This window comes from Paenibacillus durus (genome assembly GCF_000756615.1).
Classification (GTDB): Bacteria; Bacillota; Bacilli; order Paenibacillales; family Paenibacillaceae; genus Paenibacillus_AQ; species Paenibacillus_AQ durus.
This window is the reverse complement of record NZ_CP009288.1, coordinates 1,499,456-1,613,569: the sequence shown is the minus strand read 5'-3', so window position 1 is coordinate 1,613,569 and position 114,114 is coordinate 1,499,456. Positions and strand designations below refer to the sequence as shown.

The 114,114-nt window shown below is 51.3% G+C and carries 112 protein-coding genes, 5 tRNA genes, 3 pseudogenes and 1 CRISPR repeat array (2 of these 121 only partly in view); of the genes and pseudogenes, 23 read left to right on the top strand and 97 right to left on the bottom strand.

The genetic code is table 11. The annotated features are described in order from the left end of the window. Both PDUR_RS07320 and PDUR_RS07315 read right to left on the bottom strand, forming a co-directional pair. Nucleotides 1-350: the 5' end (the start) of a DsbA family oxidoreductase gene (locus PDUR_RS07320; RefSeq protein ID WP_042205697.1), read on the bottom strand. 367 nt of this gene lie to the left of the window's left edge; the window shows 350 of its 717 coding nt (coding positions 1-350); the start codon lies at nt 348-350; its stop codon lies beyond the left edge, outside the window. A gap of 452 nt (nt 351-802) precedes the next feature. Then, nucleotides 803-1,483, bottom strand: coding sequence for a DUF559 domain-containing protein (locus PDUR_RS07315; RefSeq protein ID WP_042205696.1), 681 nt, complete (start codon nt 1,481-1,483; stop codon nt 803-805). A gap of 266 nt (nt 1,484-1,749) precedes the next feature. Here PDUR_RS07315 and PDUR_RS07310 point away from each other — a divergent pair, with 266 nt between their 5' ends. Further along, nucleotides 1,750-2,862 (top strand): FAD:protein FMN transferase, encoded by a 1,113-nt coding sequence (locus PDUR_RS07310; RefSeq protein ID WP_042205695.1) that lies wholly within the window; start codon nt 1,750-1,752, stop codon nt 2,860-2,862. A gap of 324 nt (nt 2,863-3,186) precedes the next feature. Here the strand turns inward: PDUR_RS07310 and PDUR_RS07305 are convergent, their stop codons facing one another. The 9 genes from PDUR_RS07305 to PDUR_RS07265 form a co-directional block, all read right to left on the bottom strand. Next, on the bottom strand, nt 3,187-4,209 hold the full coding sequence (locus tag PDUR_RS07305) for an anti-sigma factor (RefSeq protein ID WP_042205694.1): 1,023 nt from the start codon (nt 4,207-4,209) through the stop codon (nt 3,187-3,189). Beyond that, a complete protein-coding gene (locus tag PDUR_RS07300) occupies nt 4,210-4,704 on the bottom strand; it encodes an RNA polymerase sigma factor (RefSeq protein ID WP_042205693.1) in 495 nt (164 codons plus the stop codon). 408 nt (nt 4,705-5,112) lie between these two features. Further along, the gene (locus tag PDUR_RS07295; protein WP_042205692.1) at nt 5,113-6,159 is read right to left on the bottom strand and encodes a Fic family protein; all 1,047 of its coding nucleotides are present in this window, start codon (nt 6,157-6,159) and stop codon (nt 5,113-5,115) included. A 351-nt stretch (nt 6,160-6,510) separates the two neighbouring features. Beyond that, a complete protein-coding gene (locus PDUR_RS07290; RefSeq protein ID WP_042205691.1) occupies nt 6,511-7,221 on the bottom strand; it encodes an HAD family hydrolase in 711 nt (236 codons plus the stop codon). A gap of 67 nt (nt 7,222-7,288) precedes the next feature. Then, complete coding sequence (locus PDUR_RS07285) at nt 7,289-7,744, bottom strand: GNAT family N-acetyltransferase (RefSeq protein ID WP_156130673.1); 456 nt, start codon at nt 7,742-7,744, stop codon at nt 7,289-7,291. Nucleotides 7,745-7,835: 91 nt separating this feature from the next. Next, entirely contained in the window at nt 7,836-8,375 is a 540-nt protein-coding gene (locus PDUR_RS07280) for a GNAT family N-acetyltransferase (protein WP_042205689.1), read from the bottom strand. 6 nt (nt 8,376-8,381) lie between these two features. Then, nucleotides 8,382-8,888 carry a metallophosphoesterase family protein gene (locus PDUR_RS07275; RefSeq protein ID WP_042205687.1) on the bottom strand — a complete coding sequence of 169 codons (507 nt, stop codon included), beginning with the start codon at nt 8,886-8,888 and terminating at the stop codon, nt 8,382-8,384. Between the two features lie 181 nt (nt 8,889-9,069). Continuing rightward, nucleotides 9,070-10,248, bottom strand: coding sequence for a polysaccharide deacetylase family protein (locus PDUR_RS07270; RefSeq protein WP_052410107.1), 1,179 nt, complete (start codon nt 10,246-10,248; stop codon nt 9,070-9,072). A 190-nt stretch (nt 10,249-10,438) separates the two neighbouring features. Then, nucleotides 10,439-10,699 (bottom strand): YqkE family protein, encoded by a 261-nt coding sequence (locus tag PDUR_RS07265; protein WP_036600255.1) that lies wholly within the window; start codon nt 10,697-10,699, stop codon nt 10,439-10,441. A gap of 90 nt (nt 10,700-10,789) precedes the next feature. Between PDUR_RS07265 and PDUR_RS07260 the strand changes: the two genes are divergently transcribed. Further along, the gene (locus PDUR_RS07260; protein ID WP_042205686.1) at nt 10,790-11,119 is read left to right on the top strand and encodes a winged helix-turn-helix transcriptional regulator; all 330 of its coding nucleotides are present in this window, start codon (nt 10,790-10,792) and stop codon (nt 11,117-11,119) included. Between the two features lie 63 nt (nt 11,120-11,182). On the opposite strand, the gene PDUR_RS07255 is transcribed toward PDUR_RS07260, so the two are convergent. Next, the gene (locus PDUR_RS07255; RefSeq protein WP_042205685.1) at nt 11,183-11,686 is read right to left on the bottom strand and encodes a GNAT family N-acetyltransferase; all 504 of its coding nucleotides are present in this window, start codon (nt 11,684-11,686) and stop codon (nt 11,183-11,185) included. A gap of 247 nt (nt 11,687-11,933) precedes the next feature. Between PDUR_RS07255 and PDUR_RS07250 the strand changes: the two genes are divergently transcribed. From PDUR_RS07250 to PDUR_RS07240, 3 genes are all read left to right on the top strand, one after another. Then, on the top strand, nt 11,934-12,656 hold the full coding sequence (locus tag PDUR_RS07250; RefSeq protein ID WP_330217247.1) for an MBL fold metallo-hydrolase: 723 nt from the start codon (nt 11,934-11,936) through the stop codon (nt 12,654-12,656). A 62-nt stretch (nt 12,657-12,718) separates the two neighbouring features. After that, nucleotides 12,719-13,810: a M24 family metallopeptidase gene (locus PDUR_RS07245; RefSeq protein WP_042205683.1), complete on the top strand. Its 1,092-nt coding sequence runs from the start codon at nt 12,719-12,721 to the stop codon at nt 13,808-13,810. 508 nt (nt 13,811-14,318) lie between these two features. Continuing rightward, complete coding sequence (locus PDUR_RS07240; protein WP_042205682.1) at nt 14,319-16,004, top strand: methyl-accepting chemotaxis protein; 1,686 nt, start codon at nt 14,319-14,321, stop codon at nt 16,002-16,004. On the opposite strand, the gene PDUR_RS07235 is transcribed toward PDUR_RS07240, so the two are convergent. The 4 genes from PDUR_RS07235 to PDUR_RS07220 all read right to left on the bottom strand — a co-directional run bounded on the left by PDUR_RS07235 (nt 15,951) and on the right by PDUR_RS07220 (nt 21,074). Next, on the bottom strand, nt 15,951-17,180 hold the full coding sequence (locus tag PDUR_RS07235; protein WP_081949427.1) for an aminotransferase class I/II-fold pyridoxal phosphate-dependent enzyme: 1,230 nt from the start codon (nt 17,178-17,180) through the stop codon (nt 15,951-15,953). The two genes, PDUR_RS07240 and PDUR_RS07235, sit on opposite strands and share 54 nt — an antisense overlap. Continuing rightward, nucleotides 17,170-18,123 (bottom strand): D-alanine--D-alanine ligase, encoded by a 954-nt coding sequence (locus tag PDUR_RS07230; RefSeq protein WP_330217246.1) that lies wholly within the window; start codon nt 18,121-18,123, stop codon nt 17,170-17,172. Before PDUR_RS07230 ends, PDUR_RS07235 begins: the two co-directional genes overlap by 11 nt. Before the next feature lie 17 nt (nt 18,124-18,140). Continuing rightward, nucleotides 18,141-19,649, bottom strand: coding sequence for an aminotransferase-like domain-containing protein (locus PDUR_RS07225; protein WP_042205680.1), 1,509 nt, complete (start codon nt 19,647-19,649; stop codon nt 18,141-18,143). A gap of 117 nt (nt 19,650-19,766) precedes the next feature. Further along, on the bottom strand, nt 19,767-21,074 hold the full coding sequence (locus tag PDUR_RS07220) for a nucleobase:cation symporter-2 family protein (RefSeq protein ID WP_042205679.1): 1,308 nt from the start codon (nt 21,072-21,074) through the stop codon (nt 19,767-19,769). Nucleotides 21,075-21,308: 234 nt separating this feature from the next. Here PDUR_RS07220 and PDUR_RS07215 point away from each other — a divergent pair, with 234 nt between their 5' ends. Beyond that, the gene (locus tag PDUR_RS07215) at nt 21,309-22,310 is read left to right on the top strand and encodes a lipoate--protein ligase (protein ID WP_042205678.1); all 1,002 of its coding nucleotides are present in this window, start codon (nt 21,309-21,311) and stop codon (nt 22,308-22,310) included. A gap of 135 nt (nt 22,311-22,445) precedes the next feature. Here the strand turns inward: PDUR_RS07215 and PDUR_RS07210 are convergent, their stop codons facing one another. From PDUR_RS07210 to PDUR_RS07175, 9 genes are all read right to left on the bottom strand, one after another. Beyond that, nucleotides 22,446-23,081, bottom strand: a complete 636-nt coding sequence (locus PDUR_RS07210) for a hypothetical protein (protein ID WP_169744896.1) — start codon at nt 23,079-23,081, stop codon at nt 22,446-22,448. 119 nt (nt 23,082-23,200) lie between these two features. Further along, nucleotides 23,201-24,670, bottom strand: a complete 1,470-nt coding sequence (locus PDUR_RS07205; protein WP_042205676.1) for an amidase family protein — start codon at nt 24,668-24,670, stop codon at nt 23,201-23,203. Nucleotides 24,671-24,799: 129 nt separating this feature from the next. Continuing rightward, on the bottom strand, nt 24,800-25,627 hold the full coding sequence (locus PDUR_RS07200) for a carbohydrate ABC transporter permease (RefSeq protein ID WP_042205675.1): 828 nt from the start codon (nt 25,625-25,627) through the stop codon (nt 24,800-24,802). 33 nt (nt 25,628-25,660) lie between these two features. Beyond that, entirely contained in the window at nt 25,661-26,536 is an 876-nt protein-coding gene (locus tag PDUR_RS07195) for a carbohydrate ABC transporter permease (protein ID WP_042205674.1), read from the bottom strand. A 93-nt stretch (nt 26,537-26,629) separates the two neighbouring features. Further along, nucleotides 26,630-27,955, bottom strand: coding sequence for an ABC transporter substrate-binding protein (locus PDUR_RS07190; RefSeq protein WP_042205673.1), 1,326 nt, complete (start codon nt 27,953-27,955; stop codon nt 26,630-26,632). 108 nt (nt 27,956-28,063) lie between these two features. After that, nucleotides 28,064-28,204, bottom strand: coding sequence for a hypothetical protein (locus PDUR_RS28635; RefSeq protein ID WP_156130355.1), 141 nt, complete (start codon nt 28,202-28,204; stop codon nt 28,064-28,066). Between the two features lie 16 nt (nt 28,205-28,220). After that, a complete protein-coding gene (locus PDUR_RS07185; RefSeq protein WP_042205671.1) occupies nt 28,221-29,417 on the bottom strand; it encodes a response regulator in 1,197 nt (398 codons plus the stop codon). Beyond that, a complete protein-coding gene (locus PDUR_RS07180) occupies nt 29,410-31,212 on the bottom strand; it encodes a cache domain-containing sensor histidine kinase (RefSeq protein WP_042205670.1) in 1,803 nt (600 codons plus the stop codon). The genes PDUR_RS07185 and PDUR_RS07180 overlap by 8 nt, the downstream gene beginning before the upstream one ends. 314 nt (nt 31,213-31,526) lie before the next feature. Further along, complete coding sequence (locus tag PDUR_RS07175) at nt 31,527-32,240, bottom strand: metal-dependent hydrolase (protein ID WP_042205669.1); 714 nt, start codon at nt 32,238-32,240, stop codon at nt 31,527-31,529. Between the two features lie 236 nt (nt 32,241-32,476). Between PDUR_RS07175 and PDUR_RS07170 the strand changes: the two genes are divergently transcribed. Further along, nucleotides 32,477-33,274 carry a Cof-type HAD-IIB family hydrolase gene (locus PDUR_RS07170; protein ID WP_042205668.1) on the top strand — a complete coding sequence of 266 codons (798 nt, stop codon included), beginning with the start codon at nt 32,477-32,479 and terminating at the stop codon, nt 33,272-33,274. 73 nt (nt 33,275-33,347) lie between these two features. On the opposite strand, the gene PDUR_RS07165 is transcribed toward PDUR_RS07170, so the two are convergent. From PDUR_RS07165 to PDUR_RS07145, 5 genes are read right to left on the bottom strand one after another with little or no spacing between them, the layout of a single operon-like run. Further along, nucleotides 33,348-34,070 carry a 5'-methylthioadenosine/adenosylhomocysteine nucleosidase gene (locus tag PDUR_RS07165; protein WP_042205667.1) on the bottom strand — a complete coding sequence of 241 codons (723 nt, stop codon included), beginning with the start codon at nt 34,068-34,070 and terminating at the stop codon, nt 33,348-33,350. Between the two features lie 53 nt (nt 34,071-34,123). Further along, nucleotides 34,124-34,780, bottom strand: a complete 657-nt coding sequence (locus tag PDUR_RS07160) for a methionine ABC transporter permease (RefSeq protein WP_042205666.1) — start codon at nt 34,778-34,780, stop codon at nt 34,124-34,126. Further along, nucleotides 34,777-35,880 (bottom strand): methionine ABC transporter ATP-binding protein, encoded by a 1,104-nt coding sequence (locus tag PDUR_RS07155; protein WP_081949426.1) that lies wholly within the window; start codon nt 35,878-35,880, stop codon nt 34,777-34,779. Before PDUR_RS07155 ends, PDUR_RS07160 begins: the two co-directional genes overlap by 4 nt. Before the next feature lie 2 nt (nt 35,881-35,882). Then, a complete protein-coding gene (locus tag PDUR_RS07150) occupies nt 35,883-37,091 on the bottom strand; it encodes an aminotransferase class I/II-fold pyridoxal phosphate-dependent enzyme (protein ID WP_042205665.1) in 1,209 nt (402 codons plus the stop codon). Nucleotides 37,092-37,112: 21 nt separating this feature from the next. Beyond that, nucleotides 37,113-37,973 carry a MetQ/NlpA family ABC transporter substrate-binding protein gene (locus PDUR_RS07145; protein WP_042205664.1) on the bottom strand — a complete coding sequence of 287 codons (861 nt, stop codon included), beginning with the start codon at nt 37,971-37,973 and terminating at the stop codon, nt 37,113-37,115. A 259-nt stretch (nt 37,974-38,232) separates the two neighbouring features. Between PDUR_RS07145 and PDUR_RS07140 the strand changes: the two genes are divergently transcribed. Together PDUR_RS07140 and PDUR_RS07135 are read left to right on the top strand one after the other, a co-directional pair. Next, nucleotides 38,233-38,691 carry an S-ribosylhomocysteine lyase gene (locus PDUR_RS07140; protein ID WP_042205663.1) on the top strand — a complete coding sequence of 153 codons (459 nt, stop codon included), beginning with the start codon at nt 38,233-38,235 and terminating at the stop codon, nt 38,689-38,691. A gap of 16 nt (nt 38,692-38,707) precedes the next feature. Further along, the gene (locus PDUR_RS07135; RefSeq protein ID WP_042205662.1) at nt 38,708-39,475 is read left to right on the top strand and encodes an SDR family NAD(P)-dependent oxidoreductase; all 768 of its coding nucleotides are present in this window, start codon (nt 38,708-38,710) and stop codon (nt 39,473-39,475) included. Nucleotides 39,476-39,614: 139 nt separating this feature from the next. On the opposite strand, the gene PDUR_RS27190 is transcribed toward PDUR_RS07135, so the two are convergent. Continuing rightward, nucleotides 39,615-40,595, bottom strand: a complete 981-nt coding sequence (locus PDUR_RS27190) for a phosphotransferase enzyme family protein (protein ID WP_052410106.1) — start codon at nt 40,593-40,595, stop codon at nt 39,615-39,617. Between the two features lie 110 nt (nt 40,596-40,705). Further along, nucleotides 40,706-41,592 (bottom strand): annotated as a pseudogene (locus PDUR_RS27850) (hypothetical protein). Nucleotides 41,593-41,818: 226 nt separating this feature from the next. Here PDUR_RS27850 and PDUR_RS07120 point away from each other — a divergent pair. Continuing rightward, entirely contained in the window at nt 41,819-42,331 is a 513-nt protein-coding gene (locus PDUR_RS07120; protein ID WP_052410104.1) for a hypothetical protein, read from the top strand. A gap of 419 nt (nt 42,332-42,750) precedes the next feature. On the opposite strand, the pseudogene PDUR_RS07115 reads toward PDUR_RS07120, so the two are convergent. The 11 genes and pseudogenes from PDUR_RS07115 to cysT all read right to left on the bottom strand — a co-directional run. Beyond that, a pseudogene (locus PDUR_RS07115) lies at nt 42,751-43,901 on the bottom strand (IS4 family transposase); the annotation flags it as partial. Between the two features lie 305 nt (nt 43,902-44,206). Beyond that, nucleotides 44,207-45,139 carry a nucleoside hydrolase gene (locus PDUR_RS07110; protein WP_042205661.1) on the bottom strand — a complete coding sequence of 311 codons (933 nt, stop codon included), beginning with the start codon at nt 45,137-45,139 and terminating at the stop codon, nt 44,207-44,209. A 4-nt stretch (nt 45,140-45,143) separates the two neighbouring features. Then, a complete protein-coding gene (locus PDUR_RS07105) occupies nt 45,144-45,986 on the bottom strand; it encodes a carbohydrate ABC transporter permease (protein ID WP_042205660.1) in 843 nt (280 codons plus the stop codon). A gap of 10 nt (nt 45,987-45,996) precedes the next feature. After that, on the bottom strand, nt 45,997-46,875 hold the full coding sequence (locus tag PDUR_RS07100; protein ID WP_042205659.1) for a carbohydrate ABC transporter permease: 879 nt from the start codon (nt 46,873-46,875) through the stop codon (nt 45,997-45,999). Between the two features lie 64 nt (nt 46,876-46,939). Next, nucleotides 46,940-48,265 (bottom strand): extracellular solute-binding protein, encoded by a 1,326-nt coding sequence (locus PDUR_RS07095; protein ID WP_042205658.1) that lies wholly within the window; start codon nt 48,263-48,265, stop codon nt 46,940-46,942. Nucleotides 48,266-48,728: 463 nt separating this feature from the next. Further along, the gene (locus tag PDUR_RS07090; protein ID WP_042209154.1) at nt 48,729-49,286 is read right to left on the bottom strand and encodes a GNAT family N-acetyltransferase; all 558 of its coding nucleotides are present in this window, start codon (nt 49,284-49,286) and stop codon (nt 48,729-48,731) included. A gap of 59 nt (nt 49,287-49,345) precedes the next feature. Then, nucleotides 49,346-50,119 (bottom strand): MBL fold metallo-hydrolase, encoded by a 774-nt coding sequence (locus tag PDUR_RS07085; RefSeq protein ID WP_042205657.1) that lies wholly within the window; start codon nt 50,117-50,119, stop codon nt 49,346-49,348. Nucleotides 50,120-50,287: 168 nt separating this feature from the next. Then, nucleotides 50,288-51,343 carry a sulfate ABC transporter substrate-binding protein gene (locus tag PDUR_RS07080; protein ID WP_407944289.1) on the bottom strand — a complete coding sequence of 352 codons (1,056 nt, stop codon included), beginning with the start codon at nt 51,341-51,343 and terminating at the stop codon, nt 50,288-50,290. Between the two features lie 91 nt (nt 51,344-51,434). Further along, nucleotides 51,435-52,499, bottom strand: a complete 1,065-nt coding sequence (locus tag PDUR_RS07075) for a sulfate/molybdate ABC transporter ATP-binding protein (protein WP_042205655.1) — start codon at nt 52,497-52,499, stop codon at nt 51,435-51,437. Nucleotides 52,500-52,501: 2 nt separating this feature from the next. Beyond that, a complete protein-coding gene (locus PDUR_RS07070) occupies nt 52,502-53,299 on the bottom strand; it encodes a sulfate ABC transporter permease subunit (RefSeq protein ID WP_042205654.1) in 798 nt (265 codons plus the stop codon). Continuing rightward, complete coding sequence (gene cysT, locus PDUR_RS07065; protein ID WP_042205653.1) at nt 53,296-54,111, bottom strand: sulfate ABC transporter permease subunit CysT; 816 nt, start codon at nt 54,109-54,111, stop codon at nt 53,296-53,298. The genes PDUR_RS07070 and cysT overlap by 4 nt, the downstream gene beginning before the upstream one ends. A 199-nt stretch (nt 54,112-54,310) precedes the next feature. Between cysT and PDUR_RS07060 the strand changes: the two genes are divergently transcribed. Then, a complete protein-coding gene (locus tag PDUR_RS07060; protein ID WP_042205652.1) occupies nt 54,311-54,712 on the top strand; it encodes a secondary thiamine-phosphate synthase enzyme YjbQ in 402 nt (133 codons plus the stop codon). Between the two features lie 151 nt (nt 54,713-54,863). On the opposite strand, the gene PDUR_RS07055 is transcribed toward PDUR_RS07060, so the two are convergent. The 4 genes from PDUR_RS07055 to PDUR_RS07040 all read right to left on the bottom strand — a co-directional run bounded on the left by PDUR_RS07055 (nt 54,864) and on the right by PDUR_RS07040 (nt 57,738). Then, a complete protein-coding gene (locus PDUR_RS07055) occupies nt 54,864-55,445 on the bottom strand; it encodes a TetR/AcrR family transcriptional regulator (RefSeq protein ID WP_042205651.1) in 582 nt (193 codons plus the stop codon). A 5-nt stretch (nt 55,446-55,450) separates the two neighbouring features. Further along, nucleotides 55,451-56,083, bottom strand: a complete 633-nt coding sequence (locus PDUR_RS07050) for a YigZ family protein (protein ID WP_042205650.1) — start codon at nt 56,081-56,083, stop codon at nt 55,451-55,453. Nucleotides 56,084-56,207: 124 nt separating this feature from the next. Next, nucleotides 56,208-57,563: a glucose-6-phosphate isomerase gene (locus PDUR_RS07045; protein ID WP_042205649.1), complete on the bottom strand. Its 1,356-nt coding sequence runs from the start codon at nt 57,561-57,563 to the stop codon at nt 56,208-56,210. Then, on the bottom strand, nt 57,541-57,738 hold the full coding sequence (locus PDUR_RS07040) for a hypothetical protein (RefSeq protein WP_042205648.1): 198 nt from the start codon (nt 57,736-57,738) through the stop codon (nt 57,541-57,543). Before PDUR_RS07040 ends, PDUR_RS07045 begins: the two co-directional genes overlap by 23 nt. A 156-nt stretch (nt 57,739-57,894) precedes the next feature. Here PDUR_RS07040 and PDUR_RS07035 point away from each other — a divergent pair, with 156 nt between their 5' ends. After that, the gene (locus tag PDUR_RS07035) at nt 57,895-58,788 is read left to right on the top strand and encodes an NAD(P)-dependent oxidoreductase (RefSeq protein WP_042205647.1); all 894 of its coding nucleotides are present in this window, start codon (nt 57,895-57,897) and stop codon (nt 58,786-58,788) included. 125 nt (nt 58,789-58,913) lie between these two features. On the opposite strand, the gene PDUR_RS07030 is transcribed toward PDUR_RS07035, so the two are convergent. The 17 genes from PDUR_RS07030 to PDUR_RS06955 form a co-directional block, all read right to left on the bottom strand. Further along, the gene (locus tag PDUR_RS07030; RefSeq protein ID WP_169744895.1) at nt 58,914-60,368 is read right to left on the bottom strand and encodes a M14 family zinc carboxypeptidase; all 1,455 of its coding nucleotides are present in this window, start codon (nt 60,366-60,368) and stop codon (nt 58,914-58,916) included. A gap of 370 nt (nt 60,369-60,738) precedes the next feature. Further along, on the bottom strand, nt 60,739-61,056 hold the full coding sequence (gene ppnP / locus PDUR_RS07025; RefSeq protein ID WP_042205646.1) for a pyrimidine/purine nucleoside phosphorylase: 318 nt from the start codon (nt 61,054-61,056) through the stop codon (nt 60,739-60,741). Nucleotides 61,057-61,101: 45 nt separating this feature from the next. Then, nucleotides 61,102-63,153, bottom strand: coding sequence for a transketolase (gene tkt / locus PDUR_RS07020; RefSeq protein ID WP_042205645.1), 2,052 nt, complete (start codon nt 63,151-63,153; stop codon nt 61,102-61,104). A gap of 176 nt (nt 63,154-63,329) precedes the next feature. Then, nucleotides 63,330-67,019 (bottom strand): glycoside hydrolase family 78 protein, encoded by a 3,690-nt coding sequence (locus PDUR_RS07015; protein ID WP_156130353.1) that lies wholly within the window; start codon nt 67,017-67,019, stop codon nt 63,330-63,332. A 218-nt stretch (nt 67,020-67,237) separates the two neighbouring features. Next, nucleotides 67,238-69,493: a hypothetical protein gene (locus PDUR_RS07010; RefSeq protein WP_042205643.1), complete on the bottom strand. Its 2,256-nt coding sequence runs from the start codon at nt 69,491-69,493 to the stop codon at nt 67,238-67,240. Beyond that, nucleotides 69,490-70,146: a hypothetical protein gene (locus PDUR_RS07005; protein WP_156130351.1), complete on the bottom strand. Its 657-nt coding sequence runs from the start codon at nt 70,144-70,146 to the stop codon at nt 69,490-69,492. The genes PDUR_RS07010 and PDUR_RS07005 overlap by 4 nt, the downstream gene beginning before the upstream one ends. A 177-nt stretch (nt 70,147-70,323) precedes the next feature. Further along, entirely contained in the window at nt 70,324-70,821 is a 498-nt protein-coding gene (locus PDUR_RS07000; RefSeq protein WP_042205641.1) for a hypothetical protein, read from the bottom strand. A gap of 9 nt (nt 70,822-70,830) precedes the next feature. Further along, the gene (locus PDUR_RS06995; RefSeq protein WP_042205640.1) at nt 70,831-71,211 is read right to left on the bottom strand and encodes a hypothetical protein; all 381 of its coding nucleotides are present in this window, start codon (nt 71,209-71,211) and stop codon (nt 70,831-70,833) included. A gap of 79 nt (nt 71,212-71,290) precedes the next feature. After that, nucleotides 71,291-71,434, bottom strand: coding sequence for a hypothetical protein (locus tag PDUR_RS28630; RefSeq protein ID WP_156130349.1), 144 nt, complete (start codon nt 71,432-71,434; stop codon nt 71,291-71,293). Nucleotides 71,435-71,440: 6 nt separating this feature from the next. Next, nucleotides 71,441-71,647: a hypothetical protein gene (locus PDUR_RS06990; protein ID WP_042205639.1), complete on the bottom strand. Its 207-nt coding sequence runs from the start codon at nt 71,645-71,647 to the stop codon at nt 71,441-71,443. A gap of 58 nt (nt 71,648-71,705) precedes the next feature. Continuing rightward, nucleotides 71,706-72,575, bottom strand: coding sequence for a hypothetical protein (locus tag PDUR_RS06985; protein WP_042205638.1), 870 nt, complete (start codon nt 72,573-72,575; stop codon nt 71,706-71,708). A gap of 10 nt (nt 72,576-72,585) precedes the next feature. Then, nucleotides 72,586-73,635, bottom strand: a complete 1,050-nt coding sequence (locus PDUR_RS06980) for a hypothetical protein (protein WP_042205637.1) — start codon at nt 73,633-73,635, stop codon at nt 72,586-72,588. A 13-nt stretch (nt 73,636-73,648) separates the two neighbouring features. Continuing rightward, nucleotides 73,649-75,124 (bottom strand): P-loop NTPase family protein, encoded by a 1,476-nt coding sequence (locus PDUR_RS06975; RefSeq protein ID WP_042205636.1) that lies wholly within the window; start codon nt 75,122-75,124, stop codon nt 73,649-73,651. Continuing rightward, a complete protein-coding gene (locus PDUR_RS06970; RefSeq protein WP_042205635.1) occupies nt 75,121-76,185 on the bottom strand; it encodes a CpaE/TadZ family protein in 1,065 nt (354 codons plus the stop codon). The genes PDUR_RS06975 and PDUR_RS06970 overlap by 4 nt, the downstream gene beginning before the upstream one ends. Before the next feature lie 12 nt (nt 76,186-76,197). Further along, entirely contained in the window at nt 76,198-76,932 is a 735-nt protein-coding gene (locus PDUR_RS06965) for a hypothetical protein (RefSeq protein ID WP_042205634.1), read from the bottom strand. A gap of 115 nt (nt 76,933-77,047) precedes the next feature. Next, entirely contained in the window at nt 77,048-77,947 is a 900-nt protein-coding gene (purU, locus tag PDUR_RS06960; protein WP_042205633.1) for a formyltetrahydrofolate deformylase, read from the bottom strand. Between the two features lie 44 nt (nt 77,948-77,991). Continuing rightward, on the bottom strand, nt 77,992-79,119 hold the full coding sequence (locus PDUR_RS06955; RefSeq protein ID WP_042205632.1) for a deoxyribonuclease IV: 1,128 nt from the start codon (nt 79,117-79,119) through the stop codon (nt 77,992-77,994). A gap of 171 nt (nt 79,120-79,290) precedes the next feature. Between PDUR_RS06955 and PDUR_RS06950 the strand changes: the two genes are divergently transcribed. Next, a complete protein-coding gene (locus PDUR_RS06950) occupies nt 79,291-79,755 on the top strand; it encodes a DUF2621 family protein (protein WP_156130347.1) in 465 nt (154 codons plus the stop codon). A gap of 51 nt (nt 79,756-79,806) precedes the next feature. Here PDUR_RS06950 and PDUR_RS06945 read toward each other — a convergent pair whose 3' ends face one another. From PDUR_RS06945 to PDUR_RS06890, 12 genes are all read right to left on the bottom strand, one after another. Then, nucleotides 79,807-81,339, bottom strand: coding sequence for a DUF6382 domain-containing protein (locus PDUR_RS06945; protein WP_042205631.1), 1,533 nt, complete (start codon nt 81,337-81,339; stop codon nt 79,807-79,809). Nucleotides 81,340-81,376: 37 nt separating this feature from the next. Further along, on the bottom strand, nt 81,377-81,892 hold the full coding sequence (locus PDUR_RS06940; RefSeq protein ID WP_042205630.1) for an A24 family peptidase: 516 nt from the start codon (nt 81,890-81,892) through the stop codon (nt 81,377-81,379). 24 nt (nt 81,893-81,916) lie between these two features. Continuing rightward, nucleotides 81,917-82,948: a TadE/TadG family type IV pilus assembly protein gene (locus PDUR_RS06935; protein ID WP_042205629.1), complete on the bottom strand. Its 1,032-nt coding sequence runs from the start codon at nt 82,946-82,948 to the stop codon at nt 81,917-81,919. 19 nt (nt 82,949-82,967) lie between these two features. After that, entirely contained in the window at nt 82,968-85,217 is a 2,250-nt protein-coding gene (locus tag PDUR_RS06930) for a TadE/TadG family type IV pilus assembly protein (protein ID WP_052410101.1), read from the bottom strand. Between the two features lie 87 nt (nt 85,218-85,304). Continuing rightward, a complete protein-coding gene (locus PDUR_RS06925) occupies nt 85,305-85,979 on the bottom strand; it encodes a TadE family protein (protein ID WP_042205628.1) in 675 nt (224 codons plus the stop codon). A 12-nt stretch (nt 85,980-85,991) separates the two neighbouring features. Beyond that, complete coding sequence (locus PDUR_RS06920; RefSeq protein ID WP_042205627.1) at nt 85,992-86,180, bottom strand: Flp1 family type IVb pilin; 189 nt, start codon at nt 86,178-86,180, stop codon at nt 85,992-85,994. A 13-nt stretch (nt 86,181-86,193) separates the two neighbouring features. Beyond that, complete coding sequence (locus tag PDUR_RS06915; protein ID WP_042209151.1) at nt 86,194-87,024, bottom strand: type II secretion system F family protein; 831 nt, start codon at nt 87,022-87,024, stop codon at nt 86,194-86,196. A gap of 53 nt (nt 87,025-87,077) precedes the next feature. Then, the gene (locus PDUR_RS06910; protein WP_081949424.1) at nt 87,078-87,986 is read right to left on the bottom strand and encodes a type II secretion system F family protein; all 909 of its coding nucleotides are present in this window, start codon (nt 87,984-87,986) and stop codon (nt 87,078-87,080) included. Between the two features lie 22 nt (nt 87,987-88,008). After that, a complete protein-coding gene (locus PDUR_RS06905; RefSeq protein ID WP_042205626.1) occupies nt 88,009-89,256 on the bottom strand; it encodes a TadA family conjugal transfer-associated ATPase in 1,248 nt (415 codons plus the stop codon). Then, nucleotides 89,253-90,419: a P-loop NTPase family protein gene (locus PDUR_RS06900; protein ID WP_042205625.1), complete on the bottom strand. Its 1,167-nt coding sequence runs from the start codon at nt 90,417-90,419 to the stop codon at nt 89,253-89,255. The genes PDUR_RS06905 and PDUR_RS06900 overlap by 4 nt, the downstream gene beginning before the upstream one ends. Before the next feature lie 234 nt (nt 90,420-90,653). Continuing rightward, nucleotides 90,654-91,193, bottom strand: coding sequence for a thiol-disulfide oxidoreductase DCC family protein (locus PDUR_RS06895; RefSeq protein WP_330217244.1), 540 nt, complete (start codon nt 91,191-91,193; stop codon nt 90,654-90,656). Nucleotides 91,194-91,293: 100 nt separating this feature from the next. Next, complete coding sequence (locus tag PDUR_RS06890; RefSeq protein ID WP_025691393.1) at nt 91,294-91,572, bottom strand: hypothetical protein; 279 nt, start codon at nt 91,570-91,572, stop codon at nt 91,294-91,296. Between the two features lie 359 nt (nt 91,573-91,931). Here PDUR_RS06890 and PDUR_RS06880 point away from each other — a divergent pair, with 359 nt between their 5' ends. From PDUR_RS06880 to PDUR_RS06870, 3 genes are read left to right on the top strand one after another with little or no spacing between them, the layout of a single operon-like run. Beyond that, nucleotides 91,932-93,005, top strand: coding sequence for a FecCD family ABC transporter permease (locus PDUR_RS06880; protein WP_156130345.1), 1,074 nt, complete (start codon nt 91,932-91,934; stop codon nt 93,003-93,005). Next, on the top strand, nt 93,005-93,814 hold the full coding sequence (locus tag PDUR_RS06875; protein WP_233277494.1) for an ABC transporter ATP-binding protein: 810 nt from the start codon (nt 93,005-93,007) through the stop codon (nt 93,812-93,814). Before PDUR_RS06880 ends, PDUR_RS06875 begins: the two co-directional genes overlap by 1 nt. A gap of 37 nt (nt 93,815-93,851) precedes the next feature. Continuing rightward, entirely contained in the window at nt 93,852-94,979 is a 1,128-nt protein-coding gene (locus tag PDUR_RS06870) for an ABC transporter substrate-binding protein (protein WP_042205623.1), read from the top strand. A 124-nt stretch (nt 94,980-95,103) separates the two neighbouring features. Here PDUR_RS06870 and PDUR_RS06865 read toward each other — a convergent pair whose 3' ends face one another. Beyond that, nucleotides 95,104-95,538 carry an organic hydroperoxide resistance protein gene (locus PDUR_RS06865; RefSeq protein WP_042205622.1) on the bottom strand — a complete coding sequence of 145 codons (435 nt, stop codon included), beginning with the start codon at nt 95,536-95,538 and terminating at the stop codon, nt 95,104-95,106. Between the two features lie 184 nt (nt 95,539-95,722). On the opposite strand from PDUR_RS06865, the gene PDUR_RS06860 reads away from it, so the two are divergent. Next, complete coding sequence (locus tag PDUR_RS06860; RefSeq protein WP_042205621.1) at nt 95,723-96,202, top strand: glutathione peroxidase; 480 nt, start codon at nt 95,723-95,725, stop codon at nt 96,200-96,202. Between the two features lie 146 nt (nt 96,203-96,348). On the opposite strand, the gene cysK is transcribed toward PDUR_RS06860, so the two are convergent. From cysK to PDUR_RS06845, 3 genes are all read right to left on the bottom strand, one after another. Further along, nucleotides 96,349-97,281, bottom strand: a complete 933-nt coding sequence (gene cysK / locus PDUR_RS06855; protein WP_042205620.1) for a cysteine synthase A — start codon at nt 97,279-97,281, stop codon at nt 96,349-96,351. A 156-nt stretch (nt 97,282-97,437) separates the two neighbouring features. Further along, nucleotides 97,438-97,520: transfer RNA gene (locus tag PDUR_RS06850), tRNA-Leu, on the bottom strand. 68 nt (nt 97,521-97,588) lie between these two features. After that, nucleotides 97,589-97,957, bottom strand: coding sequence for a helix-turn-helix domain-containing protein (locus tag PDUR_RS06845; protein WP_042205619.1), 369 nt, complete (start codon nt 97,955-97,957; stop codon nt 97,589-97,591). 146 nt (nt 97,958-98,103) lie between these two features. Here PDUR_RS06845 and PDUR_RS27845 point away from each other — a divergent pair, with 146 nt between their 5' ends. Continuing rightward, complete coding sequence (locus PDUR_RS27845) at nt 98,104-98,325, top strand: XRE family transcriptional regulator (protein ID WP_156130671.1); 222 nt, start codon at nt 98,104-98,106, stop codon at nt 98,323-98,325. Nucleotides 98,326-98,387: 62 nt separating this feature from the next. Then, nucleotides 98,388-99,014 (top strand): hypothetical protein, encoded by a 627-nt coding sequence (locus tag PDUR_RS27180; protein ID WP_052410099.1) that lies wholly within the window; start codon nt 98,388-98,390, stop codon nt 99,012-99,014. A 119-nt stretch (nt 99,015-99,133) separates the two neighbouring features. Here PDUR_RS27180 and PDUR_RS06835 read toward each other — a convergent pair. The 11 genes and pseudogenes from PDUR_RS06835 to PDUR_RS06790 form a co-directional block, all read right to left on the bottom strand. Then, nucleotides 99,134-99,216, bottom strand: a tRNA-Leu gene (locus PDUR_RS06835). A gap of 3 nt (nt 99,217-99,219) precedes the next feature. Next, nucleotides 99,220-99,294: transfer RNA gene (locus PDUR_RS06830), tRNA-Glu, on the bottom strand. Between the two features lie 156 nt (nt 99,295-99,450). After that, a pseudogene (locus PDUR_RS29715) lies at nt 99,451-99,546 on the bottom strand (hypothetical protein); the annotation flags it as partial. A 140-nt stretch (nt 99,547-99,686) separates the two neighbouring features. Further along, nucleotides 99,687-100,886: an ABC transporter substrate-binding protein gene (locus PDUR_RS06825; RefSeq protein ID WP_042205618.1), complete on the bottom strand. Its 1,200-nt coding sequence runs from the start codon at nt 100,884-100,886 to the stop codon at nt 99,687-99,689. A 71-nt stretch (nt 100,887-100,957) separates the two neighbouring features. Beyond that, nucleotides 100,958-101,659, bottom strand: a complete 702-nt coding sequence (locus tag PDUR_RS06820; RefSeq protein WP_042205617.1) for an ABC transporter ATP-binding protein — start codon at nt 101,657-101,659, stop codon at nt 100,958-100,960. A gap of 5 nt (nt 101,660-101,664) precedes the next feature. Continuing rightward, entirely contained in the window at nt 101,665-102,447 is a 783-nt protein-coding gene (locus PDUR_RS06815; RefSeq protein WP_042205616.1) for an ABC transporter ATP-binding protein, read from the bottom strand. Further along, entirely contained in the window at nt 102,416-103,381 is a 966-nt protein-coding gene (locus PDUR_RS06810) for a branched-chain amino acid ABC transporter permease (protein ID WP_042205615.1), read from the bottom strand. Before PDUR_RS06810 ends, PDUR_RS06815 begins: the two co-directional genes overlap by 32 nt. Nucleotides 103,382-103,393: 12 nt before the next feature. Continuing rightward, nucleotides 103,394-104,299, bottom strand: coding sequence for a branched-chain amino acid ABC transporter permease (locus PDUR_RS06805; RefSeq protein ID WP_042209145.1), 906 nt, complete (start codon nt 104,297-104,299; stop codon nt 103,394-103,396). Between the two features lie 532 nt (nt 104,300-104,831). Beyond that, nucleotides 104,832-104,923 (bottom strand) — tRNA-Ser (locus tag PDUR_RS06800). 7 nt (nt 104,924-104,930) lie between these two features. After that, nucleotides 104,931-105,006: transfer RNA gene (locus tag PDUR_RS06795), tRNA-Asn, on the bottom strand. Nucleotides 105,007-105,050: 44 nt separating this feature from the next. Then, nucleotides 105,051-105,806 carry an MBL fold metallo-hydrolase gene (locus PDUR_RS06790; RefSeq protein WP_042205614.1) on the bottom strand — a complete coding sequence of 252 codons (756 nt, stop codon included), beginning with the start codon at nt 105,804-105,806 and terminating at the stop codon, nt 105,051-105,053. A 130-nt stretch (nt 105,807-105,936) separates the two neighbouring features. On the opposite strand from PDUR_RS06790, the gene PDUR_RS06785 reads away from it, so the two are divergent. Next, nucleotides 105,937-106,365 (top strand): Lrp/AsnC family transcriptional regulator, encoded by a 429-nt coding sequence (locus PDUR_RS06785; RefSeq protein ID WP_042205613.1) that lies wholly within the window; start codon nt 105,937-105,939, stop codon nt 106,363-106,365. 44 nt (nt 106,366-106,409) lie between these two features. On the opposite strand, the gene PDUR_RS06780 is transcribed toward PDUR_RS06785, so the two are convergent. After that, a complete protein-coding gene (locus PDUR_RS06780) occupies nt 106,410-106,898 on the bottom strand; it encodes a SprT family protein (RefSeq protein ID WP_081949807.1) in 489 nt (162 codons plus the stop codon). Between the two features lie 128 nt (nt 106,899-107,026). Between PDUR_RS06780 and PDUR_RS06775 the strand changes: the two genes are divergently transcribed. Next, on the top strand, nt 107,027-107,386 hold the full coding sequence (locus PDUR_RS06775) for a hypothetical protein (RefSeq protein WP_042205611.1): 360 nt from the start codon (nt 107,027-107,029) through the stop codon (nt 107,384-107,386). A 151-nt stretch (nt 107,387-107,537) separates the two neighbouring features. After that, nucleotides 107,538-107,654, top strand: a complete 117-nt coding sequence (gene cmpA / locus PDUR_RS28625) for a cortex morphogenetic protein CmpA (protein ID WP_156130343.1) — start codon at nt 107,538-107,540, stop codon at nt 107,652-107,654. A 133-nt stretch (nt 107,655-107,787) separates the two neighbouring features. Here the strand turns inward: cmpA and PDUR_RS29100 are convergent, their stop codons facing one another. Together PDUR_RS29100 and PDUR_RS06770 are read right to left on the bottom strand one after the other, a co-directional pair. Next, nucleotides 107,788-107,955 (bottom strand): hypothetical protein, encoded by a 168-nt coding sequence (locus PDUR_RS29100; RefSeq protein WP_169744894.1) that lies wholly within the window; start codon nt 107,953-107,955, stop codon nt 107,788-107,790. Nucleotides 107,956-108,138: 183 nt separating this feature from the next. Beyond that, the gene (locus tag PDUR_RS06770; RefSeq protein ID WP_042205610.1) at nt 108,139-108,633 is read right to left on the bottom strand and encodes a DinB family protein; all 495 of its coding nucleotides are present in this window, start codon (nt 108,631-108,633) and stop codon (nt 108,139-108,141) included. 144 nt (nt 108,634-108,777) lie between these two features. Between PDUR_RS06770 and PDUR_RS06765 the strand changes: the two genes are divergently transcribed. After that, the gene (locus PDUR_RS06765) at nt 108,778-109,332 is read left to right on the top strand and encodes a CGNR zinc finger domain-containing protein (protein ID WP_330217243.1); all 555 of its coding nucleotides are present in this window, start codon (nt 108,778-108,780) and stop codon (nt 109,330-109,332) included. Nucleotides 109,333-109,440: 108 nt separating this feature from the next. Here the strand turns inward: PDUR_RS06765 and PDUR_RS06760 are convergent, their stop codons facing one another. The 3 genes from PDUR_RS06760 to PDUR_RS06750 all read right to left on the bottom strand — a co-directional run bounded on the left by PDUR_RS06760 (nt 109,441) and on the right by PDUR_RS06750 (nt 113,148). Beyond that, nucleotides 109,441-111,420 carry a PTS fructose transporter subunit IIABC gene (locus tag PDUR_RS06760; RefSeq protein WP_042205608.1) on the bottom strand — a complete coding sequence of 660 codons (1,980 nt, stop codon included), beginning with the start codon at nt 111,418-111,420 and terminating at the stop codon, nt 109,441-109,443. Nucleotides 111,421-111,486: 66 nt separating this feature from the next. After that, on the bottom strand, nt 111,487-112,398 hold the full coding sequence (gene pfkB, locus PDUR_RS06755; protein WP_042205607.1) for a 1-phosphofructokinase: 912 nt from the start codon (nt 112,396-112,398) through the stop codon (nt 111,487-111,489). A gap of 3 nt (nt 112,399-112,401) precedes the next feature. Further along, nucleotides 112,402-113,148, bottom strand: a complete 747-nt coding sequence (locus PDUR_RS06750) for a DeoR/GlpR family DNA-binding transcription regulator (protein WP_042205606.1) — start codon at nt 113,146-113,148, stop codon at nt 112,402-112,404. A 306-nt stretch (nt 113,149-113,454) separates the two neighbouring features. Continuing rightward, nucleotides 113,455-114,114: a CRISPR direct-repeat array (repeat unit 32 nt; unit sequence ATTTCAATCCACGCACCCGCGTGGGGTGCGAC) (it continues 1,435 nt past the right edge of the window).

The window sequence follows — 114,114 nt, the reverse complement described above, 5'->3', positions numbered from 1 at the left end:
GTAAGCTCCGCTTCAAGCCCCTGCGTCTTCGCATAATGCGCCAGTCGGTGGCCGTTATAAGTATTGGCGTGAATTACGGTGTCGAACCGGAAATCGAGGCCTACTCCCAGCGCCTGATCGGCAACCTGCGCGTTCATCGTCTTGGCCTGCTCTACGGTTATGCCGTATTTCGCGGCGAGCAGTTCATGTATGCTCTTGCTGGTCGGAGCAGCCTCCGGGTCAAGCTGGAAGCTGCGGTATTCGACTTCCACTTTGTCACGTTCGGGAAACTGGCTCAGCGCGTGTTCAAGCCGTCTTTTTCCTATATAACAGAAAGGACAGACGTAGTCGGACCATACCTCTATTTTCATTGGAAGACCTCCATTGACTGCTGATTTTTTAATACTCAATTACAATTATATAGTAAAATAGCGGAATTACCATCTTTATTAGGGATGACGTTGGGACAATGATATATATTTTTTACAGTTTACTTACGAACAACGCCGGGATAATAACGAGCATTATTTTGACCGAAAGGTCTTACTGAACTAGAAAATACGCCCGAACGGGAAGTTGCGACCTCCTTGGCGCTCAACATCAAGGGAACCGAAGTCAAGTTGGTGATTGTTAGTTCGGCATCTTGCAAGCCTGCTTGAGTGCAGGTTTTTTCGATCAAAAGTGCTTGTCAGCAGGAAAATCCTACTATTGTGCAGGAATTTAAAGCTGTGCCGACTGCATTTGAGGTAGAACGGGTGAGCAACTGTATTTTTGCAGGCATGCTATTCAGTGAAGTTCCAAGGCCGACAAAAGATGTACAATTTCAGGTTTTCTGCATCATCTGGTTCATCGCGCCCCGCTGTAGCTCGTACCGAACCACATGTTTGCCCGTCGCTCCGGTTACGGCGGTAAACCAACCCTTCTCGCAGAGTGCTTGCAGCATTCGAACCGCTGTGCGATGGTTGATGCTCAAATGAGTCTCCACATCAATGGGACGAAGGGGGCGAGCGAGCATACAGGCCAGACGAATGATTTCCCGTTCCGCCACACTGTGCAGGTCAACCGGAGAAGACTGCGGCTGAAAGCGGCTCAGCACCATGCGCAGAAGCGTGATGGTCCGCTCCGGATGATGAGCGACATCGTCGTAGGCAAAAGAGATCACCTGAAAACCCATAGCCGCTAAAAAAGTTTCCCGGTTCAGCTCGTTGCAATATTTTTTTCTGTCCATATCCGTGACGTGCGGACCGAACCCTTTGATTTCGATAATGAGCTTCGCAAAGGGCGTAAGCCAGGCAAAATCGCAGAAATAGGACAGCCCCCGCCAATCGAGAACTTCGTATTCCGGATGCAAATTATTAAAATCCCCCTGAAGCGGCCACCATATGTTGCAGCAGAATAACTTCTCGGCGTCCCGGTGTCCCCGCTCCAGACGGCCTTTTCGTTCTCCTGTTCTGCTCCGCGAATGGTATTCGATAAATGCCGCATGCGCTTCCTCCACATTCATACAGATCATCTCCCCCTAAAATGACAAAGAACGCCCCGGCCCATTCGGTGGAATGGATCAGGACGTTCTTCGTCTCATATTATGCAGTTTAACGTAAAGTTGAACATTTCGCCATTACAGCCTGATTGCCGGCAGATAATCGCTTACATACTATGACGGAAATTTAAACAGAAGCGCGAATTGTCTTTAAAAATGATACCCCGCCTCGTCCCATCTGAGTTATGATAGAAATGATGACCAAGAATCTACTTTATGGATGGTGGAACATGTTCAAGAACAAAATAACGGCGCTGCTCCTCGCCGCACTAATTATTATTATCGCCGCTGCCGCGGGAGCATGGCTGTTTATGGGCAATAAGGGAGACAATCAAGCCAACTCGGCGCAGAATACCGCCCAAGCGCCGGCTAAAGGTGAAACGAAGTCGCTTTCACAGCAATTTTATATTTACGATACGGTAGTGACTATCAAGATTTATGGAGACACGGTTTCGCAAAAAAATATGGACGATATCCAGCAGATGCTGGAACGGATGGATATGGAATTCAGCTGGACGAAGGAAGGCGGTGAAATCTACAACGTCAACCTTGCAGCCGGCAAGAATGCGGTTGCGGTATCGGACGAGACGCTGGATGCGGTGAAACAGTCGATCAAATACGCCCAGGAGATGGACGGCCTGTTCGATCCGACCATCGGCCCGCTGGTGGACCTGTGGAATATCGGCAATGGCGGAGAGAAGGTTCCTCCGCAGGCCGAGATTGACAAGGCGAAGCGCCTGACCAATTACAAGGATATCATCATCGACGAGCAGGCCAAGACGGTTAAGCTTGCCAAAAAGGGAATGGTGCTTGATCTCGGGGGCATTGGCAAAGGCTACGCCGCAGACCGGATCGCCGATTATCTGAAATCGCAGGGGCTGGACAGCGCGATGATCAACCTTGGCGGAAGCAGCATTATCGGCCTGGGAACCAAGCCCGGCGGCCTACAGTGGAACATCGGGCTGCAGGACCCCGACAAGAGCCGGGGCACCCAGCTCGGAACGATCAAGATCAGCGATGAAGTTATCGACGCGTCCGGTGTTTACGAACGGTTTTTCATGCAGGACGGCGTGCGGTATCATCATATCCTTGACCCGAGAACGGGCTATCCCTCGCAGAACGGGCTCAAGAGCCTGACGATCATGAGTCCGAACGCAACCGATGCTGACGCCCTGTCCACCGGCGTGTTCCTGATGGGATATGAAGAGGGGCTGAAATATCTAGAGTCGCTGCCGGAAAAGGTCGAGGCATTCTTTATTACCGACGATAATAAAATTTACGCAACCCCGGGTATCCGGGAAAGGCTTGTGCTGACGGACCCAACGTACAGCTTCGGGAATTGACGAAAGCGGCGGCTGTTCGTTCACCGGCACAGGAAGCGCCGCAGCGTTCGCGATTTGCATAGAAAGGGAGACCGGATTTCTGTTCCGGTCTCCCTTTTCTTGTATGCCGTCTTTGCCGTCGTTCAGGTTGCCGTCTTTAAATCCCCGGCTTGTCACCGACTTTAATTCGTATCATCCGGACCGCAAGACCGATCCATCCGTGTTTATTCCTGCTGGAACACAGGTGCCGTAACCGCACTCCGACTTGACCTTTCCGCACGCTCCCGTCATTTCATGCCGATTGAATCACCGCAATGAGTCAGGGAGTAGCTTCTTGTACCAAGTCTAATATCTGTCCACGACGGCGCCGAGTACGGCGGCGCGGACATAGGGCTGCCCGTTCAGGCTTTGCAGGCCCTTGGCGGTCCCAGTGACGACAACTCCCAGGAGGCGGACATCGCCAGCGTCCGGTTCGGCTTTATCTTTTTTCAGGAAATTATAGATACGTTCGTATTCGCTGTAGTATTTGCCTTTCGCCTGAAGGCCGTCCTTCAACTTCTGAATAAAATCTCCCGGCTCCGCCTTGTCGTAGTCCGGCCTGATTCCGAAACCGTACACTCCGAAAGACGGCCAAAAGGGCATTGGATAGTCAATGTTTCCGTTACCGTCCTTATAAGGCTTGAAATGAAAATTCGTCCGGTCATCATACGTATCAACCCAGTACCATACCGGCCTGACTCCCGCGGGCAGCATCGCCTTCACCTCGGCAAAGGAATAATCCTTGTCAAAGGACAGCGCCATTTCCACCAGTTTTCCAGATTCCATCTGCGAAAGTGCAGGAAGGTCGTTCAGCACCTTACCGTTATAATTCACTCCCGGCACAAAGAACGCCAGCTCCCTCTTTCCATTGTATCGGTTGTAACCCCGGTAGTACTCGTACCCCTGCGCCTTCATTTGCGGATCGGTTCCGGCCATGCCAAAGGTAGAGACATAGGTTCTATTAAAATCCGGGAAACCTATTACCTGATAATTACTCCAATATTCGTTCCAGGGTATGGGCACGCCCTCCACGATTTTATATGTGTACAGCTCCAGAACACCTGACAGGAATCCACTTTGATCTTTGAACCCTGATTCATACTCGTTTGGCTTGCTGATCGATATATACCCCCATTCGTCCATCGCTACCTTGTCCGCTTCGCGGCTGGTCAACTTAAAGGCGCCAAGCAAGATGGCAAAGATCACAATCAAGCATGAGACTAGGGATATAGCGATAATAACGAGATTTCGCAACAAAATTCTCCGTTTAGCTTTTTGAATGGTTTTCGTTAGACTTTGATCTTCCTGATCCTCCCAAGGAGCGGTCATTTATGCCTCACCTCCGTAATAGTGTTGGAACTGCTGCCTTGCGCGGTATAACGAAGCTTTTACCTTCCCCTCGCTAATGCCCAGAAGGGACGCGATCTCCCGATAAGACAGTTCCATTTCGTATTTCATCAATATCAGTTGTCTGTACACAGGATTCAGCTTCCCGAGAACGCGTTCGATCAAGTCTTTTTGCTCCCGCCTCAGCAGCGTCTCTTCCGGCAGTTCGCTCTCCGAAGCGGCATAATCCCCGGGTTCTTCGTCATAGTGAAACCGCTTCTGCCTTCGGCACAGATCATAATAGCGGTTGATCGCGGCCTTATATAGCCAAGCGCTGAACTTGCGTTCGTCGATCGCTTCAAGATACAGCAGCGCCTTGTAAACCGTGTCCTGAACAATGTCCTCCGCATCGGCGGCGCCAGCGCCCAATCGGATTAAATAACGGCGAATCTCCGCCATTTTTGGTTGAAGCAGCTGCTCCAGGTGCCCGGGCCCCATCCTGCACCCCCTTTCGGTGATATAACGATGCAGCAGCCGGAATGTTGTCGCTGTGCGGAATTTTTTTCATCAATACAAAAAAACACCTGCCAGATCACGCATCCCCCGTTAAGAGAGGAACATCGTAACCGGCAAGTGCCAATAGCCACAAGTATTTTAACGCAGGTGCGGCAGTCATTAAGAAGAAACGGCTTAAACGCTCACTTTTTAAGAGTGTCTTGTTATTTTTTTGTCAAAGCGGGTCGCCAATCGCCGGTAGTTTTTCACCTTGTTAAAGAAACATTTGACCAAGTGCCATTCTTTGTAAATGTTCTTATCCCATAGTTAAATCCATCTATGCGTTTTATGCTAAGAGAAGGAGATATATTCTATCTAAATTCCAAAAAATCCTAACCCCCAAATTAATCATTAATTCTTTAATTTCCATCGGGCATTTCTTCCTTTGGAGAGATTTTCAATTACACCATCACGGCTTAGTCTGTTAAGAACATTCCGGATCGTTGGAGCTGTAATACCTGGGCAGCGGTCCTCAATGTCAGCTACGCTAAAAACTGCTGTTAGATTTTTAATGATAGTTTCAACCTGCCGCGCTTTCCATCCTCTACTACGATCCAAGCTTCCAATTCGCTCTTCAAAACGTTGATACGCCTTGACCATGACAAATAGGAAATATTCAACCCAAGGAAGAATGTCATGTTCTCCTTCATGCCATCCTATAGAAGACTGATAAAGAGTTTCGTAGTAACGGTCTTTGGTTTCTTCAATGATCTTCTCAATACTTATGTAGCGGCCAACCTCATAACCGACTTGGTATAGTAGCATTAGTGTAAGCAATCGAGCCATTCGTCCGTTACCATCCGAGAAAGGATGGATACAAAGAAAATCCAAGACATACACGGCAATGAGTATTAAATCACTAATACTTCCCTGGTCTCTCTTCTGATTAAAAAATCGGTTAAGGTTAGCCATATATTGATCAGTTGCAAATGCCGAAACGGGATGAAAACGAATAACCTGCTCACCAGAAGGAAGCGACTCGGTGATATCATTATCAGCTTGTTTCCATCGACCACCTGAACCAGAAACATACTGCATTAAGTCCCGATGCATCTGCTGAATCACATTATTACTTACCGACATATGCTCCGCAGAGCTGTGAATCATTTCAAGTACATCCCGATAACCGGCGATCTCTGATTCCGATCGATCTTCCGGTTTTGCTCGTTCTTTAACTATCTGCTCTAAACGTTTTTGGGTTACAATAATCTTTTCAATCCGGTTTGAAGACTCCGTACTTTGGATGATTGCCTGGTTCTTCAGGGCAGTCAGTGTTTCAGGTGATTGTTGAAAATAAAGCTGCTGCTTACCTTTATATTCAGCCAATCGTAAAAGCGATTGAACAATTTTGTTACTCCAAGCCTTTGATTCTAGTTGTCCTGTTTTAAATGTAATCATGGATCAGCTCTCCTTATCTCTATATATTATACCATAAAATATATATATAAATACACAATTAAATTATGCAGTTCTCTTAAAGTGAAAATCGACAAGGTTACCTCTACAGGCGAGCCAAGTGGATCACTATTTTCTCATATTCTGTACATCTGCTGTTATCAGGACTTGTTATCTGATGTTAACAAGCCCGCGTAACCGGCAATAGCGAAACCCATGGAAGCTCTTTAGCATCCGCGAAGCGCTGTGTCGTATGAAATTATCAGGATATAAAAATAGCTGTCGAGACTTTCTCGACAGCCAGAACGGCCTGCGCCGTTTTTTTGAAAATAATCATTTGTTATAGGTCGTCCACTAAACAATCGACAACCCGGCAAATTCTTCGTAATTCCGGAAAATATGGGTCGGCGTATGACCGGCAATGAGTTCCCTTCCTCTCGGATTGTACCACCACATTTTCCAGCCCGCATCCAGCGCGCCAACCACATCGTTATGCCAAGTGTCGCCCACATACACGCTGTCTTCCGCTTTCGTACCCGTACTCCGGTTAACATAAGCGAAGATTTCCGGATTAGGCTTGGCAATGCCGACAGCATCCGAGATAAAGATCCGATCCGCAGGGATAAGCTTGTCCACGCCGAGACCGCGGATTTTGCTCATCTGATGATCTACCGGACCGTTGGTAATGATGCCGACCACATGGCCTTCTTCCATGAGCCGCGTCAGCTGCGGGAGAACGCCGTCAATCATCTCGATGTTGTACTGGCGGCTGATATAGCCTTGCTGCACAAGCGTCGCCTGCTCCCGGCTGAGGTGTATCCCGAATTCGCTGAAAGCGATCTCCATCCGCCGCACCCGCGTCTCGTCCAGGGAGAACTCTCCCTGCAGATATCTCGGCCATAGCTGGTCGCTGTGATATCTTACCCGGTCGAATAAATGCAGTACATCCAGCACGCTCTCGTCCGGCTTAATCACTTCCCGCACCGCGTTCCGGAATGGGACAAGATGATCATAAAGCGTATCGTCCAAATCAAAAAAAATTGCCCTTTTACCGCTGCTCTCCATTTCAACGCCCCTTAGCTTACGCTATTGATTAGGACAGGATGTAACCGCTGTCCCCCGGATATTATAGTCAGAAAAAAAGATTATAGCTGTAAAATTCGTCATCCTTTATATAGCCTTGTTTCTCATAAAGCCGCTGGGCGGTAAAGTTATCGGTCCAGGTCGTCAGCGTCAGTCCCTTTGTGCCGGTCTCCTTCGCAAATTCACGGGCCGTTTCCATCAGCAGCGCACCCGCTCCGCTTTTCCGCGCCGTTTCCGTAACGTACAAATCATTCAGAATCCACAGCCGCTGCATCGTAACCGATGAGAAAGAAGGATAGAGCTGCGTAAAGCCGACCGCGTGGTTGCCGCCTTCCCCATCCTCATGGACCGCAAGAAAAATAACCGATTCCTCCCTGCGCAGCCGGTCTTCCAAAAAGGCTCTGGCGCTTGCCCTGTCCGATTCCTGCCTGTAAAAAATCCGATACTCGTCGAACAAAGGTACGATCCTCTCCAGATCCTCAAGACCCGCCCGCACCGCAAAAATCCGTTTCACTTTTATCGCTCTCCTTTATCAACACCGTTATACCGTCATTCTAAGATTGGCCCTAAAGGTTTGCCATGGAGAAATTATCGCATTATTTAGACTTATCCCGGTCTGCCGCCGGCGAATCGTTCGAAAGGTCGATCCAGTATCGGCAGTACCGGTTGTCCAGCTCGGCCATACGCCCCCCGTTGTTCTCAATAACCCGCCGCGATCTGGCATTATCTTCGTTGCAGGTAAGGAGCGTCCGGCCGATGCCCAGCCCCCGCGCTCTGTCCAGAAGGCCGGCCAGCAGAGCCGTGCCGTAGCCCATTCCCCGCGCGGCGGGCCGGATACAATAACCGATATGGCCGCCAGTGACGCGCAAAGAGTCGGTCAGCCAGTGGCGCAGCTTGCCATAGCCTATCGGTCTTCCTTCCGCATACAGAAAATACAAGGTTTGGGGCACATGTCCCGGCGGAAGGCCGACCCCCGTGGAATAATCCCGCAGAACCGGAAGCAGTTTCAGGAATTTGGAGTATCCGGCAATATAGAGACTGTTGACAAACCCGTTCTCCCCGGCCCCGATTTCGCGTGCCATCTCATAAATCTCCTTGCTTTCAGGGACCGTCAGTTCACGCAGTTCCACCGCCATGCCGCCTCACCCTTTCGATTCGTAAAAAATATGGCGGGCTGCCATCTTCCCTCCCTCAATATCCAGCAGTCCGAATGAATACAGCTTCTCCCGCCGCTTGTCCGTCGGTGAACCCGGATTGAACAGCAATACACCGTTCTCGCTCCGCATCAGCGGCTGATGGGAATGGCCGAACAAAATACAGTCCAGGCTCTCACCGGCAAACGCCCTCAAGGCATTGCTGTCCGTTCCCCTCCCGGTATAGGGCCGATGTCCGTGAACCATGCCGATGCGCGCGCCCGCAACCGTAATGATTTTGCGCTCGCCGAATCGCTTCACAATGTCTTGCCCGTCGTTATTTCCGGCAATTCCGTCAACCGGCGCCAGAGCGGACAGCTCGTTATAGACTTCCATATCGACCCAGTCGCCCAAATGCAGAATCAGCTCGACTCCCGCCAGCCCCTCTATCAGCGCTTTCGGCAGTTTCTTCCCCGTCCCGGCCATATGAGTATCTGAAACGACTCCCACTTTCATTTTGCTCCGCCTCCTCTTGATTGGGATTTCATATTGTAAATTATTGTACGACGAAGACAAAGGTTCGTCCACTGAAGCGGAGCTAGGCTCTCAAGGCAAAAAATACCGGGCTGCCGCTACGGCTTCTATGGCAGCCATTGCCGAAGATGCCGAATCCTCCGGGCGTCCCGCCGAAGCCGCGCTAGGCATGATGACCCCCAGGCAGCGTCAGCTTTACCGTACCGTTATGCCGGTCATAATCCATCGCGATATGCAGCGACCGGCAAATGTCGTCAAGGGGAACCAGCAGCCTTCCATTCCTGAACTCCGGCTGGACACCCGCCAGAAGCACGCTGCGCCCGTTAACCGTCAATTCCCGTTTGGGCACAAACTGCCTGATCCAGCCGATCGTTTGCGCGGGAGTCCGCAAATTGCTGCCCCCGTTAATGCGGCCGGCATTCCGTTCACCTCTATCGGTCAGCCCTTCCTTCACAGTGAAGGTTAGAGGGATGCCGAGCGAAGCCGTAACATGAAGCACCTTGTCATTATAGGCCCCATACGGAAAAGCAAGCGCCGAATCAGTATTGCCAAGCTCTTCTTTCAGTCTCCGCTCCGCCAGTCCCAAATCTCCCTTCACTCTGCGGTAATATTCTTCGTTATATTCGTTCCGGTTCTCGTCGTTAATGTAGAGCTGCGCGACAAGCGCCGGCTCCTTCCCTCCTTCGGCGTCGACAACGTCATAGAAATGAAGATTATAGGTATGATTGTAGAAGCCCATGCCGAATTTTTTCATCTCCCGCATCTGCTGCCAGGTCAGCTTGGGCAAGCCACCCTTGCCGGGATTATCGACATCGGAGACGATGACGAAGTCCACCGCCGTATAGCCGTATTTTCGCAAAATCGGAAAGGCCAGCTTGTAGAAGCTCTCATAGCCGTCGTCAAAGGTAAGCAGCACGGCATTGTCCGGAATCTTGCCATTCTCAAGCATAAACCGCCGGTACTGTTCCATCGTAATTACATGATAGCCATCCTGTTTCAGCAGCTTCATCTGGTCACCGAACCGGTTCACCGACAAAATAGAGGGCAGCAGCGGTTTCCGGGATAGATGATGGTACATCAAGACTGCCACTTTATCTTTATAGTAGACCCCCTTTGGCAGAGGCGCCGGCCGATCCCAGCGGATATTTACGCCCAGAAGGCTTTCGGCGAATGTTTGCGGAACCAGCAGCTCATGATGCGAGTATTCGAGGGGACCGGATGATTTCAGCACCCGCCCGCCAACCTCAAAGTTGACTTCATGGGACTCTTGTCTGAACCCGAAAAAGACGGCTAAACCGGCCAGGATTGCAGCAGCCAATGCAGGGACGATTATTTTTCTCAACGCAGAACTCTCCTAACCAGCGTACAATCTCGCTTCCATTTGTATCCTTATCTTATTCCGCCTTCGCCCTTCATTAGGTAACAACTTTTTAATCTTTGCAGGGATATGCGCATGAAAAAGAAGCCGGCCGAGCATCTCGGACAGCTGTCTTCCAATCGGGTCGAAAAAGATTCGAAGCACCGTTAACCGGTTATTTGTATTTCCGCCAGTCCTGGCTGCTGTTCTCCAGCAAATGGGCAAAATCATTGTCCAGGCGCTTCTGCTCCGCCTTCCGCGCTTCCTCCGCCTTCTTGCGCTCCGCTTCTTTGCGGTCGTTCTCCTCGTTCTTCAGCTCATCGGCCTGAGCCTTCAGTTTGTTCAGTACTTCACTGCTCAGCAGGTCCTTCAAGGTTGCCGGAGCATCCTCTTTGCTCACCCGTGGAGCGTTCGGTAATTTCTTCTTTTTTGCCATTGCAATTTCCTCCTTGTTATGCTTATTTTTGCTTCTATTTGTTTTAGTCCATTGTCTTTTCGTTTATAATGAAAGCAAGAGGTGAGACAAATGAAGCAGACTTCCTTGTGTCCCCGGCTGCAAAAAAGCATGGATATTATCGGAAAGCGTTGGACCGGTCTGATCATTTACCAACTGCTTCAGGGACCCCAGCGATTCGGCGCCATCGAAGCCTCCCTGCCTCTTAGCGGAAGACTTCTGTCTGAGAGGCTGAAGGATCTGGAGCAGGAGGGCATCGTGCGCCGGGAAGTATTTCCTGAAACGCCGGTACGGATTCAGTACTCCCTGACCGAAAAAGGAAAAGCGCTGGAATCGGTCATTCGGGATCTGGAGAATTGGTCCCGGGACTGGATTGAGACCGAACCCAAATCATCCACATAGATCATTAGATCGCCGCATGAAGGGGGATCGGCCGGGCCGGTTTCCCTTTTTGCGTGATATGCTCTAAACCTTGCGGCCGACGATAACCAAATCACGTAGTATGCCATCCATATCGGCTACTCCGGGCAGGAGCCCCCAGCGCTCGAAGCCGAATTTCTCCAGAAGCCCCAGGCTTGGCCCATTGTGCCCAAATACCAAACCGACCAGATTGCTTATGCCAAGCCGCCCGCATTCCTCAAGTGCTTTGCCCACAAGCAGGCTTCCGGCTCCGCTGCCTCTGTGTTCTTCGCCTACATAAATGCTGATTTCCGCTGTTCCGTTATAGGCCGGCCTTTCATGGAACGACTGAAAGCTCAGCCAGGCGGCGATTTTGCCGTCTTTTCTAAGCACCCACAGCGGGCGGTGGCCGCTGCCATGCTCATGGAACCAGTTGAGCCTGTCTTCCACGCTGACGGGTTCAAGATCGGCCGTAACCATCCGTCCCGGCACGGTGGAGTTGTAAATAGCCACAATGCCCGGCAGATCCTCCAGCGTTGCATCTTCAATACTGCTCTTTTGCCATTTCATCCATTCATTCCTCCATTTATCATAAACTAAACTTTTGTTTTACATAAGGGTTGTCGCGGACTACGAGAGATGCTTGGAGTTCCAACCTTTCTCTCCGCCGCTCCTTCTCTTATGATTCTTAAATTCATTTTATATGTCAAGTTGCGGTTGTTGATTATATGTGATGTTTGCAGTACGCTGCTGGCGAAAGTTCAACAGTGCTATAATATATTTTGAAAGGAAGTGAATGGGGAGATCTCCCGAAAAAATGATGAAACTCTCAGATTCGGTAATCGCGCTCAATGTACCCATGCTGTCACCCGTTCTCGGTCCCACGGAAATTTACCCGGCGCTGCTGAAGGATGAAGACGGTCTGACACTGGTTGACACCGGCATGCTCGGGCAGTTCGATGAACTGAAACAGGCAGTCGAAGATGCCGGAGCGCAAATATCCGATATTAGGCGCGTCGTTATTACCCATCAGGATATCGATCATATCGGGAATCTGCAGGAACTCGTGAACCGGATACCCGGATTAGAGCTTCTGGCCCATGCGGACGATATTCCTTATCTGAACGGCAGTCTCCCGCTGGTCAAATTTACCTCGGAACGGATCGCGCAGATGCCCGGCGGGTTCAAGGATCTGGCCCTTCATTTCCTTGAAAGCCTGCCGGGCCTGGGCAAGTTCACGGTTCTGCAGGATGGAGACATGCCGCCTTGGGGCGGCGGCGCGGAAGTCATCCATACGCCGGGACACACCCCCGGTCATATCTGCCTCTATCTGCCAAACGACAAGCTGCTGCTGGCCGCCGACGAACTACGCGTCGTGGACGGCAAGCTCGCCGGACCCGTTGAATGGGCGACGCCGGATATGCCCCTTGCGCTGCGCAGCCTCCGTAAGCTGGAGGGACGGCCGATTGCCCGAGTGCTCTGTTACCATGGCGGCCTATACGAGGGCAGTCCGCAGCCGCTTATTGAAGAGTTGGCCTGACGTTTTTGCGATAGAGCGAGAATCCATTTTGTATCGTGAATTGAAGGGAGATTAATGTACAAATGAATGAAGCTCTGAACAGACTCGAACGGGAAATGGCTCCGGAAGGGCTGGACGCCCTGCTGATCACCGATCCCAAGCATGTATATTACTTGACAGGATTTGCCAGCAACCCGCATGAGCGGTTTCTCGGTCTGCTGCTTGGCCGAGGCGAGGAGCCGGTGCTCATTGTTCCCGCGCTCGACGCTGAATCTGCACATGCATCCTCAACTGTCTCTAAGATCGTCACTCACAGCGATACGGATGATCCTTACAGCCTTCTGAAGAATCAACTCGGACCAAAGCTTGGGAAGCTGGGCATCGAGAAGGAGCATGTCTCGGTGGCGCGCTTCGAGCTTCTGTCGAAAGCCGCCCCTGCGGACAGCTTCGCCGACATTGGTCCTCTTCTGCGCCGTATGCGCGCCATCAAATCGCCGGGGGAAATTGAGCGTATGGAGCATGCGGCCCAGCTGGTGGAGGAAGTGCTGCGCCAGGGGCTTGCCCATGTGAAGGAGGGAGTGAGCGAAATCGAGCTCGTTGCGGAGCTGGAGTATTTGATGAAAAAGCTCGGCGCCTCCGGGCCCTCCTTCGATACAATGGTGCTGTCCGGGCCGAATACGGCCCTCCCGCATGGCGTTCCCGGTAGACGGCTTATCGCGCCCGGCGACCTGCTGATGTTCGATCTCGGCGTATTCGCGGACGGCTATGCTTCCGACATCACCCGCACCTTTGCCGTGGGGGAGACGGACACCGAACTGGTCCGCATCTATGATACCGTGCTGGCCGCCAACGAAGCCGGAATTGCCGCTGCCAAAGCCGGCGCCTCCTACGGTTCGGTCGACCAGGCCGCACGCGCCGTTATTGAAGAAGCGGGGTACGGGCCTTATTTTGTCCACCGCGTGGGCCACGGCCTTGGCATGGACACTCACGAATACCCTTCCCTGCACGGCCTTAACGGGGACATCATGGAGAGCGGCAATGTCTTTACGGTGGAGCCCGGGATTTACGTGCCTGGACTCGGCGGCGTGCGGATTGAGGACGAGGTGCTCGTTACGGAAGACGGCGCCCGGACGCTCACCAGCTTCCCTAAAAGCTGGACCGTACTGGAGCTCTGATTCCCGGCGGCGCGGCAGCAGAGGCGGGAGCCTTCTCCTGCCAGACCGGGCATTCCCTCTCCGCCTGTCCGTACGCATAATGTCTCTTCAAAGGCAGAGATCTCCTGCCTTACTGCTAACCAAAAGAGAGCCAGCGTGTCACAATGATGCGCGGCTCTCTTTTTTTATAAAGTATTATGTGCGTCCCTTGAAAAAAAGAAAAGTCGTGAAATATTCCGCAAAAATCATTGAAGTACAGAAAATTACACCTTACATAGGCCATTCCTCCCTATTCAACCGACGGTTAATTTTATAGAATAGTATTCATGCACGTCCCCCCATGTCTTTATGCCGGGTTGAAAGGCAGGATAATAGACCTAGCTATCAAGAACAGACGCTGGCTTACCCACCTGATTGCAGAAACGAATACCGGCTCAACAAAAGCCGTTTCCGTTTATCCTAAAAGCATGACGGGGATCATGGAAGCATTAGCTTGTACATTTTTCATTTTTAAAAAGGAGAGAACCGCATGTTTCGGATCAGTCATTCCATCGGCCGGAGATTTATGTTGTTATTGCTCGCTGCCCTCTTGTTCACTTCGCTTACGCTTAGTATCAGCTTTTACTTTATCTCCATCAATACCATCAACAGCTACGTTGTCCCGCAGATCGACAAGCTTCTCGGCTCTGCATCGCAGGACGTTTACAAACAGCTGAACTCGACTAACGCAATGCAGGCCCGCACCAACGAACAGGCGGCGACGAATGTGGAATATTATTTCCACGATAAACGGACACAGCATAATGTGGAGACGATTTTTCTAGCAGAATACAAAGATGGAAAAGCTGTCGTCCTGAGTGCGGATCATGAGTCGGCGCTCAAACGGAAGGAAGAAATTCAGGTGACACCGGCTCTTGAGCAAGCCTCCAAGGGAAAGAGCGGCATCAGCGAAATATACTCCGACAGCCATGGCGTACATAAGACGGCTTACGTTGGCATTCCGGGAAGCGCCCTTGTGATCGGTGTCAGCGCGGACATGACATTCGTTAGGGATAAGATGACGAGCACACTGTGGACCAGCGCCGGTATTACGCTGCTGGCCCTGGTTATCAGTATGACCGCAGCTGTGTTCATGAGCCGGCGTATTACCCGTCCGATCACCCGGCTTGCGGCATACAGCAACCAGTTGGCCGAGGGTGATTTCACCCAGGAATTGGATATTAATGGCCGTGACGAAATTTCCCGGTTGGCCGAGAGCTTCCAGACGATGACGCTGCGCTTGAAAGACTTGATCGGCGAGGTACTGAGTACCGCAGACACCGTTATGGAGGATTCCAACGAACTAAAGGAACGCGTGGATGGCATCCGGGATATGGCGGAAAGCTCCAGGAAATCCGCTTTTGAGATTGGTAAAGGAAGCACGGCAATCGCAAGCAGTGCGGCAGATAACGCCCGGGCCATGGAAGAAATCAGCTTGGGCATCCAGCATATCGCTTCGGCAGCGGGCGAAGTGACCGAGCAGATTCATGAAGCCTCCGCCGAAGCGGTTAGCGGCAACGACACGGCTCAAAGCGCTGTCGAACAGATGCGCCAGATTGGACGGGCTTCCACAAAATCGCTGGAGCAGTTCCGCCAAATGGACGAGCAGTCGCAGAAAATCGGCGGCATCGTCCAAGGCATTTCGGAGATTACCAAACAAATCCAAATGCTGTCCCTTAATGCTTCCATTGAAGCGGCGCGGGCAGGCGAGCATGGCCGCGGCTTCGCCGTCGTCGCTGGAGAAGTTCGCAAGCTGTCGGAGCAGTCCAGAGAAGCCACCGAGCAAATCCGCGAGTTCCTTCTCCGCCTCCAGGAGGAAATGCAGCGTTCTGTGGTCAGTATGAACGAGGTTAATGCCGAGGTTGCGTCCGGCGTAGGCAAAGTCGAGGAAGCGGGCAACGCCTTCGACCACCTTGCCATACTCATCCAGAGCATCAACCAAAGCGTTCAGTCCGTATCCGCAGCCACCCAGCAAATTTCGGCGGGAACCGAAGAAGTAACCGCATCCGTAGAGGAAACTGCGCAGATCACTAAGAAATCGCAGGCGGGCGCTGAGATCCTGGCCGACAATTACCGCAGCCAGCAAGAACAGCTCGATGGACACGCAAAAACGGTGGAGCATTTATACGGACAGACGCTCAAAATGCAGGAAGCGGTCCGGAAGTTTAAAATTTAACGGATGCCCGCCGGAAGACAGGGATGCCATAAACCGTCCGATCCGCCGCAGCGCCTCGGCTAGCTGCCCGGATGAAGCGGCATAAGAGCAGCGGACATGCCCCTCTCCTCCGGGCCCGAAGACCGAACCGGGTACAACTGCGACACCGGCTTCGCTAAGCAGCCGGAGCGCGAATTGCTCCGAGGTCAGCCCGGTTCCGGCAACCGACGGGAAGGCATAGAACGCGCCGTCCGGCATATGGCAGGGCAGGCCAATCGCATTCAGTCCCTCCACGAACAGGGTCCGCCGCGCATCAAAGGCGGCTTTCATCCGGTCCTTTGCCTTAAGTCCGCTACGCAGCGATTCGAGGGCGGCAATCTGCCCCGGAACCGGAGCGCACATGGCGGTGTACTGGTGGATTTTAAGCATCGCGGAAGACAGTTCGCCGCTGGCGCAAGAATAGCCTACCCTCCAGCCGGTCATGGCGAACGCTTTGGAGAATCCGCTGATAACGATCGTCCGCTCCTTCATGCCCGGCAGCGCCGCGATGCTGAAATGCTGTCCGCTGTAAGTCAATTCGGCGTAGACCTCGTCGGAAATGACAATCAGATTATGCCGGGCGGCAAGCTCGGCAATCGGCTCCCAATCCCTGCGGGTCATCACCGCGCCGGTCGGATTATTCGGATAATTGACGATGATCGCCTTGGTACGCGGGGTAATGCTCCGCCGCAGGGCCTCGGCTGTCAATTTAAAGCCCTCTTCCCCCTTCACCTCAACGGGAATAACGGTTCCTCCGCTCAGCGTAACCATCGGAGCATAGGCCACATAGCCCGGTGACGGGATGATCACCTCGTCTCCCGGTGAAATGACCGTCCGCAGCGCGATATCCAGCGCTTCGCTGCTGCCCATTGTTACGATGATCTCAGCAATGGGATCATAGGAAAGCCCGAAGCCGGCGCTTAAATACCCGGCAATTTCCTGGCGGAGCTCCGGAAGCCCCGCATTCGAAGAGTACCCCGTTTCTCCCCGGTTCAGCGCGGAGATGCACGCCTTACGTACAGACTCCGGCACCCGGAAATCCGGCTCGCCGACTCCGAGCTGGATCAAGTCCTTGTCATCTGCACATTGTTCAAAAAAAGCGCGGATGCCCGATGGGGGCAGCTCCCGGACATCCTGACGAACCCATTCACCGGACATAGACGGGCACGCCCCTTTCCTTCAACGAAGCGGAGATGATAGCATCCAGCAGACCGCTGAATGTCAGTCCGGCGGCTTTGGCGCTCCTGGGCAGCAGGCTGGCCGAAGTCATGCCCGGCAGCGTGTTCACCTCAAGCACGAAGGGAACGCCGTCCGATAGAATCATATCGACCCGGGCGTACACGCTGCATTTCAGCGTCCGGTAACAATCCTGAGCGATCCGCCGCACCTTGTGCTCCAGTTCGGCGGGCAGAACGGCAACTTGCTCCTGCGCTCCATTCTCGGTGTATTTGGCGTCATAGTCGAACCATTCCGCAGCCATAGGGACGATGCCGATGATCGGCAGCGTCTCTCCATCCAGAATGGGACAGGTAATCTCCATCCCCGGGACATAGCGCTCTACCATGACCGACCGGTCCCAGCGGAAAGCCTCCGTTACGTCGGCCCGCAGTCCGTCCGGCGAGTTCACTTTGGCCATGCCGATGCTGGAACCGCCAGAGGAAGGCTTAACGATAACCGGATAACCAAGCTTCTCTACCGCCTCAGGCGCAAATTCGTCAATATGGTTCCAGCACAGCCAATCGGCGACCTTGATGCCGGCTGCGCGCAGCAGTCTTTTGGACATATCCTTATCCATGCAGATGGCGCTGGACAGCACGCCGCTTCCCGTATACGGAATGCCCAGCGATTCCAACACGGCCTGCACGGTGCCATCCTCGCCGAACGCCCCATGCAGCGCCAGCAGCGCAAGATCGAGGCCGCGCACCTTCTCCGCCAGTTCTCCCTTCTTGTTAATGACGACCGGAACGGCCTCGTATTTGGCAGGGTCCAGCATTTTTAACATCTCCTCGCCCGTCTTCAGCGAAATCTCTCTTCCGATGATATGCCGCCCATGATCACACCAACCTTCATGTCTATCGCTCCTTTTCGTTAACCGGTTCATCCAGTACTCATACAAGCCTATTCATTCTGTTGCCGCCAGCTGCCTTCATTCCTTCCTTGGCTATTCATCAGCTCTCTTGCCGCTTCGCCGATGATGGCGATTCCCTTGCGAATATCCTCATCGGCCACTCTGGAGAACCCAAGGCGCAGCGTGTTCCCGCCTGTTCCATCCGTATAGAAATTGTCCCCCGGTGTAAAAATCACGCCTCTTCGCGAGCAGGCCGCCAGCAGCTCCCTGGTGTCGAAGCCATGCTCAAACGCCATGAACAGATGCAGCCCGCCATCTCCCGACAGGGTGGAATAGGGAACAAGTTCGCGGCAGCACGCAAGCGTCCACTCGTATTTCCGTTTATATTCGGCCCGCGCCCTGCGTAAATATTTTTCCAAATTGCCGTTATGCAAATATTGATACAGCAGCGATTGGTCGAGCGTCGAGGTATGAATGCTGCGGGCCCGCTTAATGCTCTCCAGGGTGCCGATCAGCTTCCGGTCCGCCAGCACCCAGCCTACTCTAAGACCGGGAAACAGCACCTTCGAGAAGCTTCCTATATAAATGACGCCATTCCCCGCGCCCGCCATGGCCGCCAGCGGCGATACATGCGAGCCGGAGTAGCGCAGTTCCTCGTTGAACCCGTCCTCGATGACGGGAATCCGGTATCGGTTCATCAGCGTCATCAGCTCCAGCCTTTTTTGCAGGGAGGTCACGATGCCCGTCGGGTTATGATAGGACGGAACGAAATAGGCGAGGTCGTACGCCCCTTCCGCAAGCGCCTGTTCCAGACCATCGATGCTGATGCCGTCCGGTTCCATCGCAATACCCTTGATCCCGAAACCGTGCAGCTTTAAGTTTTTGATGGCTGTATTATGAGTCGGGTTCTCGCACAGCACCATGCCGCTTTTTTTACGGATCGCCGACAGCACGATGTCAAAGCCTTCGGTGAAGCCGCTCGTCATGAGCATATCTTTATCCTGAGTATCCACGCCCTTGCGGGCCATATATTCCATTAAATAGTCGATCAGCGGCTTGTAGCCCTTGGCATAGCCGTAATTCAGCAGCACATTTCCCTCCACGGCCATCCGGTCCGAAAAAGCGCGCTTGACGCTGTCCAGATCGAACAGCTTCTCGTCCGGCGCGATGCTCGTAAACGAGATCGTTCCTTTCGCGGCCCGGATGCCGCGCTTCATAAGGTCCAGTTCCTCCGCCAACTGAGCATATTCGCTCACGTGCTCCGCCCAGTCCAGCTTCAGGCCATCGTCCGCTTCCGTATTACCGGCTACCCGCACGGGCGACACCGCAGCGGCGAAGCTGCCCTTGCCCTGAACCGTGTAAGCGAAGCCGTCTTCCTCAAGCTCCGCATAGGCGGAGATGACCGTATTGCGGCTGACGCCGAGCAGCCCGGCGAGTTCTCTTGTTGCGGGAAGCCGCCGGTCCGCCTGAAGCGCTCCTTGGACAATCAGCCGTTTCATGTAATCCTTAACTTGCAGATAGACCGGACGGCCCTCCGCAAGCCTGAAATCATTGAACATACGAATATCTCCTCCACCGTTATCATGGCATATTTGCACAGGCAAAAAAAGAACCGCACACGCGGCGATTTTCACCGGTTGCGGTTCTGTGTGTCACAGTCCATTTTTAGAAAGAGATTAATGAGTTTCCTGTGCTTGCTGAATAGGCACATTTTGTTTTTTGGAGCTGAAGTTAAAAAAGATATTTAACAGTATGGCCGCCAAGCTTCCTGTAATGATTCCATCGCTTACAATAATCTTGATGCCCTGAGGCAATTGTGCAAACAAATCCGGGACAGCGGTGACACCAAGACCCAACGAAACCGAGCATGCCACAATAAGAAGGTTGGATTGGTTGCTGAAGTCAACGGCTTGCAGCATTTTTACTCCTGACGCAACAACCATTCCGAACATCACAACCGTTGCCCCGCCAAGCACAGCGGTAGGAATAATCGTCGCAAAAGCGGCTATTTTCGGGATGAGCCCGAGAGTGATTAATATCCCTCCAGCGGCAACAACAACATTGGTTGTTTTTACTTTTGAAAGCTGAACAAGCCCTACATTTTGAGCAAAGGTGTTATAAGGGAAGGCATTCACAATTCCTCCCAAAATAAAAGCCAACCCCTCGGCACGGTATCCCCGGGCCAAATCCTTTTCATTTATGGGCTGATCGCAGATTTTACTTAGAGCGAAAAATACGCCCGTTGATTCGATAATGACAACTGTACCTACAATGATCATCGTGATAATTGGACCTATTTCAAATGAAGGTACTCCAAAGAAAAAGGGCTTGGGTAAATGAAACCATGAGGCATCCTGCACTGCGGAGAAATTAACCTTGCCCATAATGGAAGCTGCAACAGTTCCGGCAATAATTCCAAAGAGAACCGACAGAGACCGTATAAAACCGCGAGTATAACGGTTAAGCAGCAAAATAAAAATTAGCACGCCAAAAGAAAGTGCCAAATTTTCCAAACTCCCAAACTGCTTGCTGTTCGCGCCGCCCGCCATATTTTTAATTCCGGTGGGAATTAACGCGAGGCCAATAATGGTAACCACCGTACCGATGACGACTGGAGGGAAAAACTTAACGATTTTACTAAAAAATACAGCGCATAGCATGATAAAAATACCGGCCGCGATAATAGAGCCGTAAATAGCTGTAGCCCCATACTGCGAACCAATGGCAATCATCGGTGTAACAGCGACAAAAGAACTGCCTAACACAGCCGGTAAACCAATCCCGAGCCATTTGCCTTTGCGGGCTTGCAGTAAGGTTGCGATTCCACAAGTTAACAAGTCGATAGACACTAAATACGCCAACTGCTCAACCGTTAAATTTAGCGCTCTCCCAACAATTAAGGGTACTAGGATCGCTCCAGCGTACATCGCTAACACATGCTGAAGACCCAGTGAAAAAATGGTCATCCTTTTTGTTTCTTGCATTCTAACCGTCCCTCCCCAAAGTTTAAAATTAAGTAGTTAAAAATTGTAATTCATATTATATGCGCCATTTACACAATTTTCATTATCCATCGCTTATATTAGTCAACATGTATAAAGATAATTCGTTTTTATGTGTACATTAAACAAAAAAATAATATACCTCATTAATGAATGTTGTATTATGGTATGGAAGAAATGAATTGGATTAATTCTTGTTACTACGGAGGTATGGATATGCTCTTTATCGATAATGCCGGAATTACGGACCCGTCCATCAATCTGGCTATTGAGGAATACGCGCTGAAATTTCTGTCCATGGATGAGAGCTATTTGCTGTTTTATATCAACAGCCCGTCCATTATTATCGGCAAGCATCAAAATACAATAGAAGAAATCAATCAGGAATACGTCAAAGAGCATCATATCAAGGTCGTGCGGCGGCTGTCGGGGGGAGGCGCGGTCTATCACGATCTAGGTAACCTGAACTTCAGCTTCATCACTAAAGATGACGGCGAATCGTTTCATAACTTCCTGAAATTCACCCAGCCGGTCATCGATTACTTGCAGAGCATGGGCGTTAACGCGGAGCTGAGCGGACGCAACGATCTTCAGGTTGGTGAGCAAAAAATTTCCGGCAACGCCCAGTTCTCAACCCGGGGGCGCATGTTCAGCCACGGTACGCTGATGTACGACCTGAATCTGGATGACGTGCAGGCGTCGCTGAATGCCAATCCGGAAAAATTCAAGTCCAAGAGCACCAAATCGGTCCGCAGCCGGGTCGCCAATATTAAGGATCTGCTTGGAACGGACATGACCATCGAGGAATTCCGCGCGGGCCTTCTCCGGTCCATCTTCGGGATGGAGCCTGCCGAGGTGCCGCAGTACAAGCTTAATGAGGAGGATTGGGTTCAAATCCATAAGATCTCGGCGGAGCGGTATCAGAACTGGGATTGGAACTACGGCCAGTCGCCGAAGAGCAATGTGAAGCATGCGGTTAAGTTCCCCGGCGGAATCGTCGATATCCGGATGGAGCTCAAGGACGCGCGGATCGAGGAAATCAAGATTTACGGCGACTTCTTCGGTGTGGGCGATGTGGCTGATGTGGAAGACGCCCTGCGCGGCAAGCGGTATGAGCAGGAAGAGGTCCGGCAGGCACTCTCCCGCCTCGATCTGAAGCATTATTTTGGCCGCATCGAGCCGGAGGATGTTATTGGTTTGATCTTTCTAGAGGAATAGTCCTCAGGATTAGCGGACAAAAGCAAACGAAAAGCGCCCCGCAATGAATAATGCCGGGACGCTTTTTTATGCTTGGAGTCCGTTCTGTTTAACCTGGTTGAGACTTGATACGGAAAGACAAAGGTTTGGCCACAGCTAGCTCCGTGCGACTTGCCGTATGAAGACATATTCCCGTTTAACCTGATCGTAGGTGATCCGGTACCTTTTATTCGCTTCAAGTCCCAGTAACCGAATCACCCTTGGGTTTAAGCTGAAGGTATTGTTGAACACGTCGTTTTCCGTCAATAGCACGAAACGCAGTCTCTTTCGGATATTTCCGCGCCTTAAGGTAATGAGTTCCCCGCCCCTTAAGTAGTTGCCGTCCTTCCTTGCGATTCCAAGTCCGATTGCCACCCGGTCCCGCAGCATTCTGGAATTGGCAGTGAGGAGCAAGGTATCGGCCGTCACTCGTTTGCGGCACATGGTTAAGGTTTTGGTCACGGTATTGAAGGTGAAAGTGAACCGGGTTTGATTACGGAGCCGAAATATCCGGGCAAGCGCTCTGCTGACTCTAAGGGAGTTGGCAACGCATTCCGATCCCTCGCCTTGGCGTATGGTTACCTTTCTCGTGATTTTCCCGCGACGCAATGTGACCACCGTTCCGTCGGGGATGATTTCCAAATTGTTATCGAATGCACCGCCGCAAATGGAGTTCAGGGTTACGGTATCAAGTTCATTTCCACCGGTTATAAAGATATCTACAATACTAGATACCGTCTTGGATACCATCACACGTTTTCTGGTTGTTGAATGTATTCGAATCATCTCCCTAATAACGCAATTCTAGATATACTATGCATTATCAAGGAAAATGGAGTGTGCCCCCCTCAAGAAAAAAAGCGGAGGATAGCTCACAGCACAGGCTTTTTGCGATGTTTCGTTCTTTGCTCAAAAGAATAGGCTATGCGAATTAGGGCAGGTTCGCTAAATGCTGTTCCAGCAAAAGTAATCCCAAAGGGTCTGCCGTTCTCTCTATACCCCGCAGGGATGGCAATGGACGGATAGCCCGCTTTGGCGCAAATATCCGCTCCAATATAAGCAGGAAACATGATCGCATCTAATTGATAACGTTTTATCGCATAATCGATTCCTTCGTTCTGAGCAAGATGCAAATCCATTATGGATTCCAGGATGTAATCTTTATTTTTCAGGGGATCGGTCAGCCTTTCCCGGAATTCTAATAGATCTTGACCGTATTTTAGAGCTTTTTCAGCATGCTCCTTATTCCATTCGATTAGCTCGGACAATGAATGGATCGGCATGTGTGCCGGAAGATGCTGCAGATAATTCTCTATTCCATGTTTGAATTCCAGATTCATCTTATTCCACTGCCATGGTCCATGGAACGAGGGAATATCTATCTGTTCCACTACTTCCGCTCCTGCTTTAATCAAGTCGGAGACTGCCTGGTTAAATAGCGCCTCATCATACTCGCCAGATTCTCGCACATGTTCAGGCACTTCACAAAAGACTCCGATTCTCGCTCCGTATAATCCCTCTCTGTCCAGGAATGCGGTATAATCCTGCTTGGTATGACAGCTTTCATTCCGCCCAGTTGCTGGATCTTGCTCATCCCTCCCAACTAATGCACTAAGCAGAATTGCCGCATCCGAAACCGTTCTTGCCATCGGCCCGGCCGTATCTTGGGAGTAAGAAAAAGGGATGATCCCCGAACGGCTGATTAAACCGACGGTCGGCTTAATGCCCACGATAGACATTTGTACGGCCGGACTTAGAATGGAAGCAGAGGTTTCTGTACCTATCGCCGCCGCTGCGAGATTCGCCGCAACCGCAGCCGCCGATCCGGTACTAGACCCGCCTGTGAAAAATTCACCATAAGGGTGCGTGACTTGCCCCCCCTTTGAACTGTATCCTGCCCACATGGTGGAGGAAACGCCGTTGGCCCATTCTGTCATATTGGTCTTGCCCAAGATGACAGCTCCTGCTTCTCTTAACCGCCGGATCAGAAAAGCATCTTCCGTGCTTACATGCTGTGCCAGTGCTAACGCTCCCGCGCTAGTATGCATCTTGTCTCCGGTTTCGATATTGTCCTTCACAAGAATCGGAATTCCATGAAGAGGGCCTCTACTGCCCTTACGCTGCCGCTCTAAATCAAGCGCCTCTGCAATGAAGATGGCATCGGGATTGATTTCCATTATTGAATTAATCTGAGGACCATCCTGATCATACTTTGCGATGCGGGATAAATAACAAAACACTAATTCTCTTGAGGTAGTCTTTCCATGTGCCATCGCGTCTTGTAAATCGAATATGCTTGCTTCTTCTACATCGAAGTTTTGTATCTTAAAAAGATCTTCCATATACACGCCCCATTCAGCCCCAGTCTTCCAAAATTACACAGTTAGCAATCCAATAATACCACGATTGATCCTGATTTCACTGGGTAATTGATGGCATGCTGCTATGGTCTCCCCGATCCGATTGAAGGATCAACCTTTTACAGCCGAGCCGACCGTCATAGCATTCTCGACTTGTTCACTGAAGAACAGATAGATGATGACCATCGGCAAGCTCGCAATCGTCATGACCGCGCCCATGCCGCCCCAATCGGTGCTGTATTGCCCCTGGAAGAAGAGCAGGCCGAGCGGGAGCGTCTTCATCGCTTCGTCGGAAATCAAAATATAGGCAAGCATGAATTCGTTCCAGTTGCTTAAGAATTGGAAAATGGCAACGGTCGCGATGGCGGGAGTTACGACAGGCACGATGATCTGGATAAACATCCGGTAAATATTCGCACCGTCCATGCAGGCCGATTCCTCCAGCTCGCCGGGGATGCTTTTCATGAACCCGTAGAATATCAGGCAAGAGAAGGGCAGGCCGATGGCGACATAGGGAACGATCAGCGCGCCGTAGGTATTCGTCAAATGGAAATCACGAACCAGAATAGCTAGAGGAATCATGATGACCTGAAGCGGCATGAACATGCCGATCGTCATATACAATCTGACACTCTCGCGGAACTTCCAGCGCATTCGGGCGATGGCGAACGAGAACATCAGGGCCAGCACAATAATCAGCAGCGTGGAAATGGATGAGACGATAAAGCTGTTCATAAAATAGCGTGGAATATTGAACTGCGACCAGGCCGCCGTATAATTCTCAATTCTGAAATGCGTCGGAAAGCCGAACGGATTGGTGACGAAAATCTCGTCGTTGTTTTTGAGCGAATAAGAAATCATCCATACAAGGGGATAGACGGAAATAACAAAATATATCCATAGCGGGGTCTGAATCAGAACCGCTCTCAGCTTCTTCATATTGCACTCCTTCCTTACCGGACAGCGCTCTATTTACGCTTCGTTCCGGTCAAACGTCTTGTTAATAATTACCGTTGCCAAGAGGGACAAGCTGACCAACACGACGGAAACAGCGCAGGCATAGCCATAGTTGCTTTCCATGAAGGCATAGCGGTAAATCATGTATGTCAGGGTATAGTTGCTCGTTCCCGGTCCGCCGCTCGTCATAATCAGCATTTGTACAAACGCTCCGATCCCGGAGGTAATGGCAACGATCAGACAGAACTTGTAGGTTTCCTTCATCAGAGGAATCGTTACCTTACGGTGCGCCATCCATTTGGAGCAGCCGTCAATCGTTGCTGCTTCCATATACTGTTCGGGGATGGACTTGACGCCGGCATACAAAAGGCTGAACTGATACCCCATGAACTGCCAGGCATTGACGAACGCAATCGCAATAATGGAAACGGTCGGCGACGTGAGCCAGTTCTGCTGGTAAGGAATATGAAGCAGGTTAAAAAGACGGTTAATCAGCCCATTGGTCGGATCGTACATGGCAAGCCACAATTGGCAGACAACGGTGACGGACAGCACGACCGGGATAAAATAAGACGTCTTCAGTAATTTGCGTCCCTTGATGCGCGGGTCGGCGCAGGCCAGTGCGAGCACCGTTCCGAGGCCAATCTGAAACACCGCAAGCACAAGCGCGAAAATAAGGCCGTTGCGCAGAGAAGTAATAAGCAGAGGGTCTTCGAGAAGATCCCGATAGTTGGAAATCCCGTTCCAGGTTGCTGTGCTCAGCCCGTCCCAGTTAAAGAAGCTTCGGTATACGGTCTGAAGCACCGGATAAATAATGACGACACTATAGATGAGCAGGGCTGGAAGCAAAAACAGCGCAATCGCTTTTTTATTGCTTAAATATCTGTTCATGCAGTATGATTCCACTCCTTTTTCTTACGAAAGCAGCCCCGGTCCCCCAGGGAAGCTACGAGGCTGCTCCGCACTGACTTTTCTTGAACCCCGTTATTTATTCTCTTTGGCCAGAATGCGGTTAACATTATCTGCAAATTGCTTCACCGTAAAGCCGCTGACCATCATGTTCTGAGTATTGTCATCGATCACATTTTTGATCTGCACATTGTTAACCGCTGTCGCATAGCTCTTCACATTCGGGAGAACCTCATCGGCAATCCGCTTCATCATAGGAGGCACTTCGCCGGTCATTGGCTTATCCACTTTGACGGATACAATCGGGCTGCCCAGAACGGTATATTTATATTCGCTGTATTTTTGCGCAAGGAAGCTTGCCACTTTAACGGCGGTTTCCTTGTTCTTGCTGCTTGGGGACACCGAGAATCCGCCGGGAGAGCCTGCACCGTTGATAAAGCCTTTGCTGCTGTCGTATGTCGCCTCATCCTTGGCCGGCGTGTACATCCAGTCCACCTTGTCGCCCAGTTTCTCTGTGCTGCTGTAGATCTCCCATTGTCCGTTGATGAACATGGCCGCTTTACCCGAATAGAATTGGGATGAAGCCTGGTCATAGTTGGTGTTAGTGGCGTTGGCGTCGAACAGGCCCGCTTCCTGCAGCTTCTTCATTTGCTCGGCTGCCGTTACAAACGCCGTAGGCAGTGCGGCTGGTTTACCCGCTTCCAGATCACCGAAGCCCTTTGCGTCTTTCCGTGTTACCAATCCAGCGTAGAAGGCGGTAGTAATCCATTTTTCCTTGGCGAATATAGCCATTGGCGTGTAGCCCGCGGCGGAAAGCTTCTTGGCGGCGTCGGCCAACTGATCAACTGTTTTGATTGGCGTCTGAATTCCGGCCTTTTGGAAGATGTCCTTGTTGTAGTAAATGAGCTGGAACTCAATTCCCGTATAAGGGAAAGCGTAGACATGTCCGTCCGGAGCGGTAAGCCGGGATTCCAGACCCGTGTTCAGCTTGGATTTGAAATCGGCGGTATCCGGATAACTGTCGAGCAGCTCTACGTTCTTGGATTTGGCAAAGGTTTGGAGCGTCGTCCAGTCCGTCTCGTAAATATCCGGCATGTTACCGGTTGCAGCATACGTTTTCAATTTCTGATATCCGTCCTGTACCGCTTCATCCAGCACTATTTCCACATTCGGCATTTCTTTCTTCAGCTCTTCCACCGCATAGTCGAAAGGCCTCGCGGTATCCTCGTCAAAATGCTGCGCATATACCTTGATTTGAATTTTCTTCGTTCCGTCGTTCGCTGCGCCGCTGTTTCCGGAGGAGGCTGAATTGTCCGAATTCTTCCCTCCGCAAGCGGTCAGCGAGATCGTCAGGGACAGAGCAGCAAGCACACTAAGCGCTTTCATATATTTCCGTTTCATATTGAATCCCCTTTCTTTTCTTCTTATCAAAATTTATCCTCTTTCTGAAATCGCTTTTTGTTAGCGCTTCCAGTTGGTTGATGTCTCTAATTATAGTGAAGCCCGCCATTACGGATAAGGGTTAAACCGGGCATAATCGGTAATATCCGGGACAAAGCGGCCGCTTAAATGTCCGAAGTGCTTCGGAGCATTGGAGGGGATCGTCCCGGCCAAAATCGGAAAAAAGCGATCCTGTCCGGATCGCTTCATGATAACCCTTAGACCACTATTTTCCGGTCTGCCGAATACGAATTTCCCGCTGCTCGAACTCGGACGGCGGCATGCCATAATGCTTTTTAAAGCTTTTGCTGAAATAATTCGGGTCGGCGTAACCCACCCTTTCAGCGATTTCCGCCAGCTTGACGTTGCCTTCGGCCAACAGCTCTTTGGCCTGCTTCATCCGTATATAGGTGATGTAATCGAGGACGGCAATGGCTCCTTCCTTGCGGAACACCTTGCGCAAATAGCTGGAATCGACATACATGCCGCTTGCAACCTGATCCACTGTCAGCTCCGGATCGGAGTAGTGCCTATGAATATAATCTTTGGCGGCCAGAAATAGATTATACGATTTGGACGGACGACCGTCCGGCCTGTACTCGATCACCTTATGGTACATTCCGGAAATCCAGCCCTCTGTCTCCTCCCAGGAGACCATTTCCCGAAGACGCTGCTCCGGTGAAGCCGCCGGCTTCCACAGGCTCTCCGGGTTCATTCCTATTCCGCCGGCATAGGACAGACACAGCGAGACATAGCTCATGAGAACGGTAAAAGCAAACCGGTCCCCGGTACGCCGAACCCGAAACAGGGCGATTGTCTGGCCGATTTCATCCATTGCTGCCTCATGATCGCGCATCTTCAGCGCCATCAGCAGCGTTTCATGGGTTCCCGGATGAAGTTCATGCCCTACTAGCGGCGCCCCTTGTTCGGAAAGCGCTGAGGATTCATTGAAGAGCGCCCGGGCCTTCTGCGCCGCCTGCTCCACAATGGTTCGCCAAGGCCCCTCATTTCCGCCGGCTTCGCGCTTCAGCAGGGCGGCTTCCTCGCGAAGGCGCAGGGTTGCTCTTACTTTTTCCATCATGGACACGAACTCCCGCTGGTCGAACGGCTTGAGCAGATAATCGTGGACCCCCAGCCGGAGCGCCTTCTGCGCATATTCAAATTCGTTATGGCCGGTTACGAACACAATCAGCAGTCCGGGCACATTCACCTTCAGCTTCTCGGCCAGCTCCAGACCGTTCATATAAGGCATGCTGATGTCGATCAGCGCCAAATCGGGCACATACCGTTTCGCCTCCTCCAGCGCTTCCCGGCCGTTGGCGGCTTCGCAGCAGATCGTAAATCCTTGTCCGCTCCAATCCAGCTTGCTGCGCATGTAATAACGGAACAGCGGCTCATCGTCGGCTATCATCACCTTATACATTCCCGTCTTCCCCCTTCTTCCCGGGTATCTTCATTTCCATTACCGTCCCTTCTCCCGGCTTGCTGCGGACCGTCAGTCCGTACGGCTCGCCGAAATAGAGCTTGATACGCTCGTATACGCTGTATATGCCGATGGATGCGGGCCTGCCCTTTCCGGAGGTAAACTGCGTAATCCGCTGCACCTGCTCCGGCAGCATCCCGACTCCGTTATCTTCCACGGAAATCGCCACATCGCCGCCTTCTCTTCTTGCCCGGATGACAATCAATCCCTGGCTTCCTTTCGTTTTCAGACCATGGTAAATGGCATTCTCCACCAGCGGCTGAAGAGACAGCTTGGGAACGGGCACTTTCTCCAGTTCCTGCGGAATATCGATTTCATAGCGCAGCACGTCGGGATTTCGAATCTGCATGATGTTCAGGTAATCCCGGACATTGCCGATTTCGCCGGCAAGCGAAATCAATTCACTTCCCTTGCTCAGCACTACCCGGTAGAAATCAGCCAGCGCCTTGGTCGTATCCCGGGCCTCCTCGTTCAGCCCTAAATCGTTAAGAACATAAATCGTATCCAGCGTATTATATAAAAAATGGGGCTTGATCTGCGCGTGAATCAGGGCCAGCTCATACTCCCGCTTGCGGCCCTGTTCCTCGGTTATGGTATTAAGCAGTTCCTTAATCTGCTGCACCATTGAATTAAAGACCGAGGCGATTAGTCCCGTTTCGTCTTCCGTCGTCACCGGCGAGGTGACATTCAGGTCGCCTTCCTTCACCTTCCGCATCGCCTTTGTTACCTGGAGCAAGGGGTTCACAATGATGTGGGACAGCTTCCCCGCGAGCAGCAGCGACAGCAGCAGGCATAAAGCGCCGAATGCGAAAGTCAGGGCAAAATTCCGGCGGATATCGCCGTTAAGCGTTTGCAGCGAAACCATGTTCACCAGCTTCCAGTTCAACCTGTCATAAGCGGTAACCGTTACCAATTTGCTCCCTTCTCCCGAGCCAACAATGTCGGAAATCGGGGTTTCTCGCTCCAGAAGACCCGGAGATACGTTAGCCGCGAACGGCGTCAGCAGCAGCTGTTCATTCGGCGAAGAAACGATTCTGCCAGCGCCGTCCACAATATAATACTGCTTGGAAGCCGAGTTCTCGCCCATGACCTGCAGAATCGAAGCGAAGGTCGTCTCCCTGACATTGACAAACAGTGTGCCGAGCTGGCTGCCGGAATCCAGGTCGAATACGATTTTACCCAGCGTCAGCACCGGAACAGCGGGGTCGCTGACCATATAATCCCGCCGTGCCACCGGCAGCCAGCGGCCCACGCCGTAGCTGCCCATCCGTTTAACTTGTTCCGGCAGGCCGCTGTACAATACCTTCCTATCCCGGCTCTCCTGGGGAGGATAGGACGAGTACACCCTTCCGTGCACATCGACGAATACGGCCGAGTCCGCATCGGGAAACAGCACAAGGTCAATCGAAAGACGGCTCTCCATCAGATTACTGAATTTTTCCTCTTCGATCGCCTCGAGCGAAGCCGAGCGTTCATCATACAGACGGTTGATATCGGTCGTCATGATATTGGCGCTGCTCTCCGTATTTTTCACGATAGAATCCATCTGCGAGAGAATGAGCCGGGACTCGTCCCGGACATTGTTCTTCGTCTTCTCAATCACCGAGCGGCTGAACATTTCGCCGGACAACAGACCAAGCGCCAGCAGCGGAAAGATGATCAGCGGCAAAAAAATAAGCACGATCTTTCGGCGGATCGGCAGTCTCCCGAACCACCCCGCTATACCGTTTCGCATGCTCCTCCCCCTCCCCTTTTGACTGCGCTTGCAAAATGTCCGCAGGCTTCCATGGACCATAACCGCAACCAACCGATTTTATCGTTCATATATCACGTTCATTTATCACTCATTCATCGCATTCAATCATAACATTCATTGATCAACTCAAGCTGAGTTTCATTATTTGTGCTCTTGAAGAGAAAGTCAAATTATTTAGACAAAAAGGCGCGGAGAGCTTCAAGGTTCGGTAATTCCGAACAACGACAAGCTCTTCGCGCCTCAGTCCGCGCGCTATGCGAACCTGGGGAACCTCTATTGTCCAGAGTCAGCTGTTAACGGCCAACAATAAAAGTCAGGACGACCAGCACCAGCGTTAGCGTGACGCAAACTCCTTCCACAGCCCCGCCCTTCTTCGTGCCGGTGCTCATCAGCTTCAGGCGCAGCTTGAAGGGGAGGGGCGGCAGTGGAGTGATGCCCCGCTGGGTCAGCGAGTCCGCCAGCAGATGCAGCGCATACGACAGACCGCCGGCAATCCAAAGAAGGTTCCCGCCTTCTATTCCTTGCCCGGCAACATACAGCAGCGCCGTCCACCCGGCCACGCCGTATAGCGTATGGGTTAACCCCCGGTGGGGAACCACCGCGGCAATGACGAGAATGCTGCCCGCGATCGCATTCCACGGATCATAAGCGCTCCCGAACGCTACCAGGCCCACTGCGATCAGCAGCATGAAGAGCTTGCGCAGCCTTCGCCCCGGAAGAAACGCCACGCTGCCAATGAGCAGCGCCAGCACGATATTCCAAGGATACGGCGCAATATCCGCAAAATACAGAAAGACGGCGGCGGCGATCAACGTTAACTGCAGCGTACGCAGCAAAAAGGCGGGAACCGCACTTCGCACAAGCAGCGAATTTGGTTCGTCGATATCGGGCAGCAGCGAGCTGAGCACCGCTACGGCGACAACGGGAATTGTGATGTGACAGCCGGCCAACTGCATGGCCGACAGGGTGACCCCGGTGCTAATTACCAGGTGGGATTTGCCCATCATCGTTTTGCAAACGCCCCTTTCTAAGATGCTAGGAAGAAATGGCTGCGCCATCCTTTGACCGGGACGGTACCGTTTCTCACAAACACGAACACACGTGCGGTTATCGAAGTATACCAAGCCTTCTTCCTTTTGTCCAGTCCGTATCTCCCACGATTGTTCTCCCCTTGTTTTTAGGATACAATTTAGTCAGCTTATCCGTTTCCCAAGCAGCAGATTTATATAAGGAGAGAAACCGAATGTACAAGCTGATTGCCATCGACATTGACGACACGCTGATCAATGACGACAAGGAAGTAACCCCCGCCACGCAGGCGGCGCTGGAAGCGGCCATAGCTGCAGGTGTGGTTGTCACGCTCGCCACCGGACGCGCCTACGCATCCGCTCAGGCCATTGCCCGCCAGACAGGACTTAATGTGCCGATCATTACCTATCAGGGCTCCCTGGTGAAGAATCTGATGGACGAAAAAGTGCTGTACGAGCGCTTCGTGCCTCAGGACGCGGTTCGTAAAGTTTTTGAATACTGCATAGAGCACAACCTGCACCTGCAAACTTATGTCGACGATAAGCTGTATTCCCGCGATGAGAACCAGAAGCTGATCGATTATGCGGCGGCGAACAGGACCCAATATTACGTTGATCCAGACACGGAAAAGCTGGCCGGGATCAAGACGCCCAAGCTGCTGATCATCGACGATCCCGCCTTCCTGGACGAACTGGCGCCTAAACTCCGGGAGCTGCTCGGCAGCGAGGTTCACATTACCAAATCGAAGCCGCATTATCTGGAAATCACGCACAAGGAAGGTACGAAAGGGCTGGCGCTCGAATTTCTGGCCGACTATTTCGGCTGCAAAGTGTCCGAGACTATCGCCGTCGGCGACTCGTGGAACGACCACGAAATGCTGGAGACCGCCGGTCTTGGCGTAGCGATGGGCAATGCCATTCCGGCGCTGAAAGAGATTGCGAATTATGTAACTGCAAGCAATAATGAGGACGGAGTCAAGCAAGTTATCGATAAATTTATCCTGCAAAAATAACAAAGGGAGCGCGGACCCGTGCAATACGGATCTTGCGCTCCCTTCGTCTGTATCAGGTACAGAACAACAAGCGTTATATGCCGGTGCTGTACGCCGGATGATAAAGGTCCAGCCATTCGAGAACGAATCTGGCGGCATTCAGCGCCGCCAAATCCAGGTTGGAGGTGAACAGCTCTTCCGCAGCGCTACCGGCGATGTCGGAAATGGCGCGCACGGCCAGAAACGGCACACCGAACCGGTACGCGGTTTGGGCGACAGCGGCCCCCTCCATATCCGTCGCAAGCGCTTCGGGAAACCGTTCGCGGATAAAGTCTGCGGCCTCACGGCGGCCGATAAAAGAATCTGCGGTCGTTATCAGGCCCGTAAAGACTCTCTCTTCCGGCTCCCTGGCGGCTGACAGCTGGCGGGCGAGCGCCAGAAATTCCTCCTGAACCGGGTAACGGGCCGGCATCCGCGGAACCTGACCGTAAACGTACCGCTGAAAAGCCGTCGCATCGACATCGCTGTAAGCCAGCTCCGCTGCGACGACGACATCGCCGATCCGCAGGCCGCTGCCGATGCCGCCGGCTGAACCGGTATTAATAATCAGCTCCGGTTGGTACCGCTCAATTAATAGCGCCGTTGTCAGTGCCGCATTGACTTTGCCTACGCCGCTTTGCAGCAGCACGATCTCCCGTCCGTCCAAAGTTCCGGTGTAATAAATTCCTCCCGCCGCTTCCGATCTGTGAACATTCTTGAGGCGGCCCAGCAGCCATTCCACCTCTTCTTCCATTGCGCCTATGATCGCTATGCTCATCCATTCGACTCCTTTATGCAAGCTTCACTGTAATGTTTCGCGGCCGTCTGCGGCTAATCCCGGCGGGCCTTGCGGGCGAACCGGTTCCCCGCAGATTGTATGCCCTGAACAAAAACGATGAGAATGGCGACCGTAACGAGGATAACGAAGGTGTCAAAACGCTGATATCCATAGGAAATGGCGAGATCGCCGATGCCTCCCCCGCCAACTGTTCCGGCCATCGCCGTTGCGCCGATAAGTCCAATGGTCGCGGTAGTCATCGTCAGAATGAGGGAACCGAACGCCTCAGGGAGCAGAAAATGCCAGATCACCTGAAACGTCGTCGCCCCCATCGCTTCAGCCGCTTCCATGATTCCGGGACTGACTTCCAGCAGAGAGTTCTCTACCAGCCGGCCGATATACGGCGCCACATAGACAACCAGGGGAACGATGGCGGCGCTGGTCCCAATCGAAGTATGAACGAGCATCCGGGTAAAAGGAATAATAGCGACCAGCAAAATAATAAACGGCAGCGACCGGACCACATTGATTAGCGGATTAAGCACAGCGAATACGAACCGGTTCTGCAGGATGCCTCCAGGCCGGGTAATGACAAGCACGATGCCGATCGGAATACCGAGCAGCGCCCCAAAAAACAGCGATACCCCTACCATGACCACCGTTTCACGCAGCGCTTGAAACAACTGATCCGCTGTAATAATCGTATTCATACCGCTGTCACCTCCTTAATCACCCGGTCCTTATGACTTTCTGCAATAACCGGGTCCTTTCGCTGGTTCTGAAATTCCTGAAGCTCCTGAAGCTCTCCTATCTCAACGCCCCGTGATCCGAGAAATTCAACAGCCCGGAAAATATCCCGATCCTCGCCGCCGAGCTGCACAATCATCGTACCCAACGTCGTGTTCTGGATTTGGCTCATGTTGGCAAACAGAATGTTGACGCTGACGTTATATTTTCGAATCAGGCTGTCGATGATTGGCTCCGAGGCATTGCCGCCTACAAATTTCAATTTAAACAGCCGCCCCACTCCATCCGGATTCAGGCTCTGGAGCACGCTTTCCGGCACCGAGGTTTGAATAACGGTCCGCACAAAGCTCTCCGTAGTAGGATGCTGAGGATTGCCGAAGACTTCAAGCACCTCGCCCTGCTCGATGATCTCGCCTTTTTCCATGACGGCTACCTTGTTGCAGATTTGCTGAATGACGGCCATTTCATGCGTGATCATCAGAATGGTGATATGATATTCTTCATTTATTTTTTTCAGCAGGTCCAGAATGGATTTGGTCGTCTGCGGATCAAGCGCTGAGGTAGCTTCGTCGCAGAGAAGAATCGAAGGATTGCTCGCCAGCGCCCGGGCAATGCCGACCCGCTGCTTCTGGCCCCCCGACAGTTCCTTCGGGTAGCTGTCCGCTTTGTCGGCCAGCCCGATAAACTGCAGCAGCTCGGTCACGCGCTCACGGATGCGCTTCTTGTCCTGCTTCAGCAGCATGAGCGGAATCGCGATGTTATCGTATACCGTCTTCGATTCCAGCAGGTTGAAATGCTGAAAGATCATGCCGATTTTCTTCTTGGTCTTGCGAAGCTGTGCCGGAGAGAATTGATCCAGGGCTTCACCTTCAACGAAGACCCGGCCTTTCGTCGGGCGCTCCAGATAGTTGACCATCCGGATCAGTGTGCTTTTGCCGGCGCCGCTGTACCCGATCACTCCGAATATATCGCCTTTATCCACCCGCAGGTTTACGCCCTTCAGCGCTTCGATCGTCTGTCCTTTGCGTGTAAACGTCTTGTGAATATCCTTTAATTCAATCATCCTCATGGTCTCCCTTCGCTTAACTGAACGGCAGACTTGCGGAAAATTCCCGTTCTTGCAATCCGCTTGGCGGCTTCCAGCAGCTGCTCTTCGCTGTTCACCAGTCCGATCCGCACATAGGAATCGCCCTGCGAGCCGAAGCCCTCGCCCGGTGCGACCGCAACATGGGCCTCTTCCAGCAGCTTCTCGGCAAATTCCCGCGAACGGTAGCCTTCCGGCACTTTAAACCAGGCGAAGAAGGTTCCTGCGGGAGCGGAAACCTCCCAGCCGATGCTCCGCAGCTTCGAGACTAAAGCATCGCGTCTGCGTTCATAGCGCTCCACGAGCCGTCCCACATTGTCCTGAGGTCCAAGCAGAGCGGTCGCGGCCGCATCCTGCACCCCTCCGAAGATCGTGCTGTACGCATGCGTATGGAACAGCTTAAGGGCGCGGATGATCGAAGCGTTGCCGGCAGCGAACCCAAATCGCCAGCCCGCCATATTGTAGGTCTTGGACAGCGTATAAATTTCCACGCCGTATTCCTTGCCGCCCGGTATCTGCAGAAGACTGATCGGCCTCAGGCCCCCAAACCCGAACGCGCCGTAGGCAAAATCGTTCACCACCGGGAAATGATGCTTGGCGGCTAATGCGAGCGACTGCTCGAAGAAGCCCCTCGTTGCCACCGCTCCGGTAGGATTGTTCGGATAATTAAGCAGCAGCAGCTTCACACGCCGGATGATTTCCTCCGAAACCGTGCGGTAATCCGGAAGAAATCCGTCTTTCTCGTATACGGGGATCGCATGCACCTCCGCCCCGGCCATCGCAGCCGCCGCATAATAGGGAGGATAGGCCGGGTTAGCCGTCAGCAGAACATCGCCGGTTCCGAGCAAGGTTTGCGCGATCCCCATAATTCCGGTGCTCGACCCGTGAAATACGGCGATTTCCGTTTCGGGGTCCAGATCAACGTCATACTCGCGCTTGTAGAAGGCAGCGACAGCTTCAAGGGTGCTCTTTTTCCCGTAAAAAGGAGGGTATCCATGGTTCTCCGGCTTGCCGGCCGCTTCCTTTAGGCTTCGGACAATATGCTCCGGGGTCGGCTGATCCGGATTGCCGCTGGACAGATCGATAATATCAATGCCCCTGCTGCGGTAGTCGGCTACCTTTTCCTTAAGCGCCCTGAAATAGTGCTCGGGAAGCCGGCCAATGACAGCGGAAGGTTTAAAATTCGCCATGATGACACCTCCTCCTGATTATTATTCGTTAAAATAAGCCGGCAATCTGTAGCCTTCATAAGCAGAGTTGGATTTGATGTAGTCCTTGAATTCCTGTGAATGATAGCCTTCGATGATATCCTTTACGAACTGCTTGTCTTTATTTTTGCTGTCTACAGCCACGATGTTGGTGAACGGGTCCGTCATATTTTCAAGCTTAAGCGCCGTTGTGAGTTTGATGTTATTCGCAATAGCAAAGTTGCCCTGAATGGCGGCAAAATCCACATCCTGAAGCGCCTGAGGTCCTTGAGCGGGCTCTGTCGGCACAAATTTGATATTATGCGGATTAGAAGTTACATCGTTAAGTGAAGTTTGCAGCGGATCAATATTATCCTTCAGCGTAATCCAGCCGACTTCTTTCAGAATGGTCAAAGCCCGCAGCATATTAACAGGCTCGTTCGGCAGATTGACCTGGGCGCCGTCGCTGATCTCATCCAGGCTCTTATGCTTCTTGGAATACAGGCCCATCGGAGGAGTCGGAACTTGGACCGCGCCAATCAGATTAATCCCTTCTCTTTTGTTGATCGACTCAAGGTACAGGGAATGCTGAAAGACATTCGCGTCAATCTCCCCTTGCGCTACAGCCACATTCGGTTGAATGCCGTCCGTGAACTCCTTGTATGTAATCTTGTACCCTTTTTTCTCAAGGTAAGGCGCAACGCCGTTCTTGAACTGATCGCTGTAAGGCCCCGGGTTAAAGCTGATGCGCAGCGTTTTGGATTCCTGCTCCGAACCGTTCCCTGACGAAGCGGCGTTGGAGCTGTTCCCGCATCCCGAGATCAGAAGCACAACAGCCATAATCACAAACAGCGGCGATACCCATCGATTCATTACCTTTTTCATTAACATTCTTCCCCCTTAAATATCCATCCAATAGATTTCTCCGATTATCTCATTTAACCAATTAAATCAATCGGATTTATTTGTTTTTCATGATAGTATGCATCTTTATGGCTGTCAATACGTTATAACACTGGGATTATCTATTTTTTATTTATTCATTGGATGAAATATGAAATACTAGTTTACTTTAAATTCCGAGTATGCTACTTTGAAATAAGCGCAGGAGAAACTAGATTTGACAAGTGGAAGGAAGAGACTCATGGCTAAAGTCGAAAGTTTTCAATTGGATCATACGAAAGTCAAGGCGCCTTATGTACGGGTTGCCGGAACAGAACGAAACGCAGCAGGCAGTATTGTTCAAAAATACGATCTGAGACTGCTTCAACCCAATACCGACGCGCTGCCGACCGCTGCCCTTCATACACTGGAGCATTTGCTGGCAACTTACTTGCGCGATGAGCTGCCCGGAATCATTGATATTTCGCCTATGGGATGCCGCACCGGCTTCTATCTGATTATCTGGGACGAGCATGAGCCATCTGCGGTAGCGGCGGCGCTGACCAAAGTGCTGCGCAAGGTTCTGGAAACAGAGACCGTACCTGCGGTCAGCGCTCTGGAATGCGGCAACTACAAGGATCATTCCCTGTTCAGTGCGAAGGAATATGCGAAGCTTGTGCTTGAGGCGGGCATTAGCGACGATCCCTTCACGCGCCGTTAAAGAGCGGTAAAGAACGATGCTGACAATCGATTTGACCGGCAAGACGCTGGTCATTACCGGAGGTCTGTCCGGTATCGGCAAAGGCATTGCGGATCTGTTCCTGAAGGCGGGCGCCAATGTCGTTATCGGAGATATCGCGTGTGAATGGAAGGAAATCATCAGTGACAGTCTGGCGGTTATCCGCTGCGACGTTACTCGCGCGGAGGACGCAGATAAACTGATCAGCTTTGCTGTGGAGACATTCGGCAGAATCGATTTCGTGGTGAACAACAGCGGCATTTCAACGATGGATTTTGCAGTGGACATCAAGGAAGGCGATTGGGACAAGGTCATGGACGTCAACGCCAAAGGCGTCTATCTTGTCTCCCAGGCGGGAGCGAGGCAAATGCTCCGGCAGGGCGGCGGCGGACGCATCATCAATATCGCCTCGCAGGCCGGCAAGAACGGTTACCGCTGCATGGGCGGATATGTCGCTTCCAAGCATGCCGTGCTTGGATTTACGAAGGTTATGGCTCTGGAGCTTGCCCGCGAGCAGATTCTGGTGAATGCGGTTTGTCCGGGCATTGTCGAGACCGACATGAAGCGCCGCGAACGCGTGGAAGGCGCACAGCTGCGCGGGATGACGCCGGAGGACATTCTTGCCGAGGACTGTTCACAGGTGCCGCTGGGCCGGACGGCGCAGCCGGAGGATGTCGCGAACGTTGTGCTTTTTCTGGCCAGCCCGCTTGCCTCGTACATGACCGGACAGGCGATCAATGTGACGGGCGGCATGACGATGAATTAGGGCCGCTAAAGAAGAAACGCCTGCGCCGTCCTCTCTGAAGGAGGGCACTCCTCCCCAAAATCGAAACAGCGGCAGTCATGGACGAAATAAAGTCCTAGTCTGCCGCTGTTTTATTGAACTATCGTTCTCCGTAACGACGTTAGATTTGTATGTCGCAACCGTCAAAACACTGACCCGATTGAATAAGTTTTACCGCATCTTTTACTGCTTTCTGCTGAAATTCCGAGAGACGACTTTCATCCCCGTCCCAATTATTAAGCCACCAGAAAAATGAGCATATATTTCGGTAGTTCATAAACATCGGAATCTGCTGCAACCAGTATTTATCGAGGTCATTATGCTTGAAGTATCCTGTTAAGAAATCATTCAGGAAGCGCTTAGAGAACTCATTTTTTGATTTTCGATCATGGGCTGGGGAGCCCCACCAACAGGCATGAGATGCTGCAATTGCAATGTCCAAGGCAAACCAACCATATAGGCTATCATCAAAGTCAAAAACCGTGATGTCTCCGTTATCTATATAAAAATTATAAGGATGAAAATCATTATGAATCAATCCATACGCATTGCTATCTCGAGGAAGTGAAGCGATGGACTGTTCGAGCGATCTCAACTTCTCAAGAATCACCTGATAATTACCTTGCTGTAACCAAGGATTTTCTATTCTCCAGATTGCCCAATCATTCCGTTTTACACCTATAACATCATATGATTTTGAGAGTCGATGCATTTGCCCCATCGTTTCTCCCCACTTATGGAATATAGCCGTTCCCCACATATGCGGCTGGTCTTTTTCAAAAAATCGCCCTGTTGCCATCTCGAATGAAGTAGCAATGATACTCTGATCAGACTCATTATAAATAACGGTTAACTGACCATCATAGCTCTTAATAGGTAACGAAACATGTACTCCATTGTTAGCTAAGTAGGAGACCCACTCCACTTCTGCTTTTATTTTTTCAATATAAGCTGAGGGCCGCTGAGATAACCGTAAGATATGAGGCTGATTGTTTTTAGTGAACTGGTATACTTCATTCGTTGAGTTACTAATCAAGATTAAGGTTCCCAAATCGAATTGAAAGGATTCTGACGCTCTTTTCAATACTGCTTCACTTACCATAATGTACCTCCCCATAGAGCTTAGTTCACTGGCCGGTATATCTAAGACTAATATATATTTTTGGAAATTTATAGACTTATCTTTTTCTCCCAATTAAACTAATAATTAACTCAACTTTCACAGCACAAATCTTTAAACAAACCCTTGATATAGATAGGTAAACTGGAGATCCAATCCTGGAGTTGAAAAAAAACGGCCGCTTTGTTCTTCTTGGTTGTGGCTTGGGACATTTCGAGAAATAAAGTCATCAATTGCTGAAGTGCGGTCTGGAAGTCCAGATCGCGGACCTCATCGGCAAAAAGAAAAAGGAGTCCTCCGAGCGTCCGATCTCACTGGATTGACGCCGTTCGTATTCCAACGCCAAATATCGACTGAACACAATCGTCGTATGGCTAAGGAGTTGGTCAAAGGAACGGCCTTGAAATTCCGTTCCCAGTTTCAAATAGCTTTTGGTGACTTTAAAAAAGGTCTCTATACTCCAGCCCATCCCGTAGATTCGTACGATTTCAGCGTCATCCAGAGTTACGTCCGTACTTAAAATGGCAAGCCATTCCCGTTGTGGGATGGTCAAACACCCGTGCCAGTAGTTCTGCCTTTTTACTCCGGTTCGGCTCAGAACGGAATCGTCGACGATGAACACCCGTACCCGATTCGATGAAATGAGCGATTCGAAATGGCGCACGATGCGAAGACTGAGCGTCTGCAAAAAGCGCCGCCAAGCATAAGAAGCTTGATTCAAAAAACGGTAGACGACATCTTTGCCGGGAAGATTCGCTCCGCGCTGGCTTTCAAGCATGCGAAACCAGTTTTTCCCCTCGAAGACCAGAGAGAAGACGATTTGAAAGACTGCGAGACTGGAAAGGCCAAACGACTTGGAAATTCCCGCATTTCGTAAGGATTTCCCGATTTGAAGAGTGACAAAAAGTTTGGAAATGCGAGACTGTTCAGACGGGGAACGTTGTGTAACATAAGAGTTACGCACCGTTCTTGTTGGCATGGTTGCTCGACACTTCCATGATACCAAACAAGCAAGGTGTTTTTTATCGATAAGGGATAAATACATTGAATTCTTCTTACAGCCCCAAGGGATTCAACTGATAACTAAGGTGAGAAAGTTGAGTAAATTATATTAAATATTTTACAATATTTCACTAAAGATGTATACTTAATACATTATTAAATAATTAATACATAATAAAGAAAATGAGGGAGGAATTAATTTTATGAAGAAAAAAAGTGCTTTTTTTGCGACATTATCTTTAGCTATGGCAACAACAGCGATGACTGCTTTTGCTTCACCAAGTACAACTCAGGAGAATGTAATTCCTGAATCTAGTGCAATAGAAAGTCCCATTAGTAATCCTTTTATCGAAGGTCACTTGATAACCCCATCTGTTATTGATACTTCCAACCCTATTGGCGATACCGTAACGGGAGGCTCAGTTGTACCAAAATACTTTACTATAAATGCGGGATATGGTCATATTAAACTTTTAATGAAAAACTATAGTAACCAATCAGTTACTGTTAGTTTAACACACAATTCTACTAGAATGGTATATTTTTCTAGAGTAATTGCTGGAAGCGGATCTCTAACATGGAAGAATTTTGAAGAAGGTTTCGAACAAGGCATGCGTGCTGGAGACTATACGCTTCAATGGAGTGGTGGCGGTAGTAACGTTAATGGAGAATTTTTTGGAAAAACTGGTTCATCCATTTCCGATGTTACAAATTAATTCAAGTTTTGCTGTTGAGAAAGCTCCCGATTCCCGGGGGCTTTTTTATGCACAAAAATATATAATGTTGTGCATCAGTCTCATCAAATACACTTTACTTCAGAGCCACACAGACAGATCAAGGAACATTTTTAATCAGCTGTAGGTACATTTGTTAGTATTAGGAAAGAATGAGCCTACAGCACCTGCTAGAGGTCGTCTGAGAGCGTTAAACTTAGTACATTTTCTAATAAGGTTATGAAAAGGCAACAGTCCGCTCACAGGCCGTCTGCCGGCGGCGCTGCTGCCTGTACCGCAACATTCCCTTGCTTTAATACGGAACCCATCTGCAAAGGTACCAACCCGCTTCACCCACAGACCATATAACCAAAAAGAAGCCAGAGCCCTCAGATATCTGAAGGTTCTGACTTCGCTACTAATAGTGTCCGTTGATCGGTACTTTGCCGATGTTGACAGGCCAGCAGAATATAGCGGGAAAAGACAATCGTCGTATGGCTAATGAGCAGATCGTAGGAGCGGCCCTGAAACTCTTTTTGCAGTCGCAGCAAGGACTTGGTGCACTTGAAGAAGACCTCGATGTCCCAACGAAGGCCATACGTCTGGATGATTTCAGGAGCGCTCAGCGTCCGATCGGTCAATAAAATGGCGAGCCACTCGTTTTTCTTGGAGCGAGGGCGGACAAAGATCACGACAACGGGAATGCCGGGAACGAGCTCTGTGTAATCTGACGTAACAGATGCCGATGGGTCCCCTGGACACGTAGGGCAGCCCGGTACAAACCTTTGAGATCCACTCGATGACCCTGGACGAGGTAGCGCTTGTTGTCGTTTTTCACCATGCCAATGACATGAAGGCCCCAGTCCACAATCCGCCCAATCAGGGGCGCATGAGTAAACCAACTGTCCATCAGGACGTAAGCGGCCGAAACCCCGGAAGCGATGGCGCGGTCCAGTAGCTCGGGAACCACCTGTGGGGCACTGAGCAAAGCCTCTTTCCGGCGTTTGTAGCCGCACGAACGCTTGTCGATGTCGGGATTCACGCTGGTCAAACCTGCTTTCACGGAACTCAATAAGGCAAAGTCCAAGGGGAGAAACGTATGGCTGTCCGACCAGCCCAAGGTCAGCATGCGAAAGCCTTTATAGTACGCGCCTGTGGCATGATCCTTGAAGCGCGCCAGAAGTTCCACGGCTTTGCTGCGGTTGCGCTCAAACATGGAATCGTCCACGATGAACACGGAGGTTCGGGTGAGAGAAGTCAGGGCTTCGACCCGCTGCACAGTGTCACTGCTGAGCAAAGACAAGAAGCGCCGCCAGGCGTATCCGCTATGATTGAGAAAGCGGTAGACCGTATCTTTGCCTGGAAAGGATTCGCCTTTGGCGCTCTCGAGCAGGCGAAACCAGTTTTTCTGGTGAAAGAGTAGGACAAACACCAGTTGAAACAGCTGTGAGCAGGAATAGCCGAACGATTTGCGAAATCCGGCTTGTCGCAGAAATTTCAGGACACCGAGTTCTTGAAAAGCAGGCTTTAGTTCAGCAGGCAGTTGTTCAAAGGGTACATTTTGTTTTATCATGGAAGGGACACCTCTTCTGTGGTTTGTGATTGTTCGTCACTCTCACTCTACCAAAGGAAGCGGTGTTTTTCTATGTTGGCAAGAATTGTACTTATCCGGCCTTAAATCCAGGCCTGGCTTGAAACCAAACCAATTTTCGCTCTGAGAAAGTTGAGGTGTAAAGTATACACAAACTGCCGGAACGGCAGGGCTAGCTTGGTAAACTTCTCTTCGGTAGAAGGGATTACCCAAGAATCCCCTTCCTCAAAGCATCCGTGAAGGGAGGGGAGTGTTCAATTCAATTCATTCGCGGCACGGAATCCCTTCTATTTGTAGCGACTTAGCGCGCCAATAATGATGTCCCACAGCCTCCCGTGATCAAGGCCGAGCGCAACCGTGGCATTGGGCGGCCTGCCCGTCACACCGTGAATATCGACCAGCGTCATGCCGTAGCTCAGCTCGCCTCTGGTCTCAACGGTTACGTTCAGGAAGCGGCAGTCAAACACCGACGGATCGATACAGTAAACGACGCTGCACACATCATGTACGGGCGGAGCATCGAAATCGAAGAATTCCTTATAGGTCTTTCCGAAAAAGGTGAGCAGCTCCCCGACGAATCCGGCGACCGGGTTAGCGATTGCCATGATCCGTTCGTTAATCTCCGGAGTCGCCAGCGCCTGATGAGTGGCATCCAGTCCGATCATCGTAACCGGAGCGCCGCTGCCGAACACCACCTGAGCGGCTTCCGCATCGGCCCAAATATTGAACTCCGCAGCCGGTGTCCAATTCCCGAACGTTCCGCCGCCCATCAGGACGATTTCCTGAATTTTAGGAACAATGCGCGGCTCCCTGCGGATCGCCATGGCAATATTGGTCAACGGCCCCACAGGAACGAGAGTAATATCGCCGCCCGACTCCATCAGCATTCGGATGATCAAATCAACGGCATGCTCTTCCGTCTCCCGAAGCAATGGATCAGGCAGAATGGGACCGTCCATCCCGGAGTCACCATGAATTTCCGAAGCGGCTTCCCTATCCCTCACCAGCGGACGGCCCGCGCCCCGGGCGACCGGCACCCCACTTAGTTTCGCAATTTCGCATACCTTGAGCGCATTAAGCGTTGTCTTCCCCAGTTCCGCGTTGCCGGCTACTGTAGTTATCGCGAGCAGCTCCAGACCGGGATGCGCGGCAGCGACCAAGATCGCTATCGCGTCGTCATGGCCCGGATCGCAATCGATAATTATTTTTCGCTTCATTATTCCGTCATCCTTTAACCGCTCCCGCGGTCATCCCGGCGGTCAGATATTTTTGCACAGAGAGATAGAAGAGGAGCGTGGGCACTAGAACGATGGTTAATCCCGCCATTTGCAGCGTATAGCTGCGGTTGTACTGACCGGCAAAGTTGGCCAGGCCAAGCGGAAGCGTCTTTAAGGCTCCATCGGTAATCAGCACCAGCGCGAAGGAAAATTCGTTCCAGTTATTCAGGAAATTAATGATGAAGGCTGTCGCCAGCGCAGGTGTCAGCATAGGAAGAATCAGCCGCCCGAAAATGCCCATTACGCTGCATCCATCCATGATCCCAGCCTCCTCCACTTCCTTCGGAAAGGCATTCATGAAACCGGCCAGGATAAATATCGTGATCGGGAGATTGAAAGCGGTATAGGGCAGCAGCAGGGTGAGCCGGTTATCCATCAAATTCAGACTGCGCATTTCAATGAACAAGGGAACGAGCGTCGCATGGATCGGGATCAGCATGCCAAAAGTGAAATAGACGAGCAGAAAGCCTTTGGATTTGAATTCAAACCGGCTTAGAAAGAATGCGGCCAAGGCTCCGACCAGCAGTGTAAGCACTACCGCAGACAGCGTAACGATAATACTGTTGATCAAATACGGACCCAGCTTTGCTACCTTCCAGGCTTCAATATAATTGCTCCATACCGGCTGCCGGGCTATTCCGAACGGATTCATGGTCAGCTCCTGTTCGGTTTTCAGCGAATTGAGAACCATCCACAGCAGAGGATAGATGTTGATTACAAGCAGCAGCAAGAGCACCAGGCGGTGGATCTGAGCCGAAAAGGGCCGTTTGGGTCGCAGTCGTTGTTCCATTTTAGAAGAATCACCTCTTCACAGATCGCAAAATGAACTGGCTTATAATAATCAGACCAAAGCTGATAATGATGATGGCTGTGGAAATTGCACTCCCATAACCGTACTTCATCGAGCTGAACGTCTGGGAAAACATATACGTAGCGCCCACTTCCGTAGAATGGCTGGGCCCTCCGTTAGTCATGATATAGATCAAATCGAACGCGCGAAGCGCTCCGCTTATGCATAGCACGACCGAAGCAAAAATGGTGTCCGCTATGATCGGCACCACGATATGCCAGGTTCTTTTTATACCGACGGCTCCATCCAGCTCCGCCGCTTCCAGCACTTCCGACGGCACATTTTGCAGCGCGGCCAGAAAGATGACCATGTACAGCCCGGTGTACTGCCAGACGACGACAATACACAGCACAAAGATAGCAAGCCCCGGATTGCCAAGCCAGTTCTGCGCCCAATGATCCAGGCCAACCGCCCGAAGCGCCGTATTGACAAGGCCAAACTGGTAATTGTAGAACATATTCCAGATCAGGGAAACAACAATGGTGGATATAACCACAGGCATGAAAAAGACCGTTCTGAAAATCCCATCTCTGCGGAACAGCTTTCCGCTCAGCATCATGGCCAGATACAAGCCAAGAGGGATTTCCCCCAGTACAGAAAAGAGCACGAAATAAAGATTGTTGCGGATAGATTGCCAAAAAACGCCGTCACCGATCAAATTGACGTAATTCTGAAGCCCGTGCCACTGCTTGGGGGAGAAACCGTCCCATTTGAAAAACGAGTAGTAGACAGAGCTCAGAATCGGATAGATTGAGAACATTGTGTATATGACCACAGCTGGAATGAGGCCGGCGGCTATGATCCATTTATGGCGAAGAAACATCTGCATATGCGGTACCTCCGATAGAATTGAAGGCGAAGAGCCCAAGGTTCAGCCCTCCGCCCGAAGAACATTATTGGCCCAATTCCTTCTGAAGTTCCTCCGCTACGGCCTCCGGAGTGCTTCCGCCTGGCGTAGTCAGTCCCTGAAGGCCGTTTTTGGTTGCCGTGACTACGGTGGCTGGCATCACGATGTCATATACCGGAGTAATTTCCTTAACACCCGCTAGTACGCCGGTCATCTCTTTGAACAGCGGATCGATATCCGCAGGCGCTTCCACATTGGCCGGAACCATGTTTCCATCCCGGATAATATTTTGGTAGGATTCTTCACTGTACATGAACTGCAAAAATTTCTCGGCTGCTGCCTTTTTAGCGTCATCCAGCTTCGCGTTCAAGACAACCCCCTGATTGGTCGCGCCCGGCATGGTGGACATGCTGCCCTTGCCTCCCTCGATTTGCGGGAATACGGCGAAGCCTACTTCTAAATCCGCAGCTTTGTCTTTGGAAATTTGCTTGGCCCCCCAGCTGCCGTCTATATACATAGCGGAATTCCCCGAGAGGAACAGGTTGGTGGCTTGGACATTGTCAATACTGTTAAGATCGACGTTAAAAGCTCCTATATCGGAAAGCTCCTTGATATCTTTCAGCGCGTTCATAAAATCCGGGTCGGTAAACTTCTGTTCTCCCGACTTGATTTTCGCATAAAGATCCGGCCCCGAGATTCTTTCATTAAGAGGTGAAAGGAGAGACGCCAGCAGGACGCTGCCGGTTTTATTGCCATAGGCTATTGGAGTAATATTTTTGGCCTTCAGATCCTTAACCATCGCTTTGAAAGCATCATACGTCGTCGGAAATTCGGTATACCCCGCATCCTTCATTATTTTTTTGTTGTAATAAATGACAGTAGCGTATGAAACCTCCCCTGGAATCCCGTACTGCTTGCCATCGACATTAAATTCTTTGATTTTCGAGGACGGTAAAAAGTCTTCCTTCCAGTTGCCCATCATATCGTCAATCGGCATCAGCGCGCCGGAACGGGCGATTTGTTCGAACATGGAGCCCCCGCCGATCATCAGAATCAAGTCAGGGAGGTTGCCCCCAGCCGCTGTCGTATTTAATTTGACTGGATAATCATTATAAGGAATGGTCTCAATATCCAGTTTGATATCCGGATTGGCCTTCTCGAAAGCCATTGCATTTTTATAATAGACGCCTGTAAACGGATCTGACTCCGACCAAGTTGTCATGAATGAAAGCACTACCTGCTTCTGCTCCGTATTTCCCGTATTTCCGGAGGCGGTGTTTGTATTGTTCGATTGGCCGCAAGCCGATAGGACTCCGATCATCGCAGTCACCAGCAAATACACCCAGAATGTCTTAGCCCATTTCATCTTCATTAACAAGCCTCCTAATTTTGTTTAGCAAGCAACGACGACTGAATCTGACCCTTCGTTCGACCCTTCCCCCTTTTGTATAAAAATTAGGCTGACCCCTTAGCTCCGCTTTATGTCAGTTAACTTTATGTCAGTTAAACTAACCTGGAAATCAAGCTTGTCAGAATTAATCACACCTTAGCATTCTTTCATTTTCCGAGACATTAGACAGTATGTAAAAAGGCTATTAATTAAATTTTGCGATAATAAAATTGTAAATAGTTTATGTGGCAGCAGCGGAGTTATTTGGATATTTATCCGAAAAAACGCATAGAGCCGCCACAATTAATGTGACGGCTCTATGTGAACTTGATGTTCGCACCGATTAGTGCGTATTTCATTTGGAACTCTTCGTTGGGGCTACTGCATCAAGCGGATGTTTAGCTTCCCTTGGCTTTACAAGGGGGGGCTGTACGCGTCAGGAGGGTTAAAATTCGGAACCCCGCACCTTAGCGTACACCTTAGTATCGCCCAGCTCTCCGTTCTCCGCCAGCCGGGTGTTTCGCAGAATACCCTCCAGCGTATAGCCTGTACGTTCCGCCACCGCCGCGCTTTTAACATTCTTCGCATTGCAGCGGATCTCGATCCGGTTCGCCGCAAGTTCGCGGATGGCGAAATCCGTAATTCCGTTCACCGCCTCCGTGATATATCCGTTCCCCGCGCAGGAAGTCCTGATCCAGTAGCCGATCTCGAAGCTTCGCACATCCCAATCGATCCGGTGCAGGCCGCTGCTGCCGATGAACTTACCCGTATGCTTATCAAATAGGCGAAGGTGCAGATTCGAGCGGTTCAGAAACTCAAGCCGCGTCTGCCGGGTGAAGGCTTCCGACTCTTCCAGGGTGGGAGCCTTTCTGGCAAAAGGCAGCCACGGACGCAGCTCCTCCAGGCTTTCTAAGATCGCTTCATTCATCGCGGCTCCGTCTCCCCACAGCGGGGCGCGGATCAGCAGCCTCTCCATCTCTAAACTCTCGGGAAAAGAAATCATAATCGGGTCGATTACATTCTTCAAGGCTTGTCATCTCCAACGTCTTCGGATTTTACAGGTTATCTTCCCAAGCTGATCCGCATCCCTGTACGCGCCAGCTCCACATTGCCCGGCAAGTCATAAGCCTTCCTCAGATCCACATCATGGGACATATGCGTATATATAGCGCGGCGCGGCTGCACATCCGCAAGAAGCACCGCCGCCTCGGTCATATCATAGACGGAACGGGTCGACAGCTCAGCTTCCTCATAGTAAAAGCTTGTACCCAGCACAAGCAGATCCGCTTCCCGCATTAACCGGGTCTCCTCATCCCTTAAGGAAATCGAATCCGGACAGTATACCCAGGCATAGCCTTCCTTTTCCAGCCGAAAAGCGTAAGAGTAGCCGTTCTTGCCGTGATTTACCCTCCAGGTAGCGATTTGCCAGCCATCCAGCATGATCCCTTCATCAAGAGGCATCAGCTCGATATGGCTGCCCAGCCACGGATACTGCCGCAAAATTACAGGGATGACCTCCGCCGGCGCATACAGCTCGCCCTTGATCCCCGTCCAGCGGCAGGCATCCGCCCATTCCGGCAGACCGCCGATATGGTCGAAGTGGCCATGGGTCACCAGCAGCCTGCGCATGACCCGGATGCCGAGGCTCTCCATCTGCCGCCGCCAGTCCGGTCCGCAGTCGATTACGAAGAAATCATCCCCGCTGTCCACCAGTACGGAGGACCGCAGCCGCGCGTTCGTTCCGCTTGTTCTCGCTTCTTCGCATACCGAACAGCCGCAGTATACTCTTGGCGTGCCCATGGCGTCGCCCGTACCTAGGAACATCAATGTATCCATTCTCCACTCCCCCTTCTATCCTCGTCAAGAAAGTACAACCTTCTAAATTATTATAAAATAGGAAAGCACTATCTGCATAATAGGAATGTAAATCTCTGCAAATCAATGCTTTATCAGCCAGAAAAAAAAGCAGACCGCCTCTCTGAAAGACAGTCTGCTGAAGCTTAATTAAATCCCCGCAAGCACCTGATACCATACGCCCCGTTTCGAATACAGCGTGCTGCGCACCTTGTCCCAGCCACCCAGGTAGCTGATATCGAATAACCCTTGGGGAACAGGGAAACGACTCTTGTTCGCCTCGTACACTTCTTGGTCTACGGGCCGGAATCCGTGCTTGGCGAAGATCTCCTGCGCCTCAGGCGTCAGCAGGAAGTTCACGAAAGCCTCTGCGGCCTCCCGTGTTCCATGCTTATCTGCGTATTTATCGACCACCGCCGCCGGATTCTCGATCAGAATCGTATCCTTGGGTATGACCACCTCATACTTCACGCCCTGCGCAATCCGCGCCAGCAGTTCATTCTCATAGGTTACGATAACATCACCCACGCCATACTCGAACGCAGCCATCGATGCGCGTCCGCTCTTATCCAGCGACTCCACATTGGCGTGTACGCTTGTCAGAAAGCTTTTGGCTGCCGCCGGGTCCTTAACCCCTTCCTTCTCCTCCGACTGCTTCAATCCCGCGCCGTAGATTGCGTTAATATCCCACTGCGCGCCGCCCGACGTCTTCGGATTAGGGTACAGCACTTTGATGCCCGGTTTGGTCAAATCGGCAAAATTCTTAATTCCCTTCGGGTTGCCTTCACGCGTACCGATCACGACAATCGAACGCGTCACCATGCCGCCCTCGCCCCGTTCCTTCCAGGATGGTTTCACCAGCCCAGCGTCAACGAGCTTGTCGACATCGCCTTCCATCGCGAGAAGCGTCACATCGGCCTCGAACCCGCCGGCAATCGCCCGGGCCTGAGTTCCCGAAGCTTCGTATGATTGCTGGAACGTTATCGTATGTCCGGTCTCCGCCTTCCACTTCTCCGCGAACAGCGGCAATATCTCCTCAACCGCGTCCTTTGCCACACTGTAAGAACCAATTACGAGAGTCATATCACTTGTTGACTTTGAGTCCGCCGTGCGGTTCCCTTCGCTTCCGCAGCCGGAGATCGTCAGCGCCAGCAGCAATACGGCAAGCCATCCGTGCAGTTGTCTGCTCCTTATGAAATGCTTCATCCCAAGCCTCATTCCTGAAAAAATACCCACAAAGTGATCCCGGCGCTTTCAAAGCTCACCGATGATTACATTGCGGGGGGAATTCTTATATTTAAATGTAGACCGGCATCGGGTCTTCCTTCAGGCTATTCTCCTGAATCCAGCTGCGCTCGTCGTTGAACAGGTATGCGCGGTGCACCAGCACGGCAATCTCCTGCCCCACCTGCAGCGTCTCCTTCTCCAGTGAACGGTAGGTGACCAGCTTGTGGCCGTTCACTTCCACTTCGACCAGCCATTCGCTGCCCCGGAATTGCAGATGCTTGACGATTCCCTTCTCCGTGGCAGAAGCCACGTCGAACTCCTCGCGGTCACCGACCTCGATGTACTCGGGACGGATCAGCGCCTTGGTAGGCTGGCTGCCCTCAGCAGGCTTGAACCCTTTCAGTTCAGCAGCGTTCTCGATCAGAGTCGATTCCCCGATAAAGGTCGCCACGAACGTCGTCTTCGGCTCCTTGTAAATATCCCATGGCGTGCCCTTCTGTTCCAGACGGCCCTGGTTAATAATCATAATTTCGTCAGCGACTTCGATTGCCTCATCCTGGTCATGCGTCACGAATATCGAAGTGATTCCGACGCGTTCGATCAGTTCCCGCAGCCAGGAACGGAGCTCTTGACGAATCTTGGCGTCGATCGCAGCGAACGGCTCGTCTAGCAGCAGCAGCTGCGGCTCCGGCGCAAGCGCCCGGGCGAACGCCACCCGCTGGCGCTGTCCGCCGGACAGCTGCTGTGGATACCGCTTCTCGAAGCCTTTAAGCCCCGTCAGCTCCACGAGTTCCATCACACGGTCGCGGATGAAGCTTTTATTCGCTTTTTTCACCTTAAGCCCGAAGGCAATATTATCGAATACTGTCATATGCTTGAAAAGCGCGTAATTCTGGAACACGAAGCCAATCCCGCGTTCCTGCGGCGGCAGATTGTTGACTACCTGACCATGGAAGACAATTTCGCCGGCATCCGGCGTTTCAAGGCCTGCCAGCATCCGCAGGATCGACGTTTTGCCGCCGCCGCTCGGGCCAAGCAGTCCAATTAAATGGCCTTTCGTAATTTCAAAGTTGACATCCTTTACTGCATGAAAATTGCCAAAATGCTTGTTCAGACCGCGTACTTCCACGTGCATGATTAACGCACTTCCTTTCTTTTCTTGCTCCATTCCATGAGCAGTAGAAGTCCTACCGAAAAAGCGGCCAACACCAGCGCGACGCCGCCCGCCGCCGTTACATTAAAGTTCTCGACATCCTGGTAAACCAGCGTCGTCGCGGTTTGGGTCTTGTTCATAATATTGCCCGAGACAACCAGCACGGCCCCGAATTCGCCCAGTGAGCGGGCGACTGTAAGAATGACGCCGTAGATTACCGCCCATTGGATCGAAGGCCAGGTTACCTTCCAGAAGGTCGTCCACCCATACGCTCCTAGCGTTGAGGCTGCTTCCTCCTGCTGGCCGCCGATCTCCTGCAGAACGGGCATCACTTCCCTGACCATCAATGGAAAGGTGACGAACAGGGTAGCGATGACCATTCCAGGGAAGGCATAGACGATATTGAAGCCAATATGTTCAAACACCGCCCCAAGCGCGCTGTCCGGACCGAGCAGCAGGACGATCATCAATCCGCCGATGACAGGCGATACCGCATACGGCAGATCGACAATACTGTTGAGCAGGCTCTTCAGCCGGGGGCTGAGCCACTCGGCCCGAACCAGATACAGAGCAGTCATAATACCGAACAATGTGTTCAGCACCGTTACCGCGATAACAACCAGAGCGGTCATCATCAGCGCATGCAGCGCCTCCGGCCTCGTCAGCGCCTCCCAGAATCCGGAAAGCCCCTGGCTGAAGGCTCCCGTAATCATCTTGCCCAGGGGAGCGGCTATCAGCAGAAAGAAAACGATATATGTCAGTCCAATCCACAGCCGTCTCATCGTCTTTTCCCCCTCATCTGTGCCACATTGATCAGCCAGAGGATCAGGAACGACAAGGTCAGCAAAATGATGGATACGGCTGCGGCGCCCGTCCCGTTATCGCTCTCCACCTCTCCGTAGATGAAGACCGACGACACGAGCGTGCGTCCCGGGATATTTCCCGCTACCAGTACGACCGCCCCAAATTCAGCCAGCGCTCTGGAGAAGGCAAGCATGCCGCCTCCGATCATGCCAGGCGCCATCGCCGGTAAAATAACCTGCCGGAATACCCGGATGCCCTTAGCTCCCATCGTGTAGGCCGCCTCTTCCTCGGAAGGGTCAAGCTCTTCCAGCAGCGGTTGTACCGCCCGAATCACAAAAGGGAACGTTACGAAGACCATCGCAATTACAATGGCTGGCGGGTGGAAGACGATTTCGATTCCCAGTGATTTCGCAGCTCCTCCGATCAGGCTCCCCGGTCCAAGCAGCAGCAGAATCATCAGTCCGCCAACGGCAGTCGGCAGAGCGAACGGCAGATCGACCATACTGTTCAGCAGCGGCCTGCCGGGAAATTTGTAGCGGACCAGCACCCAAGCGATAATCGTGCCCAAGGCGACATTGATAATGGCGGCAATAAGCGCCAGTTGAAGCGTGAGCAGCACAGATCGCCAGGCAATCGGGTCAGTTACGCTTTCGACAAAATTTGTGAAACCAAGCGAAAATGAGTTGTAGTAGACGCCGAGAATCGGAAGCACGATTAATACGACAAAATACAGCAAAATCGTGGATCGGAATCCCCAGGTCCATCCCTTGTGTCTTAGCAGCGAATTCAACAGTTATGTCCTCCTACCTCCGGTTGACTGGTCGGTATACTAGCCATTTGCCGATATATAATTCCTATTAATATACTAGGTTTAATAATTATCACTACTTTACCACTGACCTCTTGCCATCGTCAATTACTTTTGCGCTATTTTAGGTTAAAATAGTTCCTGAAAGGGCTTGAAACCGATTAAGAAAGGGGAAGCCGCCATGCTTCATACGTTCGAGATTTCAACAAGCAAGCGGGATGAACTGCGTGATATCACCAGAGAGGTTATTTCTTATGTAAGAAAAAGCGGCGTGCAAAACGGAATAGCGGTTGTATATTGCCCCCACACAACCTCCGGCATTGCAATTAACGAGAACGCAGACCCCGACGTGAAGCATGATGTGCTGATGCGTCTGGACGAGGTATATCCTTGGGAGCATCCAAAGTACCGTCATGCGGAAGGCAATACGGCGTCGCATCTCAAATCGATTACAGCCGGACCGTCCCAGAGCATCATCATCCATGAAGGGGAGCTGCTGCTTGGACGGTGGCAGGGTATTTATTTTTGCGAGTTCGACGGACCAAGACGCCGGCAGTATTATGTGAAAATCATTGAAGGGTAGTTTCCGGTTTCCGGGCACAAGTAAAAGGCCGCTTTCGGAGCAAGACGCCGAATCGGTCTTTTACTTGTCTGGCAACTTTTGCTTTTACAGGGCAGAGGAGCACTCGATTACCAATGCACAGCCGTAAAGCGCAAAAGGAAAAAAATATACTTTACAAACTGCGGCACAGCACCCGGACATGCGATAAAGCCGCCGATTTCACATCATCAAACTTGATTCGGTCCTGAATGTAGTAAGAGATAAATCCGTGGGCAGACAGGAACAGAGTCAGCGGCACATTCTGCCAATCTTCCGGCACATAGCCCTCTTCTTTAAGATAGCGGCGCACCATGCCGGAGAACAGATCGAAACATTTCCCCTGTTCTGCCCGACAATAAGCCAGCAGTTCCTCGTCACGGATCATGAACATAATTTCGTATTGATATGGATGGTCCAGCCCGAAGCGGATAAATTCCAGCATCAGCTGTTCCACTTTGCCTACCCCTTCTTCCGGAGGTCTGTTCATCGCCTCGCTGAGCAGCGTTGCTACATGATTGAAATCATCAACCACAATGGCATAGAACAGCTCCGCTTTTTCCTTGAAGTGATAATAAAGCGATCCATGGCTGTATCCCAAATGTTGACCTATGCTGCGCATGGAGATGGCCCGATAACCCTTCGTAATGAAAAGGTGCCTTGCCGCCTCCAGAATCCTTTCCCTCGACAACTCCTGTTCCACTGCTCTTCTAGCCATAAATTTTATTCCCCTTCGCTGTAGTAAAGCTGTCTGCCCTCCGTTACAACCGCTTGTCCCTGGGTCAAATCCGTTATCCATGCCTTGAAGGCATCGGCTTCTTCATTCCGCGGCAGGCATGTCAGCTTGACCTTGTCGGTGAACTCCGTTTCGCCGGTCTTAGTCCCCCGGCCCCTCAGTTCATTCTCGACCTTACCGAGCCAGGTATAGTCCAATTCCACAAATACTTCACGGCGTAGAACGCGGGTGATGACTTCGCCGGCTTCAAGCGCCAGTACGGCGCCGTCCGTGTAGGCCCGAATCAGACCTCCCGCTCCAAGCAAGATTCCTCCGAAGTAACGTGTAACGACTATTGCCGCATTTTTGATACCTTGGTTTCGAATGACTTCCAGAATCGGCTTCCCAGCCGTACCGCTCGGTTCCCCGTCGTCAGACTGCTTCTGAATTTCGTCCCGTTCCCCAATCATATACGCGGAACAGTTATGCGTGGCATCCCAATGCTTCTTCTTAATGTCTTCAATAAATCGAACCGCTTCTTCCTCCGTCTCAACCGGCATGACATGTCCGATAAAACGAGACTTGCGGATAACGATTTCCTTGGAACCGGAAGACCGCACCGTCCGGTATTGTTCCAGCATTATTCATTCAGTCCTTATTCGCTGTGATCTTGAGATATACGAGGAGCAGCCCGCGGTATTGGATTACCTCTGGACTGCTCCCTGGTGAATTACTGTAGTGTGTTATGAGGTGAGAAGCTGCAATCTACTCGGTAAGTCTAGCTTCGAGCTCCGCTTTTTCCTTTTCATAGCCCGGCTTGCCGAGCAGCGCGAACATATTCTTCTTGTACGCTTCTACGCCCGGTTGGTCGAACGGGTTGACGCCGAGCAGGTATCCGCTGATACCGCAGGCTTTTTCAAAGAAGTATACGAGATAGCCAAAGCTGTAAGGCGTTTGATCCGGGATGGTGACCACCAGATTCGGAACTTGCCCGTCCGTATGCGCGAGCAGTGTACCTTGGAACGCCTTCTTGTTCACGAAGTCCACGGTTTGCCCTGCAAGGAAGTTGAGTCCGTCCAGATCATCCGGATCGCTCTCGATTGTAATATGTTCCCGAACTTGATCCACTTGGATAACCGTTTCAAAAATGTTGCGGTTGCCCTCCTGGATGAATTGTCCCATCGAGTGCAGGTCTGTCGAGAAATCCACGGAGGAAGGATAAATGCCTTTGAAGTCCTTGCCTTCACTCTCGCCGAATAATTGCTTCCACCATTCCGATACGTAGTGCAGGGAAGGCTCGTAGTTTACGAGAATTTCCGTCGTCTTGCCTTTGCGGTAAAGCGCGTTGCGGACGGCGGCGTATTGATAGCTCTGGTTCGTTGCTACATCCGGATTGTTGAACTCGTCAGCGGCTGCGGCTGCGCCCTTCATCATTTCTTCAATGTCGATGCCGGCAGCGGCAATCGGCAGCAGACCAACGGGAGTCAGTACGGAATAACGTCCGCCCACATCGTCCGGAATAATGAACGACTCATATCCCTCTTCGTTAGCGAGTGTCTTGAGCGCGCCTCTTGCCTTGTCGGTTGTGGCGTAGATCCGCTTGCGAGCTTCTTCCTTGCCATATTTCTTCTCAAGCTCAGCACGGAATACCCGGAAAGCAATCGCAGGCTCGGTCGTCGTGCCGGACTTGGAAATGACGTTAACGGAGAAATCCTTGCCTTCAAGAAGCTGAATCAAATGGGTGAGATAAGTGGAGCTGATATTGTTTCCTGCAAAATAAATCTCAGGCGTCTTCCGCTTGCCCTTCTCCAAATTGTTATAGAAAGAATGGGTCAGCGATTCAATCGCTGCGCGGGCTCCCAGGTAAGAGCCGCCGATGCCGATAACGATCAGCACATCGGAGTCGCTCTGAATCTTCTTAGCGGCCGCCTGAATGCGGGCGAACTCTTCTTTATCATAATCATGCGGAAGATCAATCCATCCGGTATAATCGGAGCCTGTGCCGGTCTTGGTATGCAGTTGCTCATGGGCCAATTTGATCGGCGCTGCAAAATAGTCGATTTCGTGCTGGTTAATAAAGGACAGGGCTTTGCTGTAATCAAAACTGATTTTTTTGGACATCGGTAACGGTACCCTCCTGTTTCTCTTTCGATTTGACACGAATTGTAACAACTTTATAATAGGATACTTTAATTTCACTGGGCTGGCAAGGTCCTATGGCACAGGCAAAAGTATCAATTTGAATAACACCGGAACCCGGGCGGAAGCGTTTCCCTTGCAGGAGCGGCTTTTTCAAGTTGGAACCTCTCTCCAGCTCGTGCTAAAATGAAAAAGATTAGGCTGGAAGTCCGGGGGGAAATACTGATTTCAGAACAGGTCTAGTCCTTCTAGTCCTTCTTCCGTAGTTATTTCCGTTCTTCTGCTACCTCTAATAGCAAAGGTGTGAAATTTTATGAAACAAATCGGATTTATCGGGCTCGGAACGATGGGGGAGCCTATGGCTTCCAATCTGCTGCGAGGCGGATTTCAACTGACGGTGTATAACCGCACGGCTTCGAAATGCGATCCTCTGGTGAAAGAGGGCGCAACAGCCGCAGCCACTCCGCAAGACGCTTCGGAAGGCAAGGATGTTATTATTACCATGGTCAGCAATGACGATTCGATCCGCGAGATCTTTTATGGTCCGGAAGGCATTCTGGAAGCTCTGAAGCCGGGCGCGGTGGTGATTGATTCCAGCACCATCTCTCCCGGGCTTGTAAAAGAAGTTGCGGCTGCCGTCGAAAGCAAGGGCGGGCATTTCCTTGACGCTCCGGTAACCGGCAGCAAGCCTGGCGCGGTGGAAGGCACGCTCGTCTTCATGGTCGGCGGCAGCGCCGATATAATTGAAGCAAACCGCGATGTATTTGACGCAATGGGCAAGCTCCTGCTGCATATGGGCGATAACGGCAGCGGCGCGGCGGCGAAGCTGGCCCACAACGCGATGGTCGGCATCCATAATATTGCGCTTGCCGAAGGCTTCTCCATCGCGGTGAAGTCCGGCGTGCCGGCAGATAAATTCCTGGAGCTGATACGGAACGGGTCGGCCGGAAGCAAGCAGGTTGAACTGAAGGGCCGCAAAATTATCGAGGGCGACTTCAGCAACCAGTTCTCCCTGGCGCTCATGCTGAAGGACCTGAAGCTCGCATCGGCGCTGAGCGATGTGAGTGGCGTGCCTACTCCGGCGCTGGAATTGGCCAAAAGCTTATTCCAGTCGGGCTACTCCCAGGGATACGGCGAAGAGGACCTCTCGGCCGTCGTCAAAACCTATGAAGCCTGGATCGGCAAAAAAATAGGCGAACAAGCGTAAAAAGCTTCCGAAATCATTCTAGATAAAGCACAGACTGCCTCTATGCAGCATTTCGATCTGCACAGAGGCAGTCTGTTTTTTGTATCCTTTCGATTTAGGAATACCCCCAAGCCGGAACGTTTAATTTACTTGCTTGCAGATTTCAGGGAAACCGGCATCTGCTCCACCGAGATGCCTTCAGCGCTAGCGGCAGGCGGCTGTACAGGCGCTGGCGAGGCTGCCGGCGTCATCTCCGGCGCCGGGCTATCCGGCTCGGCGCTCTCAGGCGCAGCGGATGCTCCCGCCTCCGCATTGTCCTGTCCTGTGGATTCCACAGGCCACCGAAGAACTGCTTCACGGCCGTCGATCCACCATTTTCCTTCTCCTGAAGCGACCCGCAGCCATGTGCCGAACCGGCCTGTCACTTTAACACTTCGCTGAGACACAAAGGCCACCTTCGGTGCAAAAGCATCCGGATATTTGCGCAGCGCGGTTTTTAGCTTGATATCGGCTTCTGCATCAATCTCTTCCACAATACCGAAATGTCCGGGAGCGGGATGAATCCACCCGGCACCGCTTTCCGTCTGGATGCGGTACCAGTCGCCTTTGCGCGCAAGCGTCAACACTTCCTGCGGAGCGATAACGGAAGAAGATACGGCTGCCCCCGCCCCCGGATATACCGGCGTTTCTGTAAGCAGGCTCATTTTTCGATTAAGAATCTGAACACTCTGCCGCTTCAGCCAAAGTTTGTAAGCCTGCGAAGCCGTATACAATGGAACCCGCCTGTTCTCGGCCCATATATTCCCGAAAGCGCTCAGCGGCAGGCTGCCCTCTCCCGCGTACTTTCCGATTTCAATGGTAAATCCCGGGCGCCCGAACTCCTGAATGAACCAGTCTTTATAGCCTCCTCCCGAGGGATTCTTTTCCGGCCGGACAAGACTGTATCCCGTTAACCGTGCCAGCGAGGTGGCGATCTCCCGGTCGCGCGGCAGATTCGCGGGAAGTGTATGAAAATTCCAGAAAATAATTCCGCCGGAGCTATGGTAAGAAACCGTGATGTCCGGATCGATTTTATAGGTAAAATCCATCATCATTTTCACTTCAGGCGCCTGAACAGGCTTTATCCCTCTGTAATTTTGATAGTTGGGGAAATTGACGGCATTTGTCATCGTGCTCCAATTCGCCGGGTACTGGCGGTTCAGGTCGAGCCCCTGCATATTGGCCTTCCACCGAATAAAGTTGGCGCTGCCTCTGTTATAGCGCTTCAGCAATGCGGCTGTTTCTTTCGGCAAACCGACAGTACCCTGCTGGGAAAGGGTTACCCCGTCCGGATTGACCATCGGTACGATCCAGATGCTGACATGGTCCAGAATCTCCCTGACATCATAAGGTCCGACCGGTTTGTCGAGATCGTAGCTTTGAGCGTATGTATCGATCATTTTCATCAGCAGCGTGGTCGTCATCCATTCCCGGGCGTGATGAGAACCGTTCAGGAACAGCACAGACTCCCCGCGGCCAAGCTTTACAGCCCATAATTCTCTTCCGTAAGCGGTCTTGCCCAAGGTCTGAACGGACACCAGGTCGGGATAGGCGGCAGCCAATTTTTCAATATCCCGCTGCATAATGGAATAGGAATAGACTTGTTTCCGGATTTACGATATCGGCCTGGGCCTGAGCCCTGCCGGGCTGAAAGATAAATACAAGCAGCAGTAAAATCTGGCATAGAATAATAGAATAACGGATTGACTTGGACGACATTAGTTTCAGCGTTTCCAGCCCCTTAGATCGATGTATGAATCTATCATTATATTCATCGTCTCCGGGCTGATATTTTTGAATATTTGAATATAGCATCTTTGCCTTCACATCCAAAGAGCCATGGGAAGCAGTAGATCCTGTGGGACTCTCGCCTTTTTGAAAAAAAGAAAAGCCCCGCATTTAAGCGGAGCTTCACGAGTTTCACTATGCAATTTACAGGTTCGGGTAAGAACAGCAGTAATCCGTAACTGTGAATACTTCCAGCGAAAATTTCGAATTGCCTGGCACATGGAAGGTTTCCGCGCCGTCAATCTCCTGCCAAACTTCCGAACCAGGCAGCAATACTTTGAGCTTTCCGGACAGAATCTCCATCTTTTCCGGTCCGTCCGTGCCGAACTCGTACACGCCTGGAAGCATGATGCCAAGAGTAACCTTGAGGCCGTCCTCCAGAATCACCGTACGGCTGGTTACTTTTCCATCATAGTAAACATTGGCTGCTTTTTGAATGGTTGCATTGTTGAATTGACTCATCTCTTTTTTCTTCCCCCTTGAATTCCCGGTTATCCCAACATTATTCTACAGCAAAGCCTTCACGCGGTTAACGACATTTTCCACAGTGAAACCATATTCTTTGATAACTGTGTCACCAGGTGCGGAAGCGCCAAACGTTGTGATGCCGAGAATATCGCCTTGGTCGCCGACATAGCGTTCCCAACCGAAGGTTTGAGCCATTTCGATCGCAAGACGCGCTTTGACATCCGGCAGGATGACGGAGTCGCGGTATGCCTTGTCCTGCTTCTCGAACAGATCCCAGCTTGGAAGGCTGATTACGCGGACGTCAATACCTTCTTCGGCCAGAGCCGCTTGGGCTTTAACAGCAAGTTGCACTTCCGAACCTGTAGCAATGATTTGCGCCTGAGGTTTACCGTTCTTGGCATCCGAGACTACATAGCCGCCGCGTTTGATGTTCTCGCGGACACCCTCTACCGTACCGGACAGAATCGGCAGGTTCTGGCGGGTAAGCACGAGCGCTACCGGATTCTCCTTGTTCTCCACCGCATAGGCCCATGCAGCGGACGTTTCGTTCGCATCGGCCGGACGGATAACGGTAAGCCCCGGAATGATGCGCAGAGATGCCAATTGCTCGATCGGCTCATGCGTAGGTCCGTCTTCGCCGACGGCGATGCTGTCATGAGTTAGCACGTAAGTAACCGGTAGCTTCATAATGGCAGCCAAACGAACCGCCGGACGCAGATAATCAGTAAACACGAAGAATGTGCCGCCGAATACTTTGAGTCCGGTATGCAGCGCAATGCCGTTCATGGCCGCCGCCATACCGAATTCGCGGACGCCAAAATAAATATTGCGGCCGTCGTAAGATTCTGGCGTGAAGGAAGCCAGGCCGTTGAGGTGGGTCATTGTGGAGCTTTCCAGGTCGGCGGAACCGCCGAACAGCTGCGGCACGCCAGCAGCCAGACCGTTCAGGGCATTACCCGAAGCCACGCGGGTGGATACGGCTTTGTCCTCTGCTTTGTATAGCGGCAGCTTGGCGTCCCAACCTTCCGGAAGATCGCCGCTCAGCACCGTTTCAAGCTGTGCCGCCAGTTCCGGATAAGCCTTCTTGTACGCCGCGAATTTCTCGTCCCATGCCTGGTTGGCGGCAACGCCTTTTCCCTTTACTTCGGCAAAAAGGGCGCGAACTTCTTCCGGTACATAGAAATCCTCTTCATATACCCATTTGTAGAACTCTTTGGTAAGCTTCGCTTCTTCGGCGCCGAGCGGAGAACCGTGCGTTCCGCCGTGTCCGCCTTTGCCCTGCTTGTTCGGGCTGCCGTAGCCGATCACGGTCTTCACTTCAATAAGTGTAGGCTTGTCCGTGACTGCTTGTGCTTCCTCAATCGCCTTGCCGATTGCCGGAAGATCATTGCCGTCTTCCACGCGAAGTACATTCCAGCCATAAGCCTCAAAACGCTTGGCAACATTTTCGGAGAATGCGAGGTTCAGCTCGCCGTCAAGCGAAATGTCGTTCGAATCATACAGCACAATCAATTTGCCAAGCTTAAGATGACCTGCAAGCGAAGCAGCTTCTGAGGAAATCCCTTCCATTAAGTCGCCGTCGCCGCAAATCGCGTAAGTGTAGTGGTCGATAACATTATATTGATCTTTATTGTACGTAGCGGAGAGCTGCGCTTCCGCGATCGCCATCCCGACAGCCATCGCGATGCCTTGTCCGAGCGGACCCGTCGTAGCATCAACACCTGCCGTATGGCCGAATTCCGGGTGACCGGGAGTGAGACTTCCCCATTGACGGAACTGCTTTAGTTCTTCCATCGGGAGATCGTAACCACTGAGATGCAGCAGGCTGTACAGCAGCATGGAGCCATGGCCGGCAGATAAGACGAACCGGTCGCGGTTGGCCCACGTCGGATGCTCCGGGTTGTGATTCATCGTCTTCGCGAAGAGCTGATAGCCCATCGGAGCGGAACCCATCGGCATACCGGGATGGCCGGATTTCGCTTTTTCAATCGCGTCAATGGCCAGTGTACGAACCGTCGTAATCGCCAGGTTGTCGACCGCAGAGTTTTCATCCTTGTGGATCGCTTGCTCTTTTGCCTGTTGTTCAGTCATTCAAATTGTCCTCCTCTATAAACCTCAAGAATGTCATTTTGACTATTATTGTATCACTAAAGTGGAAGCATTTCCAATGTTTTTGCCTGCTGGACGCTCCAACATTTAAGTTTCGCAACTTGAATTCTTTTTTATACGGTGACCGGCGCAGGCTGATACAGATCATGAGGAGTACCCTACTTAACCCGGTGGCTGCGGAAATACTGGCTCCAATTCTCCGAGATGATAACCGTCACTTTATCGATCTTCGTGTTGTATTCGTTTTTAGCCGTAAAGGTGAAGGTCAAAGGCCCATCCGGCAAATATTCAAAAGAAGGGTCATAGAGCTCCCCCGTCCAAAAGGTCTTGTCGCTATCCGAAGGACTAAGCTGCGCCGTAAATCCGCCATCCATCGTTACGTCAATCGTATCCGGCAACCCGGTCGCGTCCGCCTGTAGTACGAATTTCTCACCAGCCCAAAATATATTATAACCACGCGGCAGCTCTGTGTCTCCCGATATCTTTAAATTGTAGCTCTGCCGGTTGGCATTCCACTCCGCGGTATGCTTCACGCCGCCTTTTACACTCAGCAGATTGACCATAAAATATTTACGTAGTGAGGCGGCGCTCCAATCAAAGCCATCGAAAGCCTCGACCTCTGCCGCATACTTATGGTTCTCCACTAAAGCGCCTGCCGGTACGGTCCATTGCTTCTGACTTGACGCTTGATCCCCGGACTGAACGACGATACTGCCGGTTGCCGCATCCAGTATACTCACCCTGTACCGCTGCTGCTCATCGCCGTCCTCATCGGAATAGCTCCATTTCATAATCGGCGTCATCGTGCTGGCAATGGTCGGCTTGGCTGCCGTGTCGCTGGTTGGAAAAGTGAGATTCACCATAGGAAGCCGATTTTTTACGATGAATGCACGAGAGACTTCCCGCCATAAGCCCAGAGAGTCCGTCACCACCTGGCGGATCGTAAACGTGTCGTTGGTCGTGAATTGTTTCGTAAAGCTGTCGGATGTGCTGATTAAGCCTTCGGTTCCCCCACTCGGTTTGAGATAATATTTATAGGTCAGACTGTCACCCTTCGGCTGATCATCGTCATGAGCCGTGCTTGTAATTTGCAAGACATCGGTCCGGTAAATCGGCGTTTGCGTCGCATCCTTTCCTGTGTCCGTTACTAATGAGAAGCCCGGAACCGGAGGGTTATCAATGATGAAAGCTTTTTCGTTGGATATGTCAGACCAGTTATTCTTTGAAAAAGCCCGCCCCTGTACGGAATAGAATAGGAACCGTTCAAACGATTGATCCGGCATTTTTAATTGACGTGTGCCGCCCGTAGCGTCCGTATTCTCTACACTTTTGGCAAGCAGCCCGTCCTTCGTGAAAAATTCCAACCGGTACTTTTCCTGTGCATCATTCTCCGGATCGGCATAGATCCACTTGATGAGCGGATCGCCCGCTTGCTCCGCGTCGATAATAGACGGGTTATCCGTTGTTCCGGCTGGGGCCGTCAGCGTCATGGAGGGTGGCTGATTCACTTTTACATTTACAATTAAAGTGGCCACATTGGATTTATCGCCTACCTGATCTACCACCCAATGTTCCAGTGTATAAACTCCTGTCTGCGCAAAAGAAACATTTATATTGGCTGTTTTGTACATTTTCATGCTGCCGTCCGCATCGGTTACCCGCCAATAATACCGCAGACTGCCAATATCAGATGAGTCTTCGTCTGCATCGTTTGATACATACGTCAGTGTATCATTCACAAAAGCCGTATCGGCACCTGATATGACAGCCGTAGGGGTATGATTTTTGACAACAAAAGTCTGCGTGGCATTGGCACTTAACGATCCATCCGATGCGGTTAACCGCATTTCCCAACCATCGGAGATCGCTTTCTTAGGACTTATTCCGTACCAGTCAATCAAATTTTGCACCTTAATTGTTTGATTTCGGTTGTTTCCCGAATAGTAATATCCGCTCCCATCAACACGCGTATTCCAGGCATAACTAAGGCCGTCTCCATCCTCATCGGGATCTGGCGTTTTATTTTCCATAGTGATTATCGTGTCCCGGTAAACTTCGGTTGGCATTTGAAAATCCGGGGCGGGCGGGTGGTTCATCACGGTTACATATTGGCTGAAAGGCTCAGACCATAGGCCTCGGTTATCATGCACCTTCAAGGTGATTTGGTAACTCCCCACTCCAAAATTAGTCATGCTAGGAGGCGCTCCCGCTCCTCCATACGTATACCAAACTTGCTGCCATCCGTCCTTAACTACCTTCCACTCATAAATATCCAATGGATCGTTATCGGGATCAAAGGACTTGTCCTCAATAGTTGTTGTCTTTCGGTAAGATGCCTGATTCGGAGTTATCGAGAACATTGCCACAGGAGCGAGGTTCCCAATTGCCGATCCAACCGTCCGCACACACCAATCACTCCATACGCCTAAATTATTCTCCCCATCAATATCCCGGACGCGCAGCCGGATAGTGTAATTTTCGGAAGTGGAAAGTGCGCCGGAGGGTGTCCCATCCGTCCAAATTTCGTCTTCCCCTTTTTTAAACTGCCATTGCCAATTAATGATGCCCTTGTCCGTCCGCGACGTATGGTCCAGATCATATGAGCTGTCAGCTAATTGCAATCCTCCGTTTACAAGCTTGGCCGTGAAAAGAGCGATTGGCTTTCGATGAACCTGAAATCTTACTTGAGTCAAACTATCCCTGGCCCACATCCGGAATTCATCAAACCGGTCATCCCATTTGGGAGTGTCCCTTGGCTGATAGCTTGCCACATAAAGACCGGATAGAGGAAAAGAGTCATATGGCGAGTTTCGCCAAAGTCCTGTATCGGAGATACTGCCCATGCTATTGTCGAAAAAGTTAGGGTCCTGATCATACCGAAAGCGCTCCGTATATTTGGCATCCCCTTCGATGTCCGAGTAGGACGTTCGAAAATCCGTAACTGGAGTATTGATCAGCAAAAAAACATTGCGCTTCAGCCTTTGCCTTACTCGAAAGGTTAAGGTGGCTGTTGACGAAGCAGCGTTCATCGGGTCAACCGCTTTTACATACATCGTGTAGTCACCGGGAGGTATACTATCTTGTATGGTATCCAGCCCTATGCTGAAGTAATTGTTAGAGAATGCCTGTGCAATGGTTGTTTTTTTATAGAAAACATTAGGTATTTCGGCGCTCACTGTAACGTCATTATTGTCAGGATCTTGGACAAAACCCTCGATATTTAAAGTATTTCTCCCCTCTTCATTAAACAAAATTTGCCCATCTGGTGTAGACAAAGATAAAGTCGGCGGATTATTGGGAACTAGATCAAACTCCATTTCTTTAAGAATAGAAAAATTTTCATACCAAGTGGACCCGTAAAATCCCATATTCTGATCGTCATGCACCGCTAATCGAAGTTTTAATTTAGTCGGAATATTCGGCATCGCTCCCGGCGGGGATTCCCAATAGTTCCAATTATCCGTCTTTTGGTAATAGCGATCGTAGGCTCCTTCGGTGATGCTTTTATATACGTCTGTGACTTCATACATATAATAATCATTTGGGGTAAGGCTGTACCCAAGATTAGAGATAACGCTAAACCCCGCATATTCCCAATTATAATACGTTACCCAAGGGTAAGGGCCGTCGTTAACATCATCTCTAATATCTACTTGCATATTCCATGTAAAATTGGAAGAAGCGTATTCCCCGTCCCGCTTCATGGATCGCTTAAAGTGATAATTAACAGGAGAGACCTCATAGCTTACTACTTTGGTTATTTTATTATACTTAATATTTTTGATAATGGTCTCTGGCGCATCGATTGAAAACCACCCTGTCGCAGTCCCAAGATAACCCGGCCTCACTTGCTTTGTCTCACTCCAAGCGGGTATATGAATATCGGCAAAGTGAACGACATCCGTATCCAATGCCTGGGCTACATTATGTTCACTCGGGAAAAAATCCGGCCATGAAACAAAAAATAGGATAGCAGATAACATAAATATGAAAAATCGAGCTGCTCTTGTCTTTCTTTTCATTTTCTTGCCTCTCCATCCTGGACCCATCTGATCATTCCTTCCCTTTACCACGACCAATCACCTTCTGGCGCTCGATTTTTTACGGTAATAATTCTTTCGGTTGAGGACATACTCGATGAGTCGGCATACTTCCGGTCCGCAGAAGTGATAAAAGCATCGATGGTTGGTTGACCAAAACCCTCATATGCGGTGTGCCGAATCTCATACCTGCCAACCTCATAAACCGTAAGTGTAAGTCTGTGCTCGTTGTCGTTGCTGAAAATCACCCACGATTCATTATCAAAACTCCCGTTGTTATCCGAATCATAGCGGTACTCCCACGTTCGTTGATCGACAAAATCGTTGTCTGGTGAGAATGACATATCATCGATGGATATCTTCACCTTGTTTCCATCCGTTGGATCACGGTAGACCTGGGTGGGGACGAAAAAATAAATGGTCGGCGGCTCATCGGGAACGATCTCAAAAGTATGTTCACTGGTTGCACTATAACCCAAAGTGTTCTCTACATAGATTGTTGCTTTATAGATCCCTGGCTTTTTAAATAAAACGTCCTTCTGTGTTACTCCGTCCAGCGAACCAGAATATTTTATATCCGCGTTACTTCCTCCAGACACCGCCATAATGGTCATTTTTGTTTTGGAGTGAACCAGAGGATAGTGTGTCGGGCTTTTGCTTGTATTGATAATCGTAACTTTTCGGTTTTGTTTTTTCGTTCCCGAAATTTCAAGGCTGGCTTCAGGAACTGGCCTGATGACTTGTACAAACCCTCCAGCATTGCCGGTCATCATGTCGTTGTCTACGACCGTTAAGCCAACTGTATTATCACCCTGTTTACTTTCCGGATACCAGAACTTCGTCGTGGATTTCGTTGGATCAGAACTGCCAGCTACATTAGCTCCAGGCGCTTCAAAAAAATACCCTGTGATTTCGCCGTCCAGATCATATGAAGCCCCGCCACTGGCTACGAAGTCTTCCCCGGCTTTGACGACCGGAGGAACGATGAGCATAGCTACCGGAGGTATTCCTTTTGGAGTAGGTGGTGGTGTTACAGATGGAAAACTCACAGTTGGAATATTTTTGTAGAGTTCCACTGTCGCAGATAATGGCTGCTCTAATGATTGGATTTGTCCATTTTTCGTTGTTATCGGATTTTTAAATCGAACCAGCACTCTTAAATCATACTTTTGCTGGAAGTTATCCGAAGTTACCGCGGAAGCCGGTATAGTAAAATCGAAGGTCTTGCTAGTGTTCAGCGTTTTGCTAAACTCCTTCTTGATTTGAAGGGTGCTGGCTTTACCCTGTTCTTGTGCGTAAAATACCCATTCCTGAATATTGGCACTGTCCGTATATTTCAAAAGTTCACCGCGAAGGGAAAGCTGGACTTCTACGTTTTTGTCTTCAAACTTGGCCGGGTTCGGGTTGGGTTTGAGAACGGCGACGCTGCCGTTTAGTGTTACGTCGTCAGGAAGGGCTGACTCGAACGATACATTACCGCTATAGCTGTAGGTGGTGACTTTGGCGTCGGCGGTGAAGTGATACTTGAAGGGAAGAACGTATCTTCTTCCTACGACCAAAGGACCTGTAGCAACAGAATCGGGAACATCCTCAGGTTGATAAATATGGCTTCCCGGTGCTGTGTAAGAGATGATGAATTTATTGTTTTTTATATTCACCGTAGCATCTGCCGGAGGGTAGAAGTTGTTTAACCGAATCGTACTTTGGATAATATCACTATTGTCGATTACATCGTATGCACTTCCGTTATACCACTTGATATACTCCATTTGTACATCTGAACGGGTAACTACTCCTGATGTTTGCGGTAAATCATAGGGAATTGAGGTACCAGAACCTCTTACTATAGAGTAGTCATTGACATTTCTATCGATATTAAATTTATTAACTTGCCAACGCACTCCGTCCGAATATCGCCAAATTGAGTTACCAGGCTGTGTCTCGTAATCCCGGCCAAACGAAGCTCGGTATCCTTGTACATCCTGAATGATTTTAAGTTGCTCTACACCCTTAAGCGTAAGTTTTATCTTCCCATTCTCCATCCCCAGGCTAACAACTGAGTTGGAGCCGTTATATTTTAGTGTCCCGCCTTTCACCGAAGCAGCGGACACACCTAAAGGCAAATCCAGTATAAACGTCTTTTGGGCATTTGCCGATCCGGTCAATGATTCGTTCGGCAGGGCGACCGATTTGGAAAGTGTATCTGCTGCAACTGCCGAACCAGGAAAGTTCGGCAGAATGCAGATCAGGCATAGCAGGAAGATCCAGAGTTTGTTTTTCATTTACTGTTTCCTTCTTCTGGGCGGTCTACGATGAATTTCTCTGAAAAGGCTCCATTGAAGAACAGGCTAATTACAAAGTATTCAAATTTGCCTTCGTAAACATATCCTTCATAGGTGGTAAGCTTTTCTCCTGGTTTGAGCTTAAATGACCACAATGCAGATGTGTTATTTTTTTTATCAGCTACAAAATAAGGCATAGCAGGACCCAAATCACCGGAATCCTTCATTCCCAAAAACCATTTGTTCGAAACATCACTAGCATTCCGTTGCAAAATCTTCTTACTATTATTCGCAATCGTAATCTTCGTCCAGACAAAATACTGCGGATTGCGGAAGTAGTCGCTGTACTTCCCATACCCATACTTATTCCGGATCGCTTTTGCTTCCTTAGAATCAATATCATAGATCATAATCTTATGTAAGGTGTAGCTCAGACCCCCGGCTGTCACCGTAACAGGCAGGTTCACGGTCTTTTTCAGCCCATACTTAAACAAGTTATCAGTCATAACCGGAACCGCCGCCTTAGCCGTCGCCGTTGCCGCCACTCGCGGCGCCGCTGTGTCCACCGCTTTAGCCGAAGCTCCCCCCACCGAAAAAATTTGCGTGAGCAGCAGCGCGGCTGTACTTACTTTCAAAATCGTCTTTTTCATCATTGATCGCTCCTTAAAATAATATTTGTGTGATTTATCGGCAAAGACTCTCTGCTCCTAGATATGGGAAAGCTCCTTGCCGATAAACTGAAGGGCAATGAGCGGCGGCCCGAAACGGAAATTCCGGCAGACCCCAACCGCGTCACTGTCCTTCAAAATGGCATCCCCAATTCCAGACTGCTACTTGTTATACTTGTACTCCTGAATCGCCGGCACCTGGATGTCTTCCTGGGTTCTGGCTGTTGCGATCAGCACCGGATGCTTAGTTTTTATAACGGCAATTACAGAAGGTCCTTGTATATACTTCGTAATTCCGTAACGGCTGTCTTCATAGAGGAACGGGAAGGCAACACCCGAGGATTCATCGATCACCTTGAATTCGACGACTTCCACTTTGGAACGCAGGCGGCTGCCGGCCCGGGGAGTAAGGCTGTCATCCAGTCCGAGATTGGCTTTCAGCGTTTCCTCAAAACTTGCTTCCGCCGCGGCCTGATCGATGATCAGCCGTCCTTCCGCGCGTTCCGACTCGTCCATTTCCTGGGCGGCATCATGGACAGCCATATTGTTCGCATGTTTCAGCAGTTCCCGGTCGATGTCCCATTCCTGATTCTGCGCCTGAAAAAACCAGGCATAAATAAAGATCAGCAGTACAAAAGCAAGCTTGATAATGTAATCCATAATGTCACCTTAATCGAGATATTCGCTCATAATGGAACCATGGCTGTAATAATACGAAGGCTGCGTCCCGCCGGAAAAGTTATATGGAAACATGGAAATCCGCGGAGCTTTGACGTACACATCAAGTCTCGTTTCTCTGTCTTGAACCGTATCCGAGCTGCTCGTAATTTCAATGGACGATTCCGAAAATCCCAGAGCCTTCAGATTGTTCACGACTTCGCTTCTCATACCGGCAGTCACCATTCCTTCGGTTGCAGCCTTTTGTGTAATGTAAGAGGTGTTGGCCTTAACCTGCAAATCCAGCAAATAATCGATGTAGGTAAAGATCGGCTGCAAAATAATAAACAAAACCAGCCACATAAACAAAGCCCGAAGGACCGTCGCTTTCATGGTCTATACGCGTGCTCCTTTCCAAAGACTGCCGGTAAGTGGGTACCAAAGTTCACCCGGCAAGAAGATTCCCTGGCAACTAGTACTGCTCCACCTGCTTCGTATGGGCGATAATGTCATCCTGGCTGCTGCCGATCATCCCTGTAGCAGACGTGATGAAGATTCCGGCAATTACAAATCCGATGGCGAGAAACAAGGCAACCGAGATCGAATCTTTTTTCATCGTCCGTTAGGCTCCCAGGCTGAATGGTACGTCATACGTCTGATCGGCAGGATTAAGCGGCTGTGTCATGCTGACCGACGGCACGGTCGGACGGTTATCGTCGGCATCGTCTATCACATCTCTTACGAGCGGAATCAGAACGGCAATCACGATAGCGACGCACAGAAACCCGATTGCGATAAACAGCCCCGCAGAAATAGCATCTTTTTTCATTGTTAATATCTCCCTTTTCATTTTATTTTTTTATTAGCTGATTGAATATGACATATCTTTATTGAAACAGACGAATCTCATTAAAATTCCCTTTGATTAGCATGATGTACTGCATAGCTAAGGTTACGATCATCAAAAAGGTGGCAATCGACGGAATCACGTTAATGATCGAGGAAATGTCGCCAATCAGAGACCACTTGCGCAGGTACTGGTCGCTGGATATTTTGGCAATCATCTTCCCCTGTTCCCGCAAATAGGCGGCGGCTTCCGTATCATCATCCATCCCCTCCGTAGCCAGCAGAATTGACCGGATATCACCGATAAAAGCATGGCCCTCCGGAAACCGGTCGCAGAACCATTCGATAGCCCGCTCCGGTCCCTCATCGACTGCCCGCTCCGACAGTTCGTACAAATCGTGACGGATGTAGACAAAATGTCCGGCAGCCCCGGCGCAGAAAGCGCCAAACTGCACGTACCCCCGCCTGCGGAGCCTGTTGTTCTCATACAGCCGGAGAAACGAGATCAGTTCGCCATCCTTTTGAACGACGGATCTCTGCTGCAGCCAGGAGAGCAGCCAACCGAACGGAAGGTAGCGGGCAGGACTCGTGAAGCCGATAATCAATGCGGCGATTAGCAAATCATATACACCAAACGGCAAGTCACGGATATAGTCGCCGAGCACTTTTATAAGCAGATAGAGAAAAGCCGCCGAATAACGAAACAAAGTGACTTTCCGTGCCGACACATTCAAGCCGCTGGCATAAAGAATCTGCTGAAGCCTGCCATTTTCCAAACGTTCACCGAATCCGTGCCACCTTTGCTGCAGACGCAGCATATACCGCTCCCTTCTTCCCGTACTGCTGACGAACGCAAGTAAAGCGAGATAGGCGATTCCGATTGCGGCGGTTATTACAAATAATCTGTCCATACGTATCTCCTCAGTGGTAATCGAGTTTCGGCTTAGCCAGTACGCTGCTGATCACAAAAGACAGAAACAGGCCTGAGACGATCACCATCAGAAAAGTCAAACCGGCTTTGGTCTGAAACTGCAGACGAAAATAGACACCAGGCTTCAGCATATACATGAAAGTCCCGACGGAAAAGAACAGCACAACCAGATTGCCGTATAGCCCCAGACTGATCGCATCGCGGCTGTTCGCCTTGACGGTCAGAATCGTCTCTCGCTGCTGCTCCATGGAGCGGTTAAGCATCAGCAGCGAGTTTTTCAGATAAAAGCTACCCTCCTTCTCGCAGTACAGCAGATCCGAGACGAATTCGACGGCAAAAGTGGTACCGACCGCTTTGGCAAAACGCTGAGCCTCCTCAAAAAGCTCATGCTCATTGCTGTAATTCGCGAAGGAGGAAGCCAGTATCTTGAGCGGCGTTACAAGTACATTGTCATCGCTCAAAAAATCGGCGGTTTTGCCCAGCAGTGCGTCGACAGGCAGGTGAGTAAACTTCGCGGCGATCTTCACCGCATCGAGCAGATGATAGCTGCCTTTCACCTTGTTATGCGCATAGACATACCGGAGCCGAAGATAGGGCAGCATTCCGGTGAGGACCGCCAGAAACAGAGGCAGCCGCCACCAATCCTGCAAAGGACGGCCGCTGTCAAACGACACCCCCTCCAAAAAAGGATTATGAAAGGCCAAATGTCCAGGAAGCTCGCGAAGCGTCAACAGACCAGACAAGAATACGGCGGCGGCCAAAATACCGGATTGCAGCATGAACCGCAGCACGGTAATTCCCGGCTCATAGTTTCGCTTAGTGAAGTAAAGCAGGTTGTCCAAATGTCCATAAAACGGCAGTTTTTGGGGGAGCCCGCCTGCCTTTAGTCTAAATAGCTTCCTTCTGCGAAGGAGCAGGTGAGTTATCTGGGCCGAAAAATGCCGGATGCCCTGTTCCGTGGGCGGTCTGATGAGCAGCCAAATCCCCCAGACGATCAGCAGATGCAGCGCAAAGCGCAGTAGATAAAATATTCCATTCACTGTCATCACCGCCTTATTCGTTCAGCACGATTCTAGATTTCAGACTTTCCTTGAGCGGTCCGGACATCGGCTTCTCCTCGGCCAATTGCACTAAAATCTCCTGCAGCGCCTGCGCCGCTTCCGCATTTTTCTTCCGCATTTTTAGAGCAAGCCCTTCGGTGATTTCCGCATTATAGGTCCAATCTCGGCTCTCCTCCTCCCAGCGCATCAGATCGTTCGCAAACACCGAGCTATGGGATTCGTCATAGAACACTTCGGATATGCGCGCCAGCCGCTTTTTCCCTTCTCCTATGCTTTCCAGGATGAACACAAGCTCGCATGCCTTCAGCGCGGAAACAAGGTGCCCTTTCATACTTCCGCCAATTCGGGTCGAGACGGCAAAAGCACCCTGATAAGGGACATCCTCCGAATCAACGGTATGAAAGGTTCCCGTTATGCCGTCGTACCCCTTTTCCCCGCTCCACAGGTAAAATTCCCATTCGTTGTACCGCATCTCTGTCATATAGAGCAGGTTGGGATCATGCCGCAGCGACTCTACGCCCACTTCCATCAGCTCTTCATTGGCGGCCTGGATGGGAATAATCCGGTGCCCTTTAATTTGGTAAGGCAGCGTCGATTCCGGATGTTTCTCGATCATGACGACGCCCATGCAGGAGGCGGAACCGAGCAACTGCTCGCCGACAATCGTATTGGCAAAAGTCGTTTTGCCCGAGCCGACCGCGCCGGCGATAATCGTGTTGCGGAAGGTCATTGCCAACGCGCGAATCATCGGTACAGCTTCTGCCGGAATGCACTTCGTACCCGCCTGATCATCCAAATCAAGAAATTCAACCACCTGCCGCCGCATGGAAATCGTTGTAAAGCCCTCCCATACACGCGGTGAAACCCAAATGGCGAGCCGGATAAACCGGCCAGGCCAGAGCGGATCATCCATTTTGAACTCGGCGGACGGATTATCCTTGTTCAGCTTCTTGTTCGGATCACTCTTCAGCAGCGAACGCTTCAACTGCTCGACGCGGTCCAGCGACGGTATCTCATACGGATAAGGAAGAAATTTGCCTTTCACATTGTAAAAAACCTGCCGCCCGATGATCTGCAGCCCCGTCGATTCGCTGTACGCCCGATCCGTGAACCAGCGGTAGGCCGGGCCAAATCCCTTCCATTCATGAAACAGCGCTTCGGCAGCCGTATCGTAAGCTTCGGGAACACTGCTGGTGAATGGCGTCTTGCGCAGGTACTTTTCAATCTCATTCATGAAAAAGCTGACCGCCTGAGGATCGCCTGTCAGCGCCTTGGCGTTAAGCTCGAAATACGCCTCGTCCTCTCGCTCCAGACCTGCCGTCATCTCTCTTTTCATTTTTTGCAGGAAGGAAGGGAAGTCTTCCTTTCCTGGTGTACTGCTGCGGAGCACGCTCTGTTTTAGCGAGAACGGAGCACCTGCTGCCGGATAGACAGTTTCAGCACGTCGTGTAGCCTCCAGACTGCTCATAGGAATATCCCTTTCTTCTTGATCTCGGGCTCAAATCCGAACACGGAGAGCAGCACCCGGACTTTTTCATCTGCCTGTACAAGCTCCTTCTTGCCAAGCGGCAGATTGCCTGAGACTTGCGGATAATAGGGAATATTCAGAAAGATTTCGGTGCCGAATCGGAGCGCCATACTCTTGGGAGAAACGGTCTCCTCCAGGCCGCTGCGGTTCAGAATGAGCTTGAAATCCTGCGGAGTGAGATCCATATGTCCCGCCAAATCCATGAGCGATTCCAGCCTATGTTCATGCTTCGGGTGAGTAACGAGCAGACGCAGCGCGGACTTTCTCATTCCGGTGTACCACGCTGCGCTCTCCGGTACGGAGCCGAGGTCGGCAATGACAATGTCGGCGTTATCCGAGGCGCGGTCAAGCAAATACTCCATCTCGTTCTCCTGATAATCCTGGGCGCTCAAGTAATCGAAATTGCCCGGCAGATAGCGGTATCCATCCTGCACAATCAATTGGTCGAAATCCTCGTCGTGGAGCCTGTTACCCGTCAGCTTCGGGCGGAGCCGGTCCAGACTGATTGCGGTTTTTCGATCATAACCCGGATCATATACATTCATCCCGAGCAAAATAACCCGGCGGCCCGCCGCCGCAATTCTTCCCGCCAGCAGCCCGGCCATGCTAGTACAGCCGATTCCCGGTCCGGAACCGAGTACCCCTACCACATTGCTGCGTTCATCCCCGTCTTCCTTCAGGATCATCCTGATCTTTTCGATAATCGCCGAAGAAGTCGAGCGCGGCGGCAGAAAATGCACACCCAGCTCCTCACAGGTCAGATGGATACCGTGATACCCGCGAACCCCGTGCTCCATATAAAAGAAAAGGATGATCGTATCCGGGTATTTTTCGCGCAGTCCCCGCAGTTCGGAAACTTCGGCCTGTCCGCTTGCCGCTATCAGCATATGACCAGCCGTCTGCTGCGGATCAGGGAGCGCGGTTTGCATAACAACGGTGTAGCCGGCCTGCCGGATATCGTTAATCGTCAGCTGGTCCAAGCCAAGACTGAATATTTTCATTAAGCCTTCCTCCTATTCCACCCGGACGATCCACAGCTTGCAGCCGCGCTCCAGATACTGCTTCAGCAGTTCGCCGTCACTCTTCTTCAGCTTCAGCTCCGGAACGGCTACCTTGCCGGTCGAAGTAACCCGGTTGTTGTCATTGCCAAGCTCCGTGTCGCGCACGTCGTTGTTATCTTCCGTACGGACATAATTCACGGTCACTCCGGTTAAAAAAGCCTTCTTTGGCATAGCCGCCTGCTTACCGCCAGGGCTTCCTTGGACAGATCCTGCCCCAAGGCTGAAGCTGCCCACAGTTTTCGCTTCCTCCTGCACAAGATAAATGTCCACTTTGTCCCTGCTGCGGAGAGAGCCGTTAATAGCGTAGACAGCTTCCTTCGGCACCGGAAAAATCCCCTCGTCCGCCCTAGGCTCCAAATTGTTTAAATCAACAAGCCCTTCCGTCAAAATGCTGCCGTCCGTCAGGCTGACGTTAGTGATTTTACGCTCCGCCAGATCAATTTCCGTTACAGCCCCGGCGGGAACATCCTTCGTCTGTACGGAATCGAGATAAAGCTCACCCGCCTGAAGTTCGTGATTCTTGGGGAGCACACCGCCCCCATCCACCTTAACTTTCACCACGGTCTGGGACAGCACGTAGGGCTTGAAGTAAAGATCATATCCCAATAAACCGCCGAAACCGACAAGCAAAATCAGAACAGCAAAAATATAATTGCGCTTCAATAAATGTCCGCGCTGCGCCGACAAGTGAATTTCCCCCTTTACAGGATTGATTTTTACGCATAAAAAACCCACACTTTGGCATAGAGAACCAACGTGTGGGTAAAATGCTTTTTTACCTAAAAAGTAAGCTCTTATTCGATTAGTTGAACACGACCGTCTTGTTCTGATGAACTAGGATACGGTCCTCGATATGCCATTTGACTGCCCTGGCAAGAACGACGCGCTCGATCGTGCGGCCAATCCGCTTCAGCTCGCCAACGTCTTCTCCGTGGCTGACCCGCTGCACATCCTGCTCGATGATCGGCCCCCCGTCAAGCTCCTCGGTTACATAGTGGGCGGTAGCGCCGATGATTTTCACCCCGCGCCGGTAGGCCTGGGCATAAGGATTGCCGCCGATAAAAGCAGGAAGAAACGAATGGTGGATATTGATAATCCGGTTCCTGTAATGCTCGATAAAGGACGGTGAGATAATCTGCATATACCGCGCCAAAATAATAACGTCGATATCCTCTCCGATTACCTCCAGCTGGCGCTGCTCCGCCTCCGCCTTCGTATCCGCCGTTACCGGAATGTGATGATAAGGGATGCCGAACGACTCAACGTATTCCTTCATATCAGTATGATTGCTCACAACGAGCGCAATGTCAGCGTCCAGATCGCCCGCCTGCCACTGCCAGAGCAGCTCGACGAGGCAATGATCCTCCTTGGATACGAAGATCGCGAGCTTCTTTTTATGACTGACATTGAACATCTGCCAGTTCATTTGAAACTGCTCGGCGATTGCGCCAAACTCTGTCTGAAGCTGTGCCATGCGCTGCTCCAGCTCAGGCAGATCGAACTCGATTCTCATAAAGAACATTCCGCCCGACGGGTCCATCGTATACTGATCCGACTGCACGATATTGGCTCCGTGGTCGAACAGAAAGCGGGATACCGCGGCGACTATTCCCGGACCGTCCGGACAGGAGATGAGCATTCGCGCCCGGTTGGGGTGCTGCTCGTCCGAAGTAGAATGTTCTCTTTTCACATGCAATTCCATTTGGATTCTTTCCATCCTCTCATCATGTACGCATCTCTTGAAGTTTAAGCGTTAACCAGCACCTGCTTGCCCGCCAGCCAAGCGATCAGCCGATGATTTACCGCCTCTTCGCTTAAGTCCGGGAATAGCCCGGCAGCGATTACCTGATCGTATAGGCGCTCCAGCGGCTCGCGCGGATCGGCCTTTTTGGCCTTGGCATCGTTCTTGAGCAAATTCCACACGTCCAGCACATACTTCCTTGGGTCAAGCTCCTGCTTGGCAAAGAAAGAGTGCAATTCCTCGACCTGCGCCAAAAACTCTCCGCCGAACCGTTCCTGCACGTTGCCGCGAAGCAGCGCAATTTCCGCTTCGTACATCGGCCGCTGGGTCTTGGCGTCTTTGCCGATCCACGGCGTTTCAAGAATGAACGGGCGTCCGGCAAGCAGCTCATGATGAACGACCCGGTTAATCGTGTCAAAACCGATCCAGCCCGAACCGATCGGCGCATGGCGGTCTTTACGCGAGCCGCTCGGATTTTTGCTGTCGTTGATATGCACGACCCCGATACGGTCCAGCCCGATTGTCTTATCGAATTGTTCAAGAACGCCGTCCAGGTCGCCTACGATATCGTAACCGGAATCGTGAATATGGCAGGTATCCAGACAAATCGACAAACGTTCGTTATGGATGACTTTATCGATCATGGACGCGATTTCCTCGAAGCTCCGCCCCATTTCCGTTCCTTTGCCAGCCATTGTTTCCAGTGCAATATGAACTTCTGTCTCATGCGTGCCGCCCAGCACCTCGTTCAGACCGTCGGCGATTCGCTGGATGCCGTATTCCGGGTCTTTGTCGGTATAAGCGCCCGGATGAAGCACGATATGCTTCACGCCCAGTGCATGGGTCCGATGGATCTCCTGCTGGAGAAAATCGACGGCAAGCTCATAGGTATGATTTTTGTAAGAAGCCAGGTTAATAATGTATGGAGCGTGAACGACAATCTCTTCAACGCCTTTTTCCCGCATCGCCGCTTTGCCTTCTTCGGGATACATGTCTTCGATCGGTTTGCGGCGGGTATTTTGCGGTGCGCCTGTATATATCATAAAAGAGCTTGAACCGTATTCATTCGCTTCATTTGCCGCGCTGAGCAGTCCTTTGTCCGCGCACGACACATGGGAACCAATTTTTAGCATGCCGTTTTTCCCTCTTTCTTTCACGAATTATGACTTATTTTATCGTGATTGGGACAATAAATCTAGGCATTGCCGATATCTGGCTTGCGCCTTCGCAAAACGCTGGCTATACGCTATAATTTAAGTTGGATAGAAGTCAGTGATTATAATCATTGATAAGGTGGTGCAGTTATGATTATTAAATCAGGGCTTGGCTGGTTGTCCGCGTCACCGAGCAGCTTATTTATGAACACGATCGCTTTCTGGACATTTATGCTGCTCGGCTGCATGTGCATCGGCGGCTATTTCATGTTCCGCAAATTTCTCAAGGTGCTGCCCAAGGCGGACGGCAAATCCAAGCTGGACTGGCAGAACTACTGGGTGGAGCGCAGCCGTCCGCTGTGGAGCGACGAATCCAAAGCCTTTCTCGATCAGTTAGTTCAGCCCGTCCCCGGACCGTTCCGTGATATCGCCAAACACTCCATCGCTGCTGAAATCGGCAGGATCGCCATTGAAAGCAATGCAAGCGAGGTTACACGCGATCACTGCATCAAAGGCTACATCTCCGCTACCCCAAGGCGCGACAGCCGGTTCCTGATTCAATTTCTGGAAAAAAATCATATTGACTATTCCCCTTACCGCCATTTAATGAAGTAAATTTCAATAAGTGCTGCGGCAGCTCTGGACATGAGTCCGATTCAAAAAGAGTTAACGCTGATGAAAGGTATAGTTCCCTTTCACAATAGTGAAGGCATCTCCGTCATCCAAGGGATATTCCTTGTAAGGAATCATTGCCTCTCCCTGAAACCGGGTGCCGTTGCGCGAATCGAGATCTTTCAGCACATAGCCACCGCCGCTGCGGAATACCTCGACATGCACTCTGGAGGCTCCTTCCGACGGCTCTACAAACTGCGCCACCTCTGGCGAGCGGCCGATAATAAAGCTTGTCCGGTTCAGCTCGATTTTTTCCCGCCGATCGCTCCCTTCCTCCGCTCTTTCGAGATAGGGCAGCCCTCCCTCGCGCAGCTTCGCTTCCACGGAAGCAGGGGCTTTCTCTCTGGACAGCAGTACGGTAGCCGATCCGGAGTCCGAGGTCTTCGGGTACTCCTCCGCCCATTCGGTCCCTTTTTCACCGGGTCCAAATTCAAGAATTCCTGCGGAAACCCGCTTACTCCGTTCAACAGGCGGGGGTTGGAACTTCTGGGATTCATCGAACTTGTCCTGTCTGCCAAACGGCGAGGCCGATCCGAATCCAAACGAGAATCTATTTCCCGGATCTTCCGCGCCCTCCTCCAAGAACTCCTCCTCTTCCGATTTGCCGCCTCCTATTTTCCCAATCCATGCCAAGCCGCTTATTGCAATTAGCACAACCGTGGCTAATCCGCAGAGCATCAGGGGCAGCTTTCCAGAATGGTCGAGGTACACGTATTTCCACAGCAGGGCGTCCAGCAGAATGCATCCGAGCAAAATATACGTTTTCTTTGAGGAATTTCGGCCGTTAGGCGGGCTGGCTGTATTAAGGGCCAAATCAGGTTCAGCGTCGTATTCGTCCTTCCATCGTCTCGTCTTTTCTCCGCCCCTCCATTCGGCAACAGGCAAGTTGACAGCTTCCGTTGAAGTGGAAGCCGCTGCCTCCGCGTTCACTATGGAATTCCGCTCCCCGTCATCCTCCGTCAGCAGCGCCGAAAGAAGCTCCTTCCATCCCAAGGCGGTACATTCATCCTCCCCGCAGTAGTGCAGCAGCCGCTGGACGCCATCACCATTCAGCTCTGTCACGCTCGGCATCAGCGCCATGATTAGTCCCTTAAGACTCTCCCCCAACGACTGCGCCGGTTCGATCGTCTCCAGAGGAATGTACGTTAGGTACACCTTTCCCGATTGCAGCGATCCTTCGATAAAAATGTAATCCTCGTGCAAAGCATACTGCTCGGGACGCAGCATATGCAGTCTGCCGTCCTCCATACCTTGAGCGATCTGCAGCAGCAGCCCGTAGAGTTCGGCGAGGCTCAGTCTTGCTCCCTTGAGAAGATGCGAGAGCAGTTTTTTGCCGGATACCGAATATTCCAGTGTTACACTCAGATCCACCTCTTTGAGAAACAGCCGCAGATGATGCGGAATGCTTAAGGAGGACAGCATGCGGCTCTGGACCGTATTCAGCCTCGATATCGGCATTCCTTCCCGTCCTCCCAGCACCATCCGGATGCCGTCCTGCTGCACAAAATCCCGGGTTAATCCAAACAACGGCGCTCACCCCCAATTCCAAATAAACAGATCCTAATTATGTCCAGCCTCCCAGAAAAGCCGCTACCGCTCCGGGAAACACCGCCAGCATGAAGGGAAACCGCAGCATTTCTCTGTCACGGCCCTTAAACAAAGTCCATCTTGGTAAATAAAAGATTCCCGTAAGCAGTCTTGCGACACTTCGCAGCCGGCGGAAGGTTTCCCGCCTCTTGAGCATAATTATCCAGCCTATCACCGCCGCGAACAGCAGCGAGTAAATGATAACCTGAGCAGTAAACGAAAACCCGGTCCAAGCGCCGATTCCGGCAAAAAGCTTAACATCGCCCGCCCCGACAGCTCCGATAATATGCATGAGCAACAGGAGCATGAATCCTGCAGCTGCTCCGGCTCCAGCGAACAGCAATCCTTTCCAGCCTCCGGTTAGCCCTTGAACCAGAAAGCCCGCAAGCACGGCTGGCGCTGTAATCCAGTTCGGTATTTTCATCGTCAGCGTATCCGTCAGGAACGCCGCCGCCAAAAAGGGCAGACAACCCCAAAACGCCCATTCACCCATTTCCCAAGCTCCTCTTTTTGTAAGTCAGTCCGGCTTATCCGCTACGTAAAATTGGCCTTCTGCCGATTGGCCATCCTCTGTCTCAATGACGAATGTCGGCCATGAGCCCGGCGTCGTTTTGCCGCCGATCCTCCACTCCCACTCGATATAGCCATTCTCGTCCGCTGTCTTCCACCCTAAATACTTGGCGGTGCTTTTTCCGCTTTTATAGAACACCGTAAGATTTGCCGAAGCATTCGGCGCAATTTTAATCCGGATGGCTCCTTGTTTGTTCGGCCTTGCAGGATTCGGCTTCTCCAGAATGGCAATGGAGCTGTTATTCTCCCCTCCGCCTTCCTGACCGCCGCTTCCGCCTTCACCCGTATCCCCTATCCACAACCGCTCAACGGAGGAGGCTTCCAGCACAATGCTGCGATTCAAGAACGGCACCTTCATAGGCAGCTCGTAGCTGACCCGAAGGCCGAAGTAAGGCTTCTCACCGTCTTTCAATTTCGGAACAATTACATTCGAGACATGAATACGCCTGTAATCAAGCATATCCGAAGCGATATAGGGCCTCAGCAGCGGCTTAACGGCTGCGTCCAAAACCGCCTCCGAGCCTTCGGCCTGAAGCTCCTGGAGAGGACCTTCCCCTTTTTCCGCAGCGCTTCTGATCCACTCATCAAGCGGCGGAGGCAGCTCGGCAGCGTATTGTTCGGCCCAATCAGCAACCGACAACCGAGGGATGGTCCACACCGGCGTCTTATCCGCGCCAGCGGCTTCGCTGCCAGATTTGTCAACCGCTGACTGATTCTCGGCCCCGTTCTCGGCTTCGCTGGAGGTTATTCCGGACTGTTCCGCCTTCTTCGCCGCCAAAGCGGCAGGGTACATATGAGTAGCCACCTCTTTGACGGTATCGGATACTGTACTTTGCAGAGCGGTTGAATACAGCGTCATTTGTACGATAAAGATTAGGAACAGCACGAACAGCAAAAATACGGGCAGCACCATTGCCGCTTCAACGACCATGCTGCCTTCATTTTTAGACCTCCATCTCCTCTTGCGCCGATCCTCCATCTCCCTCTTGTTCCTCCCGTCAATACGCAAAGTCCGCTTTAACCGCCTTGAAATAAGTTTGGCCGTCAATTTCCCCCGGAACCGCGCCGGTATGTTGAAGCAGCTTCATAATTCCAGGTAGGAACCACAGCCGCATTCCCAACCTTATCTCAGCGGAGGCATAGGTGCTCCTGTCATCCGGATTAATGCCCGTATTCAGCCGGATCAGGGCCAGCATCCGCGAGAGCTCGGCTTCTCCCGAGCCATGCAGCACCATGAACAGGCGCAAATAATCACGGTAGGTCAGATTAACGGGCACAAATTCGGACAAAGGGACAGCTCCCTCCCGGCAAAGCATAATCATATCCTTTACCGCTTCCGTCACCCCGTACAGTATTGCGGCGGCCACGACGAGCAGCGGATTGCCCAGCCCCGCCTTTTTCACAAATCCTTCCATTGTACGTATAGCCAGCCGCGCCGCGAAGATCTCGCTGTATGCCGCCCCTACATTCAATCCCGGCTGATTGAAGCCGTACAGAATGTACTCCAGTTCCTGGCTGTGCGGATCGAGCTGCTCTTTGAGTTTCTCCCCGATCTCTTCAGTGGAGCCTTCGGCAATGCCCGTAAGCTGGGAAATATCAAAGTGCGGAAAATACTGCGCCGCATATTCGCTTTGGAACAGTCTGTCCCTTGAGGCAAGCATAACGCCGCTTAGCGCTTCGTAAAGATTGTCCATTTGATCCATGGCTGCGCTTTCGGCAGCGTATGGATTGTTCTCTCCAGGATTATCCAGCAATTGTTCACGCAGGCCTCGGTTATACTCGAGATTTTCTTCGTAATATTGGTTCAGCATTTCGTAACGCTCCAGCGCTTCTTCAACACCGCCGCTCAGATTGCGAAGAGCTTCGGCAACTTTAAGCGCCTCCCCAAGCTTCGTTTTCGCTTCTCTTTCCAGTTCCTTACGCTGGTTATCCGAGCCTCTGTGCTCCTCGATTCCAGACGCTTCCCGGCCGATAACGGCCCCTCCGTTTCCGTAATCATGCAAATAGGCATCTAAGGCTTCCGCCGCGCCGATCACCGCCGCTTTCATTGCGCCACTATTGCCGTTAAGCCCCACCGATAAAGGGTTAATCCCCCCAGAAAGAGAGGAAGCTCTTGATTCCGCATTCCGATAAGCCGCTTCCTGCATTGCCAGATTATTCTCCATACCTCGGAAATCCGCGGTATCCAGCGGCAGCTGTTCCGCTTGCTCCATCAGGTTAGGACGGGCTGCAACATTCGTATCTGAGTCAGGGATATCCCAGGAGGCGGAAGAATCATAGCCGCTTCCTGCACTTGCGCTCTTGGCCTGCCGTATGGCTCCTCTCATTTCTTCGTTGATTGCCTCGGCTTCCTTAAGTGCATCGCCTGCCTTGCGCATCAATGGGGCATGGTCATTCTGCCAATCAGCAAGCAGACTGCTCAGCCTGGAAATAACCGCCGAGGATTGCGCTAAATAGGAATGGATAGCCCAGGTATATTGCGGCGATTCTTTCGGGTCCCTGTTTAAATCCGCATGGGACTTATTCACATAATCGTTATACTGGGCAGCGATATCCGCAGCGCTGGATATAGTTCCTATGGAACTATCAGCTATGCCTCCGCCAGCCGGATTCTTAATAAGCGTGAGCGGCTTCCGCGCATTTTCCGCAGCTTGCCGCCTATGTTCCAGCATCCGGTCGAGAGCCGCCTCCCGCTTGTCATAAAGCGGCTGCAGCTTGGCGAACAGGTCTGTCGTACGCGAAGCCTCCTCCATGGCTCCAGACAGCGGCTTGAACTTTCCTGCGATTTCGAGAGCGAAATCAACGGGCGCCTTGTATTTCATTTCCTCGTTGATCTGACGGCGGAATACATCATAGCTGCCCAGCGAACGGCTCCATTCCAGCGTAGAGGTGTCAAGACCGAGGTTCACCAGATTGAAGCCGTCCCCTCGTCCGCTTTTACGAAGAGAATCATCAAGAACCCGGGCCATCAGCTCATCTCCATCGCTCCCGCCGAAGGCAAAGAGCCCGTATTGTTCCCGCAGCTCTACATCGTACGCGGACATCACCGACCGAACTGCTGCACGCGCCAGACGTTCACCCTGCACACTAGCAGCGGCCATTCGCGCATAATCAATGAGTACTGCGGAGAACAGAAACACAAAGGCCAGCACCATGATCAGGAACACCGATACCGATCCTTCCGTTTGTCTTCTCCAGCATTTAAACCGCATGGCGCAGCGGCTTAGGACCGCAATTCGTCTTTTCATCCTCTTTTCCTCTCATTTATACATGTGCAGCAGATGAGTCAGCCGCAAACCTTTTGGGTATCATTACATCGGATAGTTTGCCTGCCCTTAGCGGTTTCCAAGTTTAGTCATCATGGCGGAAGCATCCTGCTGCTTCATGGCCTGCTTCGGTTCATTATTCGCAGACTTTCCGCGAAATTTGGCTCCATAGTAACGCATCAAATCCACGGTGCGGATAAACTCCACCGGCTCAGCCACAAGAGACTGTGCGGTAACCTCGGGCTGCGCTCCGTCCGAAAGAATATCGTCCAGAACGGGCAAATGCAGCATCCTCCGAAGTTTGGCATTTACTTTTCTTCCCGTGAAAGTGTAGTTGTAGCTCATTTCTCCCGGCATATTGTCCGGAACTCTTACAGCGGATTTCCCCAATTTGGCGGAAGGCAGATTATCTTCTTGCATGCCGCCGTTTGGAAGCTGCATTACAGCGGCACCGCTATTCTCTCCGATCCCAAACAAGCTGCCCAGCAGATGATCGTCCCCGATTCGCCAATAGAGGGAATCATATTCCCCTTGCGGGAACGATCCGTCCCTGGCTTTATGGCTGTTGCCCCAGTTATACGCTGCCTGCTCAGTCGCTGAAGACGCAACTTGAAGCAGCATTGATTTCTGGTAGCTGTACAAGCAGAAGAACACGAGCAGCATTGTGACGCACATAATAATCGGCAGCACCATTGCCGCCTCCACGGTGAAGCTTCCTTCCTCGCCTCGCAGTTTTGTTCTCATCCTGAACTCTGCTTACTCTTCAAATACTTCCTGGCTTTTTTCACCAGCGGTATCGATCAGATTCGAAATCACCTCTTTGATCTTCTGGCGGAACAATACAACCACAGCGACCAGTACAGCAATAATCAGAATCATTTCGAGCGTGCCCAAGCCTTCCTCATCCAGCCAAAAATCTTTGCCTTTCTCCACAATAGTCAACATGTTTCTCATCCTCCTACATATTCATCATCATAAAAGCCGGAGTACCCACCAATACAATTACAATTACAAAAATAACGACCATCGGAAATACCAGTTTCGAGGATGCCTGTTCCCCCCGCGTCCGGCTGACCGCCTTGCGCTTCTCCCACAGCTGCCGGGATAAATCGCGAAGCGCGAGCGCGAAATCTCCTCCCCCTCTGCGTACATTCAACAGCACCGTCGTCGTAAAGAGCGAGACCTCCTGCACTGCGCAGCGCTTGCTGAAATTCTCGAATGCCTGCTGAAGCGAATAGCCGCTCTCCCACTCGCCGGTCATTGTTAGCAGTTCCCGGTAGAGCGGATGGCTGTCATTCTTTCTGCTTTCCAGGCAGCGCGTAATCGCCCGCTGCACCGTCTCACCCGCACTGACCAGCAGCACAATCCCGCTCAGCAGATCCGGCAATTCCATCATGATGAGCTGTTCACGCACCTTGACCTTTTTGTGCAGATCGGCTGCAAGCGCGGCGGGAAGCAGTATGGCCAGCATAATTCCCAGAATGAGCGCAGACGGCTCTCCGCTGAGCGCTGCCAAGCCGCAGCCTCCCAAGAGGAGCAGCCAACTGTAGGCCAGCATCTCTCCCATATACAGCAGTGTTATTTCCGCACTGTGGCGCTGTCCGTATATTCGCTGAACCGACCGCTGCAGCCGGAATGCGAATACCGGAAACTTCCGGGTAGCTCCACCCTTCTCCAGAAGCATAAGCAGCGGTTCCGAAAGACTGCGCAACCGCAAGCCGTCCACTGGCATGCTCCGCAGGGCAGCGTACCTCTTCCCGCTTCTGGCGCGCAGCGCTACCCAGCCCATGATCAGCGCAATGGCCGCCAATCCGCAAATCCATCTCAGATTCCCCACTCTCCTTACAGTGGAATGTCCATAATTTTGCTGATCCAGAAATAACACAGAATCAGCCCAGCCAGCGCAAACGTAGAGATCAGCATGCCGAACCCGGTATACATAGGCTGCATATAGTCCCCGGCGCTAAAACTCATAAACAACAGCATAATGAGCGGGGAAACAAGCAGTGCTTTGGATTCGAACCGTTTTTGGGAAATGCTGACCGCGATCTCCTGTTGGACATCCAGCTTCTCGCCGATGATGCTTGAGGTGCGGCGGACTACCTCTACCAGGTCGCCGCCCGTCCGTTTGCAGACGGAGAAGACATCGGCGAACCGCCGGATATCCTCCATATCTGCCCTCTTGCTGAAATCAAGCAGCGCTTCTTCAATCGGCTGTCCATATTCAAGCCGCGCGCAGATAATATTCAGCTCGGCAATCATATCGCTGCCGCCCTCCGGATCGAGCATTTTCAAATCCTGCACCGCTTCACGAAATGCATTCTCCACCGACCTGCCCGCAGACAGCGAGGAAGAGAGCGAGAATAGCATTTGCTTGAACTGGAGGTTAAGCATAGCTCGGCGGCGCTTCTTCAGATAATCCCTCCAAATGCGCGGGGCGAAGTATCCTCCGGCCGACAATAACAAGGCGATAACCAGGTTGTGATAGAACAGATAGCCGACCCCAAATAGAATGAAGCCACCTGCCGCTACCGAAATGATTCTCTGCCGCGAATTCAGCGTGTATACGGTGTAATCCGGCAAGCGCGGTACAGCGACATCGCCGCTCCCCGCCTGTTCTCGGCTGGCATGACTCCGCTTAACCGCCTCAGTCCGGGACGGCCTCCGGATAGCCGGTTCACGGATGACCGGATGACGATCGGATGCTGCACGATCCGCCGTCCCCCGGTTCCTTCTCCATATTTCGGGCATTAGCCCCGCCTCCCTTCCTTATTTAAACCGGGCCCTCATAACGACTCAGCGGAGTAAAAGCCATTCCCGCCATGGCCAGCTTCTCTGTGTGCCGTAAAGGATTGCCGCTTGCTTCCAGCGCGCCCCGCAGCCGTCCTTCGCTCTCGCCGGTTTCCCGGAATTCGTACAGCGGGTTCAGCTGCACTTCTCCGTCATTAAGCCCGACAACCTCGCTGATCTCCGTAACCCGCCTCGAGCGGTCGCGCAGCCTCGCCAGATGGACAAAAATGTCGATGGCCGAGCTGATCTGCTGCCTAACGACGGCAACCGGAAGATCGGCGCCGCTCAGCACCATCGTTTCCAGGCGGCTGACCATATCGCGCGCGCTGTTGGCGTGGCCGGTGGATAACGATCCGTCATGTCCAGTATTCATCGCCTGCAGCATATCGAGCGCCTCTGCGCCGCGCACCTCGCCGACGACGATCCGGTTGGGACGCATCCGCAGTGACGAGCGGATCAGATCGCGGATGGTGATTTCTCCCCTTCCCTCCGTGTTAGCGTTCCTGGTCTCCAGGGACACCAGGTTAGGCACGGTCACAATTTGCAGCTCTGCCGAATCCTCAATTGTAATAACTCTCTCCTGCGGAGGAATGAACTGGGATAATGCGTTCAGAAAGGTCGTCTTGCCCGAGCCCGTTCCGCCGCTGATAAAAATATTGTATTTAGCGGCTGCGAGCGTCTTCAACAGATCGGCCGCTTCCTGGCTGATGGCTTCCCGGCGGACAAGATCATCCATGGTCATCGGCGACTCGGGAAACTTTCGGATCGTCATCGCCGGACCCTTCAGCGCGACGGGCGGGAGCACAATATTGACCCGCGAGCCGTCTTTTAAGCGCGCATCGACAATCGGTGACGATTCGTTCACTACGCGGTTGACGTCGGAAACGACAATCTGGATAATATCCTCCAGCCTGTCTGCCGATTCAAACGCCAGCGACAGGCGGCGGATCTCCCCTTCCTCTTCGACAAAAATATCTTCGTGGCTGTTAATCATAATCTCGCTGATGGCCGGATTGTCCACGAGCGGCTGAAGCACATCCAGACCCCGAAAGGAATCGAACAGTCTGCGGACAAGCGAACGCTTCTCCTGGGCCGTTAACGATCGCAGCTCTTCCCGCTCAAAAATCGTCTTTTCAATATGCGAGATCAGCTCGCCGTTTCCCACGGAGGAGGTCACATCCAGACCCGAACGTATATCGCTGCGAAGAGCCCGGAATAGTTCGTCATTCATGAATTTTCCTCTCCGCCTGACTGAGGCTTAAGAGGAGGCATTCCCGTAATTATTCCGCATAGCTTCTGGATGCCGCGCTGGAACAGCGGTGAATTGAGACTTAGCTCCCCTCTATTGGGCAGATTCCAGGAGGAGATGTAGGGCAGCAGGACATCGGGCTCTATTCCCTCACTGGAAGGTAACTGCGGGGCATTCTCCCTGGCGAAATTTACTGCAAACAGGCTCTTGCCGGACAAATCAGCCTTCATCCCGGAATGCGGAGAAGTGAAGTGCGACAGCCACTTTCCTGTTTTGTAGACGCCCATCTCGTCGTCCCGAAGCACCCAAACCAGACGCCTGCAGCATTGCAGCACCGCCCCGGCGCGTTCTTCCCCAATGCTGCCTGTATCGACGATGACGATATCATAGCCGCCGTCCCCGGCCAGCAGTTCCATCAGCTCCTGCGCATCCCCTGCGCTCATTTGCAGCATTTCCTTAACATTGCTGACAGGTCTGAAGGTATCGCAGTGCAGCGCGTCCAGTCTTACAGCATAGCGTCTTATGCCGATTTCCGAAGCATGCCCTTTATCTTTGGAGGCTTGGATCTCGTACAAAAGCCGCTCCAGACCCGGACCGTTGCCCCAGGAAGGATGCAGAAACAACCCGCTGCTGTTCACCGTCTCAAGATTTAGATAAAATACGGACAACCCTTGGCACCCAAACTGCTTGGCTAAGTTCATCGCGACCGTCGTTTTGCCGCTGCTGCCGCTTCCCGACACAACTCCAAGCAGCAAAGTGCCTTCACCCAAACCGGAAGCTGTGCGGTGCCGCTGTACTTCACACAACTGAAGCATGGAGGACAGCAGCGCCGGCAGCGCTTGGTATTTTGCAATCCGTTTGCCGCCTGCAGCACTTTGATTCTCCGTGAACGCCGCGCCGCCGGCTTCCTCCAGAATCGCCCAAGGCACCGCCGCCCGGCCCCCAACGAGCCACGCCTCGATGAATGCGGGATCGCCGACAACCGCGTCAGGCGCTTCTCCGCCCTTCATGTACTCGGTAAAAATATCCATTCGGCTGAACGCCTTAATATTCAGCATTTCGCCATACTCGCTGTGGTGTATATAGTGCAGCAGCGGTTCGATATACTGGGTTTCACGCACGGCGAGCACGATGTTAGCGGCCATAACCTTCCCCCTTCCTTAACTTCCTCGTAATTTACTTATAAGAAGACAGCAAAAAAGCACCGCCAATAACCGCGACAAACGGTTAATGAACGGTGCTTCCGTCACTATTCCTATAATTTACAGCTATACTAGCATATTTATTGGGACACGGCAATATTTAAAAATCGAGATAATTGAGTCGGCCATCTTGTTCGTTTCCCTAGCCAGCAAACGTACAACGTGAAGGGGATCACACTACAAAAACCGCCCCCGGATTTCCGGCGTAGGCACAAGGCAATGATCATCGCGGCCGAACCAGCGGTAGCGGTTCTTCGCCACATACCGGTACAGCTTGTTGCGCAGCGGAGCCGGTACGGCAATAAACAGATAAACGGCCGGCCAGGGAAAGCGAAGTCTGCGCAGAATACGGAGAGCAGCAGCCGATTCCGTATAATACCTTCCCTTCTCTATCAGCACTACCGTATCCAGCCGATGAGCGTCCAGCCCGCCCTTTTCCAGCAGCTTACGCCCGATGTCGCTCTGCAGTGGCGCGAAACGAAAACGTCCTTCCGGATCACGGGGAATAATGAAGGTCGTGAGCCACCCGCATAAATGACAGACGCCGTCGATCAGAACGATGGATGCCTCTTCGGTGTCTGCGTTTTTTTCGGGCACTTCCGCTTTTGACCACTCTTTCATCTTCGACGATTCCTTTGCTTTTTCCCGTTCTTCCATCTTTCCTTGTTCTTCCGGTATCTCCTGATCGGTGAATTGCGTTCTTCTCACATCAGCCATCCGGCTCCCCTCCTTCCTTCATTACTCTATCTTTCCCCGTTTTAAGGCAAAACAAAAACGCGGGAATCTTCCCGCGCCTCCAGGTTCCTGTTCGCTGCCGTTACTCGGCAGTGGTCTTCTCAATCCAGTTGTCACCGATCATTTGATCTTCCAAGTCTCCGGTGAACGCCTCCATGCATTTACAAATGAAGTCCTTGCGGCAAATCGGGCAGGGAGTCTTCAGAAGCCGGCTGATGTTCGTCATTCTCCATTCAGGAAACCGATGGTAGAACGCACGGCATTCCGTTCCGTCAGCAAGCTTAATTATAAATTCATACAGCCCTTCCTTGTCGTTGCTGCTGGCCTTCGTCACGTTCGTGATTACCGGTTTATAAGACATGTTCATCACCTGTTATTTTAAATTTTGGCTGATCCAATGTGTAAATGACCGTATATTCAGATACTTAGACATCTTAAAGAATTTTAGGGGGGATGTCAACCAAAGCGAGGATGAGTTTGAAGCTGAGATTAATGAAGGAAAAAATCGGGATTATCGGCCTGTGATCAAAATCTCCAGAAACGCTATGGCAACGAACGCGAATTCCGCTGTCTTTTCTACTCTAATCATGTCTAATTATATATAATAATAATGAATATATGCTAAATGTCATAACAATTTTTATCTTTTTATATCAAAATGTAAAAAACTTAGGCTTTCAAGCTGGTTTCAGAAACATTCAGAAAAAAGGAGGCTGAAGGATGAACGCAAAAATGACACAAACTTCCGAAATGTTGGGTCAAACGACGAATTCCTCCGGCAAACGCAGACGGGTGATCCGAATCGTCCTGACCGCCGGACTGCCGATTGCCGTGCTGCTCCTCTCCTTCACACTCGGACGTTACAGCGTCTCGCTGTCCCAGATGGCGGATATCTTCCGGGCCCGCCTGCTCGGACTGCCCGACCCGGGACCGGATTCTGTAAGCACCGTCCTGTTCAATGTGCGCATTCCGCGAATCGCCGCCGCCCTGCTCGTCGGCGGGGCCTTGGCTGCCGCCGGAGCTTCGTACCAAGGCTTGTTCCGCAATCCGATGGTGTCGCCGGATATTCTGGGCGCCTCTGCCGGGGCGGGATTCGGCGCGGCGCTTGCAATGCTGCTGTCGCTTGGCCCGGCAGGCATTCAACTGCTGTCCTTCCTGCTCGGTATTGGAGCGGTGGCGCTGACCTACTCCATTGGATCGCTTGTCAGCCGCAGAGGGGGGGCGGTGCTTTCCCTGGTGCTGACAGGGATCGTCATTTCCACCGTGTTCGGCTCGTTCACCTCGATTATTAAGCTGGCCGCCGATCCCGACAACAAGCTTCCCTCCATCACCTTTTGGCTGATGGGCGGCTTATCTCTTGTCGGACTGGATGATTTGGCCATCCTTGCCCCGCTCGTGTTCATCGGTTTGACACCGCTTCTTCTGCTTCGCTGGAAGCTGAACGTACTGTCTTTTGGCGAGGAAGAAGCCCAGTCGCTCGGTGTCAATACGGCCAGAATCCGCATCGTCACCATCATATGCTCCACCCTGCTGACCGCCGCAGCAGTATCCGTCAGCGGCATGATCGGCTGGGTAGGTCTAATCGTGCCTCATCTCTCGCGTATGGTCGTCGGGCCGAACTACAAAGTGCTGCTGCCTGTCTCCGCGCTTTATGGCGCAACCTATCTGCTGCTTGTCGATGATATTGCCCGCAGCGCGCTTACCATGGAAATCCCGCTTGGAATCCTGACTTCCCTGATCGGAGCTCCCTTTTTCATTGTGCTGCTCCTTACCGGAAAAAGGGGGTGGGACTGATGCTCGAAGTCGAGAATCTCTCCTGCGGTTATGGCAGTCAGCCAATCGTCAAAGAGGTTTCCTTCTCGGTTCAGGCCGGGGAGATTATGTGTCTGCTCGGTCCCAACGGCGCAGGCAAAACAACCTTGTTCAAGACCTTGCTGTATTTTCTGAAGCCCTTAGGGGGAACAGTCAAAATTAAAGGGCAGAGCACCGAAGGATGGTCCAGACAAATGCTGGCCCGTTCCGTTGGCTACGTCCCCCAGGCGCACGGCGCCCCTTTTCCATTCAGCGTCTTCGATGTGGTCACCATGGGCCGCACCGCCCATCTCGGACTGTTCGCCTCACCGAGCTCCAAAGACCGGAGCATTGCCGATGAGGCCTTGCAAATGCTTCAGATCACTTATCTTCGGGATCGAATCTATACGGAGCTGAGCGGAGGAGAGCGGCAGATGGTCCTGATCGCCCGGGCGCTGGCGCAGCAGCCGGACATCTTGATAATGGACGAGCCGACATCCAATCTGGACTTCGGCAATCAGATCCGAATGCTGGAGCAAATCCGGCTGCTTAGCAATCGGGGAATGACGGTAGTCATGACGTCGCATTTTCCGGATCACGCCTTTTTATGCTCAGACAGAGTGGCGCTCTTGCGCCGCGGGCTTCCTTTCCTGGCAGGATCTGTGAAGGAGGTGGTAACATCCGAAAATTTGAAATCCGCATACGGCATCAATGTCGAGATTGCGGAACTTACCGCCGCCACAGGACAGAAAGTGAAGACATGCGTTCCGCTTATGCGGACGGGAAGTCAAATGCTTGAGGAGTTGTCTTAATCGCACTTCATCATTCATAGTTATAGGAGGTACTATCATGCAAAAAAGATTCAATGAAAAAAGCTTAGTAGCGTTCATACTATCGGCTGCACTAGTCCTGGTTCTGGCGGGATGCGGAAGCAATAATACAAATGGAAATAACGGTGACACCGGAACCGCGGCATCGCCGGCAGCCTCACCTCAGGCGGCCTCCTCGCAGACAGCCGATACAGGCAAGACCATTACGGACACCGACGGACGTCAGGTAACAATTCCCTCGCAAATCAATACAATTGCTGACGCCTGGCCTGCTCATAATGAAGTCGTGACGATCCTTGGAGCCGGCGGCAAAATCGTGTCCACCATTTCTACGCCCAAGTCGGTCCCTTGGCTGTACAAAGTAAATCCGCAGATGAAAAATGCCGTGACCGCCTTCACCAAATCAGAAGCTCAAATGGAAGAGGTGCTGAAGAACAAGCCTGACATAGCCTTTGCGTCAACCGGTTCTCCGCTGATTCAGCCTCTGGAGAATGCCGGAATTCCCACAGTGACGCTGAACTTTACGAATTTCGACGAGATGAAAGAATGCTTCCGGCTGACGGGAGACATTCTTGGGGAAGATGCGCGTACCCGGGCCGATTCCTTTATCAGCTATCTGGATGGCAAGCTCGAACAGATAACGGCTGTAACTTCCAAAATTCCCGAGTCGGATAAGCCTAAGGTGCTGCATATACAGTCCCTGTCGCCGCTTCAGGTTGACGGTAAGGACACGATGATCCAGAACTGGATTGAAGTAGCTGGCGGCGTCAATGCCGCTCAAGAGATTAGCGGCAACATGAAGCCGGTAAGTCTGGAGCAGATTGTTGCCTGGAATCCGGATTATATCATGATCGGCAGCGGCCTGACGGATACCGACCACATCATGGACGATCCTGCATGGAAGACACTGAATGCCGTTAAGAACGGCCATGTCTATAACAACCCGAGCGGCGCTTTCCTCTGGGACCGTTACGGCGCAGAAGCTGCGCTGCAAATCCAATGGGCGGCCAAAACGCTGCATCCTGATCTGTTTCCTGACCTGAACATCGTCCAAGAAACCGTAAGTTTCTATAAGCAGTTCCTGAATTACGACCTCACTAATGACGAAGCGCAGCTGATTATTGACAGCAAACCGCCGGTAGAGTAACAACGGTTGTAACTTCAGTCGTTCAGAAATTCAAAAAAAGACCCGTTTTCGCATCATCAATGCGGAGACGGGTCTTTTATTTATGCAGTCTTCAATAGTTTCATCAGCCACCTTAGCGAAGGAATTACTGCCGGCTCATTTCCAGTACATTAAGCTCCACCTCGATATTTCCCCTCGTCGCTTTGGAGTATGGACAGAAATCATGGGCTTTCTTCGCCAAATCCTCCGCTTGGTCATGGTCAACATCCGACATTTTTACATCAAGCCGTACGGACAGCTTGAATCCTCCGTCGCTCTCATCTTTGCCGATGGATACGTTCGACGTAACCTCCACATCCTGAAGCTTGACGCCTTCCTTACGGGCAATAAAGGCCAGCGCGCTTTCATAGCAGGCGCCGTATCCCGCAGCAAACAGCTGCTCAGGATTCGTGCCCGTTCCTCCCGAACCACCCAGCTCTTTGGGCATGCTCAGATTATGCTTCAAAGCGCCGTCGGAGGATTCAAATGAGCCTTCACGTCCGCCGCGAACCGTTGCGGTAGCCGTATACAATGCTTTCATGAATATCGTCTCCTTTATAATCCAATTTTTACCCTGACACTACCTTTTATTAAACTTGAGGCGCGATTTGAAACGGGAAATTACAAAAAATTTTAAATTTTCTCAAAAGGTCTTGATTCTGCTTGTAAATTGTTTAAAATTAAATTGTGATAAATATATTATAATATAGAGGAGGACCCCATTCATGAGCGTTTATGATTTCCATGCTAACACTCTGCGCGGTCAGGAAGAATCGTTATCCAAGTATAAAGGCAAGGTGCTGCTTATTGTGAACACGGCCAGCAAGTGCGGCTTCACCCCTCAATACAAAGGTCTCCAAGAGGTCTACGAAAAATTCAAGGACCGGGGCTTTGAGATACTCGGCTTCCCCAGCAACCAGTTTGCGGCGCAGGAGCCCGGCAGCAGCGAGGAAATCCAGGAGTTCTGCCAGCTCAACTACGGCGTCTCCTTCCCGATGTATGAAAAAATCAATGTTAATGGCGACAGTGCCCATCCTTTATACAAATATTTAACGAAGGAAGCTCCCGGCGCCCTCGGCTCCAAAAGCATAAAGTGGAATTTCACCAAATTCCTAGTCGACCGTGAAGGACGTGTCCTGAAACGCTTTGCCCCGACGACGACACCGGAAAATATAGAAGATGAAATTAAGACACTGCTTGATTGAATAACGGTACAGCCGATACTCCCCCGGGAAAAAGAAAAAAGGATTGCGCAGCATCATAAATTCTGCACAATCCTTTGGTTTAACCAATCAGCAGCGATCTGGCGGCTCTCCTGCCATGCTCGCTAGTTCCACTGCCTCTCTTCGCTCTATTCCTCGGGAAATAATTCGGTTGAAATATACCGTTCGCCGGTGTCCGGCAGTAGAACGACGATGTTCTTGCCGATGTTTTCCGGCCGTTTGGCCAACTGATAGGCGGCAAATGCCGCGGCCCCAGAGGAAATTCCGACAAGCAGCCCTTCCTTCCTTGCCAGTCTTTGCGACGTTGCAATCGCTTCTTCATTCTTTACCGTGATGATCTCATCCACTACAGCCCGGTTGAAGTTACCTGGCACGAAGCCTGCACCGATGCCCTGAATGGCATGAGGACCCCGCTGTCCACCTGACAGAACAGGCGAGCCGGACGGCTCCACAGCGACGATCCGCACCTGCGGGTTACGCTGTTTCAGAACCTCGCCGACTCCCGTGATCGTTCCGCCGGTGCCGACGCCGGCGACAAAAATATCCACTTTTCCATCGGTATCATTCCAAATTTCTTCGGCCGTAGTCTTTCGGTGCACATCGGGGTTGGCTGGATTCTCGAACTGCTGCGGGATATAGGAATTGGGTATTTCTGCGGACAGCTCTTGCGCCTTGCGGATCGCGCCAGCCATGCCTTCCGAAGCCTGGGTCAGCACCAGCTCCGCCCCGAGCTGTTTCAGAAGCTTTCGACGCTCCATGCTAAAGGATTCCGGCAAAATAATAATCAACCGGTAGCCCAGTGCCGCCGCCACAAAGGCAAGACCGATACCGGTATTTCCGCTGGTCGGTTCGATAAGGGTCGTATCTTTGTTAATGAGCCCCTTGTCTTCGGCATCCTTGATCATAGCGTATCCGATCCGGTCCTTCACGCTGCTCGCCGGATTGAAATATTCCAGCTTGGCCAGAATGTTCGCAGCCGCGCCTTCCTCTTTGAAGCTGGACAGCTCAAGTAGCGGCGTATTCCCAATCAGTTCGGTCAAGTTCTTAACGATCTTCCCCATTGTGCATTGCCTCCATAATTAGATTTTTCAAATTATAGCTTTCATCTATTCCCATGCAAACACTCGGTATTAAGAGCATACCGGAAATCCCATCACTTGTAAAATCGCATGTGCAGAAACAAAAAAAAGCCTTGCTGCGCAAGGCTTCTTTCTATATGCGGTAGAGAGGACTCGAACCTCCACGGGCGTACGCCCACTACCCCCTCAAGATAGCGTGTCTGCCATTCCACCACTACCGCGCGGTGAATCATTTTTTGAGGCCAACACAAGTTATTATACTCGCTTCTTCCCCAAAAGTAAAGCTAAATTATTCGGGAAGCTGATCTTCCTGTTTCCGTCTGCGATATTCGGTAAAAGCGAGATATTCCTTGATAAACTCCTTTTCCTGGGGCTGCAGTTCATCGATATGGCAATTGGATTGCCGTATTTGCTCAAAAAAATAATCCTCGCCTCCTTCGCGCAGTATGGACGAGGAAGTCTTGCCCAAGATGAGCCAGTCCAGACTGACGCCAAAAAAAGCGCCGATTTCGATTAATTTATGCGTTCCGGGCGTCGACTTGCCCCGCTTCCAATCTCCCATATTTCCTGTGCTGATGCCAAGCTGCTCACAGAACGCTTTTTTGGTCATGCCTCTTTTCTCAATCAAAAGTTCAATTCGATCATAAATGGACTGCATTTCCAGACCGCCTTCCGAGATGATAAAAAATAACGTAAATAAGTCATTTTTTATTGTAAAATGACGTAAAAAAGTATATAATTGACTAATCTTATGCTTTAGCCCATTATATCATACGGCTGGAATGTCGATAAGAGGTGAGCAAGATACGCACTAAAAAGCCCATAACCCCTTACGGATGGACAATCAAGCAGCGCCTGGCGGAGATGATGCTGAGTCAAAAAGACTTTTGCCAAATGCACGGCATACCGCCCTACCGCCTATCCAATCTAATTCACGGAACGCGCAGCGCCCTGCGGTACCGCCGGCAGGTGAACCAACTGCTGGATATAGCCGCGGACATAACGTGTGAAGTGCGAAATGACTGAGTATTCTTTTTATCTGCTTAATCTTAGTATCCCATCCTGAAATCTGTCAAGGAGCGATCCCTTTGTCCAACAGCGCCTTATCCCTTGCTACCCGATTGATAAACTCTCTGCCGGGCATCGCACTGGCTGTCGACAGACATGGATTGATCGCTGCTGCGAACGAACCATGGAAGAGCTTCGGTATCGCTTCGGGTCTTTCCACGAGCTTCGAATGGACGGGGACAGACTATTTTGAAATGATGCGTGAGCTTGTTCTTCCACCGGACTCAATGCTGGAGCTAACCCAGGCCGTCCATTCCATCTTCTTGGAGGAACGGCTCGTTTACAGCGGCAGGTTTCCCAAACCTCCTTCCCTGAAGGGAAGAAAATGGTTTCAAATTGAGGCCTTTGCCATACCTGAAGAAACCAAGCGCTCGATCTCTTTTGTTCTGCTGTCCCACCGCTTTATTTCTCACGCCGCAGACCCGCACCAGGACGAGCCACCGGCCCATACACTTAATCGGAAGCCACATCATTATCTGCCGGTCTGCGCTTCCTGCAAATCCATCCGTAAGGGCAGCGAATGGATTCCGGTAGAACGTTTTCTGAAGCAGGAACTACATACCGAACTAACTCATGATATCTGTCCCGAGTGCATTGCTCAGTTGTATCCCCAATATCCAGGCGCATTGGAACGGTTGGCTGATTAACGCTGTAAACGGCGTGTCCCTCTCTCCGCCCAAATTCACGACAAATTTCCGACCTCCCTCGAAAGTTCCCTCTATACAAAAAAGAACCCTGATCTCTCAGGATTCTTCCTTGACTATTATGCGGTAGAGAGGACTCGAACCTCCACGGGCGTACGCCCACTACCCCCTCAAGATAGCGTGTCTGCCATTCCACCACTACCGCTTATGGTGACCCGTAGGGGATTCGAACCCCTGTTACCTCCGTGAAAGGGAGGTGTCTTAACCCCTTGACCAACGGGCCATGATTTAGTTTCACAACAAAAATGATTATAGCAAATCCAAGAGCATCTGACAAGAACTATTTTTCAAAAAAATACGGCGGCTTGCCCCATGGATGCAAACCGCCGTATACGCCCCCCTCCGCCCTTCCCGCGGAGATAGGCAGAAAATCCAATTCCCCCGGCATATTGGCTACCGCATAATGAACAACCCCACGCTTGGTATAGGTCGGATTCTCGTGAGTGGTGATCCGGTCAATGGTCTCTATCGAGCCGCAAGATAGAAGGATAGCCGCCCCATTGACAAATGGAGCGGCATCCTATGCGGCTAAGCGATATTTGGAAGTGAATTGTCTGTTGCGAAAGATAGATCAGATCAAATTACCATTATCCTCAGCGCTGCATTTCTGTTGGCTTACGGATTAACCTTGGTTTCGAAGGTTTGCTTGCCGCCAACGAATTTCAGTACGACAGCCGCTTTAACCGGGTCATGCGATTCGTTCATCGAAATTTTGCCAGTAGCCAGCTGCAGATCCTTAGTCGCTGCCAGGGCGTCTTTAATCTTGGCCGGTTCAGCCGCTCCTGCGCGGGTAATGGCATCAGCTACCAGCTTAACAGCGTCATAGCCAAGGGCTGCCATGCCGTCCGGTACTGCGTTGCTGTTGGCCGCTTTGTAGGCGTCAACGAAGCTCTTAACTTCTGGAGCGGTATCTTCCGGCGAATAGTGGTTAGACATGTAAGTGTTGTCCAGAGCTGCCGCGCCTGCGATTTCAGCCAGCTGCGGAGAATCCCAGCCGTCGCCGCCCATGAACGGAGCCTTAATGCCCATTTCGCGTGCTTGTTTCAGGATTTTGCCTACTTCTTCATAGTAGCCCGGCAGGTAGATAACATCCGGGTTAGCTGCTTTAATACGTGTCAATACGGCTTTGAAGTCAGAGTCTTTTTGTTGGTAAGACTCTTTGCTCAGGATTTGTCCGCCGTTCTTTGTGAATGTTTCTTCAAAGAATGTTTGCAGACCTTTAGAGTAGTCACTGGACGTATCCGTGTAGATAACAGCCGTTTTGGCTTTAAGCGTGTTGCTTGCAAAGTTAGCCATAACCTGTCCTTGGAAAGGATCGATAAAGGAAGCGCGGAATACCCACTCGTTCACTTTTTTGGTACGCTCGTCAACCGTTACTTTCGGGTTGGTGGCAGAGGAGCTCACGAGCGGAATTTGTTTCTCCTGGGCAACCGGTACGATACCCAATGTGTTGGTGGAAGTCGTTGAGCCAATGATCGCTACAACTTTGTCGGTGGTAATCAGCTTTTGCGCAGCTTGCGTTGCTTCTTCGGATTTCGAGGCGTTATCGGCTTCAACTAACTCCAACTTCTTGCCGAGTACACCGCCCGCATCGTTAATTTCCTTAACTGCCAGTTGAGCGCCTTTTAGAGCAGAGTCGCCGAAGGAGGCTTGGCCGCCTGTGAGCTCAAGGTCAGCTCCGATTTTGATTGTGTCTCCAGCAGAGTTGCTGCCGCTTGCGGAATTTCCGCTGTTCTCTGTGTTGTTGCTGCCGCAGCCTGCTGCCAATACGGCAGTCAGCACTGTCGACAAAATAATGGCCCCGATTTTTTTCATTGTTCTCCTTGCCTCCCAGATAATTTAATTTATATGTTGTTTCTGTGATGCCCTGATTAGGAATAGCCGTGTTAGTGCCCAAGATAAGCCATTTTGATTTCTTCCGAATCCGCCAATTCCTTGGCGTCTCCTTCCAGTACGACTCTGCCGGTTTCCAGCACATAAGCACGATGGGCGATTTTGAGCGCCTGATGCGCATTTTGTTCAACCAACAGCACGGTCGTTCCGGCTGCGTTCACTTCCTGGATGATCTTGAAAATATCCTGCACCAGAAGCGGAGCAAGTCCCATGGACGGTTCATCCAGCAAAAGCAGCTTCGGGTGTCCCATAATGGCGCGCCCCATAGCGAGCATTTGCTGTTCGCCGCCGGACAGCGTTCCGGCTTGCTGCTTCTTGCGTTCCCGAAGACGGGGGAAGGTGCTGTACACCTTCTCAAAATCAGCAGCCAGGCTGCTGGAATCCTGCAAATAAGCTCCGAGTTCCAGGTTCTCCTCTACAGACATATTTGCGAATACGCGCCGACCTTCAGGGCAGTGAATCAATCCCTGCTTGACTATCCCCTGCACGCTCTGGTTCGTAATGGATTTCCCCACAAATTCAATACTTCCCGTCTTCGGCTTAAGCAATCCCGAGAGCGTCTTGAGAAGCGTCGATTTGCCGGCGCCGTTGGCTCCGATGAGCGTAACGATTTCTCCCTGATTGACATTGATGCTGAGGTCCTTCAGGGCGTGAATGGCTCCGTAGTAAACATTGATTCCTTGTACTGTAAGCATAGCCTTTACGCCTCCTGTCCCAAATACGCTTCGATAACTTTGGGATTGCTCCGGATCTCGGACGGTGTGCCATTTGCAATCAGCATCCCGCGGTCCAATACGTAAATCCGGTCGCAGACACCCATAACCAGCGACATATCATGCTCGATCAGGAGAATCGTAAGGTCGAATTCCTTGCGGATCCAGGCGATGAGATTCATTAAATCATGCGTCTCGTTCGGATTCATACCGGCTGCCGGTTCGTCGAGCAGCAGCAGCTTCGGTCCAGCCGCAAGAGCCCGCGCGATTTCCAGACGACGCTGGTTGCCGTAACTGAGATTACCAGCCAGTTCCGTACTTTGATCGTCAAGATTAAAAATCTTTAGAATATCAAGCGCCTTCTGTGTAATCTCATCTTCACCCTTGAAATGATTCGGCAGACGAAGCATGGAGGTGAACATCGAGTGTTTGGCGTGCTGGTGAAAAGCGATCTTGACGTTATCCAGTACTGTCATTGCAGTAAAGAGGCGGATATTCTGAAAAGTACGTGCCGCCCCTTTGCGGTTAATCCGGTACGGCTTCATACCGCCGACGGATTCATTACCCAGTATAATACTGCCTGTCGAAGGAGGATATACGCCGGTCAGCAGATTGAACAGCGTCGTTTTACCTGCACCGTTCGGTCCGATCAGACCAATCAGTTCACCTTTATTAATATGAAGAGAAACTTCGCTGAGCGCCTTGAGTCCCCCGAAGGAACGGCTGGCTTTCTTAACATCAAGAAGCACTGCTGTCGCTGATGCCGCCATTTGCCTTCGCCTCCTTTTTGCCGAACTTCTTGAGAGAAAATTTCGTGCTTCCAAGCAGACCGCCCGGACGGAAAATCATCATCAGAATCAGAACGATCGAATAAATAATCATGCGCCATTCCGGGAAATCCCGCAGGTAAGTATACAGCAGGGTTACGAAGACGGCGCCGACAATCGAGCCGGCCGTGCTGCCCAGTCCCCCGAGAACGACCATAACGAGAATTTCGAACGACTTCAGGAAGTTGAAGCTGCCCGGTGTAATAACGTAGAACGTATGAGCTGATAGTCCCCCCGCCATTCCGGCAAACAGGGCGCCGATTGTAAATGCGATGATTTTGTACAGTGTCGTGTTGATACCCATAGCTTCAGCCGCAATCTCATTCTCGCGAATGGCGATACAGGCCCGGCCGTGAGTGGAACGGATAAAGTTATTGATCAGAACAACCGTAATCAACGTGAAGAAGAACATGATGGTCCATGTCGTCTTCGCCGGAATCCCGCTGAGGCCCGAAGCGCCGCCGACGTATTCCGTGTTCAGCATAATAATCCGGATGATTTCCCCGAAGCCAAGTGTCGCGATTGCCAAATAGTCACCATTTAGCCGCAGTGTAGGCATTCCGATAAGCACTCCGCAAACCGCCGCCACCAAACCGCCAATAATAATTGTAAGAATAAATGGAACATCATAGTCAAGCGTCAAAATGGCCGAAACGTATGCGCCAACGGACATAAACCCCGCATGCCCGATAGAAAACTGTCCGGTAATCCCGTTAATAAGGTTGAGTGATACCGCCAGCATAACGTTAACGCAGATCAGAAGAAACATCGATTTGTAAACATCATTAAGAGTTCCCGTTGTTAGCAGAATTTGTACAACCCCATATAAAACCAAGGCAAGGACAATGCTCAGCCAGAATTTTTTATTTATCTTCACGCCGTTCCCCTCCTACACTTTCTCCCGGACATTCTTGCCGAACAGCCCGGATGGTTTAAAGATAAGGATCAGGATCAATACGGCAAAGGCCACGCCGTCACGCCAGGAGGAATATCCGAGCGAGGAAATTTCTGTCTCTACCGTACCCAGCAGCAAGCCGCCAACAAGTGCGCCCGGAATGCTTCCGATGCCTCCAAGCACCGCGGCGACGAACGCTTTCAGTCCCGGCATAACGCCCATCAGCGGGTCAACGGAGTTGTAGGTCATACCAAAAATAACACCAGCCGCAGCCGCAAGCGCCGAACCGATGGCAAAGGTTGCCGAAATAGTACGGTCTACGTTGATCCCCATCAGACGCGCCGCTTCCATATCGAACGATACCGCCCGCATCGCTTTACCGGTCTTGGTATAACGTACGATGTATTGCAAAATAATCATCAGAATAATCGTTGTAATCAAAATCATAACCTGGTTCGATTCCACCTGGATGGAAGTTCCGAACAATTGGTACTGCTTCTTCGCCATAATGTCAGGGAAACCTTGAGCTTGCGGCCCAAGTACGAGCACCCCGGTATATTCCAGCAAAAAGGATACGCCGATTGCCGTAATCAGCGCAGCAATCCGTGTGGATTTGCGCAGCGGCTTGTAGGCAAGACGTTCAATTGTGATGCCAAGCAGCGCACTGACCGTCATGGAAAAAATCAGAGATATGATCAGGACCAAAACCGGTGGAAGCCCTGCCGATGCCAGATATTTAGCACTGAACAGACCAATAAACGAACCAACCATAAACACATCCCCATGTGCAAAGTTGATCAGCTTAATGATCCCGTAAACCATGGTATAGCCCAAGGCGATCAGCGCATAAATGCTGCCTACGGAAATCCCGTTAATTAACTGCTGAATAAAATACTCCATCGCCATCCCCTTTTCCCTTTTTCATTGTCAATCCCTCTTCTCTCTTTCACTCTTTCTTTTTAATGATGTTACCTATATTAACATATGTCCTTTTTTTCGTCACTAAGATTTTGAGGGGTTCCAAGAAATTTCGAATTTCAGTGTTACAATTACTAACCTTATTGGTAATAATCATGTTACATAATATAACTTAAATCGAGAAAAACGGGGGGAAACGGCGTAATACAAAGAAAACAGAAGGTATAAATATGTGGAATATATTTCCCCAGGCAAATAAAAAGCTTTATTATGTAACAATTAATATAACATTTTTCACTTTAATGCATCATTCCTGCAAATAAATAAAGAGTTAATGCGTCATATTTCTTTAATTATTGATCATATATCTGTCCGCTGGTTGCCGTTAGCCGAAAGCTAACATATACCCGACATAAAAAAGCTCCCTTACGGGAGCTATCTCTTCTATTATAGTTAAATTGTTGCAGATAAATCGTTGAGTTTAAAAAATTAACCGCACAATTCGGAAGAATTGTGGCGGAGAGAGAGGGATTCGAACCCTCGCACCGCTTACGCAGTCTAACCCCTTAGCAGAGGGTCCCCTTATAGCCACTTGGGTATCTCTCCAAGAAAATGGCTCCCCGAACAGGACTCGAACCTGTGACAACTCGATTAACAGTCGAGTGCTCTACCAACTGAGCTATCAGGGAACATTTTGATGTGAACAAGAAATAATTTATCATGATTTTAGCCCTCAGTCAAGCGCAAGAAACTCCCCATCCGATGGAATATGCACCCTGCCGAGCAATCCTTTCTCTTCAAGCCGTTCCTGCAGTTTATCCCTGGTCAGATGGCAGTGGTTGATCGCATCCATATGGACGGCTACCACTTTCGTCTCGGGAGTATACACGCACAAGCTTAATATATCTTGTTCATTCATTGTAATGGGGTCTCCGCTCACAAACCGCGCTTCACCCGCATTTACGACCACGGTTTCCGGCTGATACCGGTCCAGTGCTTCCCGCACCTCTTCACACCAGATCGTATCTCCAGCGATATAGAGCACAGGCTCATCAGACGCTTGGAGTATAAAGCCGGACACCGGTCCCATCAGCTTCCCGATCTCTCCGGTACCATGTCTGCCTCCTGTACGGATTAACCGGACTCCGCGGAATTCCGCCTGCTCTTGGATAGGAGTAACTGCAGTAAAACCCTGTGCGCTGATCCGTTCCCCGTCCTCTTCCTGGCTGAATAGCGGAATATCTTTTGCAAGCAGTGACGCAGCAGCAGTATCCCAGTGGTCATTGTGAAAATGGGTTACAATTACGGCATCCGGTTTAAGCCACATGTTCACTGGGCCGGGAAGGCCAACGAGCGGATTCCGCCGTTCATTGCCGCTGTTCACAATCGGCGGATAGGCTCCGGGCTCACCTAGCATCGGATCGATCAGAAAGACGGAACCCCCGTACTCCAGCCAAAGCGCCGCATGTCTTATTAATTGAAGCTTCATATCGATGCACTCCTTCTTTTTCATGAGTTCTGCTACAATTAAGTATAATTTTCTTCATGGTTTGGAGTACATAATGCGGTGAAAGGATTACAGCGTATCTATTTTCATTCGGAAAGGAAATTACCTAAAGATGAGCCAAGCGCTTTTAGACGAGACCGATCTGCTCATATTGCGGCAGCTGATACAAGACTCCACACTCAGCAACAAAGAGATTGGCAGGACGGTTCATATGACGGGGCAAGCCGTGGGGGCGCGTATTCGCAGGCTGCGGGAACTCGGCGTAATTACGGGTTATTCGATAGGCTGGGACCCGGAAAAGCTGGGACTGCACGTGCATGCCTTGATCACGGTATTCCTGAATTCAGGAAGCGCCCATCAGACATTCCTGCAGTTCGTTGCATCCGAGGAGGAGATTGAAGAGGCATACCGCGTCAGCGGCGAGGGCTGTTATTGGATGCGGGCGCGCACTGAGAGCCCGGAACGGTTGAACGCGCTGCTCGACCGGCTGCTAAAGTACGGTAACTATAAGGTAAGCCTCGCTATAGGCCAGGTAAAATAGGCAGCGGAGTTTATGTTAATTAAAAAAAGCGCCTGCTCCCTGCCCTATCGCTTCGCTTTAGGCTCGGCCCCTTCAATCACCGTAAGCTTCAGCGGACCGGCGCATTTCCCGCAGCGGTAGCGCTGCGGATTCACCTTGCGTTTACGGAGGTACTCCGCGCTGCACTGGGTACAAATGAGCTTATAGCGGTAAGGCATCGGCCCCCGCGCTTTCGCTCCGGGAAGGTTTCGGCAGTACCGGCTGCCTCCTACGCGTTCGAGCAGTGCTTTAAAGTCGGCGTCCCGGTGACGGTACCCTCTTTTTGCCAGGTGAAGATGGTAGTGACAGAGCTCATGCTTGATAATTTTCTCCGTTTCCTCTGGCCCGTACGCCGCAAGCTGGCGGGGATTAATCTCAATATTATGGGTTTTCATAAAATAACGTCCACCGGTAGAGGACAGCCTGCTGTTAAACGACGCTTTATGGCGAAAGGGCAATCCGAAGCTTTCCCGCGATACCCGCTCGATCCAGCGCTGCAATTCTTCGTTGGTCATGCTTATCATTTTGGCAGGCTCCGTTCTTTGACGCGCCACCAAGGCGCTTGCTGCAATCCGTACTTGAATTGTAACTTGCGCATACGCTACACTTCAAGAAGGAAGACAAGGACGGAGGGAGAATGATTATGCCGAAAATGCGGTATGTAATTTTGCAGCAGAATCAGGAGCTTCAATTTGTGGAAATGCCGGAGGACTATGCGTATCAGCTTAGCGCGCTCAATCTTAGACTGAACAAAGAGATCGACAAGCTGACGGCCGAGAACGTGCCTGATTTGCCGCTTGCGGTGGCCGAATGCGATTCCCTGGAGCTGCTGCGCGAGCAGTATTCATTTGAGTCCGGGCTCGATTATATCAACCGGCTGGAGCAGGCTTTTGCCGCCATTCAAGAACAGAACTATCCGCTCGTCTCCCTGCTGACGGAAATCCGGGCGCTTCAGGCGCAGCTTGAGCAGTGGTATGAAGAGGAAGAAGAGCGGGCTCAGTAAGATCCGCATGCAAGAAGAATCACCTGAGGCGTCTTATCTTGAAAAGCCTTCCGGACTGGGGCGGTATTCATATCATCTTCAGCTTATGGCGCACCATCGCCTATCTCTGCACATATGCTAACCTACGCAAGCTCGCAGAGGAGGGATTCCAATGCCGCAATGGCTCAGCCATCAGCTTATGAAAGCCTACTACAAAAAGGACCGGAGACAGATCAAGCTGCTGAACGAGTGCTGGTTCTTCTACCGGGGTTCCGCAGTAAAACGTTAGGCCAGAGCCTGGTTTGACGCCCCACGGTCCGATAGCCGTAACCGGTTTGCCCTTTGGCAAGCCTTAGGAACGCCTTTCAATCAGAATCCATCTCTTCGTGAAGGGATGGATTTTGCTTTGTTCTAGGAAGAAATCAGAACTTCGGAAATAGATATATGACCAGGAAGTACAGGAATCCCAAGAAAATAATAAAATATGCGGCATACTCGAGAAAGGCGGAGGCGATAAGGCTGGAGTTTGCTTTCTTTTGCATCTCCAGATATTCCGCTTTCATACTGCTGTCTTGGTAACGCGGGTCCATAATCGGTCGCTCCTTTTCTTTTTAGCCTTCATTACCCGGGGATATTTAAATTTGAAACAAACGCTGCACCCCGCTGTTCCCGGCTGCAGGCAGAAGCTGAAGTACGGCTTAAGGACAGAATACCCGTTTGAATGCCAAGAAAGCGGGAGCATACCGTGATTACGGATAAGTCAGCAAGCTTTTCTAGCTAAAACTTCGTTTGGACGGCCAGGAGCCCTGCAGCTTGCGAACCAGCACAATTTGTCCCGTATGATAAGCATCATGCAGAATAAGGCTCATCACTTCTTCCCCCGGAGCATGCCCTGAACCGCCCCAATTATATGCGCCTTCCCCCAGCGCCTCAATAATTTCACGCAGGTCGGCATGGACTTTTTTAAGATGGGATACCGCCTTCTCCCACGCTTCTTCACCGCTTTCCGTTACTGTAAATGTAGCGTCGTTGCTCTCCAAATACGGCGGGCTGGGCAGGCCCTTCAGCTTCCGCAGCAGCCGATCCTTATAGTAAGTCAGGTGGTTGACCGTTTCCCAAATCGAGTTGGCGGCTTCTCCCTGCGGCTTCCAGAGCGCCTGCTCACTGCTCACGCCATCCAGCGCATCCTTTAGCGGCGGCGCCCAATCCTCCTGATCCATCGCATAATCCCAATTTTGGAGCAGAACCTCACTAATTTTATTTTGCATATAAAGCTTCCTCCTTAATCGTAACTATCTATATTTATTACAATGGTTACAAGAGAACTGTAACATACGAAGCAGGCAGAATACAAGTAACTAGCAAAACTTATTTTTAACTGTTACAATGTAGTTGGATGAAAGGAAGGATCGATGATGCTGTGGGATGATTTTATTAACAGCTACTGGCGGGATTGGAGAACGGGAGACAAGAGCAAAGACAGGGACCGTCTGGAAGATCCGCAGTGGATAGAGCCTTGGCTCTCCGCACATGGACTGCCCGCTCTGCCTATGCCGGACTCCGGGCAATTGGATGAACTCAAGAAGCTGCGCAGCTATCTTTTCGATACAGTCCGGGAGGTAGTAGGAGGCAAAGAGCCTGCCTGTCTGCCGGAGCAATTGAACCATTATATGGCGGCCGGCCCCGTCATGAGACAGGCGGTAAGGGACGATGATGGACGAATTAAAGTGTCGCTGCTGCCTCTGCGGACTGACTGGGAACAGGTAATGGCGGAGATTGCCGCTTCTTTTGCCTCTGCCCTGGCGGAAAAAGAGCAGTCCAGATTCCGTATCTGCGACAATCCCGACTGTCTCTGGGTCTATTATGACGATACGCGCAACCGTTCCAAGCGCTACTGTGACGATAAGGCCTGCGGCAATCTGATGAAGGTCCGCCGTTTCCGGGCCCGGAAGAAAGCGGAACAGTAAGCGGCTTCAGCGTGCAGCTTACTTTCTTCAATTACAAAAGAACGGCCCGGATTCTCCCGGGCCGTTCTTTTCTTTTTATTATGAAACTGCTATCTTTCTGGTTCTAGATTAAACCAAAGAACGTTTAGCACTTACTTCAACCGGGTTCTCTACAAGCGGCTTCTTCCACACTCCGAATACCAGGGCGGAGATTACCGCGCCGATGGCAACCGCCAGCAGGAACAGCAGCGCATGGTTTGCGAGTGCGGCTACGAAGATGCCGCCATGCGGAGCCGGAATATTAATTTTCCAAAATTGGGTCAATCCCCCGGCAACAGCCGAACCCAGGATACAGGAAGTCAGAACGCGCATCGGGTCGGCAGCCGCAAATGGAATTGCGCCTTCGGTGATGAAGGACAAGCCGAGCACATAGTTCGTTATGCCGGATTTCCGTTCATCTTCCGTGAATTTATTCTTGAACAGTGTGGTAGCCAGTGCGATTGCCAGCGGAGGAACCATGCCGCCCGCCATAACAGCCGCCATCATCGCACCGTCGCCGGTGGATGTGAAGACGCCAATGGCAAACGTATAAGCCGCTTTATTGAAAGGACCGCCCATGTCAATCGCCATCATGCCGCCAAGGACAAGTCCCAGCAGAACGGCGTTGCCGGTTCCAAGATTGTTCAGAACGTCGATGAGGCCCGTGTTGATCCAACTAAAGAACGGATCGAACAGGTAGTACATAATAGCGCCGGTAACAAGCAGACCGAATACAGGATACAGCAGAATCGGTTTCAGACCGTCAAGCGTCTGGGGTATGCCCGCAAACACCTTGCGCAATCCGATAACGATATAACCGGCCAGGAAACCGGCGGCGAGACCGCCAAGGAAACCGGCATTGGAGCTCGCTGCCATAAAGCCGCCGACAATACCGGGCATCAATGCAGGACGGTCGCCGATGCTCATTGCAATGAAGCCGGCCAGGATCGGAATCAGGAAGTGGAATGCTCCGTCGCCGCCGCCGATGGTCTGCAACAGCTTAACAATCGGATTGTCTACGCTCGCAATCTGCTCAAACAAGAAGGAAATTGCGAGTAAAATACCGCCGCCGACCACGAAGGGCAGCATATGGGAAATACCGTTCATCAAATCTTTATAGATTTTACTGCCGACACTGATCTTGCCCGCAGGCGCCGCATCCGAAGCGGCTTTGCCTTGGCTGCGATAGATCGGAACTTCGCCGGCAGCCGCTTTGCGGATCAGCTCTTCCGGCTTGCGAATGCCGTCGCTTACCGGTCTTTGCAGCAGTGGCTTGCCATCGAAACGGGCCATTTCCACCTGCTTGTCAGCCGCAACGATAACACCGCTCGCCCGGCGGATTTCATCGGGAGTCAGCACATTCTTTGCGCCCTCGGAACCGTTGGTTTCAACGCGGATATTAATTCCCAACTCTTTGGCTTTCTTCTTAAGGGCATCTTCAGCCATAAAGGTGTGGGCAATGCCTGTCGGACACGCGGTAACGGCGACTACAAACGCTTCCATATTGCTTGGATTGCCGACGATCATTCCGCTAGTGGAAGATTGCTCGGCTTTCGCTTTTGCTTCTTCTTCCTGTTTGGCTTTTTCCTCTTCCGCCTTTTTGGCCGCTTCTTGCTCCTCCTGTTTGGCGTCGAAGAGCGCCGCTACTTCATCAGGCGTCTTGGTATTCTTCAGTTGGTCGATGAATTCAACATCGATCAGCAGACGGGAAAGGGCGGCAAGCGTACGCAGATGCGTATTGGCCGCGCCTTCCGGAGCGGCGATCATGAAGAACAGGTGCGCCGGTTCTCCGTCCAAAGATTCAAATTCCACGCCGCCTGCGCTTTTCGCAAATACAACCGTCGCTTCATTAACAGCTTTGGTCTTGGCGTGAGGCATGGCAATACCGCCGCCGATGCCTGTGCTGGACTCTTCTTCACGCTTCAGAATCATTTGCTTAAACAGCACCGGATCATTAATCCGGCCGTTTGCAGCAAGGCTGGCAATCAATTCATCAATTGCCGCATCCTTGGTTGTGGCCTGCAAATCCATGATCATTGTCTGTTTGATCATCAGGTCCGTAATTCTCATATAAGTTCAACTCCCCTTAAATTCATAAATGTGCATCACTCGTCTTGCAATTGACTTTCCAGCTAGTTACAGCTTGCTGATCTGAACCTGCGGGCGGAGCCGCTCAATCTCCTCCTTCGTTGCCAGGTCGTCGGAGAATGCAGTGGCACTTCCCGAGGCAACTCCTGCACGAAAAGCCTCAATCGGATCTCCCGTAAGAAACAGCGTGCCGACAAATCCGGCTATCATTGAATCTCCCGCGCCTACTGAATTTTTCACCGTCCCGGACGGCACCGTAGCGCGGTACACCTCTTGTTCGGTAATGAGCAAAGCGCCTTCGCCGGCCATGGAAATCAGCACATGCTTCGCGCCTTCTTCCAGCAGCTTGCGGCCGTACGTAATGATCTCTTCCATAGAATTAATCGTAACGCCGTACAGTTCAGCCAGCTCATGATGATTCGGTTTTACCAACAGCGGCTTATGAACCAACGCATTCATCAGAGCCTTTCCGGTTGTATCGATGACGAATTCCGCTCCGGACTGTCCACAGGCCTCGATAAGCTTCTGATAGAAATCTCCTCCAAGAGAAGGCGGGGCGCTTCCGGACAAAATGACAATGTCGTTCTGCTGCAGATGGGACAGTTTGTCCAGCAGCTGCTGCGCCTCCTCGTCGCGGATTACAGGACCAAGGCCGTTAATTTCCGTCTCTTCCCCGTGTTTGAGCTTGATGTTGATCCGGGTGTCATCCGCTACGAATACGAAATCACTCTTGATCGAGTCTTCACGCAATTTGTCCGCGATAAACCGGCCGGTGAACCCTCCGAGAAATCCGAGAGCCGTATTTTCTACCCCCAGTTGGTCAAGCACGCGGGAAACGTTAATCCCCTTGCCGCCAGGAAGCTTCAAATCCCGCTTCATCCGGTTCAAGTCGCTGAGCTTCAGATCTTCAACCTCCACGATGTAATCGATGGAAGGGTTAAGCGTCACAGTATAGATCATAATTTACCCCTCAATTATTTTGGTTTTACTTGCAATGGATTGGCGCAGCCTTTCCGGAACGGTATCCGTTATCACAACAGCCTCCTGCAAGTCGAACAGTTTGGCAAAAGCGACCTCGCCAAATTTGCTGGAGTCCGCAAGCACATAGGTTTTCCCGGATAACTGGTGAGCCCGCCTCTTAATCAGCGCTTCTTCGGGATCAGGCGTTGTATACCCCATTTTGGCATCTACACCGTTTGTGCCCAGAAAGCATTTATCAAAACGGAAGTTCTCCAAATTCTGAAGCGCAATGCTTCCGACTACGGCTTTGGTATGGCTCTTCATCATACCGCCGAGAAGATAACTAGGGATTTGCTTCCTCACCAGCTCTTCAATATGCGACAAGCCGTTGGTCACGACGGTCACACCTTTAGCGTCAATAAGGGAAATCATTGCTAACGTTGTTGTTCCCGCATCCAGATAAATACATTCACCATCAAGCAGTTGTGAAGCGGCCAGAGAGGCAATAGAATTTTTTTGCTGAATGTTCTTGGAGGTTTTCTCCTCCATGCCAAGCTCCTGGCTTTTATGAGGCAGCAGCGAAGCTCCGCCATGCACTCTCTTCAGCAAATTACGGCTCTCAAGATCAATTAAATCCCGTCTTACCGTTGATTCCGAAGCCCCGAGCATTTCAGCCAGCTCCTGCATCTTGACTACGCCCTTTTCTTGTAAGCGCTGTATTATCATTCCGTGGCGTTCTTCGGTTAGCATCTTCACTCCTCCAACTGTCCATATAGTAACATAAATCGAGCAAAAAACAATCATTATTATCCAAATTCCATCAAAATTCTTCAACCCTCGTTACAAAGTTGTGAACGCTTACTTTTTACTTCCATACCGTGGCAGTGAGCCGATTTAGTTTTTATACATTAACGTATAGAAAATGATTTTTTCAGTTTACGTTTATAAAAAGCCAGGGATCGTCATCTTGTTTTAAGTCCTGGTTATTGGTTGCGGTCTGCGTACGCGTGCGGGGTGGGACGGGATGAGCCGGGAGTTTATGATATTCATGGTGTTATTTCAATCCACGTACCCGCGCGAGGTGCGACGACCGCATACATACGATCATGACGTAGCCGGCCGATTTCAATCCACGCACCCATGCGGGGTGCGACTTGTCGCTGACCCAGCCTTGCGATATCAGCAATTTATTTCAATCCACGCACCCGCACGGGGTGTGACGATCATGCCATCGGGGTCATTGCTTTCCCATAAAATTTCAATCCACGCACCCATACGGGGTGCGACAACTAACAATTCGCGTAATTCTTTATTGCTGATCATTTCAATCCACGCACCCGCACGGGGTGCGACCAAAGACGAGCGTGGTCGTTTTATCACTCATTGCCAATTTCAATCCACGCACCCGCACGGGGTGCGACACAGTGTGCAGCTTGCGAACTGGATGGCTGGCGAAATTTCAATCCACGCACCCGCGTGGGGTGCGACAGAAATAATTTACCGTATCCGTCACCCATTTACGATTTCAATCCACGCACCCGCGTGGGGTGCGACCCATGCGTTTACCAATGCGTCCATAGATCCCTTATTTCAATCCACGCACCCGCGTGGGGTGCGACGCCATCAATGACGATATGATAGAGCCGCAGATAGCGATTTCAATCCACGCACCCGCGTGGGGTGCGACGGTCAATAACCCGGATGCCGATCCGGTGC

Excerpts from the sequence above, each read along its gene's own strand:
- PDUR_RS06920 (WP_042205627.1), bottom strand. The coding sequence starts at position 86,180 with ATGTTGACTATTGTGGAGAAAGGCAAAGATTTTTGGCTGGATGAGGAA.
- PDUR_RS07100 (WP_042205659.1), bottom strand. The coding sequence starts at position 46,875 with ATGCAGATGTTTCTTCGCCATAAATGGATCATAGCCGCCGGCCTCATT.
- PDUR_RS06890 (WP_025691393.1), bottom strand. The coding sequence starts at position 91,572 with ATGTCTTATAAACCGGTAATCACGAACGTGACGAAGGCCAGCAGCAAC.
- PDUR_RS06765 (WP_330217243.1), top strand. The coding sequence starts at position 108,778 with ATGATGCTGTGGGATGATTTTATTAACAGCTACTGGCGGGATTGGAGA.
- PDUR_RS07080 (WP_407944289.1), bottom strand. The coding sequence starts at position 51,343 with ATGAAGCATTTCATAAGGAGCAGACAACTGCACGGATGGCTTGCCGTA.
- PDUR_RS07170 (WP_042205668.1), top strand. The coding sequence starts at position 32,477 with ATGTACAAGCTGATTGCCATCGACATTGACGACACGCTGATCAATGAC.
- PDUR_RS07005 (WP_156130351.1), bottom strand. The coding sequence starts at position 70,146 with ATGATGAAAAAGACGATTTTGAAAGTAAGTACAGCCGCGCTGCTGCTC.
- PDUR_RS06770 (WP_042205610.1), bottom strand. The coding sequence starts at position 108,633 with ATGCAAAATAAAATTAGTGAGGTTCTGCTCCAAAATTGGGATTATGCG.
- purU (WP_042205633.1), bottom strand. The coding sequence starts at position 77,947 with ATGGAATTGCATGTGAAAAGAGAACATTCTACTTCGGACGAGCAGCAC.
- PDUR_RS06845 (WP_042205619.1), bottom strand. The coding sequence starts at position 97,957 with ATGCAGTCCATTTATGATCGAATTGAACTTTTGATTGAGAAAAGAGGC.
- PDUR_RS28635 (WP_156130355.1), bottom strand. The coding sequence starts at position 28,204 with ATGAAGCGATCCGGACAGGATCGCTTTTTTCCGATTTTGGCCGGGACG.
- PDUR_RS07235 (WP_081949427.1), bottom strand. The coding sequence starts at position 17,180 with ATGTCCGGTGAATGGGTTCGTCAGGATGTCCGGGAGCTGCCCCCATCG.
- PDUR_RS07290 (WP_042205691.1), bottom strand. The coding sequence starts at position 7,221 with ATGGAGAGCAGCGGTAAAAGGGCAATTTTTTTTGATTTGGACGATACG.
- PDUR_RS06955 (WP_042205632.1), bottom strand. The coding sequence starts at position 79,119 with ATGCTAAAAATTGGTTCCCATGTGTCGTGCGCGGACAAAGGACTGCTC.
- PDUR_RS06985 (WP_042205638.1), bottom strand. The coding sequence starts at position 72,575 with ATGGACAGATTATTTGTAATAACCGCCGCAATCGGAATCGCCTATCTC.
- PDUR_RS07205 (WP_042205676.1), bottom strand. The coding sequence starts at position 24,670 with ATGGAAGATCTTTTTAAGATACAAAACTTCGATGTAGAAGAAGCAAGC.
- PDUR_RS06995 (WP_042205640.1), bottom strand. The coding sequence starts at position 71,211 with ATGAAAGCGACGGTCCTTCGGGCTTTGTTTATGTGGCTGGTTTTGTTT.
- PDUR_RS07165 (WP_042205667.1), bottom strand. The coding sequence starts at position 34,070 with ATGAGCATAGCGATCATAGGCGCAATGGAAGAAGAGGTGGAATGGCTG.
- PDUR_RS07120 (WP_052410104.1), top strand. The coding sequence starts at position 41,819 with ATGAAGAAAAAAAGTGCTTTTTTTGCGACATTATCTTTAGCTATGGCA.
- PDUR_RS07155 (WP_081949426.1), bottom strand. The coding sequence starts at position 35,880 with ATGATTGAATTAAAGGATATTCACAAGACGTTTACACGCAAAGGACAG.
- PDUR_RS06970 (WP_042205635.1), bottom strand. The coding sequence starts at position 76,185 with ATGAAAATATTCAGTCTTGGCTTGGACCAGCTGACGATTAACGATATC.
- PDUR_RS07105 (WP_042205660.1), bottom strand. The coding sequence starts at position 45,986 with ATGGAACAACGACTGCGACCCAAACGGCCCTTTTCGGCTCAGATCCAC.
- pfkB (WP_042205607.1), bottom strand. The coding sequence starts at position 112,398 with ATGATCTATACTGTGACGCTTAACCCTTCCATCGATTACATCGTGGAG.
- PDUR_RS06975 (WP_042205636.1), bottom strand. The coding sequence starts at position 75,124 with ATGAGCAGTCTGGAGGCTACACGACGTGCTGAAACTGTCTATCCGGCA.
- PDUR_RS06760 (WP_042205608.1), bottom strand. The coding sequence starts at position 111,420 with ATGAGAATTACGGACCTGATGATCAAACAGACAATGATCATGGATTTG.
- PDUR_RS07190 (WP_042205673.1), bottom strand. The coding sequence starts at position 27,955 with ATGAAACGGAAATATATGAAAGCGCTTAGTGTGCTTGCTGCTCTGTCC.
- PDUR_RS07085 (WP_042205657.1), bottom strand. The coding sequence starts at position 50,119 with ATGGATACATTGATGTTCCTAGGTACGGGCGACGCCATGGGCACGCCA.
- PDUR_RS06990 (WP_042205639.1), bottom strand. The coding sequence starts at position 71,647 with ATGAAAAAAGATGCTATTTCTGCGGGGCTGTTTATCGCAATCGGGTTT.
- cysK (WP_042205620.1), bottom strand. The coding sequence starts at position 97,281 with ATGGGGAAGATCGTTAAGAACTTGACCGAACTGATTGGGAATACGCCG.
- PDUR_RS06750 (WP_042205606.1), bottom strand. The coding sequence starts at position 113,148 with ATGCTAACCGAAGAACGCCACGGAATGATAATACAGCGCTTACAAGAA.
- PDUR_RS06925 (WP_042205628.1), bottom strand. The coding sequence starts at position 85,979 with ATGAGAACAAAACTGCGAGGCGAGGAAGGAAGCTTCACCGTGGAGGCG.
- PDUR_RS07300 (WP_042205693.1), bottom strand. The coding sequence starts at position 4,704 with ATGGGGCCCGGGCACCTGGAGCAGCTGCTTCAACCAAAAATGGCGGAG.
- PDUR_RS07195 (WP_042205674.1), bottom strand. The coding sequence starts at position 26,536 with ATGAACAGATATTTAAGCAATAAAAAAGCGATTGCGCTGTTTTTGCTT.
- PDUR_RS07230 (WP_330217246.1), bottom strand. The coding sequence starts at position 18,123 with ATGAACCGGTTAACGAAAAGGAGCGATAGACATGAAGGTTGGTGTGAT.
- PDUR_RS07305 (WP_042205694.1), bottom strand. The coding sequence starts at position 4,209 with ATGACCGCTCCTTGGGAGGATCAGGAAGATCAAAGTCTAACGAAAACC.
- PDUR_RS07140 (WP_042205663.1), top strand. The coding sequence starts at position 38,233 with ATGGCTAAAGTCGAAAGTTTTCAATTGGATCATACGAAAGTCAAGGCG.
- PDUR_RS07150 (WP_042205665.1), bottom strand. The coding sequence starts at position 37,091 with ATGGCGAATTTTAAACCTTCCGCTGTCATTGGCCGGCTTCCCGAGCAC.
- PDUR_RS06950 (WP_156130347.1), top strand. The coding sequence starts at position 79,291 with ATGATTATTAAATCAGGGCTTGGCTGGTTGTCCGCGTCACCGAGCAGC.
- PDUR_RS07035 (WP_042205647.1), top strand. The coding sequence starts at position 57,895 with ATGAAACAAATCGGATTTATCGGGCTCGGAACGATGGGGGAGCCTATG.
- PDUR_RS07275 (WP_042205687.1), bottom strand. The coding sequence starts at position 8,888 with ATGAAAGTGGGAGTCGTTTCAGATACTCATATGGCCGGGACGGGGAAG.
- PDUR_RS07055 (WP_042205651.1), bottom strand. The coding sequence starts at position 55,445 with ATGGCTAGAAGAGCAGTGGAACAGGAGTTGTCGAGGGAAAGGATTCTG.
- PDUR_RS07295 (WP_042205692.1), bottom strand. The coding sequence starts at position 6,159 with ATGATTACATTTAAAACAGGACAACTAGAATCAAAGGCTTGGAGTAAC.
- PDUR_RS06900 (WP_042205625.1), bottom strand. The coding sequence starts at position 90,419 with ATGGCCGCTAACATCGTGCTCGCCGTGCGTGAAACCCAGTATATCGAA.
- PDUR_RS07180 (WP_042205670.1), bottom strand. The coding sequence starts at position 31,212 with ATGCGAAACGGTATAGCGGGGTGGTTCGGGAGACTGCCGATCCGCCGA.
- PDUR_RS07075 (WP_042205655.1), bottom strand. The coding sequence starts at position 52,499 with ATGCACGTGGAAGTACGCGGTCTGAACAAGCATTTTGGCAATTTTCAT.
- PDUR_RS07310 (WP_042205695.1), top strand. The coding sequence starts at position 1,750 with ATGTTCAAGAACAAAATAACGGCGCTGCTCCTCGCCGCACTAATTATT.
- PDUR_RS07135 (WP_042205662.1), top strand. The coding sequence starts at position 38,708 with ATGCTGACAATCGATTTGACCGGCAAGACGCTGGTCATTACCGGAGGT.
- PDUR_RS06935 (WP_042205629.1), bottom strand. The coding sequence starts at position 82,948 with ATGGAGGATCGGCGCAAGAGGAGATGGAGGTCTAAAAATGAAGGCAGC.
- PDUR_RS06905 (WP_042205626.1), bottom strand. The coding sequence starts at position 89,256 with ATGAATGACGAACTATTCCGGGCTCTTCGCAGCGATATACGTTCGGGT.
- tkt (WP_042205645.1), bottom strand. The coding sequence starts at position 63,153 with ATGACTGAACAACAGGCAAAAGAGCAAGCGATCCACAAGGATGAAAAC.
- PDUR_RS06865 (WP_042205622.1), bottom strand. The coding sequence starts at position 95,538 with ATGAAAGCATTGTATACGGCTACCGCAACGGTTCGCGGCGGACGTGAA.
- PDUR_RS07045 (WP_042205649.1), bottom strand. The coding sequence starts at position 57,563 with ATGTCCAAAAAAATCAGTTTTGATTACAGCAAAGCCCTGTCCTTTATT.
- PDUR_RS07185 (WP_042205671.1), bottom strand. The coding sequence starts at position 29,417 with ATGTATAAGGTGATGATAGCCGACGATGAGCCGCTGTTCCGTTATTAC.
- PDUR_RS06790 (WP_042205614.1), bottom strand. The coding sequence starts at position 105,806 with ATGAAGCTTCAATTAATAAGACATGCGGCGCTTTGGCTGGAGTACGGG.
- PDUR_RS07000 (WP_042205641.1), bottom strand. The coding sequence starts at position 70,821 with ATGGATTACATTATCAAGCTTGCTTTTGTACTGCTGATCTTTATTTAT.
- PDUR_RS06805 (WP_042209145.1), bottom strand. The coding sequence starts at position 104,299 with ATGGAGTATTTTATTCAGCAGTTAATTAACGGGATTTCCGTAGGCAGC.
- PDUR_RS07050 (WP_042205650.1), bottom strand. The coding sequence starts at position 56,083 with ATGCTGGAACAATACCGGACGGTGCGGTCTTCCGGTTCCAAGGAAATC.
- PDUR_RS06860 (WP_042205621.1), top strand. The coding sequence starts at position 95,723 with ATGAGCGTTTATGATTTCCATGCTAACACTCTGCGCGGTCAGGAAGAA.
- PDUR_RS27190 (WP_052410106.1), bottom strand. The coding sequence starts at position 40,595 with ATGGTAAGTGAAGCAGTATTGAAAAGAGCGTCAGAATCCTTTCAATTC.
- ppnP (WP_042205646.1), bottom strand. The coding sequence starts at position 61,056 with ATGAGTCAATTCAACAATGCAACCATTCAAAAAGCAGCCAATGTTTAC.
- PDUR_RS06875 (WP_233277494.1), top strand. The coding sequence starts at position 93,005 with ATGCTCGAAGTCGAGAATCTCTCCTGCGGTTATGGCAGTCAGCCAATC.
- PDUR_RS07090 (WP_042209154.1), bottom strand. The coding sequence starts at position 49,286 with ATGATTTCTTTTCCCGAGAGTTTAGAGATGGAGAGGCTGCTGATCCGC.
- PDUR_RS07010 (WP_042205643.1), bottom strand. The coding sequence starts at position 69,493 with ATGAAAAACAAACTCTGGATCTTCCTGCTATGCCTGATCTGCATTCTG.
- PDUR_RS07200 (WP_042205675.1), bottom strand. The coding sequence starts at position 25,627 with ATGAAGAAGCTGAGAGCGGTTCTGATTCAGACCCCGCTATGGATATAT.
- PDUR_RS06825 (WP_042205618.1), bottom strand. The coding sequence starts at position 100,886 with ATGAAAAAAATCGGGGCCATTATTTTGTCGACAGTGCTGACTGCCGTA.
- PDUR_RS07265 (WP_036600255.1), bottom strand. The coding sequence starts at position 10,699 with ATGGCAAAAAAGAAGAAATTACCGAACGCTCCACGGGTGAGCAAAGAG.
- PDUR_RS06940 (WP_042205630.1), bottom strand. The coding sequence starts at position 81,892 with ATGGGTGAATGGGCGTTTTGGGGTTGTCTGCCCTTTTTGGCGGCGGCG.
- PDUR_RS07280 (WP_042205689.1), bottom strand. The coding sequence starts at position 8,375 with ATGGCGGTGGAACTGCGTGAACTGACGGTCCCTGAAAGCAAGGAGATT.
- PDUR_RS07240 (WP_042205682.1), top strand. The coding sequence starts at position 14,319 with ATGTTTCGGATCAGTCATTCCATCGGCCGGAGATTTATGTTGTTATTG.
- PDUR_RS06820 (WP_042205617.1), bottom strand. The coding sequence starts at position 101,659 with ATGCTTACAGTACAAGGAATCAATGTTTACTACGGAGCCATTCACGCC.
- PDUR_RS07160 (WP_042205666.1), bottom strand. The coding sequence starts at position 34,780 with ATGAATACGATTATTACAGCGGATCAGTTGTTTCAAGCGCTGCGTGAA.
- PDUR_RS07215 (WP_042205678.1), top strand. The coding sequence starts at position 21,309 with ATGCTCTTTATCGATAATGCCGGAATTACGGACCCGTCCATCAATCTG.
- PDUR_RS07095 (WP_042205658.1), bottom strand. The coding sequence starts at position 48,265 with ATGAAGATGAAATGGGCTAAGACATTCTGGGTGTATTTGCTGGTGACT.
- PDUR_RS07315 (WP_042205696.1), bottom strand. The coding sequence starts at position 1,483 with ATGAATGTGGAGGAAGCGCATGCGGCATTTATCGAATACCATTCGCGG.
- PDUR_RS07260 (WP_042205686.1), top strand. The coding sequence starts at position 10,790 with ATGAAGCAGACTTCCTTGTGTCCCCGGCTGCAAAAAAGCATGGATATT.
- PDUR_RS06870 (WP_042205623.1), top strand. The coding sequence starts at position 93,852 with ATGCAAAAAAGATTCAATGAAAAAAGCTTAGTAGCGTTCATACTATCG.
- PDUR_RS29100 (WP_169744894.1), bottom strand. The coding sequence starts at position 107,955 with ATGGACCCGCGTTACCAAGACAGCAGTATGAAAGCGGAATATCTGGAG.
- PDUR_RS06895 (WP_330217244.1), bottom strand. The coding sequence starts at position 91,193 with ATGGCTGATGTGAGAAGAACGCAATTCACCGATCAGGAGATACCGGAA.
- PDUR_RS28630 (WP_156130349.1), bottom strand. The coding sequence starts at position 71,434 with ATGAAAAAAGATTCGATCTCGGTTGCCTTGTTTCTCGCCATCGGATTT.
- PDUR_RS07070 (WP_042205654.1), bottom strand. The coding sequence starts at position 53,299 with ATGAGACGGCTGTGGATTGGACTGACATATATCGTTTTCTTTCTGCTG.
- PDUR_RS06915 (WP_042209151.1), bottom strand. The coding sequence starts at position 87,024 with ATGGGCTGGGTAGCGCTGCGCGCCAGAAGCGGGAAGAGGTACGCTGCC.
- PDUR_RS07060 (WP_042205652.1), top strand. The coding sequence starts at position 54,311 with ATGCTTCATACGTTCGAGATTTCAACAAGCAAGCGGGATGAACTGCGT.
- PDUR_RS07220 (WP_042205679.1), bottom strand. The coding sequence starts at position 21,074 with ATGCAAGAAACAAAAAGGATGACCATTTTTTCACTGGGTCTTCAGCAT.
- PDUR_RS06780 (WP_081949807.1), bottom strand. The coding sequence starts at position 106,898 with ATGACCAACGAAGAATTGCAGCGCTGGATCGAGCGGGTATCGCGGGAA.
- PDUR_RS06815 (WP_042205616.1), bottom strand. The coding sequence starts at position 102,447 with ATGGCGGCATCAGCGACAGCAGTGCTTCTTGATGTTAAGAAAGCCAGC.
- PDUR_RS07225 (WP_042205680.1), bottom strand. The coding sequence starts at position 19,649 with ATGTTCAATGATTTCAGGCTTGCGGAGGGCCGTCCGGTCTATCTGCAA.
- PDUR_RS07255 (WP_042205685.1), bottom strand. The coding sequence starts at position 11,686 with ATGAAATGGCAAAAGAGCAGTATTGAAGATGCAACGCTGGAGGATCTG.
- PDUR_RS07245 (WP_042205683.1), top strand. The coding sequence starts at position 12,719 with ATGAATGAAGCTCTGAACAGACTCGAACGGGAAATGGCTCCGGAAGGG.
- PDUR_RS06880 (WP_156130345.1), top strand. The coding sequence starts at position 91,932 with ATGAACGCAAAAATGACACAAACTTCCGAAATGTTGGGTCAAACGACG.
- PDUR_RS06910 (WP_081949424.1), bottom strand. The coding sequence starts at position 87,986 with ATGCCCGAAATATGGAGAAGGAACCGGGGGACGGCGGATCGTGCAGCA.
- PDUR_RS06785 (WP_042205613.1), top strand. The coding sequence starts at position 105,937 with ATGAGCCAAGCGCTTTTAGACGAGACCGATCTGCTCATATTGCGGCAG.
- PDUR_RS06930 (WP_052410101.1), bottom strand. The coding sequence starts at position 85,217 with ATGAAAAGACGAATTGCGGTCCTAAGCCGCTGCGCCATGCGGTTTAAA.
- PDUR_RS07175 (WP_042205669.1), bottom strand. The coding sequence starts at position 32,240 with ATGATGGGCAAATCCCACCTGGTAATTAGCACCGGGGTCACCCTGTCG.
- cmpA (WP_156130343.1), top strand. The coding sequence starts at position 107,538 with ATGCCGCAATGGCTCAGCCATCAGCTTATGAAAGCCTACTACAAAAAG.
- PDUR_RS06775 (WP_042205611.1), top strand. The coding sequence starts at position 107,027 with ATGCCGAAAATGCGGTATGTAATTTTGCAGCAGAATCAGGAGCTTCAA.
- PDUR_RS07145 (WP_042205664.1), bottom strand. The coding sequence starts at position 37,973 with ATGAAAAAGGTAATGAATCGATGGGTATCGCCGCTGTTTGTGATTATG.
- PDUR_RS07250 (WP_330217247.1), top strand. The coding sequence starts at position 11,934 with ATGATGAAACTCTCAGATTCGGTAATCGCGCTCAATGTACCCATGCTG.